Origin of the sequence: Pantoea sp. F_5, assembly GCF_008631595.1 — a bacterium.
Lineage (GTDB): Bacteria > Pseudomonadota > Gammaproteobacteria > Enterobacterales > Enterobacteriaceae > Pantoea > Pantoea gossypiicola.
In genome coordinates, this window is sequence record NZ_VWUO01000017.1 from 1 (window position 1) to 87,843 (window position 87,843).

85 protein-coding genes and 1 riboswitch are annotated in these 87,843 nt (G+C 53.3%); of the genes, 48 read left to right on the forward strand and 37 right to left on the reverse strand.

From position 1 onward, the window contains the following. Positions 1–420: 420 nt before the first annotated feature. Entirely contained in the window at positions 421–1,272 is an 852-nt protein-coding gene (gene murI, locus F3I44_RS18845) for a glutamate racemase (protein ID WP_150014050.1), read from the reverse strand. After that, positions 1,217–3,097 carry a TonB-dependent vitamin B12 receptor BtuB gene (gene btuB, locus F3I44_RS18850; protein WP_150014048.1) on the reverse strand — a complete coding sequence of 627 codons (1,881 nt, stop codon included), beginning with the start codon at positions 3,095–3,097 and terminating at the stop codon, positions 1,217–1,219. Before btuB ends, murI begins: the two co-directional genes overlap by 56 nt. A 69-nt stretch (positions 3,098–3,166) precedes the next feature. Continuing rightward, positions 3,167–3,350, reverse strand: a riboswitch (cobalamin riboswitch). A gap of 110 nt (positions 3,351–3,460) precedes the next feature. On the opposite strand from btuB, the gene trmA reads away from it, so the two are divergent. Further along, positions 3,461–4,564 (forward strand): tRNA (uridine(54)-C5)-methyltransferase TrmA, encoded by a 1,104-nt coding sequence (trmA, locus tag F3I44_RS18855; RefSeq protein WP_150014046.1) that lies wholly within the window; start codon positions 3,461–3,463, stop codon positions 4,562–4,564. Positions 4,565–4,616: 52 nt separating this feature from the next. Here trmA and F3I44_RS18860 read toward each other — a convergent pair whose 3' ends face one another. Next, positions 4,617–4,970, reverse strand: coding sequence for a YijD family membrane protein (locus F3I44_RS18860; RefSeq protein WP_150014044.1), 354 nt, complete (start codon positions 4,968–4,970; stop codon positions 4,617–4,619). 14 nt (positions 4,971–4,984) lie between these two features. After that, on the reverse strand, positions 4,985–5,632 hold the full coding sequence (gene fabR, locus F3I44_RS18865) for an HTH-type transcriptional repressor FabR (RefSeq protein ID WP_013359449.1): 648 nt from the start codon (positions 5,630–5,632) through the stop codon (positions 4,985–4,987). Positions 5,633–5,824: 192 nt separating this feature from the next. Here fabR and sthA point away from each other — a divergent pair, with 192 nt between their 5' ends. Next, positions 5,825–7,225, forward strand: coding sequence for a Si-specific NAD(P)(+) transhydrogenase (gene sthA / locus F3I44_RS18870; protein ID WP_150014042.1), 1,401 nt, complete (start codon positions 5,825–5,827; stop codon positions 7,223–7,225). On the opposite strand, the gene oxyR is transcribed toward sthA, so the two are convergent. Further along, entirely contained in the window at positions 7,208–8,125 is a 918-nt protein-coding gene (oxyR, locus tag F3I44_RS18875; protein WP_033734435.1) for a DNA-binding transcriptional regulator OxyR, read from the reverse strand. The genes sthA and oxyR overlap by 18 nt on opposite strands. Positions 8,126–8,249: 124 nt before the next feature. Between oxyR and F3I44_RS18880 the strand changes: the two genes are divergently transcribed. Continuing rightward, entirely contained in the window at positions 8,250–8,984 is a 735-nt protein-coding gene (locus tag F3I44_RS18880) for a glutathione peroxidase (protein WP_150014040.1), read from the forward strand. Positions 8,985–9,102: 118 nt separating this feature from the next. Here the strand turns inward: F3I44_RS18880 and argH are convergent, their stop codons facing one another. The 4 genes from argH to argC all read right to left on the reverse strand — a co-directional run bounded on the left by argH (position 9,103) and on the right by argC (position 13,604). Beyond that, positions 9,103–10,476 carry an argininosuccinate lyase gene (argH, locus tag F3I44_RS18885; RefSeq protein WP_150014038.1) on the reverse strand — a complete coding sequence of 458 codons (1,374 nt, stop codon included), beginning with the start codon at positions 10,474–10,476 and terminating at the stop codon, positions 9,103–9,105. A gap of 90 nt (positions 10,477–10,566) precedes the next feature. Continuing rightward, positions 10,567–11,784 carry an argininosuccinate synthase gene (locus tag F3I44_RS18890; RefSeq protein WP_150014036.1) on the reverse strand — a complete coding sequence of 406 codons (1,218 nt, stop codon included), beginning with the start codon at positions 11,782–11,784 and terminating at the stop codon, positions 10,567–10,569. Positions 11,785–11,808: 24 nt separating this feature from the next. Beyond that, positions 11,809–12,585 carry an acetylglutamate kinase gene (gene argB / locus F3I44_RS18895; RefSeq protein WP_061061094.1) on the reverse strand — a complete coding sequence of 259 codons (777 nt, stop codon included), beginning with the start codon at positions 12,583–12,585 and terminating at the stop codon, positions 11,809–11,811. Positions 12,586–12,599: 14 nt separating this feature from the next. Further along, on the reverse strand, positions 12,600–13,604 hold the full coding sequence (argC, locus tag F3I44_RS18900) for an N-acetyl-gamma-glutamyl-phosphate reductase (protein WP_150014034.1): 1,005 nt from the start codon (positions 13,602–13,604) through the stop codon (positions 12,600–12,602). A gap of 167 nt (positions 13,605–13,771) precedes the next feature. Here argC and argE point away from each other — a divergent pair, with 167 nt between their 5' ends. Continuing rightward, positions 13,772–14,920 (forward strand): acetylornithine deacetylase, encoded by a 1,149-nt coding sequence (argE, locus tag F3I44_RS18905; protein WP_150014032.1) that lies wholly within the window; start codon positions 13,772–13,774, stop codon positions 14,918–14,920. A 352-nt stretch (positions 14,921–15,272) separates the two neighbouring features. Continuing rightward, positions 15,273–17,924 (forward strand): phosphoenolpyruvate carboxylase, encoded by a 2,652-nt coding sequence (gene ppc, locus F3I44_RS18910; protein ID WP_150014030.1) that lies wholly within the window; start codon positions 15,273–15,275, stop codon positions 17,922–17,924. 95 nt (positions 17,925–18,019) lie between these two features. Here the strand turns inward: ppc and metF are convergent, their stop codons facing one another. The 3 genes from metF to metB all read right to left on the reverse strand — a co-directional run bounded on the left by metF (position 18,020) and on the right by metB (position 22,720). Further along, positions 18,020–18,919: a methylenetetrahydrofolate reductase gene (gene metF, locus F3I44_RS18915; protein ID WP_150014028.1), complete on the reverse strand. Its 900-nt coding sequence runs from the start codon at positions 18,917–18,919 to the stop codon at positions 18,020–18,022. A gap of 202 nt (positions 18,920–19,121) precedes the next feature. Next, entirely contained in the window at positions 19,122–21,557 is a 2,436-nt protein-coding gene (locus F3I44_RS18920; RefSeq protein WP_150014026.1) for a bifunctional aspartate kinase/homoserine dehydrogenase II, read from the reverse strand. 2 nt (positions 21,558–21,559) lie between these two features. Beyond that, positions 21,560–22,720 carry a cystathionine gamma-synthase gene (gene metB / locus F3I44_RS18925; protein WP_150014024.1) on the reverse strand — a complete coding sequence of 387 codons (1,161 nt, stop codon included), beginning with the start codon at positions 22,718–22,720 and terminating at the stop codon, positions 21,560–21,562. A gap of 273 nt (positions 22,721–22,993) precedes the next feature. Here metB and metJ point away from each other — a divergent pair, with 273 nt between their 5' ends. The 3 genes from metJ (at position 22,994) to F3I44_RS18940 (ending at position 26,985) form a co-directional block, all read left to right on the forward strand. Further along, the gene (gene metJ / locus F3I44_RS18930) at positions 22,994–23,311 is read left to right on the forward strand and encodes a met regulon transcriptional regulator MetJ (RefSeq protein WP_013359463.1); all 318 of its coding nucleotides are present in this window, start codon (positions 22,994–22,996) and stop codon (positions 23,309–23,311) included. A gap of 287 nt (positions 23,312–23,598) precedes the next feature. Further along, positions 23,599–25,314 (forward strand): ShlB/FhaC/HecB family hemolysin secretion/activation protein, encoded by a 1,716-nt coding sequence (locus tag F3I44_RS18935; RefSeq protein ID WP_150014022.1) that lies wholly within the window; start codon positions 23,599–23,601, stop codon positions 25,312–25,314. A 66-nt stretch (positions 25,315–25,380) separates the two neighbouring features. Continuing rightward, on the forward strand, positions 25,381–26,985 hold the full coding sequence (locus F3I44_RS18940) for a filamentous hemagglutinin N-terminal domain-containing protein (protein ID WP_150014020.1): 1,605 nt from the start codon (positions 25,381–25,383) through the stop codon (positions 26,983–26,985). 74 nt (positions 26,986–27,059) lie between these two features. Here the strand turns inward: F3I44_RS18940 and rpmE are convergent, their stop codons facing one another. Continuing rightward, positions 27,060–27,275 carry a 50S ribosomal protein L31 gene (rpmE, locus tag F3I44_RS18945; RefSeq protein ID WP_003851227.1) on the reverse strand — a complete coding sequence of 72 codons (216 nt, stop codon included), beginning with the start codon at positions 27,273–27,275 and terminating at the stop codon, positions 27,060–27,062. A gap of 225 nt (positions 27,276–27,500) precedes the next feature. Here rpmE and priA point away from each other — a divergent pair, with 225 nt between their 5' ends. The 6 genes from priA (at position 27,501) to rraA (ending at position 34,588) form a co-directional block, all read left to right on the forward strand. Beyond that, positions 27,501–29,696, forward strand: coding sequence for a primosomal protein N' (priA, locus tag F3I44_RS18950; protein WP_150014018.1), 2,196 nt, complete (start codon positions 27,501–27,503; stop codon positions 29,694–29,696). A 164-nt stretch (positions 29,697–29,860) separates the two neighbouring features. Beyond that, positions 29,861–30,898: a DNA-binding transcriptional regulator CytR gene (cytR, locus tag F3I44_RS18955; RefSeq protein ID WP_061061101.1), complete on the forward strand. Its 1,038-nt coding sequence runs from the start codon at positions 29,861–29,863 to the stop codon at positions 30,896–30,898. 152 nt (positions 30,899–31,050) lie between these two features. Then, entirely contained in the window at positions 31,051–31,977 is a 927-nt protein-coding gene (gene ftsN / locus F3I44_RS18960) for a cell division protein FtsN (RefSeq protein ID WP_150019515.1), read from the forward strand. Between the two features lie 88 nt (positions 31,978–32,065). Then, the gene (gene hslV / locus F3I44_RS18965) at positions 32,066–32,596 is read left to right on the forward strand and encodes an ATP-dependent protease subunit HslV (RefSeq protein ID WP_003851234.1); all 531 of its coding nucleotides are present in this window, start codon (positions 32,066–32,068) and stop codon (positions 32,594–32,596) included. A gap of 10 nt (positions 32,597–32,606) precedes the next feature. Next, positions 32,607–33,944 carry an HslU--HslV peptidase ATPase subunit gene (hslU, locus tag F3I44_RS18970; protein ID WP_150014014.1) on the forward strand — a complete coding sequence of 446 codons (1,338 nt, stop codon included), beginning with the start codon at positions 32,607–32,609 and terminating at the stop codon, positions 33,942–33,944. A gap of 158 nt (positions 33,945–34,102) precedes the next feature. Next, positions 34,103–34,588: a ribonuclease E activity regulator RraA gene (gene rraA, locus F3I44_RS18975; RefSeq protein WP_009088032.1), complete on the forward strand. Its 486-nt coding sequence runs from the start codon at positions 34,103–34,105 to the stop codon at positions 34,586–34,588. A gap of 53 nt (positions 34,589–34,641) precedes the next feature. On the opposite strand, the gene zapB is transcribed toward rraA, so the two are convergent. Further along, a complete protein-coding gene (gene zapB, locus F3I44_RS18980; protein ID WP_003851242.1) occupies positions 34,642–34,881 on the reverse strand; it encodes a cell division protein ZapB in 240 nt (79 codons plus the stop codon). A gap of 405 nt (positions 34,882–35,286) precedes the next feature. On the opposite strand from zapB, the gene F3I44_RS18985 reads away from it, so the two are divergent. From F3I44_RS18985 to glpX, 3 genes are all read left to right on the forward strand, one after another. Further along, positions 35,287–36,141 carry an MIP/aquaporin family protein gene (locus F3I44_RS18985; RefSeq protein WP_150014012.1) on the forward strand — a complete coding sequence of 285 codons (855 nt, stop codon included), beginning with the start codon at positions 35,287–35,289 and terminating at the stop codon, positions 36,139–36,141. A gap of 30 nt (positions 36,142–36,171) precedes the next feature. Further along, positions 36,172–37,683, forward strand: a complete 1,512-nt coding sequence (glpK, locus tag F3I44_RS18990; protein WP_033734465.1) for a glycerol kinase GlpK — start codon at positions 36,172–36,174, stop codon at positions 37,681–37,683. A 96-nt stretch (positions 37,684–37,779) separates the two neighbouring features. Continuing rightward, positions 37,780–38,790: a class II fructose-bisphosphatase gene (gene glpX / locus F3I44_RS18995; protein WP_150014010.1), complete on the forward strand. Its 1,011-nt coding sequence runs from the start codon at positions 37,780–37,782 to the stop codon at positions 38,788–38,790. On the opposite strand, the gene emrD is transcribed toward glpX, so the two are convergent. Next, complete coding sequence (gene emrD / locus F3I44_RS19000) at positions 38,780–39,973, reverse strand: multidrug efflux MFS transporter EmrD (protein ID WP_150014008.1); 1,194 nt, start codon at positions 39,971–39,973, stop codon at positions 38,780–38,782. The genes glpX and emrD overlap by 11 nt on opposite strands. A 273-nt stretch (positions 39,974–40,246) precedes the next feature. Here emrD and fpr point away from each other — a divergent pair, with 273 nt between their 5' ends. Beyond that, complete coding sequence (fpr, locus tag F3I44_RS19005; RefSeq protein WP_150014006.1) at positions 40,247–40,993, forward strand: ferredoxin--NADP(+) reductase; 747 nt, start codon at positions 40,247–40,249, stop codon at positions 40,991–40,993. On the opposite strand, the gene F3I44_RS19010 is transcribed toward fpr, so the two are convergent. Then, positions 40,984–41,418 (reverse strand): DUF805 domain-containing protein, encoded by a 435-nt coding sequence (locus tag F3I44_RS19010; RefSeq protein WP_150014004.1) that lies wholly within the window; start codon positions 41,416–41,418, stop codon positions 40,984–40,986. The two genes, fpr and F3I44_RS19010, sit on opposite strands and share 10 nt — an antisense overlap. A gap of 96 nt (positions 41,419–41,514) precedes the next feature. Between F3I44_RS19010 and F3I44_RS19015 the strand changes: the two genes are divergently transcribed. Next, positions 41,515–42,105: a DUF1454 family protein gene (locus F3I44_RS19015; RefSeq protein ID WP_150014002.1), complete on the forward strand. Its 591-nt coding sequence runs from the start codon at positions 41,515–41,517 to the stop codon at positions 42,103–42,105. Positions 42,106–42,225: 120 nt separating this feature from the next. Next, on the forward strand, positions 42,226–42,993 hold the full coding sequence (tpiA, locus tag F3I44_RS19020) for a triose-phosphate isomerase (RefSeq protein WP_150014000.1): 768 nt from the start codon (positions 42,226–42,228) through the stop codon (positions 42,991–42,993). A gap of 28 nt (positions 42,994–43,021) precedes the next feature. On the opposite strand, the gene F3I44_RS19025 is transcribed toward tpiA, so the two are convergent. From F3I44_RS19025 to cpxP, 6 genes are all read right to left on the reverse strand, one after another. Further along, complete coding sequence (locus F3I44_RS19025) at positions 43,022–43,795, reverse strand: CDP-diacylglycerol diphosphatase (RefSeq protein ID WP_150013998.1); 774 nt, start codon at positions 43,793–43,795, stop codon at positions 43,022–43,024. 159 nt (positions 43,796–43,954) lie between these two features. Beyond that, positions 43,955–44,944 carry a sulfate ABC transporter substrate-binding protein gene (locus F3I44_RS19030; protein ID WP_150013996.1) on the reverse strand — a complete coding sequence of 330 codons (990 nt, stop codon included), beginning with the start codon at positions 44,942–44,944 and terminating at the stop codon, positions 43,955–43,957. 143 nt (positions 44,945–45,087) lie between these two features. Continuing rightward, positions 45,088–46,050: a 6-phosphofructokinase gene (gene pfkA, locus F3I44_RS19035; RefSeq protein WP_150013993.1), complete on the reverse strand. Its 963-nt coding sequence runs from the start codon at positions 46,048–46,050 to the stop codon at positions 45,088–45,090. 207 nt (positions 46,051–46,257) lie between these two features. Further along, positions 46,258–47,160: a CDF family cation-efflux transporter FieF gene (gene fieF / locus F3I44_RS19040; protein WP_150013990.1), complete on the reverse strand. Its 903-nt coding sequence runs from the start codon at positions 47,158–47,160 to the stop codon at positions 46,258–46,260. A gap of 236 nt (positions 47,161–47,396) precedes the next feature. Further along, entirely contained in the window at positions 47,397–47,552 is a 156-nt protein-coding gene (locus tag F3I44_RS19045) for a general stress protein (protein ID WP_010258211.1), read from the reverse strand. 455 nt (positions 47,553–48,007) lie between these two features. Further along, positions 48,008–48,517, reverse strand: a complete 510-nt coding sequence (cpxP, locus tag F3I44_RS19050) for a cell-envelope stress modulator CpxP (protein WP_150013988.1) — start codon at positions 48,515–48,517, stop codon at positions 48,008–48,010. A 148-nt stretch (positions 48,518–48,665) separates the two neighbouring features. Here cpxP and cpxR point away from each other — a divergent pair, with 148 nt between their 5' ends. The 3 genes from cpxR to trmL are packed head-to-tail and all read left to right on the forward strand — an operon-like array spanning position 48,666 to position 51,249. Continuing rightward, a complete protein-coding gene (gene cpxR / locus F3I44_RS19055; protein ID WP_150013984.1) occupies positions 48,666–49,364 on the forward strand; it encodes an envelope stress response regulator transcription factor CpxR in 699 nt (232 codons plus the stop codon). Continuing rightward, positions 49,361–50,740: an envelope stress sensor histidine kinase CpxA gene (gene cpxA / locus F3I44_RS19060; RefSeq protein WP_003851276.1), complete on the forward strand. Its 1,380-nt coding sequence runs from the start codon at positions 49,361–49,363 to the stop codon at positions 50,738–50,740. The genes cpxR and cpxA overlap by 4 nt, the downstream gene beginning before the upstream one ends. 35 nt (positions 50,741–50,775) lie before the next feature. Beyond that, positions 50,776–51,249: a tRNA (uridine(34)/cytosine(34)/5-carboxymethylaminomethyluridine(34)-2'-O)-methyltransferase TrmL gene (trmL, locus tag F3I44_RS19065; RefSeq protein WP_150013981.1), complete on the forward strand. Its 474-nt coding sequence runs from the start codon at positions 50,776–50,778 to the stop codon at positions 51,247–51,249. On the opposite strand, the gene cysE is transcribed toward trmL, so the two are convergent. The 5 genes from cysE to F3I44_RS19090 all read right to left on the reverse strand — a co-directional run bounded on the left by cysE (position 51,246) and on the right by F3I44_RS19090 (position 54,366). Further along, a complete protein-coding gene (gene cysE, locus F3I44_RS19070) occupies positions 51,246–52,067 on the reverse strand; it encodes a serine O-acetyltransferase (RefSeq protein ID WP_090967199.1) in 822 nt (273 codons plus the stop codon). The two genes, trmL and cysE, sit on opposite strands and share 4 nt — an antisense overlap. Before the next feature lie 68 nt (positions 52,068–52,135). Next, positions 52,136–53,152 (reverse strand): NAD(P)H-dependent glycerol-3-phosphate dehydrogenase, encoded by a 1,017-nt coding sequence (gene gpsA / locus F3I44_RS19075; RefSeq protein WP_190285966.1) that lies wholly within the window; start codon positions 53,150–53,152, stop codon positions 52,136–52,138. Further along, positions 53,152–53,622, reverse strand: a complete 471-nt coding sequence (gene secB / locus F3I44_RS19080; protein ID WP_150013975.1) for a protein-export chaperone SecB — start codon at positions 53,620–53,622, stop codon at positions 53,152–53,154. The genes gpsA and secB overlap by 1 nt, the downstream gene beginning before the upstream one ends. 38 nt (positions 53,623–53,660) lie before the next feature. Next, entirely contained in the window at positions 53,661–53,915 is a 255-nt protein-coding gene (gene grxC / locus F3I44_RS19085; RefSeq protein WP_008926942.1) for a glutaredoxin 3, read from the reverse strand. A gap of 19 nt (positions 53,916–53,934) precedes the next feature. Continuing rightward, positions 53,935–54,366, reverse strand: coding sequence for a rhodanese-like domain-containing protein (locus F3I44_RS19090; RefSeq protein WP_013359488.1), 432 nt, complete (start codon positions 54,364–54,366; stop codon positions 53,935–53,937). A 252-nt stretch (positions 54,367–54,618) separates the two neighbouring features. On the opposite strand from F3I44_RS19090, the gene envC reads away from it, so the two are divergent. From envC to F3I44_RS19110, 4 genes are all read left to right on the forward strand, one after another. Continuing rightward, complete coding sequence (gene envC, locus F3I44_RS19095; RefSeq protein ID WP_150019516.1) at positions 54,619–55,920, forward strand: murein hydrolase activator EnvC; 1,302 nt, start codon at positions 54,619–54,621, stop codon at positions 55,918–55,920. A gap of 3 nt (positions 55,921–55,923) precedes the next feature. Next, positions 55,924–56,826: a divergent polysaccharide deacetylase family protein gene (locus F3I44_RS19100; protein ID WP_150013969.1), complete on the forward strand. Its 903-nt coding sequence runs from the start codon at positions 55,924–55,926 to the stop codon at positions 56,824–56,826. A 102-nt stretch (positions 56,827–56,928) separates the two neighbouring features. After that, complete coding sequence (locus F3I44_RS19105) at positions 56,929–58,158, forward strand: glycosyltransferase (RefSeq protein ID WP_150013966.1); 1,230 nt, start codon at positions 56,929–56,931, stop codon at positions 58,156–58,158. Then, entirely contained in the window at positions 58,151–59,062 is a 912-nt protein-coding gene (locus tag F3I44_RS19110) for a hypothetical protein (protein ID WP_150013963.1), read from the forward strand. The genes F3I44_RS19105 and F3I44_RS19110 overlap by 8 nt, the downstream gene beginning before the upstream one ends. A 31-nt stretch (positions 59,063–59,093) precedes the next feature. Here the strand turns inward: F3I44_RS19110 and tdh are convergent, their stop codons facing one another. Next, positions 59,094–60,122, reverse strand: coding sequence for an L-threonine 3-dehydrogenase (gene tdh / locus F3I44_RS19115; RefSeq protein WP_150013960.1), 1,029 nt, complete (start codon positions 60,120–60,122; stop codon positions 59,094–59,096). A gap of 10 nt (positions 60,123–60,132) precedes the next feature. Beyond that, positions 60,133–61,329 (reverse strand): glycine C-acetyltransferase, encoded by a 1,197-nt coding sequence (locus F3I44_RS19120; RefSeq protein WP_150014054.1) that lies wholly within the window; start codon positions 61,327–61,329, stop codon positions 60,133–60,135. 230 nt (positions 61,330–61,559) lie between these two features. Here F3I44_RS19120 and rfaD point away from each other — a divergent pair, with 230 nt between their 5' ends. From rfaD to coaD, 11 genes are all read left to right on the forward strand, one after another. Next, positions 61,560–62,492 carry an ADP-glyceromanno-heptose 6-epimerase gene (rfaD, locus tag F3I44_RS19125; protein ID WP_150013957.1) on the forward strand — a complete coding sequence of 311 codons (933 nt, stop codon included), beginning with the start codon at positions 61,560–61,562 and terminating at the stop codon, positions 62,490–62,492. 17 nt (positions 62,493–62,509) lie between these two features. Continuing rightward, positions 62,510–63,565, forward strand: coding sequence for an ADP-heptose--LPS heptosyltransferase RfaF (gene rfaF, locus F3I44_RS19130; RefSeq protein WP_150013954.1), 1,056 nt, complete (start codon positions 62,510–62,512; stop codon positions 63,563–63,565). Continuing rightward, the gene (gene rfaC, locus F3I44_RS19135; protein WP_150013951.1) at positions 63,553–64,530 is read left to right on the forward strand and encodes a lipopolysaccharide heptosyltransferase RfaC; all 978 of its coding nucleotides are present in this window, start codon (positions 63,553–63,555) and stop codon (positions 64,528–64,530) included. Before rfaF ends, rfaC begins: the two co-directional genes overlap by 13 nt. Then, positions 64,527–65,603, forward strand: a complete 1,077-nt coding sequence (locus F3I44_RS19140) for a glycosyltransferase family 9 protein (RefSeq protein ID WP_150013948.1) — start codon at positions 64,527–64,529, stop codon at positions 65,601–65,603. Before rfaC ends, F3I44_RS19140 begins: the two co-directional genes overlap by 4 nt. Positions 65,604–65,612: 9 nt before the next feature. Beyond that, a complete protein-coding gene (locus F3I44_RS19145; RefSeq protein WP_150013945.1) occupies positions 65,613–66,617 on the forward strand; it encodes a glycosyltransferase family 8 protein in 1,005 nt (334 codons plus the stop codon). Between the two features lie 268 nt (positions 66,618–66,885). Continuing rightward, entirely contained in the window at positions 66,886–67,932 is a 1,047-nt protein-coding gene (locus F3I44_RS19150; RefSeq protein ID WP_150013942.1) for a glycosyltransferase, read from the forward strand. Between the two features lie 73 nt (positions 67,933–68,005). After that, on the forward strand, positions 68,006–69,082 hold the full coding sequence (gene rfaQ / locus F3I44_RS19155; protein ID WP_150013939.1) for a putative lipopolysaccharide heptosyltransferase III: 1,077 nt from the start codon (positions 68,006–68,008) through the stop codon (positions 69,080–69,082). Then, positions 69,075–70,208, forward strand: a complete 1,134-nt coding sequence (locus F3I44_RS19160) for a glycosyltransferase family 4 protein (RefSeq protein WP_150013936.1) — start codon at positions 69,075–69,077, stop codon at positions 70,206–70,208. Before rfaQ ends, F3I44_RS19160 begins: the two co-directional genes overlap by 8 nt. Positions 70,209–70,300: 92 nt before the next feature. After that, a complete protein-coding gene (gene waaA / locus F3I44_RS19165) occupies positions 70,301–71,575 on the forward strand; it encodes a lipid IV(A) 3-deoxy-D-manno-octulosonic acid transferase (protein ID WP_150013933.1) in 1,275 nt (424 codons plus the stop codon). Continuing rightward, the gene (locus tag F3I44_RS19170) at positions 71,575–72,351 is read left to right on the forward strand and encodes a glycosyltransferase family 2 protein (protein ID WP_150013930.1); all 777 of its coding nucleotides are present in this window, start codon (positions 71,575–71,577) and stop codon (positions 72,349–72,351) included. Before waaA ends, F3I44_RS19170 begins: the two co-directional genes overlap by 1 nt. Continuing rightward, positions 72,348–72,827: a pantetheine-phosphate adenylyltransferase gene (gene coaD / locus F3I44_RS19175; RefSeq protein WP_033734511.1), complete on the forward strand. Its 480-nt coding sequence runs from the start codon at positions 72,348–72,350 to the stop codon at positions 72,825–72,827. The genes F3I44_RS19170 and coaD overlap by 4 nt, the downstream gene beginning before the upstream one ends. On the opposite strand, the gene mutM is transcribed toward coaD, so the two are convergent. The 4 genes from mutM to radC all read right to left on the reverse strand — a co-directional run bounded on the left by mutM (position 72,824) and on the right by radC (position 75,024). Next, on the reverse strand, positions 72,824–73,633 hold the full coding sequence (mutM, locus tag F3I44_RS19180; RefSeq protein WP_150013928.1) for a bifunctional DNA-formamidopyrimidine glycosylase/DNA-(apurinic or apyrimidinic site) lyase: 810 nt from the start codon (positions 73,631–73,633) through the stop codon (positions 72,824–72,826). The two genes, coaD and mutM, sit on opposite strands and share 4 nt — an antisense overlap. Positions 73,634–73,702: 69 nt before the next feature. After that, entirely contained in the window at positions 73,703–73,870 is a 168-nt protein-coding gene (gene rpmG / locus F3I44_RS19185) for a 50S ribosomal protein L33 (RefSeq protein ID WP_001051798.1), read from the reverse strand. A gap of 19 nt (positions 73,871–73,889) precedes the next feature. Then, positions 73,890–74,126 (reverse strand): 50S ribosomal protein L28, encoded by a 237-nt coding sequence (gene rpmB / locus F3I44_RS19190; RefSeq protein ID WP_013359508.1) that lies wholly within the window; start codon positions 74,124–74,126, stop codon positions 73,890–73,892. Between the two features lie 241 nt (positions 74,127–74,367). Beyond that, the gene (radC, locus tag F3I44_RS19195; RefSeq protein ID WP_150013925.1) at positions 74,368–75,024 is read right to left on the reverse strand and encodes a DNA repair protein RadC; all 657 of its coding nucleotides are present in this window, start codon (positions 75,022–75,024) and stop codon (positions 74,368–74,370) included. 180 nt (positions 75,025–75,204) lie between these two features. Between radC and coaBC the strand changes: the two genes are divergently transcribed. The 3 genes from coaBC to slmA all read left to right on the forward strand — a co-directional run bounded on the left by coaBC (position 75,205) and on the right by slmA (position 77,577). Next, positions 75,205–76,425: a bifunctional phosphopantothenoylcysteine decarboxylase/phosphopantothenate--cysteine ligase CoaBC gene (coaBC, locus tag F3I44_RS19200; protein ID WP_150013922.1), complete on the forward strand. Its 1,221-nt coding sequence runs from the start codon at positions 75,205–75,207 to the stop codon at positions 76,423–76,425. After that, complete coding sequence (dut, locus tag F3I44_RS19205) at positions 76,403–76,861, forward strand: dUTP diphosphatase (protein WP_013359511.1); 459 nt, start codon at positions 76,403–76,405, stop codon at positions 76,859–76,861. The genes coaBC and dut overlap by 23 nt, the downstream gene beginning before the upstream one ends. A 119-nt stretch (positions 76,862–76,980) precedes the next feature. Next, a complete protein-coding gene (gene slmA / locus F3I44_RS19210) occupies positions 76,981–77,577 on the forward strand; it encodes a nucleoid occlusion factor SlmA (RefSeq protein ID WP_150013919.1) in 597 nt (198 codons plus the stop codon). A gap of 35 nt (positions 77,578–77,612) precedes the next feature. On the opposite strand, the gene pyrE is transcribed toward slmA, so the two are convergent. Both pyrE and rph read right to left on the reverse strand, forming a co-directional pair. After that, positions 77,613–78,254 (reverse strand): orotate phosphoribosyltransferase, encoded by a 642-nt coding sequence (pyrE, locus tag F3I44_RS19215; RefSeq protein ID WP_003851333.1) that lies wholly within the window; start codon positions 78,252–78,254, stop codon positions 77,613–77,615. A gap of 49 nt (positions 78,255–78,303) precedes the next feature. After that, the gene (gene rph, locus F3I44_RS19220; protein ID WP_003851334.1) at positions 78,304–79,020 is read right to left on the reverse strand and encodes a ribonuclease PH; all 717 of its coding nucleotides are present in this window, start codon (positions 79,018–79,020) and stop codon (positions 78,304–78,306) included. 150 nt (positions 79,021–79,170) lie between these two features. Here rph and F3I44_RS19225 point away from each other — a divergent pair, with 150 nt between their 5' ends. Next, a complete protein-coding gene (locus F3I44_RS19225) occupies positions 79,171–80,355 on the forward strand; it encodes a NupC/NupG family nucleoside CNT transporter (RefSeq protein ID WP_150013916.1) in 1,185 nt (394 codons plus the stop codon). Positions 80,356–80,393: 38 nt separating this feature from the next. Here the strand turns inward: F3I44_RS19225 and F3I44_RS19230 are convergent, their stop codons facing one another. After that, the gene (locus F3I44_RS19230) at positions 80,394–80,819 is read right to left on the reverse strand and encodes a DUF3574 domain-containing protein (protein ID WP_150013913.1); all 426 of its coding nucleotides are present in this window, start codon (positions 80,817–80,819) and stop codon (positions 80,394–80,396) included. Between the two features lie 155 nt (positions 80,820–80,974). On the opposite strand from F3I44_RS19230, the gene F3I44_RS19235 reads away from it, so the two are divergent. The 5 genes from F3I44_RS19235 to F3I44_RS19255 all read left to right on the forward strand — a co-directional run bounded on the left by F3I44_RS19235 (position 80,975) and on the right by F3I44_RS19255 (position 86,915). Further along, on the forward strand, positions 80,975–81,838 hold the full coding sequence (locus F3I44_RS19235; RefSeq protein ID WP_150013910.1) for a YicC/YloC family endoribonuclease: 864 nt from the start codon (positions 80,975–80,977) through the stop codon (positions 81,836–81,838). A gap of 199 nt (positions 81,839–82,037) precedes the next feature. After that, on the forward strand, positions 82,038–83,249 hold the full coding sequence (locus tag F3I44_RS19240) for a site-specific integrase (protein ID WP_150019517.1): 1,212 nt from the start codon (positions 82,038–82,040) through the stop codon (positions 83,247–83,249). 358 nt (positions 83,250–83,607) lie between these two features. Continuing rightward, complete coding sequence (locus tag F3I44_RS19245) at positions 83,608–84,717, forward strand: nucleoid-associated protein (RefSeq protein WP_190286030.1); 1,110 nt, start codon at positions 83,608–83,610, stop codon at positions 84,715–84,717. A gap of 49 nt (positions 84,718–84,766) precedes the next feature. Then, positions 84,767–86,299 (forward strand): hypothetical protein, encoded by a 1,533-nt coding sequence (locus tag F3I44_RS19250; protein ID WP_150019519.1) that lies wholly within the window; start codon positions 84,767–84,769, stop codon positions 86,297–86,299. 175 nt (positions 86,300–86,474) lie between these two features. Beyond that, positions 86,475–86,915 carry a hypothetical protein gene (locus F3I44_RS19255; protein WP_150019520.1) on the forward strand — a complete coding sequence of 147 codons (441 nt, stop codon included), beginning with the start codon at positions 86,475–86,477 and terminating at the stop codon, positions 86,913–86,915. Here the strand turns inward: F3I44_RS19255 and F3I44_RS19260 are convergent. Next, positions 86,912–87,142 (reverse strand): hypothetical protein, encoded by a 231-nt coding sequence (locus tag F3I44_RS19260; RefSeq protein ID WP_150019521.1) that lies wholly within the window; start codon positions 87,140–87,142, stop codon positions 86,912–86,914. The two genes, F3I44_RS19255 and F3I44_RS19260, sit on opposite strands and share 4 nt — an antisense overlap. Before the next feature lie 261 nt (positions 87,143–87,403). Between F3I44_RS19260 and F3I44_RS19265 the strand changes: the two genes are divergently transcribed. After that, complete coding sequence (locus F3I44_RS19265) at positions 87,404–87,754, forward strand: hypothetical protein (RefSeq protein ID WP_150019522.1); 351 nt, start codon at positions 87,404–87,406, stop codon at positions 87,752–87,754. Positions 87,755–87,843: the final 89 nt, after the last annotated feature.

Below are 87,843 nucleotides of genomic sequence, written 5' to 3' on the forward strand. Positions count from 1 at the left end.
AGCCATGATCAAACTCTTCAATTTAAGTTTGATTTGCTGCAACAAGTGCAGCGATGCTCATCTGTAAAACGTCATAATGAATTTCATTATGTGTTCACTCGTGAGGCTTTGATATTTTTGTGCGTCCAAAGACGCTGATATCAATCCTGCGAGTGCCCACACAGATTGTCTGATAAATTGTTAAAGAGCATGCCGCGATTTACTGCGGCGCGGGCTGCGTATATTACGCTTTCCGCATTGTCAGTCAAGCATTTATTTTCGCTTAACTCACTGGCTCGTATGATTTCGAACCTACTCAACCCGGCGCTTCGTAAGCCGTTGTGCCGTGTCAGTGGAGGCGCATTATAGGGAGTTCTCGAAGGCTGACAAGTGCTAATTTCAAATAAAATTTCGAGTGCTGTTTTTTTCAGCTAAAAGCCGCTAAAGCGCCAGTTTTTCGAGCATCGGGAAGCCATAACGCTGCAAAACGGGTGATAATTGTACAGCTTCGCCATCCAGTGCCGTACAGAATGCGACATTCTGCTGCAAGGAGTGCACCTCAGGCGCTTCATGCTCAAGCAGCCAGACGGTACGTCGGGCGATTGCCGCACCGGAATCGATCAGACGCGTCCCTTCAGGTAATACCTGCTGCAGCTCTTCGCGCAGTAAAGGAAAATGCGTACAGCCTAAGACCACCGTATCCGGTGGCTCAGCCATCCTCAGCCACGGCTGAACAATGCGGCGCACCTCGTCCAGTGCAACCTCCTCACCGTGCAGCTTCGCTTCTGCCAGCTCCACCAGCTCCGCCGAGCCCAGCATCTCGATGCTGCAGGAACCGGCAAACTGCGCCACCAGCTCATGTGTATAAGGACGGCGTACGGTTGCACGCGTTGCCAGTAATCCCACCACGCCATTACGCGTCAGGCGCGCGGCTGGTTTAATCGCCGGCACCACCCCTACGACAGGAAACGTAAAGCGTTCACGTAAAGCGGGTAATGAAACCGTGCTGGCCGTATTACAGGCGATGATGACCAATGAGAGAGGATAGCGCTGCGTAATAGCCTCAACGATAGCGACCACCCGCTCCACGATGAAGGTTTCGCTTTTCTCACCGTAAGGAAAGCCTGCGTTATCGAAGGCATAGAGGTAATGCAGGTCCGGCAGCAGCTGACGGACCTCGTCATAGACAGAAAGCCCACCGACGCCGGAATCAAACACCAGCACGGTAGGGCGCAAATCAGAAGTTGTAGCTGCCGCTGAGGTAATACTCTCGTCCTGGGGTCTGATAGCCATACACTGTCTCGTAATCTTTATCGAACAGGTTGGCAATTCTACCACGAACCGTGAGTTGTGAAGTGACCGGATATGAGACGGCGAGATCCCACAGGCTCACTCCCCCTGGCTTCACGCGTCGGCTGGGCGTGCTGTTAAAGTCGGTATCATAGCGGTCACCCAGATAATGATAAGTCACGGACCAGTCAAACTCATACAGCGTCCAGTCAAGCTGATACTTCACCTGCTGCTTAGCCCGGCGAATAAGTGGCTGATCGGTGCTGCCATCCCGCGCATCAACATAATCATAAGAGAGCTGATGCGTCAGTGGCCCGGTATCAAATCCGGCGGTGGCTTCAACGCCTTTAATACGCGCCTGCTCAATGTTGTAGTAGCGGAAGGTCTGCGGATCGCCTTCAATCAGATTATCGATATCATTGCGATAGCCCGACACGCGCCAGTTCACCGGTCCGCTCAACCCTTCGAAACCGCCCTCCCACTGCTTACTTTTTTCCGGATCGAGGTCGCGATTACCATAAAACGGACTGTAAACCTGCGACAGATTCGGTGCTTTAAACGCAGTGCCATAAGAGGCGAACGCACGGTAGCCGGAGATAAACTCCCATGACGCCGCCGTCTGCCAGGTGTTATGCCAGCCGAACTGATTGTTGTCATCACCGCGTACCGCACCTTCAAGGGTAACGCTGCCAAACTGCTGCTGGCCAGTCAGGTAGAGGCCGGTGTTACGCTGCTCATAACCATCTGACAGATAGTTCGTGCCCGGCTCGGTCGTCTCTTTCTGCCAGTCGACACCGGCGCTGATCGCGCCCTGCCCCACCTGCACGGTGTTACCCCACTGCAGGTTGTACTGCGTGACATCATCAAAGGTGGACGCGGCACCGTAGCGGCCATTGCGTGGGTCATAGTTAATGTCTTTGGTATGACCGTAACTGGCGACGAGCTGGGTAGAGTAGAAGTCACGGTTGAAGCGTAGCCCGGTGTCCCAGGTCTGGCTGTAGAGCTGACGGGTATCAGCCAGTCCGACGATGCGGGTAAAACTGTCATCGTAGCTGTATGACCCGTCGTAGGCGGTACGGTTATCAAACCCGTATCCGCGCACAAAACCACTCAGTTCATCGCTGAAGTGATGCTCAAGGTTGCCATACAGGGTTTTGCTCATGAAGCCGTCGCGATCGTGCTGTGCCGGACCATAATCATTGGGATAGCCCGCCACCACGTCATACCCTTTGGTATAGGTGTAGTTGCCAGCCAGGGTAAGCGTTGTCGCATCACTTAGTTTCTGCTGGGTGGAGCCATCGTAAGTCTGATAACCATTGGACCCCATGCCCGCCGTCAGCGTGGTGCCCGATTGCGATCGACCCGTAATAATATTCACCACGCCGCCAATCGCATCAGAACCGTAGACCGCAGACCGCGCGCCGCGAACATATTCGATGCGTTGCACCAGCGATAGAGGGATCTGGCTGAGGTCAGACGAACCGCTGATGCCCGCCTGATTAAGCCGTATACCATCAATCAGGATCAGCACATGTCGGGACTCGGTTCCCCGGATAAACAGTGAACTCTGCTGCCCCAATCCACCATTCTGCGCGACATCGACACCCGGCAGACGCCGCATCACATCCGTCAGGCTTTTGGCCTGCCAGCGATCGATCTCATCTCGCGTCACAACCGTTGTGGGAGCCAGTACACCTGAAACGGGTTCAGCAAAACGGTTGGCGGTAACGATTTGCGTATCATCATTTCCCTGCGCAAAACCGTTTTGCGCCCAGAGAGAAATCGCCGTTGCGCTCAGCGCGAACAGCGATGCGGTTTTTTTTGTCATTTTTAATCGCATCCATAAGACGAAGCAGGATGCCGCGGGCCGACAATCAATAGAACGCGATGATTGAACGAGTAGCGACGTTACACCGGCAGGTCTTCGGGCTGGGAACCATAAGTGATGATGACTTCCCATCCCAGAGGACAGTGTCTGCACTTGCACACATCACGACATTCCTTACCGCTGCGCGTCAGCTCCAGATTCACACTGGATTCCCTATTAACTCGGGCTTGAGGCCGGCGTCTGCAGTCTACGGAGTGGAGATACGGAAGTCCAGACTGCTAAATATCTTCTCGCTGCGGGACTGGACATCAGCAAGTGAATGCCTACAATCGCCCGCTGGTAAGCTATTAATCAGGATTGCTCATGACACCCGAACATCTCCCCATTGAAGAGTATGACGCACAGCTGGCAGAAAAAGTCAGTCGTTTAGAGACGATGATGACGCCGTTTGCTGCGCCCGACGTGGAAGTGTTCCGTTCGCCGGTTAGCCACTATCGGATGCGTGCTGAATTTCGCCTGTGGCACGACGGCGATGATATCTATCACATCATCTTTGATCAGCAGACACGCGAGCGGATCCGTGTTGATCAGTTCCCGGCGGCCAGCCAGTTGATCAACCAGCTGATGCCAAAGATGATCGACGCGATCCGCGATAACCGCACCCTGCGCCATAAACTGTTTCAGATCGACTATCTGTCGACCATGAGCAATCAGATTGTGATTTCACTGCTCTATCACCGCAAGCTGGATGATGAGTGGCAGCAGGCAGCTGCGGCGCTGCGTGACCAGCTGCGCGCGGAAGGGCTGGATGTGCAGCTGATTGGCCGTGCGACCAAAACCAAAATCTGTCTGGATCGCGACTATGTAGATGAGCGTTTGCCGGTGGCGGGTCGTGAGATTATTTATCGTCAGGTCGAGAACAGTTTTACCCAGCCCAATGCGGCGATGAATATTCAGATGCTGGAGTGGGCGCTGGATGTGACGCAGGATTCACAGGGTGATCTGCTGGAACTCTACTGCGGTAACGGCAATTTCTCGCTGGCGCTGGCGCGTAATTTCCGCCGCGTGCTGGCGACTGAAATCGCCAAACCCTCTGTTGCCTCTGCGCAATACAATATCGCCGTGAACCAGATTGATAACGTGCAGATCATTCGCATGGCAGCGGAAGAGTTTACGCAGGCGATGAATGGCGTACGCAGCTTTAATCGTCTGGAAGGGATTGACCTGACCAGCTACGAATGCGAAACGATTTTTGTCGATCCGCCGCGTAGCGGACTGGATGAAGAGACGGTGAAAATGGTGCAGGCCTATCCGCGCATCCTTTACATCTCCTGTAACCCGCAGACCCTGAGCGACAATCTGCAGACGCTGTCAGAAACGCATGAGGTAACGCGGCTGGCACTGTTTGATCAGTTCCCCTATACCCACCATATGGAATGCGGCGTTTTGCTGACGCGTAAAGCGTAAACAAAAACGGGAACCCTGAGGCTCCCGTTTTTATATATTTCTGATGATATCCCTACTGATTACGCTTGCGCTTTAATCGCGTCGCAATCCAGAACACCAGCGCCACCATCAGAACGGTGGGCACAAAGTTGGAGCCAATATCCGGGTATTCCGCCCGCACCAGCGCGCTATACACCAGAATCCCCAGCAGGAAAAACGCTGCCGCCAGACCTGGCATACCGTCCGGCATGTTGGTGTTGAGATAACGCTGATGCAGACACCAGGCCGCCAGACCCAGCGCAATCAGCGGAAAAATCGAAAAGGGAACAAAAGCGCTGAACAGCACAGAAAACGAGCCGTTAATCGCTAAGCCGGTAATAAAAGCCAGTACCAGAGTGCTTTTATCGCGGATACCTGGGTGGGTCATGGACGGATCCTTACTCATTGCTCTTCGGGTTTTTCCAGGGTGACCGCCAGTCGTTCCTGCTCACGGCGATACCAGTAATAAGCGCCTTTGGCGATCATACGTAGCTGCAGCACCAGCCGATCCTCAAGCTTGCGTCGCTGCTCAGCATCAACATCCAGTGCTTCTGCACCGGCGCTGAAAACAATGGTCACCATCGCTTCCGCCTGCGCTTCGGTAAAACTACGCGGCATGCGATTTTCGACCTCAAGATAATCGGCCAGTTCAGCGATGAAGTGCTGAATTTCACGCGCCACGGCGGCACGAAAAGCGGCAGAGGTACCGGAACGTTCACGCAGTAACAGGCGGAAAGCGTTGGGGTTGTTGCCGATGAACTCCATAAAGGTCGCCACCGACGTTTTAATAATGCTGCCACCCTTGGCGATACGCTGGCGCGCCTGACGCATCAGTTGCCGCAGCATCAGTCCGCTTTCATCCACCATCGTCAGTCCAAGCTCATCAACATCCTTAAAATGACGATAAAAAGAGGTGGGGGCTATCCCCGCTTCACGGGCAACTTCCCGCAAGCTCAGACTGGTAAAACTGCGTTCGGCGCTGAGCTGACTGAAAGCTGCTTCAATCAGTGTACGTCGTGTACGTTCTTTTTGTTGCGCTCTGACGCCCATGCTCTCTGCCTTTAGCGGTATTGAGTGGGCACTATAACAAAATTTTCAGCGTACAGATTGGCAATCTTTGTCACCGCCTGTGAACCTCACTCTTTGTCAAAATGTGATGAAAATCGCTGTTAGAATTCAGAAGTGCGCGACGAGATGTTAGAATCTCGTTGTAAAAATGTATAAATAATAGGACGTATCGGTATGCAAAAGTCTTACGATTACGATGCCATTGTGATTGGCTCAGGACCCGGCGGTGAAGGGGCGGCGATGGGGCTGGTAAAACAGGGAGCGCGCATCGCCGTGATCGAACGCTACCACAACATCGGCGGCGGTTGTACGCACTGGGGCACTATCCCTTCTAAAGCCCTTCGCCACGCCGTTAGTCGCATTATTGAATTCAACCAGAACCCACTCTACAGCGATCATACCCGACTGCTTCGCTCCTCTTTCGCCGACATTCTCAATCACACTGAAAACGTGATCAGCCAGCAGACAGCCATGCGTCAGGGCTTCTACGAGCGTAACCGCTGTGAACTTTTTCAGGGTGATGCGCATTTTGTTGATGCCAATACCATTGAGATTGAGCAACCCGATGGCACGCGTGAGACACTGACGGCAGAGAAGTTTGTTATCGCCTGCGGTTCACGACCTTACCATCCTGACGATGTCGACTTTACCCATCCCCGCGTTTATGACTCTGACTCTATCCTCAACCTGCACCATGAACCGGGTCACGTCATTATTTATGGCGCGGGTGTAATTGGCTGTGAATATGCGTCCATTTTCCGTGGCCTGAACGTTAAAGTTGACCTGATTAACACCCGCGATCGTCTGCTGGCATTCCTTGATCAGGAGATGTCTGACTCCCTCTCTTACCACTTCTGGAACAGCGGCGTAGTCATTCGTCACAACGAAGAGTTTGAGAAGATCGAAGGCGTGGAAGATGGCGTAATCATGCATCTGAAGTCCGGCAAGAAAGTGAAAGCAGACTGTCTGCTTTACGCCAACGGCCGTACCGGTAACACTGATTCGCTGTCGCTGGAAAATGTCGGTCTGGAAGCGGATGGTCGTGGCCTGCTGAAAGTGAACAGTATGTATCAGACCGCTCAGCCGCACATCTATGCTGTGGGTGACGTGATTGGCTATCCCAGCCTGGCCTCTGCTGCCTACGATCAGGGCCGTATTGCCGCGCAGGCGATTATCAAAGGAGAAGCGTCAGCGCACCTGATTGAAGATATCCCGACCGGCATCTACACCATTCCGGAAATCAGCTCCGTGGGTAAAACCGAGCAGCAGCTGACGGCGATGAAGGTGCCTTACGAAGTGGGTCGCGCGCAGTTCAAACATCTGGCGCGCGCGCAGATCGTCGGCATGAACGTTGGCAGCCTGAAGATTCTGTTCCATCGCGAAACGAAAGAGATTCTGGGGATCCACTGCTTTGGTGAGCGTGCCGCCGAGATTATTCACATCGGTCAGGCAATCATGGAGCAGAAAAATGGTGGCAACACGATTGAGTACTTCGTGAATACCACCTTTAACTATCCGACCATGGCTGAAGCTTATCGCGTTGCCGCGTTGAACGGCTTAAACCGCCTGTTTTAAGGCAGCGTCGAAATAGTGCGCCATGTGGGTTTTAATCGCCTCTGCCAGCTGTTCATAACGGCTGCGCAGAGGTGACCCCGGACGATAGACCAGCGCAATCGTACGCTGTGGCACCGGTTTGTAGCAGGGTAGATAGCAGACGCCGTCGCGGACGCGTTCCGGCGGGACTGCCAGTGCCGGTAACAGCGTAATCCCGCTGCCAGCCGCCACCATATTGCGCAGCGTCTCAAGGCTGGTCGCGCGGAAGTGGGTATCTTCATCTGCACCCGCCTCAAAGCAGAAACCCATCGCCTGGTCACGCAGACAGTGCCCGTCTTCAAGCATCAGCAACTTCTCGCCAGCCAGATCGGACATCGGTACGCGATCGCGATCGCACCACGGATGATCGGCATAGACTGCCAGCTTCATCGGCTCATCAAATAGCGGCACTTCGATAAAGGCCTGACTCTCTTTGACCAGCGCGATAATCGCGCAGTCCAGCTTGCCGCTGTCGAGCTGAGACAACAACTGCTGCGTCTGCGCTTCGTGCAGGTACATCTCCAGTTTCGGGAATGTCTGGTGCAGCGTAGGGATAATCTGTGGCAATAAATAGGGCGCGGTGGTCGGAATGAGGCCGATATGTAGCGGACCTGACATCGCTTCCCCTTGCTGACTGGCCATCTCTTTCAGCACTTTCACTTCACGCAGTACCGTTCGCGCCTGATCCACCAGCAGCAGACCTGCCTGTGTGAACAGCACTTTACGGCTTGTGCGCTCCAGCAGCATTACACCCAGCTCATCTTCCAGCTTACGGATCTGCCCGCTTAACGTCGGCTGACTGACATGACACGCATCCGCCGCACGGCGGAAATGACGGTGTTCAGCAAGCGAAACCAGATATTCAAGATCACGAATATTCATTATTACCCTCCAGACCACGATAGCCCGTGGCGATAGATAGAATAGCAATGAACGATTGGCCCTATCAAGGGTGGTTGGGAATAATGCGCGCATCAAATGGAACGCAGCAGATCAGGAGCAAAAAATGTTTGCAAGTCAGGAAGGTAAAGCTATTCCGTCAGTCACTTTTCACACGCGTCAGGGCGATCGCTGGGTCGATGTCACCACAGAAACGCTGTTTAAAGACAAAACGGTGATCGTTTTTTCACTGCCGGGTGCATTTACACCCACCTGCTCCTCCAGCCATCTGCCGCGTTACAACGAATTAGCGGGTCTGTTTGCCCAACAGGGTGTGGACAGTATTCTGTGCGTCTCAGTGAATGACACCTTTGTGATGAACGCCTGGAAAGCCGAACAGCGTGCAGACAATATTACTTTTATTCCTGATGGCAACGGCGAGTTCACGCGTGGAATGGAGATGCTGGTTGAGAAGGCCGATCTCGGTTTTGGCCCGCGTTCATGGCGTTACTCAATGCTGGTGCGTAACGGCGTGGTCGAGAAAATGTTCGTTGAGCCGAACAAACCTGGCGACCCGTTTGAGGTCTCCGATGCCGACACCATGCTGCGCTATCTGGCACCGGAGTGTAAAGCCCAGGAGTCGGTCGCCATATTCACTAAACCTGGCTGCACCTTCTGCACTCAGGCAAAACAGATGCTGATAGATCAGGGTATTCAGTACGAAGAGATTGTGCTGGGGCAGGATGCGACAACCGTCAGTCTGCGTGCCGTATCAGGCCGGGCGACGGTACCGCAGATCTTCATGGGCGGTCGTCATATTGGCGGCAGTGAGGAGCTGCAACAATACCTGCTGTCAGCGTAAAGAATCTGAGCGTCGGCCGGGAGAGCAGGCGCTTTGATGATGTGCCTATAATAAAGTAGTAATTCTGAAGCTAGAGGTTGGCGGGCATAGACTATGCCCGCTTTTTTTTACCTGCTATCTACGCAAGACGTTGCTTTGCGTCACCGATGGCACGCGCAACCTGCTGCGGCGAGACACCGCCCTGCGCATTACGCTTATCCAGACAGGATTGCAGCGCCAGAATCGGATAAACATCCTCGCCAATCACCGAGCTGAACTGCTGCAGCTGCGCCAGCGACAGCGCTTCCAGCGCCACGCCCTGCCCGATGGCAGCCACCACCACTTCCCCGACGATATGGTGTGCTTCACGGAACGGCACGCCTTTAGCGACCAGATAGTCAGCCAGTTCGGTGGAGTTTGCGTAACCCTGTTCCGCCGCTTCCTGGCAGCGTGGACGCTTAACCTGCAGGCCATCCAGCACCAGTACGGACATATGCAGACAGTCGAGCCAGGTGTCGAGCGCGTCAAACAGCCCCTCTTTGTCTTCCTGCATATCTTTGTTGTAGGCCAGTGGCAAACCTTTCAGCGTCATCATCATGCCGGTCAGTGCGCCCTGCACCCGACCACACTTGCCGCGAATCAGCTCCAGCGCATCCGGGTTTTTCTTCTGCGGCATGAGTGAGGAACCAGAGGTGACTTTATCTGACAGCTCAATAAAGCCCGCTTCGCCGGTATTGAAGAAGATCATATCTTCAGCAAAGCGCGACAGATGCACCATGCCGATAGCCGCGTCAGAGAGTAGCTCCAGCACGTGATCGCGGTCTGATACGGTATCCAGACTGTTACGCGTCGCAGAGGCAAAGCCCAGCCAGCCAGCCAGCTGCTGACGATCAATCTCGTAGGCGGTACCAGCCAGAGCGCCACAGCCCAGCGGGCTGACATCAAGCCGTTTCAGGGTATCCTGCAGACGGCTCTCATCACGCGCCAGCATTTCAACGTAGGCCAGACACCAGTGCGCAAATGTCACCGGCTGCGCACGCTGCAGGTGGGTGTAGCCCGGCATCACCGCATCCTGATTCGCTTCGGCGGTGACCACCAGCGCCTGCTGCAGCTCACGTGTCGCGCCCAGCAGCGCCTCAATCTGCACCTTGCACCACAGTTTCAGATCGGTCGCGACCTGATCGTTACGGCTACGGCCGGTGTGCAGTTTTTTGCCCAGCGCACCGACTTTGTCGATCAGCTTGCCTTCAACCCAGCTGTGGATATCTTCGGCGTCGCTCTGCAGGATCTGCTCAGGATTCTCACGCACTTCATCCAGTAACGCATTCAGCGCTGCTTCCAGCTGCTGCTGCTCATCCTGAGTCAGCACGTTGACCGTCACCAGCGCTTTGGACCAGGCAACAGAGCCAATAATGTCCTGCTCTGCCAGGCGGTAATCGAAGCGAAGCGAGTCATTAAACTGTTTAAAACGCTGATCCGCTGCCTGAGTAAACCGTCCACCCCAAAGTGCCATGTGAAAACTCCTCTGAATCGTTAAACAAGAGGCGGCATAAATGCCGCCCCTGAATGAAAACTGTGAGGCGAGGCGCACCCCGCCTGAAAATTACTTCTTCTGCTCGTTCAGGGCGCGGATACGCGAAGAGAGCGAGAACAGACGGATAAAGCCGCCCGCATGACGGTGATCGTAGACCTCATCTTCACCAAAGGTGGCGAACTCTTCTGAGTAGAGGCTGTTCGCGGAACGTTTCTGGGTGGCTGTTGCCTGGCCTTTATAAAGCTGCAGCACCACTTCACCGTTAACGTCTTCCGCCAGCGACTCAGCAGCAGCCTGAATCGACTTACGCAATGGAGCGAACCACCGTCCGTCATAAACCACGTAAGACATCTCGTGGCCCAGCTGCTCACGCCATTTGAAGCTATCGCGATCCAGCACCAGCTGCTCAACCGCACGCAGCGCGTTCACCATGATGGTGCCGCCAGGGGTTTCATAGCAGCCGCGGGATTTAATGCCCACCAGACGGTTTTCAACGATATCGATACGGCCAACGCCATGCTTTGCGCCCAGCACGTTGAGTTTTTCCAGACACTGGAACGGACTCAGTTTTTCACCGTTAACCGCCACAACCCGACCTTTCTCAACGGTCACGGTCACCTCTTCAGGCTGGTCAGGGGCTTCCAGCGGATCGACAGTCCAGACCCAGCAATCTTTATTCGGTGCATTGGCCGGGCTTTCCAGCACGCCACCTTCGGTGGAGATGTGCCAGGCGTTTTCGTCACGGCTGTAGATTTTCTCCAGCGACGCGGTGGTCGGGATGTTGCGCTCTTTCAGGTAGTCCAGCAGCGCTTCACGTGAACGCAGGTTCCATTCACGCCACGGTGCCACCACTTTCAGCTGCGGTGCCAGCGCGGTGTAGGTGGTTTCGAAACGCACCTGGTCATTTCCTTTACCGGTTGCGCCGTGACACAGCGCATCTGCGCCCACTTTCAGCGCCAGCTCAACCTGGGCTTTAGCGATGATAGGACGCGCCATAGAGGTGCCCAGCAGATAGGTGCCTTCATACAGCGCACCGGTCTGCAGCACCGGATAGACGTAGTCGCTGATGAACTCTTCACGCAGGTCAACCACGTGACATTCAGATGCGCCAGACTGCAGCGCTTTCTTCTCCACACCTTCCAGATCGCCGCGCTCCTGACCGATGTCTGCTACGAAAGCGACCACTTCACAGCCACCGTAGTTCTCTTTCAGCCATGGAATGATGGCTGACGTATCAAGACCACCGGAGTAAGCCAGAACGATTTTTTTGATGTTTTGCGTTTGCATTTCGTAATCCTTGAATCAGAGTCGTTAAGCGAGAATCCGGGTGCCAATCGACACACCGTTAAACAGGTCAGGCAGCCGCTCAGCGTGACGCCAGCTGGCAATATCCACCGGTCGGCCCAGAGTACGTGCCGCATCCAGCGCAGCGTGTACTTTCACAATCATGCCGTCAGTAATAATGCCCTGAGTAATCAGCTGCTCGGCTTTGTCGGCGGTCATCTCTTCGATACGCTGACCTTTGCCATCGAGAATACCACTGACGTCTGACAACAGAACCAGATCGGCACCCAGCGTCGAGGCCAGTGCGGTCGCTGCCTGATCCGCGTTGACGTTCATCAGGTCGCCGCTGTCAGTAATACCAATCGAGCTGACTACCGGCATGTAACCGGCCGCCAGCAGGGTGTTCAGCAAGGCCGGATCACCCGGCGTTGCGTGGCCAACATGGCCGAGTTCTTCATCAAATGAGGCGACATTGACGATACCTGCATCGCCCAGGCAAAGACCCACTGCGTTGATACCCGATTTTTTTGCCCAGGCCAGCAGCGTTTTGTTGGCAGTTCCCGCCAGCGCACCGGTAATGATGTCGATCTGATCGGCCGGGGTGACGCGCAGGCCATTTTTCTTCATCACCGGCAGCGCCAGCTTTTTCATCAGCTCATCCACCAGGCAGCCGCCGCCGTGGACGATGATCAGCGGACGTTGATGAGCGCTACGATAGTTAAGCAGTGCTTCAAACAAGCGCGCCAGCGCTTCCTCGCTGTCTAACAGCACACCGCCCAGCTTAATAATCAATGGATTGGTCATGGTTTAGTTATCCGTTAAATCAGTGACTGCGTTTCAGGGAAGCCGAACCGGATGTTCAGGCACTGTACTGCCTGCGATGCCGCCCCTTTCAGCAGATTATCTTCGGCTGCTACAACAATCAGATGCTCGTCCTGCACTTCAAAACCGATATCGCAGTAAGGCAGACCGACAACGGCTTTCAGCGCCGGTACACCCTTATCGTAGAGGCGCACCAGCGGCTTGTCGTCATAGGCACGATGGAAGACAGCAGCGATATCTTCGCGGCTGACACCCGCTTTCAGACGGCAGGTGATGGTCGCCAGGATACCGCGCGGGAAGCTCCCCAGATGCGGTGTGAAGATCACTGGCGTACCGAGGTGCGCGACAATTTCCGGGTGGTGACGATGATTGAACAGTCCGTAAGGCTGCAGGCTCACTTCGCAGAAGCTGGTGCCGACATTGGCTTTACGTCCGGCACCGCTCACGCCGCTGGTGGCGTTGATAACCGGCCACTGCGCATCGTTTAACAGTCCCGCATCCACCAGAGGTTTCAGTGCCAGCTGAGCAGCGGTCGGGTAGCAACCCGGCACGGCCACCAGCTGCGCCTGCTGAATTTTCTCATGCTGATATTCCGCCAGGCCGTAAACGGCTTTATCGAGCCAGTCGCCATGCTGATGAGTGAAACCGTAGAAACGGGTGTAAAAATCAGCGTCGTTAACGCGGAACGCACCCGACAGGTCGAATACCACACAGCCAGCCTTGAGGAATTCCGGGGCCAGGTCGTGGCTGACTTCGTGGGCCGTCGCCAGGAACACGACATCCACTTTGTCTGCCCACTCCGCCGCGCTGCTCAGCGGCTGCAGCGGTAAATCCACCACGCCTTTCAGCTGCGGATGGAGATCGGACAGGCGCTTGCCGGCATCAGGGCTTTGCGCCGAAAGCGCCAAAGCGGTTATGTTGATATGTGGATGGCGATTCAGGAAGGTGGCAAGCTCAACACCAGCATAACCACTGGCACCAACGATCAGCGTATTCAACATCAGGCTGTAACCCTTTTTACAGTCGCACGTTCCGGGTCGCGGCCTTGCCCCGTTACCCACCCTGTCATCTGCAGTGATTTATGGTTCCCTTGCAGAGGACGTTAATGTATTTTTATTCACTATTACTGCATGAATATGGATACATCCTAACCCAAGGACCGCCAACAGTGAAGACAAAATTACCGCCTTTTATTGAACTGTACAGCCAGTTAATCGCTACACCATCGATCAGTGCAACCGATGCCGCACTGGATCAGAGTAATGAAACTTTAATCAATTTGCTGGCCGGCTGGTTTCGCGACCTTGGCTTCAGCGTTGAAGTGCAGCCGGTGCCCGGCACCCGCAATAAATTTAACATGCTGGCGCGAACCGGCAGCGGAGCGGGCGGCCTGCTGTTAGCGGGTCATACGGATACCGTTCCCTTTGACGATGGCCGCTGGACGCGCGATCCCTTTACCCTGACCGAGCACGACAACAAGCTCTATGGTCTGGGCACGGCAGACATGAAAGGGTTCTTTGCCTTTATTCTCGATACGCTGCGCGATGTGGATGTCAGCACGCTGAGCAAGCCGCTCTATATCCTCGCCACGGCCGATGAAGAGACCACCATGGCGGGTGCTAAATATTTCTCGGAATCGACGCAACTGCGTCCCGACTGCGCCATCATCGGTGAACCGACCTCGCTGAAACCGGTGCGCGCGCACAAAGGCCATCTGTCGAATGTAATTCGTATTGAAGGGAAATCGGGCCATTCCAGCGATCCGGCGCGTGGCGTTAATGCTATTGAGCTGATGCATGAGTCGATCACCCATCTGATGCAACTGCGCAACACGCTGCAGGAGCGTTATCATCATGACGGCTTTGCCATCCCCTGGCCCACCATGAATTTCGGTCATATTCATGGCGGCGACGCTGCAAACCGTATCTGCGCCTGTTGTGAACTGCATATGGATATCCGACCACTGCCGGGCCTGTCGCTGAGCGATCTGGATGGATTACTGAACGAGGCGCTAGCACCGGTAAGTGCCCGCTGGCCGGGCCGTGTCACGGTGGCTGAGCTGCATCCGCCGATTCCGGGCTATGAGTGCCCGGCTAATCATGAACTGGTGAGCGTGGTAGAGAAATTGCTGGGTACGCCAACTGAGGTGGTGAACTACTGCACCGAAGCGCCGTTTATTCAGCAGCTCTGCCCGACGCTGGTCCTGGGTCCGGGTTCGATTAATCAGGCACACCAGCCAGATGAATTTATCGATACGGCATTTATTAAGCCAACGCGGGCACTTATCAGTCAGGTTGTGCAGCATTTTTGTCACTGATTGACAGTAAATGGGGCATTTCACTGTATTAACAGCAAAATGCCCCCTCATTCTGCGGGATTTAACAATAAGAATAACTTATCCCGCTTCCTTCCCAATAAATTCTGTGAATTTCCGTTAGTTAGCGCCATCTTCTGCACACTTTAACGCATTTGACGAACGCAACATTACGTGGCTAGATAAAAGACGATGTTATGCCCACCGGGTGATTATCCAGAACGTTTCAGAATGCGGACAGGCGGCAACGGAGCCGGTTCCCTTTAGAGTAGCGGGAACACGATGTTGCTGATTTTTTGCTGCCTGAAAGGTCGGGTGTAGAAGTTTTTAAAGACGATAAGGGTGTCAGGGTCCAATGAACGAACAATATTCCGCAATGCGAAGTAATGTCAGTATGCTCGGCAAACTGCTCGGGGATACGATTAAGGATGCACTGGGTGAGAACATCCTCGACCAGGTGGAAACCATCCGTAAGCTCTCCAAGTCATCCCGTGCAGGCAATGATACTCATCGTAAAGAGCTGCTCAATACGCTGCAGAACCTCTCCAACGAGGAGCTTCTGCCGGTTGCACGCGCATTCAGCCAGTTTCTGAACCTCACCAACGTGGCGGAGCAGTATCAGACCATCTCGCAGAGCGGTGAAGGTGAGAACCATCCTGAACTGCTGAAAAAGACTTTTGATACCCTGAAGCAGCAGAAAGATATCAGCGAAACTGACATCCTGGCGGCCATTGAGTCGCTGTCGCTTGAGCTGGTGCTGACTGCGCACCCGACCGAAATCACCCGTCGTACGCTGATTCACAAGCTGGTTGAAGTGAACAGCTGTCTGAAACAGCTCGACCACAGCGACGTCTCCGACTACGAGCGTAACCAGATTATGCGCCGTCTGCGTCAGCTGGTGGCACAGGCGTGGCACACCGATGAAATCCGCAAATACCGTCCGACCCCTGTCGACGAAGCCAAATGGGGCTTTGCCGTTGTTGAAAACAGCCTGTGGGAAGGCGTTCCCGCCTTCCTGCGTGAGCTGAATGAGCAGGTCGAAGAGGCCTTTGGTATCAGGCTGCCGGTCGATTTCGTGCCGGTTCAGTTCACCTCATGGATGGGTGGCGACCGCGATGGTAACCCGAACGTCACGGCATCGATCACCCGCCATGTGATGCAGCTAAGCCGCTGGAAAGCTACAGACCTGTTCCTGCGTGATATCGGCGTGCTGATCTCCGAGCTGTCGATGTCCGAGTGCAGCGAAGAGATCCGCGAACTCAGCGGCGAGCCGGAAGCGCTGGAACCTTATCGCGTAATCCTGAAACGCCTGCGCAGCCAGTTAATGTCTACCCAGTCATTCCTGGAACGCCGCCTGAAAGGTGAGCGTCTGCCGCGTCCGGCCGATCTGCTGGTCTCCAACGAGCAGCTGTGGGACCCACTGTTTGCCATCTATCAGTCACTGCAACAGTGCGGCATGGGCATTATCGCCAACGGGCAGTTGCTCGATACGCTGCGCCGCGTGAAATGCTTCGGCGTGCCACTGGTGCGTATCGATCTGCGTCAGGAAAGTACCCGCCACACAGAGGCGATTGCTGAAGTGACCCGCTACCTGGGTCTCGGCGATTATGAAAGCTGGTCCGAAGCGGACAAGCAGGCCTTCCTGATCCGTGAGCTGAACTCCAAACGTCCGCTGCTGCCTCGTCACTGGGAACCCAGCGATGAGACGCGTGAAGTGCTGGAGACCTGCCGCGTTGCGGCTGAAGCGCCACAGGGTTCTATTGCCGCCTATGTTATTTCGATGGCGAAAACCCCTTCCGACGTGCTGGCCGTACATCTGCTGCTGAAAGAAGCCGGTATCGGTTATGCGATGCCGGTTGCCCCGCTGTTTGAAACGCTTGATGACCTGAACAACGCGAATGACGTGATGAGCCAGCTGCTGAGCATTGACTGGTATCGCGGCTTTATTCAGGGCAAACAGATGGTGATGATTGGCTATTCTGACTCGGCAAAAGATGCCGGGGTGATGGCTGCCAGCTGGGCGCAGTATCAGGCACAGGATGCGCTGATTAAGACCTGCGAAAAAGCCGGGATTTCCCTGACGCTGTTCCACGGACGCGGCGGCAGTATTGGCCGCGGCGGCGCGCCTGCACATGCCGCACTGTTGTCACAACCGCCAGGCAGCCTGCGCGGCGGTCTGCGTGTGACCGAACAGGGCGAGATGATCCGCTTTAAATATGGCTTACCGGCCGTGACGATCGCCAGCCTGTCGCTCTACACCGGCGCGATTCTGGAAGCGAACCTGATGCCACCACCGGAGCCAAAACGCGAGTGGCGCGACATCATGGATCAGCTCTCTGCAGACTCCTGCGCAATGTATCGCGGGTATGTGCGTGAAAATGCGGACTTCGTCCCCTACTTCCGTTCGGCGACGCCGGAGCAGGAACTGGGTAAATTACCGCTCGGCTCACGTCCGGCTAAACGCCGCCCTACCGGTGGCGTGGAGTCGCTACGTGCGATTCCGTGGATTTTCGCCTGGACGCAGAACCGTCTGATGCTGCCTGCCTGGCTCGGTGCCGGCGCTGCTCTGCAGCAGGCGATGGCGGCTGGTCATCAGGATCAGCTGGAGGCGATGTGCCGCGACTGGCCGTTCTTCTCTACCCGTCTGGGCATGCTGGAGATGGTGTTCTCGAAAGCGGACCTGTGGCTGGCGGAATATTACGATCAGCGTCTGGTCGATAAATCACTCTGGCCGCTGGGCAAACAGCTGCGCGATCAGCTTGATGCCGATATCAAAGCGGTACTGACCATTGCCAATGACTCTCACCTGATGGCTGACCAGCCGTGGATTGCCGAGTCGATTGCACTGCGTAACGTCTATACCGATCCGCTCAACGTACTCCAGGCAGAATTGCTGCATCGTTCCCGTGCACAGGAAGCGCGGGGTGAAGAACCGGATGCCCGCGTTGAGCAGGCTCTGATGGTGACGATTGCGGGTGTCGCGGCAGGCATGCGCAATACCGGTTAACCCTGGTCAGGCGCGAACCACACTTCGCGCCGCCAGAGAGCAGCAGTAAAAAAGTCGGGTGATTCCCGACTTTTTTACTGGCTCAGGCAGAGCGGTTAAGCCGCTGCCGCAACCGGGCGTACTCCTAACGTGTGGCAGATGGCGTAACTCATTTCGGCACGGTTCAGCGTGTAAAAATGGAAATCTTTCACCCCTTCGCGTGACAGGATTTTCACCATATCCATCGCGATATTTGCCCCCACCATTTTGCGCGTTTCCGGATCGTCATCCAGACCGGCAAACATCGCGCTCATCCAGCCCGGCACGCGCACATTGGTCAGCGTGGCAAAGCGTTGCAGCTGTTTAAAGTTAGAGACCGGCAGGATGCCCGGCACAATTTCCACATCAATGCCGGTCGAGACACAGCGATCGCGGAAACGCAGATAGCTTTCGACGTCGAAAAAAAACTGGGTAATAGCCCGATTTGCGCCTGCATCAATTTTTCGTCTGAGATTAATCAGGTCAGCCTGGGCGCTTTTCGCCTCGGGATGGACTTCCGGATAGGCAGCGACAGAAATATCAAAATCGCCGACCTCTTTCAGCAGCGACACCAGATCGCTGCCGTACATTTCTGGCTTACCGCTGCCAGGTGGCAAATCGCCACGCAGCGCCACAATATGGCGGATGCCGTTGTTCCAGTAATCCTGAGCGATGTTGCGCAGTTCACCACGCGTCGCATCGACACAGGTCAGATGGGGTGCCGCTTCCAGGCCAGTGCGATCTTTAATGCCTTTGATAATGCTGTGAGTGCGATCGCGTTCACCTGAGTTCGCACCGTAAGTGACAGAAACGAATTTCGGTTTCAGACTGCTCAGGCGATCAATTGAGGACCACAGAGTCTCTTCCATTTCGCTGGTGCGCGGCGGAAAGAACTCAAAAGACACATTAATCTGCCCGTTCAGTTCAGCCAGGCTCTGGTTTAGCGCTTCGCGCTGATTAGCATGAAAGAAACTCATCCTGCACCCTCACTGATTAATAATCGACCCGTAAACATCTACACGTTCAGACGTCCAGATGTTCAAAATGACGCAATCTCAGTGTGCCGTCAACGTAAAAGTGGTCAACAGGCGTGATCAATTTTCAATCAACATGAAGGGATTTCAACAGGGAGGAGACAACACGTTGAAAACAGGCGCCGAAGCGCCTGATGAGGAAGGATTACAACAGCTGTGCGAGGCGATTTATATCTGACTGAATAGCGCCTGCGGTGACATCCCGGCCTGCGCCTGGCCCACGGATCACCAGTGGATTATCGCGATACCAGCGACTCTCAATGGCAAAGACGTTGTCGCACGGCAGCAGCGCGGCCAGCGGATGCTCTGGTCGCACCGCTTCAACACCTACGCGCGCCTTGCCGTTAGCATCAAAACGGGCAACGTAGCGCAGCACCAGGTCCATCTCCCGCGCGGCTTCCAGCCGCTGCAGCATCTGCTCGTTCAGCTCTTCGCCATTCTCAAAGAAGTGATCAATCGATCCCTGAAGACAGTTATTCGGCACCAGCGATTCAACCCGCACCTGATCCGGCTCGATGTTATAGCCCGCCTCACGCGCCAGGATCACCAGCTTGCGCATCACATCCTGACCCGAGAGATCGGCGCGCGGATCAGGCTCGGTTAAGCCCTGCTGCCACGCCTGATCCACCAGCTCGGTAAACGGCACCGTGCCATCAAACTGCAGGAACAGCCACGACAGCGTACCGGAGAAGATCCCGCTAATTGCCAGAATGGTATCGCCGCTGTCGCGCAGATCGCGCACCGTATAGTTAATCGGCAGGCCGGCACCAACAGTGGCGTTATAGAGCCAGTGACGTCCGGTTTTGGTGAAGGCATCGCGAATCTGCCGCCAGGTCTGGCTGTCAGACGCACCCGCAACCTTGTTGGCGCTGATCACATGAAAACCGTGACTGGCAAAGTCAAGATACTGCTGCGCCAGCGGTGTACTGGCCGTAACATCCAGTACCACCAGGTCATCGAAAGGGTGAGCACGCATCCACAGGAACAGCGACTCTTCATCGCGCTCCACCGCTTCATCATCAAAGAAGGCGAGCGCACGACTGGCATCCAGCCCGTTATAGCTCAGCAGGCTGCGGCTGCTGTCCGCGACGCCCGCCAGCACAAATTCAAAGCCGGTGCGCGCTGACAGCGTTTCCTGATCGCGGGCAAACAGCTCAAGCCAGCGTGAACCGATATTGCCTTTGCCAAACAGCATCAGACCGATACGCTTTTCTGCGCGGAACAGTGACTGATGCAGTCCCTGAATCAGGTGCTGAGTCGGCCCGACGCGCAGCACCGCGACTACGCTGATGTGATCTTCTGACTGCCAGATGAACTCAACCGGCTGATCTTTTAACTGCTGCCAGAAGCGATGAGTATGCAGCGGATTGCGGGTAACGCCTGCCCCAACCAGTGCCACCAGCGCCAGGCCGTCGCGCAGCTGCAGATGACCCGGCAGTCCGGCATCCTGTAGCAACGTGAAGGCGCTGTTAACCACCTCAGAGGTATAGCAGAGCTGCAGCAGCTGACGATCAGGATGGACGCCAAACGCCAGCGGGCGCAGCTGCGCACGCTTCAGCAGCAGGTCGATCTCTTTGTGCAGGATGGCGAAGTCATGCTGCTCTGGCAGCTGAATCTCAATCAGGCAAACATCATCGTGGCTGGTTACGATGCGCGCCCCGGTCCCGGAAGCCAGCACACGCTCGATGCGGGTTGAGCCCTGCTCTGGCTGATAGCTGCAGCGCAGTTGCAGGTCGATATCGCTGCCAGAGACCGGCTGCAGCGTGCGGGTATGCAGCACCGGAGCCGCCAGGCGAGCCAGCTCACTGGCTTCATCCAGCCTTAACAACGGCAGCAGACAGGCATCAGAAACTTTGCGGGGATCGGCGCTGTAAACGCCCGCGACATCGCTCCAGATGGTCACGCGTCCGACACCCGCCAGCGCGCCAATCTGTGTGGCGGAATAGTCGGAGCCGTTGCGGCCAAGCAGGACGGTTTCACCGGCATCGTTGCGGCTGATAAAGCCGGTCACTACGATGCGCTTTTGCGGATGCTGCGCCAGCAAAGTCTGCAGCAGGGGCCAGGATTTACCCTCATCCACCTGCGGCTGAGCAGCGCGTTCAGCACGCAGAAATTCACGCGCATCCAGCCAGCAGGCCTGCAGGTCACGCTGGCTCAATACCGCTGACATCAGGCGTGCCGACCATATTTCACCGTGCCCGACCACTTCGGCATAGACCGCATCGGTGATAGGCGCATCCAGCAGTACGGCAAGCTTTTCCAGATCGCGGATAAATGCAGTGATTAAAGGTTCGGCGATCTCAGCAGGCAGCAGCGCACCGATTAGTTCGCTCTGGTAGCGCCGTAAAGCCTGTTGCACCTGATGCGCAGAGAGCCGATCGTTCTGGCTCAGCTTCAGCCAGCTAATCAGCTGGTTGGTGGTTGAGCCTGCCGCGGAGACCACCATCAGATCGCCTGGCTGGCTGTAGTCCGCCATAATGCTGGCAACGCGCTGATAGCAACGCGCATCGGCCAGACTGCTGCCACCAAACTTATGCAACTGCCTGATGTTCGGCGTTCCCGCGCCTGCTGAAATCGTCATGCTTAACCCTCGGCTGCGATCCGGAATGCATTATCCAGATCGGCAATTAAATCTTCGTGATCTTCAATACCAACAGAAACCCGTAGCAGCGTATCGGAAATGCCTGCTGCCGCGCGTGCTTCTGCCGACATCCCCGCGTGCGTCATGGTGGCGGTATGGGAGATCAGACTTTCTACGCCGCCCAGCGATTCCGCCAGCGTAAATAGCCGCAACGCTTTCAGGAAGCGGCGCAGCAGCGCCTCATCACCGTCGACCTCGAAACTCAGCATAGCGCCAAAGCCGCGCTGCTGACGTACGGCATGTTCGTGCCCGGCGTTTTCCGGCAGCGAAGGATGATACAACTTTTTCACCCGCTTCTGCTGCTTCAGATACTCAACAATCGCGAGAGCATTGCGTTGTGCGGCTGCAATACGTGGTGAAAGGGTACGAATGCCGCGCAGCAGCAGATAACTGTCAAATGCTGCGCCGGTCACGCCAATGTTATTTGCCCACCAGGCCAGGTCAGTCGCCAGTTGTGGATCTTTGGCAATGACAGCGCCCGCCACCACATCGGAGTGACCATTGAGGTATTTGGTACAGGAGTGGATCACCAGGTCCGCACCCAGCGCCAGAGGATTCTGCAGCGCCGGACTCATAAAGGTGTTGTCCACCACGCTGATGGTACCTGCGGCACGCGCAGCGGCACAAATGGCGCTGATATCCACGACGCGCAGCAGCGGATTGCTGGGGCTTTCAATCAGCACCAGTTTGGGGTTTTCATCCAGCGCCGCCTGCAGCGCCACCGGGTCGCCCTGATCGACAAATTTCACCCGATACGCGCCGCGCTTGCTCAGACTGTCAAATAACCGATAGCTGCCGCCATAACAGTCGTGTGGCGCAACCAGCAGATCGCCAGGCTTCAGGAATACCGTCGTGACCAGGTGAATAGCTGACATGCCGGTATTGGTCAATACCGCACCCGCTCCGCCTTCCAGTTCCGCCAGCGTACGTTGTACGACATCACGTGTGGGGTTACCACGACGGGAATAGTCATGTGCACGAGGCTCATTGAAATCCAGGAAGTTATAGGTTGTTGAGAGGTGGATGGGCGGGACAACGCAGCCATATTGCTCGTCATCATTCAAACCGCTGCGCACTGCGATGGTTGCCGGTTTACGCGTCATGAGCGAATTGTTCCTGAAGAGTTAAGAAAATGTAGTCCACAGAATATCACCCTCTAATTAGACGTCAATACATCTGGACATCTAAATGTCTTTGCGTATAGATTGAGCAAAAACGCAATAACCGCTAAAATTATGCGTCATCGCCTGGCGTTCCTCTCTGTGATGCAGAGGCGGCGAACGAAGAAAACCCGCCATATCAGGGGTCAGGCAGGAAAAAATCAGGCATAATCCGCTGATTTCCTCACATTTAACGTTTATTAATTAAGGTAACCCATGGCTGAATGGAACGGCGAATATATCAGCCCGTACGCTGAGCACGGTAAGAAGAGCGAGCAGGTTAAGAAGATTACAGTTTCTATCCCATTGAGCGTGCTGAAGATTTTAACGGATGAGCGTACCCGTCGTCAGGTGAATAACCTGCGTCACGCCACCAACAGCGAGTTGCTTTGCGAAGCCTTTTTACATGCCTTTACGGGCCAGCCGCTGCCGGATGACGTCGACCTGCGCAAAGAGCGTAATGATGAGATTCCGGAAGAAGCAAAAGCAATCATGCGCCAGATGGGTGTCGACCCGGATACCTGGGAGTATTGATCCCCGGGGTCCGGTTTCGCTTAACCCCGCTTCAGAGGAGCAGGCTCCGCTCAGGGAGCCGCTTTCTGATCCGATATGAACTGCTTTTGCTGCTTTCCGCAATTTGATTGACCCTTCTTAATATTACCCGTCAGACTTATCATAAAAATCCAGCCTGTTCTCATATTATTCCGTTATTTCTGTTGCAATAAAAATGCCTTTTTATTTCGATAATAGAATAATTACTATTGTTCACTAATATCTGCATCCGTAAAATTTTGTCTGAGCGACTATTTTACGGAAAGACAATGAGCATTAAATATAAAATAACGTCATCTGCATCTGCTTTTATTATTATCCTGGTCGCCTCAGTAGCCCTCTTCTCTTCTGATCGGGCGAAAGCTGCACCCGCTCTCACAGAGCCAAATGGGAATATCAATGCACTGCAACAGGATCGGGTACGCAAAGCGCAACTGATCCCTGAGCCGCAGCGGGCAGCGTCTGAACAACAGCGCTTCCGGCCAGAAGAGATTCTCTTTCCGCATGAAGAAGAATGCTATCTTATCGATAAGGTTTCTTTAAAGCAGGATAACAAAAAACTTCATCTCGAAAAGTTAAGGTATTTTACTTCTCAGGCAGAAGGAAAATGTCTGGGTATCGCGGGTATAAGACTGCTGGCAAAAACCCTGCAGAATGAAATCATCCGGGCGGGATATATCACCACACGTGTTAATTTACCGGAACAGAACCTGTCAGGTGGCGAATTAAAATTTGATATTAATGCCGGTAAAGTGGGAAAAATCATTCTTAATAAATCCGGGAACGACTATATCAATTTAACCAGCACATTACCGTTCAAAGCGGGTGATGTGCTTGAACTCAGCGACCTTGAACAGGGTAGCCTTAATCTTCAGCGAGTACCGGGATCGCAGGTTAATGTTAATCTGGTGCCTGGCAGTGGCAAAGGTGAAAGTGACATCTATATCCAGCGCAGGCAGGATAAATACTGGCAGGTGGGTGCATGGCTCAATGATGCTGGCTCAGTTGCAACAGGCCGTTATCAGGGTGGTGCAGCGCTCTATCTGAATAATATCACCTCACTCAGTGACACCCTTTATGTCTCTTATGGCCACGATATTGCCCCGAAGCACACGATAAAAGGTAACAGTAATAAATCGATGGGTTATTCAATCCCCTGGGGATACTGGTGGCTCGATCTCTACGCCAGTCACAGTGATTACCGGCAATTTATGACCGGAAACTGGGCAAAATGGACGCTCAATAATAAGAACCGTTATTACAGTGCGCAACTCAATCGTCTGATTTCACGAACCGTACATCAGACCAGTACGGTTGGCCTGCAAATATTTGACACGGAATCGCGCTACTCTCTGGATGATTTTGACCTTGTCAGCATGCATAAAAGAAGTGCGGGCTGGAAAGCGGTGCTGCAACATCAAATCAATGTTGATAATGCAGGTCTCGCAACCACACTAAGTTACCAAAGAAAGATGCCCTGGTTTAATAGCAGCAATACTGTTGAGCAGGAATATGGACTTATTGATAAGCAAGGCCGGATTGTCAATTTAGATCTTGAGGGTTCCGTCAACTTTCGTGTCTATGAAAACTGGCTGAATTACTCCCCTCATTTCAGCCTGCAATATTCGCCCGATAGCCTCTCGTCACTCAATCGCTTTTCGCTGGCAAACCGCTGGACGGTGCGCGGTTTCGATGGTGAATATTCTCTTCAGGACAATAAGGGATGGTACTGGCGCAACGATCTTAGCTGGATAATTCCCGGCAAACCGATTCAGCCCTATATCGGTGTTGATGCAGGCCAGGTCTATGGCAATTACAACCAGCAGTATTATACCGGGAAAACCGCCATAGGCAGCGCTGTCGGCCTGCGGGGAAAACTTCTGCAAACACGCTTTGATCTTTTTGCCGGTACCCCGCTAAAGAAACCACAAGCCTTTCACACTGATCCACTTACGCTGGGTTTTTCATTGCAATGGAAATATTAAAAAAGATGGAGATTTTTTAATAAAAAAGGCTTTAAAAAAACACTCACACAAAAAAGGATAGAAATAATGAAGAAGCATAAATTTAACCTGTTATTCGTGGCTACCGTAGCCACATTATGCAGCCAGCCTGCGCTGGCTGCACTCAATACTTACACGCATGCAAATGGATCGACGGTCGTTAATATTAACCAGGCTGATGCAAATGGTCTTTCACACAATATGTATCAGAACTTTAACGTCACCAGTGATGGAATGGTCCTGAATAATAGCACCGCAGATTTAGTGCGCGAAAGCGGTAATATTGCGCGAAACAGCAATCTGGATAAGTCAGCCAGCCTTATCCTGAATGAAGTTATCTCAAAAAGCTCATCTTCACTGAACGGCTATATTGAAGTCGCCGGTCAAAAAGCGGATGTCATTATCGCCAATCCGAATGGTATTACCTGCTCAGGCTGTAGCTTTATTAACACCGGACGCGCCACGCTGACCACCGGAACGCCTACTTTTACCGATGGTGCATTGACGGGTTTCAATGTGGCGAAAGGCACGATTACGGTTAATGGTGATGGTCTGAAAGGTGCTGATTACACCGACCTGCTGGCACAGAAAATTAATATCCAGGGACAGATCGCTACTAATCAATTGCAAGCGATTGCCGGTATCTATGATTACAATATCGCTTCCGGTTCGGCGACAGCGAGTGGAACGGCCAAAGCCTACGGCAACACCATTGATGTCAGCGCGCTGGGTGGGGCAACTGCGGGAATTATTCAGCTGCAGACTACTGATGCCGGTGCGGGTGTCAATAATAGCGGCATACTGAATGCGACTAATCTCTACATTACAGCTAATGGCACATTAACCAACAACGGCGCGATTGAAACCGGACTCCTGAGCGCCACCGCAGGTGGCAGCATAACGAACAGGGGAAAATTGTCTGCCAGCCAGGCTGTACTGCAGACAACGGACGCGTTCACCAATAACGGCACCATTAAAACGACGGATTACGCCACCATCGTCAGCCTGGGAAAAATTGCCAACAACAATAACGCACAAATTGAAGCTGCTGGCGCTGTAAATATTGCTTCTCTGGCCGGTAATATTGAGAACAGAGGAACAATCACGACACCAAAAAATTTGGCCATGCAGACCGGTTATAATACGGTTGACGGCGTCGTCACGGCTGTCGCCAACACCAGCCTGCTCAATTCAGGGACAATTGAGGCAGGAAATCTGAGTATGAATGCCGTTAAAGAGATCAGCCTCCTGTCTGGCGGAAACGTGACTTCACAGGGAATAGCCTATGTTTCTGCAACAAAGGTCTCTAACGCGGCGACTCTGACTGCTCAGAATGCCTCTGTTATGGCGAATGAGGTCAGCAATCAGGGCGTCATGCAGGCAACCGGACTGTTAAACGTGTCCGGTAAAAACGGCATCTCTAATAGCGGTACCATGAAGGCGGCCACACTGACGCTGGCCACAGACGAGAAAATCAGTAACTCATCCTGTTTATTCTGGGTGCTGTGCAGTAAAGGTACGATGTCAGCCGATAAAATCTCGATTACCGCACCGAAGATCGCCGCGATTGGTGATTTAGATGGTACTTATACGACGCAGGTACTTGAACTGAATAAGCCTGCGGCGACCCCGACAACGGACACCAGCCTGTAACAGCCATAAAAAAACCCAGCCGAAGCTGGGTTTTTTCTTGCCGCCGAACCCGCAGGTTCAGGTGCCTTTTAATCTTATTTTTTAGCGCCTGGCACGCTGAAACGCTTGTTAAAGCGGTCAACACGGCCACCAGTTGCCACTTCACGCTGCTTACCGGTATAGAACGGGTGGCATTTGCCACAAACGTCCAGGTTCAGTTCGTGAGTCAGTGTTGAACGGGTGTGAATCTCGTTGCCGCAGGTACATTTGATAGTAACTGCTTCATATTTCGGGTGAATACCTTGTTTCATGGGAAACCTCATAGAAGGCCGTGTCGCTCTCCGTGCCAGGCGTTAACCTGCACAGCACCACACGCGGTTGAACATTATAGGGTGTACTCCGGCCAGATATTTCTTACCGAAGGCCGCATATTATACAGATAAGTTTGGATTGCTGCAAATATATGCTGAGATACCCGCCATAGGGGCCAGCGTGTACACTAGCTTCCCCGATGATTGAGCCGGAAAGAGAGAGTTATGCCCGTTGTTCAGGTTGCCCTGCCCGTCCCCTTGCCCCGCCTGTTTGATTATCTGCCGCCTCAGGGTGCGCAGCCGGTCATTGGCGGGCGCGTGAGTGTGCCCTTTGGCAATCGCAGAATGATCGGGATTGTGGTTGCCTTTCGTGACAGCAGCGATCTGCCGGAAGCACAGCTCAAGCGCGTGGCTGAGGTGCTGGACAGTGAGTCTCTCTATCCCCCGTCGCTGTGGCGCATCCTGAACTGGGCTGCCAGCTACTACCATTCGCCGCAGGGTGAAGTGCTGAGCCACGCGATTCCGGTGCTACTGCGCCAGGGCAAAGCAGCGCAGGACAATCCCCTGTGGCGCTGGGAAATTACCGAGCAGGGCCGTGAAACCGCACCGGAAAGTTTAAAGCGGGCACCAAAACAGCAGCAGGCGCTGGCAGCACTGCGTCAGCAACCGCTTTATCGGCATCAGGTCAGTGAACACGATCTCACCGAGGCGACATTACAGGCATTGCGGGCTAAAGGATTATGCGAACTGCATGAGCACCAGCCGCAGATGCACGACTGGCGCACCACTTATGCTGTAAAAGGCGAGCGGCTGCGACTGAATACCGATCAGGCGATGGCCGTGGGTGCGATTCGGGCAGATGATGAACACTATTCCGCCTGGCTGCTGGCGGGCATCACCGGCTCCGGCAAAACTGAGGTTTACCTCAGCGTGCTGGAAAATGTGCTGGTACGGGGTAAACAGGCGCTGGTGCTGGTGCCGGAGATTGGCCTGACCCCGCAGACGATTGCCCGCTTTCGCGAACGTTTTGATGCACCCATCGATGTGCTGCACTCCGCATTAAATGACAGTGAACGGCTGGCCGTCTGGTTACGTGCGCGGCGCGGCGAAACGGCGATTGTGATTGGCACCCGCTCGGCGCTGTTTACGCCGCTGGCTCGTCCCGGCGTGATCATTATTGATGAAGAGCATGACAGCTCCTATAAACAGCAGGAAGGCTGGCGCTATCAGGCGCGCGATCTGGCTGTGTTCCGTGCCCATGAAGAGGATATCCCGATTGTCATGGGCTCGGCGACACCGGCTCTGGAGACGCTGCACAATGTCCGCAGCGGCAAGTATCGCCAGCTCGACCTGACAAAACGCGCCGGCAACGCCCGACCGGCGCTGCAACAGCTTATCGACTTAAAAGGCGTGCAGCTGATCGGCGGCCTGGCACCGGGTCTGATTGGTAAAATGCGCCAGCATCTGCAGGCCGACAATCAGGTGTTGCTGTTTCTTAACCGCCGCGGTTTTTCTCCAGCCCTGCTATGTCACGACTGCGGCTGGATTGCCGAGTGTACACGTTGTGATCGCTACTACACCCTGCATCAGCACCACCGTCAGCTACGCTGCCATCATTGCGACAGCCAGCGGCCGCTACCTAATCAGTGTCCACAGTGTGGCTCGACCCATCTGCTGCCGGTCGGCGTCGGCACTGAACAGCTGGAGCAGCAGCTCGGCACACTCTTCCCTGGCGTGCCGGTATCGCGCATTGATCGTGATACCACCAGCCGCAAAGGGGCGCTGGAGCAGCACCTGGCTGACGTCCATCGTGGCGGCGCACGTATCCTGGTCGGCACCCAGATGCTGGCCAAGGGCCATCACTTCCCCGATGTCACACTGGTCTCGCTGCTGGATGTGGATGGTGCCCTGTTCTCAGCCGATTTCCGTGCGGCGGAGCGCTTTGCTCAGCTTTACACTCAGGTCGCCGGCCGTGCTGGCCGTGCCGGAAAGCAGGGCGAGGTGGTGCTGCAGACTCACCATCCGGAACACCCTTTACTGCAGACACTGCTGCATCAGGGTTATTCGGCCTTCGCGCAGCAGGCACTGCTGGAGCGACAGGCGGTTCACCTGCCACCCTGGAGCCGCCATGCGCTGTTCCGCGCGGAAGATATGGATAACCAGCAGGCAGCCGAATTTTTGCAACAACTTCGTAACCTGCTGGAAGCGAGCCCGCTGAATGATAAGGCAATGTGGTTTATGGGCCCGTTGCCCGCTTTGCAGCCCAAACGCAGTGGACGCTGGCGCTGGCAACTGCTGTTACAGCATCCTTCCCGGCAACGTCTGCAACAGTTACTGAGCAGTTCGTTGCCGCTGGTTTCAACGCTCCCCGCTGCGCGCAAAGTGAAATGGACGCTGGATATCGACCCGACCGAGAGCTGATTTTTGCTGACACTGCGAGCCAGATCGAAAAACGTCGCATAAGTCACAATTTTTATGCAAATTAAGTAACAACCAGCCGGGCAATCGTTAACAATGTTGCCCGAATTGCTTTCAGGTCAGGCAAAAACAGAATCGAACGCGCCATAACGCGTCAGGAGCATGTGTTGGAGCAGAATCAACAACCGCCCGCCGCCACAATGAAGGATGTCGCGGAGCACGCAGGCGTCTCAACCGCCACCGTATCGCGTGCGCTAATGAATCCGGAGAAGGTTTCTGCGGCGACCCGCCAGAAAGTCGAGCAGGCAGTTGCCGCCGTCGGCTATGCAGCACATGGCCCCACACGCAACGCGCGGCGTAACGAAACGCGAACCATCCTCGTTATTGTCCCTGACATCTGCGATCCCTTCTTTAGTGAAATCATTCGTGGCGTCGAAGTCACGGCAGCCGAAGAGGGCTATCTGGTCCTGATTGGTGACTGCGCTCATCAGAATCAGCAGGAGCGAACCTTTCTCAATCTGATGGTCACACGACAGATCGATGGCATGGTGCTGCTCGGATCACAGTTGCCCTTTGATGCCAGCATTGATGAGCAACGTAACTTGCCGCCCATGGTGATGGCGAATGAGTTTGCGCCGGAAATGTCACTGCCCACGGTTCACATCGATAATCTGACCGCCGCATTTGAAGCGGTGAATCATTTACTGCAGTTAGGCCACACGCAGATCGCTTGTATCGCCGGGCCGGAAGAGATGCCGCTCTGTCAGTATCGGTTGCAGGGCTATGTACAGGCGATGCGTCGCAGCGGGCTGACGGTCGACCCCACCTATATTGTGCGCGGTGATTTTACGTTTGAAGCAGGCGTTGCCGCCATGAATCAGCTGATGACCCTGCCCCAACCCCCGCGCGCCCTGTTCTGCCATAGCGATATTATGGCGCTGGGGGCGATGAATCAGGCCAGACGTTGTGGGCTGCGGATACCGGAGGATCTCTCTGTAGTGGGATTTGATGACATTGAACTGTCACGTTACTGCGAGCCACCGCTGACCACGGTGACACAGCCACGTTACCAGATTGGTCGGGAAGCGATGTTGCTGCTGCTGGATGAGTTAAATGGCAAACGGGTGATCAGCGGATCGCGGTTGCTGGATGCCGGCTTAACGATTCGTGGCAGTACGGCGCGCGCAAAAAAACGTGAAAAATAAGCCTGTTCGTCTGGTTTTTTCAGTAGATTCTTAAAGCGAACACTGCTGGTCAAAGTTCCGACCCTTGAGTAACATGGCGGACTCCTTGCCGGGCGCGTAAAAATCATCATTTCGCCCATCTGGCACTATTTTTGAAGGGTATAAGAACGAGAGTGGCACAAAAAGATTACGTAGGCCGCGGGCGTTCAACAGGGACGCGTCGCAAAAAAAGCCCCAGCCGTGGCAAGAAGAGCAAAGGCGGTTCGGGAACATCTAAACTGATGATTGTACTGGCGGTCGCAGTGTTAGTGACCTTTGCCGGTGGTTTATGGTTCCTGGCGCATCACAAGAAAGAAGACGTGCCGGTCATTACGGATCATAAAGCCAACGGCAATGGCTTGCCGCCGAAGCCAGAAGAGCGCTGGAAATATATTAAAGAGCTGGAGAACCGTCAGGTCACCGTGCCGACGCCTATCGAACCCTCTTCTGGTGGCGAAGTGAAGTCGCAGACCCAACTGACCGACGAGCAGCGCCAGTTGCTGGAGCAGATGCAGGCGGATATGCGTCAGCAGCCCACGCAGCTCAACGAAGTGCCGTGGAACGAACAGACCCCGGCACAACGTCAGCAAACGCTGCAGCATCAGCAGCAGTTGCAACAGCTGCAACGTCAGCAGCAGCAGTTGCAGCAACAACAACAGCGTCAGCAACAGCAGCAATTACAACAACAGCAACGTCAGCAGCAGCAGCAGCAGCAGCAGCAGCAGCAGCAAAACGTACAGCGCCAGACGCAGCCTGCACCTATCACGCGGGAGCCGGACGTACAGTCAAAACCGCAGGAGACCGCGAAGGCGAAACCAGCGGAGAAAGCCTCTTCGCAGCGCTGGATGGTGCAGTGTGGTTCGTTCAAAGGCACCGACCAGGCTGAATCGGTGCGTGCAGGCTTAGCCTTTGAAGGTTTTGAAAGCCGTATTACTACCGGTGGCGGCTGGAATCGCGTGGTTATCGGTCCTTATAAAGACCGCGCATCCGCTGACAGCACCCTGAAACGCCTGCGCAGTTCCGGACACTCCAGCTGTATTCCACTCTCCGTCGGGGGTTGAAACCCGTCAAACCCGCCCCATATCTGTTGCATGATACTCCGCGCCCCGTGCGCGGAGTCCTTTTCCGACTGCAACAAGGGGTCTGCCCGTGACAACAATAGTAAGTGTACGACGCAACGGCCAGGTAGTGATTGGCGGTGATGGCCAGGCTACGCTCGGCAATACCGTGATGAAAGGCAACGTTAAAAAAGTGCGTCGTTTATACAACGATAAGGTGATTGCCGGATTTGCTGGCGGCACCGCAGACGCCTTCACCCTGTTTGAACTTTTCGAACGCAAACTGGAAATGCATCAGGGCCACCTGGTGAAAGCCGCGGTGGAGCTGGCGAAAGACTGGCGTACCGACCGTATGCTGCGTCGCCTGGAAGCCTTACTGGCCGTCGCAGATGAGTCAGCCTCTCTGATCATCAGCGGTAACGGTGACGTCATCCAGCCTGAAAACGACCTGATCGCCATCGGCTCCGGTGGGCCTTTCGCCCAGGCAGCGGCACGTGCGCTGCTGGAGAATACCGAAATGGGCGCACGCGACATCGTCGAGAAGTCGCTGAATATCGCGGGTGATATCTGCATCTACACTAACCACAACGTTAATTTTGAAGAATTAACGTCTAAGGCGTAAGGGTATAAATATGTCTGAGATGACTCCACGCGAAATCGTCAGCGAACTGAACCGCTTTATCATCGGCCAGGACAGCGCCAAGCGCGCCGTGGCTATTGCACTGCGCAACCGCTGGCGCCGCATGCAGCTCGACGAAGAGCTGCGCCATGAAGTGACCCCTAAAAACATCCTGATGATCGGTCCGACCGGTGTCGGTAAAACCGAGATAGCGCGTCGTCTGGCTAAGCTGGCCAACGCACCGTTCATCAAAGTTGAAGCGACTAAATTTACCGAAGTGGGTTATGTCGGTAAGGAAGTGGACTCTATCATTCGTGATCTGACCGATTCGGCCATTAAGATGGTTCGCAGTCAGGCGATTGAAAAGAACAAATACCGTGCCGAAGAGATGGCCGAAGAGCGTATTCTCGATGTGCTGATTCCGCCTGCGAAAAATAACTGGGGCCAGGCAGAGCAGAGCGCTGAGCCGTCTGCAGCACGCCAGTCGTTCCGCAAAAAGCTGCGCGAAGGCCAGCTGGACGATAAAGAGATTGAGATCGATCTGGCCGCCAGCGCGCCTGGTGTTGAGATCATGGCACCTCCTGGCATGGAAGAGATGACCAGCCAGCTGCAGTCAATGTTCCAGAACCTCGGCGGTCAGAAGCAGAAAGCGCGCAAGCTGAAGATCAAAGAAGCGATGAAGCTGCTGATCGAAGAAGAAGCGGCAAAGCTGGTTAATCCGGAAGAGCTTAAGCAGGACGCGATTGATGCGGTTGAGCAGCACGGTATCGTGTTTATCGATGAGATCGACAAAATCTGTAAGCGCGGCGGCCAGAATGCTGGCGGCCCGGATGTTTCTCGCGAAGGTGTTCAGCGCGACCTGCTGCCGCTGGTTGAAGGCTGTACCGTCTCGACCAAACATGGCATGGTGAAAACCGACCACATTCTGTTTATCGCTTCAGGCGCGTTCCAGGTGGCCAGCCCTTCCGACCTGATTCCGGAATTGCAGGGTCGTCTGCCAATTCGTGTAGAGCTGCAGGCGCTGACCGTGAATGATTTCCAGCGCATCCTGACCGAGCCGAATGCCTCCATCACCGTGCAGTACAAAGCGCTGATGAATACTGAGGGCGTGAACATTGAGTTCACCGAAGAGGGTATCCGCCGGATCGCTGAAGCCGCATGGCAGGTCAACGAAACGACCGAAAACATCGGTGCGCGCCGTCTGCATACCGTGCTTGAACGTCTGATGGAAGATATCTCGTATGAGGCCAGCGATCGTCACGGTGAATCCGTGACCATCGATGCTGATTATGTCGGCAAACATCTGGATGAACTGGTGGCTGACGAAGACCTTAGCCGCTTCATTCTCTGATTCACTGAATCAGCGCTTTTCAGACGCCCAGCCCATCCGGCTGGGCTTTTTTATGCATGTTCTTGATCGAACGATGCTTTTTTCATACTGATGATTTTGCCAACAATCTGCATATAGCGATATACTTACCCTTCCTGTGGCAAACAGACGAAACCCTTATGAAATACGATACATCTGAACTCTGCGATATCTACCATGAAGAAGTGAATGTTGTTGAACCGCTTTTTTCAAACTTTGGTGGGCGCACTTCATTCGGTGGTCAGATTACCACAGTGAAATGCTTTGAAGACAACGGCTTACTCTACGACCTGCTGGAAGAAAATGGCCGCGGCCGGGTGCTGGTGATTGATGGCGGCGGTTCTGTGCGTCGGGCGCTGGTGGATGCGCAGCTGGCACGTCTGGCAGCCACTAACGAGTGGGAAGGCCTGGTCATCTACGGGTCAGTACGTCAGGTTGACGAGCTGGAAGAGCTGGAGATTGGTATCCAGGCCATTGCCGCGATTCCGGCAGGCGCTGCGGGTGAAGGGATTGGCGAGAGCGATGTGCGCGTCAATTTCGGCGGCGTCACTTTCTTTTCCGGCGACCATCTCTATGCCGATAACACCGGTATCATTCTGTCAGAGGATGCGCTGGATCTCGAATAGGCCAGACATGAAAACGGGTGCCTGAGCACCCGTTTTTCACATCAGCTGAGGCTTCAAACCTCTTCCATTTTTCCCAGCAAGGCACGCAGACGTTCCTGCCATACGTGTTGCTCTTCTTTCAGGTGCTGATTTTCACGCATCAGCGCATCGTGGTTGCCCGCGACTTGTTGCGCATCGTTACGCAGTGAGTTGTTCTGCTCTTTCAGCTCTTCGATTTCCATCTGCAACAGGGTGATGGTATCAATCGCCTGCTGTACTTTCGCTTCCAGTTTCTCAAACACTTCAAATGACATCTTTCTGACCTCTCCTAAATTCCTGCAAGGCGTTGATGATGCCAGCTTAAGCCAGCAACGTTGTCCCGATTGTATGTAGCCTCACCCCGCAAGTCCAGCAACGCGGCCTTTGCGGGCGTAGTCTGTAACACTTTTCAGCCAATACCTGAAATTACGCTGCGCTTACTGCAGCTGCGTTCTGGCACTGGCCCGTTAATGCTGTAAAGAGGCGCGAATAATGGGTTAAGAAAGCCAGAATACGCGAAAACGCGCATTTTTATGACACAGTACACAAAAAACGATTTCGCTATTTCTCGTTTATGTTCGTTAACGATAAATTCACATCAGCCCTACATAAAAGCTGGGTGCCTCATGGACTGAGAACAAAAACTGATAAAATTTAACCTCGCTTCAGGAACCACTATTATGAGTCAGACAACTAACACGCTCAAAGGTCAGTGTATTGCCGAATTTCTGGGGACAGGCTTGATTATTTTCTTCGGCGCAGGCTGTGTGGCTGCTCTGAAACTTGCCGGTGCCGCCTTCGGTCAGTGGGAAATCTGCATTATCTGGGGCTTAGCCGTCTCAATGGCTGTCTATCTTACCGCTGGGGTTTCAGGTGCGCATCTCAACCCTGCCGTTACGGTTGCGCTCTGCCTGTTCGCCAACTTCGAAGGCCGTAAAGTGGTGCCGTTTATTCTGGCGCAAATCGCCGGGGCATTCTGCGCGGCCGCGCTGGTTTATGGCCTCTACTACAGCCTCTTTTTCGATTACGAACAAAGTCATCAGATGGTACGCGGTACGGTTCAGAGTCTGGATCTGGCGGGTATCTTCTCAACTTATCCCAACCCGCACATCAGCGTAGGTCAGGCGTTCCTGGTCGAGATGGTGATTACTGCCGTGCTGATGGCAGTGATTATGGCGCTGACCGACGATGGCAACGGTGTACCACGTGGGCCGATGGCACCGCTGTTAATCGGCCTGCTGGTCGCGGTCATTGGTGGATCAATGGGTCCGCTGACCGGCTTTGCTCTTAACCCGGCACGTGATTTCGGACCTAAGCTGTTCGCCTTCTTCGCTGGCTGGGGTAACGTTGCCTTCACAGGAGGTAAAGATATTCCTTACTTCCTGGTCCCTATTTTTGGCCCGCTGGTCGGTGCCTGCCTGGGTGCAGTCGGTTATCGCACACTGATTGGCCGCTACCTGCCAGGTGCCGCGAAAGAACCTGCAAATATTCCAGCAGACAAACCGGTTGCACGCGCTCAGCAGCGTAAAGCGTAAGTTTCACTTTTTATCATCAGGACTGAATTTATGACTACCACAGATAAAAAATATATTGTCGCGCTCGATCAGGGTACAACCAGCTCACGCGCCGTCGTTCTCGACCACGATTCCAATATCGTTGCGGTATCGCAGCGCGAATTTACTCAGATCTACCCGAAAGCGGGCTGGGTTGAGCATGATCCAATGGATATCTGGGCTTCACAAAGCTCTACGCTGGTTGAAGTGCTGGCCCATGCCGATATCCGTTCTGATGAGATTGCGGCAATTGGTATCACTAACCAGCGCGAAACCGCCATCGTGTGGGAAAAAGAGACCGGCAAACCTATCTATAATGCCATCGTCTGGCAGGACCCGCGCACCGCTGACTACTGTAACAAACTGAAGAAAGAGGGTCTGGAAGAGTACATCCAGCACACGACAGGTCTGGTAATTAACCCCTACTTCTCCGGGACGAAAGTGAAGTGGATCCTGGACCATGTTGAAGGCTCACGTGAGCGTGCAAAACGTGGTGAGCTGCTGTTCGGTACCGTTGATACCTGGCTGGTCTGGAAAATGACTCAGGGCCGCGTTCACATTACTGACTATACCAACGCCTCGCGTACCATGATGTTTAACATTCACAAGCTGGAGTGGGATCAGCGCATGCTCGATATCCTGGATATCCCGCGTGAAATGCTGCCAGAAGTGAAGTCCTCGTCTGAAGTCTACGGTCAGACCAACATCGGTGGTAAAGGCGGTACACGTATTCCTATCGCCGGTATTGCCGGTGACCAGCAGGCCGCGCTGTATGGCCAGCTGTGTGTACAGCCTGGCATGGCGAAAAACACCTACGGCACCGGTTGCTTTATGCTGATGAACACCGGTACTGAAGCGGTAACCTCGACCCACGGCCTGCTGACCACAATCGCCTGTGGCCCGCGCGGTGAAGTGAACTATGCGCTGGAAGGTGCCGTATTTATCGGGGGTGCCTCTATTCAGTGGCTGCGCGATGAGATGAAGCTGATCAGTGAAGCGGCTGACTCTGAATACTTCGCGATGAAAGTGAAAGACACCAATGGCGTTTACATGGTGCCTGCTTTCACCGGCCTGGGTGCACCCTACTGGGACCCGTATGCTCGTGGCGCAATCTTCGGTCTGACGCGCGGCGCGAACGCTAACCACATCATCCGCGCGACGCTGGAGTCGATCGCTTATCAGACGCGTGACGTGCTGGAAGCGATGCAGAATGATGCCAACACCCGCCTGCAGGCGCTGCGTGTGGATGGTGGTGCGGTGTCCAACAACTTCCTGATGCAGTTCCAGGCTGACATCCTCGGCACCCGTGTTGAGCGTCCGGAAGTGCGTGAAGTCACGGCGCTAGGTTCTGCCTATCTGGCGGGTCTGGCTGTCGGCTTCTGGCAGGATCTGGATGAAGTGCGTGCTAAAGCGGTTATTGAGCGTGAGTTCCGTCCAAGCCTGGAAACTACCGAGCGTAACTTCCGTTATGCCGGCTGGAAAAAAGCGGTTGCCCGCGCACAGGCGTGGGAAGATCAGGAGTAATCTCTGTGCCCGCGACGCTGGCCGTCGCGGGCCTTTTCCCCGCCCTGCTGCCCCGCTGTGTTACACTGCCTGCCGGTTTTTTGTCAGGTAGATGCCATGAAACGAGAACTTGCCATTGAATTTTCCCGCGTAACCGAAGCTGCCGCCCTGGCAGGCTATCACTGGTTAGGACGCGGCGACAAAAATGCAGCTGACGGCGCGGCTGTCCATGCCATGCGTCATGTCCTGAACTCCATTGAAATTGACGGTCAGATTGTGATCGGTGAAGGCGAAATCGACGAAGCGCCAATGCTCTATATTGGTGAAAAAGTCGGTACCGGTCGCGGCGATGCGGTCGATATTGCCGTCGATCCGATTGAAGGCACCCGCATGACGGCGCTTGGCCAGGCTAACGCGCTGGCCGTGATGGCCGTCGGCGATAAAGGCAGCTTTCTGCACGCCCCTGACATGTACATGGAGAAACTGATTGTCGGTCCGGCAGCGCATGGGGCGATCGACCTCGACCTGCCGCTGGAAACCAACCTGCGCAATATCGCGATAGCGATGAACAAGCCGCTGTCGCAGCTGACCGTATCGATTCTGGCAAAGCCGCGTCACGATGCGGTGATCGGCCAGTTGCAGCAGCTGGGCGTGCGGGTCTTTACCTTCCCGGATGGTGATGTCGCCGCCTCGATTCTGACCTGCATGCCGGACAGCGAAGTGGATGTGATGTATGGCGTTGGCGGCGCGCCGGAAGGCGTGGTCTCTGCGGCGGTGATCCGCGCACTGGATGGCGATATGCAGGGCCGCTTGCTGGCGCGTCATCACGTCAAAGGCGACAGCGCTGAAAACCGTCTGCTCGGCGAGCAGGAACTGCAGCGCTGTGCAGAGATGGGGATTGAAGCGGGTAAGAAGCTGACACTGAGTGAGATGGCGCGCAACGACAACGTGGTGTTTGCCGCCACCGGTATTACCAGTGGCGAGTTACTGAAAGGTATTACGCGTCAGGGCAATATCGCCACCAGCGAAACGCTGCTAATTCGCGGTAAATCACGCACCATTCGCCGCATCCAGTCGATTCACTATCTCGACCGTAAAGATCCGGCGCTCCATCCGTTTATCCTGTAACCGGCTGGTTGCCGCGCTCCGGCTGACGTGAGAGCGGCAACCAGCAGAGCAGCATCACCAGCGCCGTGAAGAACATCAGCATGCCAAGGCTGAACTGATCGCGCTGCGGCATCATGGCTGAGAGCCACGCCACCAAACCCGATCCCAGATTCTGCATCCCGCCAATCAGCGCGCCCGCGCTTCCCGCCAGCCAGGCATACGGCTCCATCGCGCCTGAAGTCGCCAGCGGAAACAGCATACCGGCACCAAAGAAGAATAGCGCGGCAGGGACCAGCAGCGTCCAGATATTCATCACGCCGAACCACGCCGGGATCCACATCAGAATGCCCGCCAGCAGGCAGCTATTCACACCCCACCACATCAGGCTGTGCCATGAACCCTGCTCGCGTCCGGCAAACCAGGCACCGAAGAACGCTGCCGGAATCGGCAGGATGAACAGGATGCTGACGGTCAGGCTGTGCAGGCCGAGCACGCCGCCCAGCAGAACGCCACAGCTCGACTCAAAGACCGCAATCCCGGCGAGCGCGCCGATCAGCAGCACAATGTAGCGGACGAAATTCGCGTCGCTGAGCAGGCGGGCGTAACGTTTGAAGAAAGGGGTCACTTCTGCACTCTGCGGCCGGGTCTCCGGCAGCCAGCGCGCCATGGAACCGGTCACCGCCAGACAGAGCAGCAGCAGAAAGGCGAAACAGGCGTGCCAGCCAAAGAGCTGGGTCAGCAGCGCACCAATCACCGGTGCCAGCAGCGGGCTGACCAGAATGCCCATGTTAAGCAGGCTGTTAGCGCGGCGCAGCGCGTGCCCCTCGTAGAGATCACGCGGCATGGTACGCGCCATCACGCCTGCCACGCCGGTTCCCAGTCCCTGAATCGCACTACCCAGCACCAGCATATCGAGTGAGGTCGCCATCAGAGCCGTGATTGCGCCGATCATAAAGATCGTCATGCCCGCCAGGATCACCGGACGACGACCCACGCTGTCTGACAGCGGACCGTAGATCAGCTGGGATCCGCCATAGGTCATCAGATAGGCCGCCATCACACGCTGCAGCGCGCCATCCCGCACATTCAGTGCATCCGCCATCACCGACATCGCCGGGACGTAGATAGTCTGTGCCATCTGCCCGACAGCCACCAGCACAATGAGCATCACCATCAGTGGGCGATTTTCCAGTTTACTAATCATGATTATGCAAAATTTCTTTCTGTGAAAGGAGGTTAAAATAGCGGTTCACCCGCCAGTCATCTTGTTATGGCGGGCAAAATATCAGGATTAGACGATAAAGCGAGAGGTAAGCGAAAAGGACCCGGCTTGCGCCTGTCAATTTTATGGGCCAGCCTGTAAAGACAAAGCAACAGTTTGTCGATTAGAGCCTTTGCCAGGGCGCAGGCTGGCAATCTCACCGGCTAGTCGCGAAAATAGTGACCTGCCTGAATAATTAACAACCAGGGAGTGATTATGGCTGAGTGGGTCAATGGTGAAGTTAAGGAAGTCAAAAACTGGACGGATGCATTGTTCAGCCTCCGGGTAAAAGCGCCCATCGATCCCTTTATTGCCGGGCAATTTGCCAAGCTGGCGCTGGAAATCGACGGTGAGCGGGTGCAGCGCGCTTATTCCTACGTTAATGCGCCAAAAGATGACCTGCTGGAGTTTTATCTGGTCACGGTGCCAGAGGGCAAGCTGAGTCCGCATCTGCAGGCACTTCAGCCGGGCGATCGGGTGATGGTCACCAAAGAAGCCGCGGGATTCTTTGTGCTGGATGAAGTCCCGGAGTGCAAAACTTTATGGATGCTGGCAACCGGCACCGCGATTGGTCCCTACCTGTCGATGCTCCAGCAGGGCGAAGGGTTGGATCGCTTTGAAAACATCGTGCTGGTGCATGCCGCACGCTATGCGGCCGACCTGAGCTTTTTGCCACTGATGCAGCAGTTGCAGCAGCGCTATCACGATAAATTGCACATCCAGACAGTGGTGAGTCGTGAAGCGATCCCCGGTTCGCTGACGGGCCGGGTCCCGGCGCTGATCGAAAACGGCGAGCTGGAGCGTGCCACCGGATTAACGCTGGATGCCGACAGCAGCCATGTGATGCTGTGCGGCAACCCGCAGATGGTGCGCGATACTCAGCAGTTACTGAAAGAGACGCGCGAGATGCGCAAACACCTGAAGCGTAAGCCGGGCCATATCACCAGTGAACATTACTGGTGAGCCATTTGCCGGTATCGCACCGGCTGCGTCGCGGTACCAAACCGGTTAGCGCCGGGGGTACCGCGAAAGACGCCAAGATCCAGCAGCAGACCAGCCATTAACACAAACGGAATGGCGCGGCCCAGCAGCCAGGGCAAAACACTACCCAGCATGCTCCAGTTTCCCGCCACCAGCAGCCAGGCAACAATCACCAGAAATCCCCAGTAACCGCGTCGATTGCGATCGTGCAGTCGTTTAACCATAACCGCGCTGGCGGGCCATAGCAGGCAGACCACGCCAAAAGCCGCCATCTGGCTATCAATCCAGTCGTTTGCTGCTAAGACGAATAATAGTGTCGTGGTCAGCAACCAGACCGCCTGCCAGATCCAGAAATCACGTCGTCCCAGTCGACCGCGCCAGGAAAAACACCATTGTTGTAACGTCATGCATTATCATCCAGAGAAGAGAACCGCCGCGCTTTTGACCTCGCGGATAAAAACCGTTTTAATTTGCGCCTGAGTTTACGGGACAGGATCGACAAAATGAAGAATTTGCCTGGCGCACTGCTGTTATCGTTTGCGCTGACGGTTCCGGTCTTTGCCGCCGATTCGCCACCGCCGGAACGGCCTGATGCGTTGCCCACCGCGCCTTATCTGCTGGCGGGCGCTCCCACCTTTGATATGACTATCGGCCAGTTTCGCGAAAAATATAATCTGGCCAATGCAGCGCTGATGCTGCCTGAGTATCGCGCTATTGATAATCGGGGTGATAAAAGCAACCTGACGCGCGCCGCCAGCAAAATTAATGAAACGCTCTATGCCTCTACCGCGCTGGAGCCCGGCACCGGCAAAATCAAGACGCTGCAGATTACCTGGCTGCCACTGCCTGGCCCTGACCAGAGCGCCTCGCAGCAAAAAGCACTGGCCTACATGACCGCCATGCTGCGCTTCTTTGTACCGGGATTAAGTGCCGACGAAGGGCGTAAAAAGCTGGAAGGTCTGCTGAAGGAAGGTAAGGATTTACCCTACTTTGCGCAGGTCGACGGCGCGCTCCGTTTTGTCGTCGCTGACAACGGCGACAAGGGGCTGACTTTCGCCATTGAGCCGGTAAAACTGTCGCTCGCAAACCCCTGAGGATGTGGCTGAAAATGACGAAAAGCAAAGCCATCACTGCATTTGATCTCTATACTGTCTGGCAGACAACGCTGCCAGCTGGCAGCGATTTTTCATGTATCGCGTTATGCGGAGGATAGAATGCGACATCCACTGGTTATGGGTAACTGGAAGTTGAATGGCAGCAAGCAGATCACGGCTGAACTGATCGCCGGTCTGCGCAAGGAACTCTCTGGCGTTGACGGTTGTGGCGTCGCCATTGCGCCGCCAGCGCTCTATCTTGAGCAGGCAAAACACGCCATCTCCGGTAGCCACATCGCCCTGGGTGCGCAGAACGTAGACGTTAACCTGTCTGGTGCGTTTACCGGTGAAGTTTCCGCTGAAATGCTGAAAGATATCGGCGCGAAATATATCATTATCGGTCACTCAGAACGCCGCACTTACCACAAAGAGAGCGACGAGTTTATCGCGAAGAAATACGCGGTACTGAAGTCAGTGGGTCTGGTCCCGGTGCTGTGCATTGGTGAAACCGAAGCAGAAAACGAAGCGGGTAAAACCGAAGAAGTCTGCGCGCGTCAGCTGGATGCCGTTCTGGAAACTCAGGGCGCTGAAGCATTTAAAGATGCGGTCATCGCGTATGAGCCCGTCTGGGCCATCGGGACCGGCAAATCTGCGACCCCTGCTCAGGCTCAGGCCGTGCACAAATTCATCCGTGCTCATATCGCGAAGAAAGATGCAGCTATCGCAGAACAGGTCATCATTCAGTATGGTGGCTCGGTTAACGACAAGAATGCAGCTGAACTGTTCACCCAGCCTGACATCGATGGTGCGCTGGTTGGCGGTGCATCACTGAAAGCAGATGCTTTCGCAGTAATCGTTAAAGCTGCGGCTGCTGCAAAAAGCGCCTGAGTATTAACGAAAAGAGCAAAGGCGGCGCTTAAGCCGCCTTTTTTATGGGCGCTATCAGCTGACAGGCGTGATCCTGCAACTCCTCGGCCGAACCACTGTTCAGCAGCAACCAGTTCCGCTCAATTGCCATCAAGACCAGTCGCCCATCGCTTAATTCAGCTAGTGCCAGCCCATATTTCCCCATCTCTGTGCGTGCCTCAGGCCGTTCTTCGGCCAGTCGGATAAATGCACTCTGCTGGGTCAGCTCATCGGTCGTCAGGGCTCGCAGCCAGTAACGGTGCTTACGCAGCGTGATGTCCTGCCACTGACCACTAAGCTGCGGCGTCAGCTGATCCAGTTTTTGACGCACATCGGCTCGCAGACAGGAGAGATGAATATGAAGCTGATTCTGTGTGCGGCCATATTGTGAATTGATAGCCAGTGACAGGACCCGATCATCAATGGGTGAGCCGCGTCGCTGTGCAAGCAGGGTTCGTTCATGCCACGCAAGGGCAAAGTAGTCAGGCGTCGCGGGTTGCAGTAACCGCGGGCTTTCGATACCGGGGATTTTGTCGAGCGGGATCAGCAGATACTGCAACGGCCCGTTCATATCTTTCAGCATGGCATAGTGATGCTGCTGATCAACACGCTGACAGGGCGCAGGGTCTCCGCTGCTTTTCTGATGAGGCAGGCATTTCTCGCTGACGATCTGCCAGAGTGCATCACTGTTCTTTTTGAAATGCAATGCAGTGGCCAGCATCCCTACAACAACCAGCGCAAGCAGAACGGCAACCAGGCGGGTTGCACGACGATTTGTCGGCATAACAACGCTTCCTGAGTGGATGAGCAGACTGCATCCTCGCCTGGCGAGAATGGAATGTCACGGGGAATTCGGGCAGATAACCCAGCCGCTGGGCAGAGAAGAGAGAGACGTGAGGGTGGCGGATAAACGGTCAGCGCAGAGCGCGCTGACCGTTATGCCTTACGGTTTCATAACCTGGTCATAGCTGCCGCCATCGGCAAAGTGGGCTTTCTGAGCCTGCGCCCAGCCACCAAACTTGTCCTGAATGGTAAACAGCTTCACCGGCGCAAAGGTGCTGGCAAACTTCTTCGCGATTTCAGCATCACGCGGACGATAGTAGTTTTGTGCAGCGATGGTCTGGCCTTCTGGTGAGTAGAGATATTTCAGATAAGCGTCAGCGACTTTACGCGTGTCCTTTTCATCCACCACTTTATCAACCACTGACACGGTCGGTTCAGCCAGAATCGATTCGCTTGGGGTGACAATCTCGAACTTGTCTTTGCCCAGCTTGTTCACCGCCAGATAGGCTTCGTTTTCCCAGGCGATCAGCACATCACCAATCCCGCGTTCAACGAAGGTGTTGGTTGCGCCACGCGCACCGGAATCCTGCACTTCAACGTTTTTAAACAGTGCTCTGACGTATGCCAGCGCTTTGGCCTGATCGCCATTGTTATGATCCAGCGCCCAGCCCCAGGCCGCCAGATAGTTCCAGCGAGCGCCTCCGGACGTTTTCGGGTTAGGGGTAATCACAGATACGCCTGGCTTCGTCAGGTCACTCCAGTCATGGATGCCCTTGGGATTATCTTTACGGACCAGGAAGACAATGGTGGAGGTGTAAGGCGCAGAGTTATCCGGCAGACGTTTGATCCAGTTCTTATCAATACGACCACGTTCGGCAATGGCATCAACATCGGATTGCAACGCCAGTGTGACCACATCCGCCCGGATGCCGTTAATCACGGAGGTCGCCTGCTTGCCGGAACCGCCATGCGACTGGCGGACCACGACATTGTCGCCGGTTTCCTGTTTGTAGTGCGCACTAAACGCTTTGTTGTACTGTTCGTACAGTTCACGCGTTGGATCGTAGGAAACGTTTAACAGCTGAATGTCTTTCGCCAGGACGCTGGTTGAGGCCAGCAACAGGGTAACGCCAATACTCCACTTGTTCATTACGCACTCTCCCAATGTCGTTATGGGCTAAGCGTGACATAAACCATTACAGAGCTAAAAGAATTAAAAATAAGCTGTTATAACCGAGGGGAATATAGAAGGGAAATGCCGGGGCATGCTGTGCAGCACACCCCGCAGGGGAATTAATAGAGTTTTTTCGCGGTGTCGAGCCAGTCACGTTTAAACGGACGCTTCATGTTTTCAATCGCATCGATAATGTCGTGATGCACCATCTTCTCGTTCTGAATGCCGACGCAACGGCCACCGTAACCCTGCATCAGCAGTTCGATGGAGTAAGCGCCCATGCGTGACGCCAGGATACGGTCATACGCACAAGGTGCACCGCCACGCTGAATATGGCCCAGAACGGTCGAACGGGTTTCACGTTTGGTTTCTGTTTCAATGAAACGCGCCAGATCGTCGATATCGCAGATGTGCTCGGTAATCGCCACGATAGCGTGCTTTTTACCTTTGGCGATGCCCGCTTTGATTTCCGCTACCAGCTCTTCGCGGGTATACGGGAACTCTGGCAGGACGATGAACTCGCAGCCACCGGCAATCGCCGCCGCCAGGGTCAGATCGCCACAGTAGCGGCCCATCACTTCAACAATCGAAATACGCTGATGCGAAGAAGAGGTGTCACGCAGGCGGTCAATCGCTTCAACGACAGTTTCCAGCGCAGTGAAATAACCGATGGTGTAATCCGTTCCGGCCACGTCGTTATCGATGGTGCCTGGCAGACCAATGCAGGGGAATCCCATTTCAGTCAGGCGCTTAGCACCCATGTAAGAGCCGTCCCCACCAATCACAACCAGCGCATCAATACCGCGCTTTTTCATGTTCTCAATGGCAACCTGACGCACATCTTCATTACGGAACTCAGGGAAGCGCGCTGAGCCCAGGAACGTGCCGCCACGGTTAATCATGTCGGAGACGCTGTAGCGATCCAGATTGATCATGCGATCTTCGTACAATCCCAGATAACCGTCATAGATCCCAAAAACTTCCAGTCCTTCACTCAGCGCGGAACGTACCACTCCACGAATAGCTGCGTTCATGCCTGGGGCGTCACCGCCGCTGGTCAATACACCAATTTTTTTGATCATGACAACCTCTGGATTGTTCAAAACTAAGGGTTAATCCTGCCTGTCGATCGCTGCTGAAGATCATTTTACGATTAGCGCGACATGTGATGGCAGATAGTATATCAAAGGCTTGCTGCTGAATTGATTCAGGTCAGACAACTTTTCACTATTTTTTGCAGCAATGTTAGCGTTACGTCATTCCTTTCGTATCGATTTGATTCATTTACGTTAAAAACCTAAAGAATCTTCTCTCTCGAACGGTACCACAGAACAGGGATCCTGATGGATAATTACGTCTGACCCAGGAAATTCTTTGCGTAACGCCTTCTCAACCTGATCGGCTACCCGGTGCGCCTGCACCAGTGGTAACTGGTCTTCCAGTTCCAGATGGAGCTGAATAAATTTAGTCGGGCCGGACTGGCGGGTTCGCAGATCGTGGACGCCCTGCACCTGTGGCCAGTTTGTCGCCAGCGTCAGAATCTGCTGCCGCTCCTCTTCCGGCAGCGCGCGATCCAGCAATGACTGCACCGCCTCATAGCCCATACGTAATGCACTGTAGAGAATGAAAATGCCAATCCCCAGCGCGAACAGGGCATCTGCCCGGACAAAGCCATAGCTGCTCAGGAGCAGCGCGATCAGAATGGCACCATTCATGATGACGTCCGACTGATAGTGCAGCATGTCAGCCCGAATCGCCTGGCTGCGGGTTTTACGCACCACCCAGCGCTGAAAGGCGACCAGCACCAGCGTTGCGCTCAGTGCCACAACGGTCACCACAATGCCGATGCCGGGTGCCCGCATCTCACCGGGCGAAGCAAGATGCTGGAGGCCGGTCAGAAACAGAAACAGCGCTGAGCCGGAGATAAACATACTTTGCGCCAGTGCTGCCAGCGACTCCGCTTTGCCGTGCCCGAAAGTATGATCTTCGTCAGCCGGTTGCAGCGCATATCGCACCACCAGCAGATTGGTCAGCGATGCGGCAATATCCACCAGCGAGTCCACCAGGGAAGCCAGCAAACTCACCGAACCGGTATGCCACCAGGCAAAAATTTTCACGATTAACAGCAAAGACGCAAGTATGGTGGCGGCCAGCGCAGCACGCTTTACCAGTCGGCCATAAGAGGGTTGCATGCCAGATTCCCTATGCAGCATCAGCGATGATGCGTACTCAAATGAAAGAATGGCTAAAGTTTAACACCAGGAGGCGGGCAGTGCTTAGCGGGTCATCCAACGGTTCAGTCTCTTTTGGCGAAGCGCGACAGGCATAAAAAACAAGCCCCGACCTCGGAGAGGACGGGGCAAAGTGTCATACACATCAGCGTCAGACCACAGTCAGATGCTGGTCTGTGCTGAGAAAAAAGCGGCGATTACTTTTTGCCGCCCTTTTTCCCTGCTTCTGATGCTTTTTCACGATCGTTTTTAAAATTTCCGCCGCCGCTGCTCTGGCCGCCTTTCTTACCGGCTTCAGACGCTTTTTGCGGATTATCTGCGAAATTACCTGAACCACCACGATGCTCTGCCATAACTTACTCCGTTAATAGATTCATTCAGGACTACATAATGTGGTTGTTGCTCCCTGAGACTTCGCAAAGACACTTAACTTCCCTGCAGTGACAGAATTAAGTGTAGAGGGTGCGCCTGAACCGGCAAGCGTAACGCGGGAAAAGCAACGCATTGAAAGTAAAGATAAAAGCCTCTATGAGAAGGCTGTAAGTCTATTATTTTCAGTGGCTTAAATTATTTAAATAGCCTTGCGATGCTTACCGGTACGTTTAAAATTACGCAATAGCCTGAATAGTCAATAATCATCGAGCCTGACAAACAAACGTTAAACAAGCGCTAATAAAATGGGGGTTTTGTTGCGTGGTGATGATTCCGGTCAAATTAAAAAAAGCGAAAAAAAGATAAAAAAAACCCCCACCATCATGGTGGGGGAAGACAGGGATGTGTCTATGGCAAGGAAAACAGGGATACTATGTTACTGGTTACTGCTGGTACTACTCACTGCCTGCAGCGATGACGCTGACTGCAGATTCGAAAACTGTCGCAGCTCATTAAGTCGCCGCTGGTAATTCTTCTGCAACGTGGCCTGCTGGTCCGGCGTTAGCAGTTGAAACATTTGATTCTGTACGCGCGCCATCTCAACCTGCTGTTCAACCTGAACTCTGGCGATGACTTCCGCCTTTGCGCGGATGGCCGCTTCGTTAAACTGGTCTGCAGTCACCAGGTCGTGTAGTGCTGCGATATCGTCAATATGAACGACCGGGCGCTCATGTCGGGCCTGTTGCATCAGGTCCCGCATCTGCTGACGCTGTTCTTCAGTCAGCTCGATACCATCGAACATGTGGCTTTGCGGATTTTGCGTCATACTGCCTGTCGGCAATCCGCCATGATGCATCTCGTCAATCGTCGTCGCATCTTTAGCACCTGCGCTGGCGACGCTCAGAGCCATCGCTGAGGCAAGGACGACGGCGGTTAATTTGCGCATCGTGTACTCCAGTTCGTTCCGTTTTGCGATTCAACGAGAGCCAGTGTACGGCGACAGCTGCAAACATCCGTCAGGGGGTGTAAAACTACGTAAAGCGATAGATAGGTGCGCCAGGAACACGGTATTTTGCCTGCGGAGGGCTACAAAAATGAATAAAATCCTGTTGGTAGATGACGACCGCGAATTAACTTCGCTTTTAAAAGAACTGTTAGAAATGGAAGGGTTTGAAGTGTTGGTAGCCAGCGATGGTGAACAAGCGCTGAACCTGCTCGATAACTCTATTGATTTGCTTTTACTGGATGTCATGATGCCGAAGAAAAACGGTATCGACACTCTGAAAGAACTGCGTCAGCAACATCAAACCCCCGTCATCATGCTAACGGCACGCGGCAGCGAGCTGGATCGCGTACTGGGACTCGAACTCGGCGCAGATGACTATCTGCCTAAACCGTTTAACGATCGTGAACTGGTGGCGCGTATCCGCGCGATTCTGCGTCGCTCAAACTGGAGTGAACAGCAGCAGCAACACGACAACAGCTCGCCCACACTGGAAGTGGACTGCCTGCGGCTCAATCCTGGTCGCCAGGAGGCGAGTTTTGATGATGTCACGCTGGATCTCACCGGCACAGAGTTCACCCTGCTTTATCTGCTGGCGCAGCATCTGGGCCAGGTCGTATCGCGTGAACATTTAAGTCAGGAAGTGCTGGGCAAGCGTCTGACGCCGTTTGACCGCGCCATCGATATGCATATCTCGAATCTGCGTCGCAAGCTGCCTGAGCGCCGTGACGGTCATCCGTGGTTTAAAACCTTACGTGGCCGCGGCTACCTGATGGTTTCGGCATCATGATTGGAAGTCTGACCACCCGTATCTTCGCCATCTTCTGGTTAACGCTGGCACTGGTGTTGATGCTGGTGCTGATGGTGCCCAAGCTCGATTCACGACAGATGACCTCGCTGCTGGAGAGTGAACAGCGGCAGGGCATCATGATTGAGCAACATGTCGAAGCAGAGCTGTCACAGGATCCCCCTAATGATCTGATGTGGTGGCGTCGTCTGTTTCGTGCCGTAGAAAAGTGGGCACCGCCGGGTCAGCGGCTGCTGTTAGTGACCAGTGAAGGTCGGGTGATTGGGGCGCAACATAACGAAATGCAGGTTATTCGCAACTTTATCGGCCAGTCTGATAACGCCGATCATCCGCAGAAAAAGAAATATGGTCGAGTTGAGCTGGTAGGGCCTTTCGCCGTACGGGATGGCGAAGATAACTACCAGCTTTACATGATCCGTCCCGCCAACAGTTCCCAGCTCGATTTCGTTAATCTGCTGTTTGACCGTCCGTTGCTGTTGCTTATTGTCACCATGCTCATCAGCTCACCGCTGCTGCTGTGGCTCGCCTGGAGTCTGGCACGGCCGGCGCGTAAGCTGAAATATGCCGCCGATGAAGTCGCAAGCGGAAACCTGCGCCAGCATCCGGAACTGGAGTCAGGCCCACAGGAGTTTCTGGCAGCGGGTTCCAGCTTTAACCAGATGGTGAGTGCGCTGGAGCGAATGATGACCGGTCAGCAACGTCTGCTATCGGATATCAGCCATGAACTCCGCACCCCGCTTACCCGCCTGCAACTGGCTACCGCGCTGCTGCGCCGGCGTCAGGGCGAAGGTAAAGAGCTGGGCCGCATTGAGATGGAAGCACAGCGTCTCGATGGCATGATCAACGATCTGCTGGTGCTGTCGCGCACCCAGCATAAAAATGCGCTGGTCAGCGAAGCGATGAAGGCGAATCAGTTGTGGAATGGGGTGCTGGAAGATGCCCGTTTTGAGGCTGAGCAGATGGGTAAGAAGATGGATATCCCCTACCCGCCCGGTCCATGGCCGCTCTACGGCAACCCTCATGCGCTGGAGAGTGCGCTGGAAAATATCGTCCGCAATGCGCTGCGCTATTCACACACGCACATCAGCGTCAGCTTCTCCGTCGATATTTCCGGTATCACGGTACATGTTGATGATGATGGTCCTGGCGTGAGTCCGGAAGACCGTGAGCAGATTTTCCGGCCCTTCTACCGTACCGATGAAGCGCGCGATCGCGAATCAGGCGGCACGGGACTTGGCCTGGCCATTGTTGAAACGGCAGTGCAGCAGCATCGCGGCTGGGTTAAAGCCGATGACAGTCCACTGGGCGGCCTGCGTCTGACCCTCTGGTTGCCGCTCTACTCCTCCGGTCGTCAATAATTTGCTATGCTTCGGCCCCTGTCATCGGGGGCCTTATGCTTAACATTGTCTTGTTTGAACCAGAAATTCCGCCAAATACCGGCAATATCATTCGCCTGTGCGCCAATACGGGCTTCCAGCTTCATCTGATTCAGCCGCTCGGCTTCGCCTGGGATGACAAGCGTTTACGTCGCGCCGGGCTGGATTACCACGAATTCACGTCCATAAAATTCCATGCTGACTATCAGGCATTTATCGCCACGGAGTCGCCTGAACGTCTGTTTGCGCTGACGACCAAAGGTACGCCCGCACACAGTGCCGTCGCGTATCAGGCGGGTGATTATCTGCTGTTTGGACCTGAGAGCCGTGGACTGCCCGCTGAGATCCTGGCGGCGTTACCCGCGCAGCAGAAAATCCGCATCCCAATGAGAGCGGAAAGCCGCAGCATGAATTTATCGAATGCCGTCTCAGTAGTGGTCTATGAAGCGTGGCGCCAGCTTGATTACGCGGGCGCACTGATTAAAGACTAGATGCCGTCGCCAAACTGAAAACCGGCCAGGCTGCCATTGAAGTGCTGATCCATATCCATTGACGGCTTTTCACTGCCTGGCTTGCCGACGATACGCGCGGGTACGCCTGCTGCCGTGGTGTGTGGTGGCACAGGCTGTAACACCACAGAGCCCGCGCCGATTTTTGCTCCCCTGCCGACTTCAATATTCCCCAGCACTTTCGCACCGGCACCAATCATCACCCCTTCACGGATTTTCGGATGACGGTCGCCGCTGGTTTTGCCGGTACCGCCCAGCGTCACCGACTGCAGGATAGAGACATCATTCTCAACCACGGCGGTTTCACCAATCACAATGCCTGTAGCATGGTCGAGCATGATGCCATGGCCTATATTCGCGGCGGGATGAATGTCGACGGCAAAGGAGACAGAGATTTCATTCTGCAGATAAACCGCCAGCGCACGCCGGCCTTCATTCCACAGCCAGTGACCAATGCGGTAGGCCTGAAGCGCATGAAATCCTTTGAGATAGAGCAGCGGCGTAGAGTATTTGTCCACTGCCGGGTCGCGCTGGCGCACCGCCTGAATATCGTAAGCCGCAGACATAATCATCGATGGATCTTCACGGTAGGCTTCTTCAACGATTTCACGAATGGCGATAGCGGGCATAATCGGGTTAGCCAGCTTGTTGGCCAGCATATAACTCAGTGCGCTACCGAGATTTTCATGCTTGAGCAATGTCGCGTGGAAGAAACTGGCCAGCATCGGCTCACAATCAGCCAGGGCGCGCGCTTCTGCTTTGATATTATTCCAGACCAGTTCTAACTCATCAGACGACATTGCTGTTTTCTCCCGATAAAAAAAGCGCCTGATTGGGCGCTGCAGGTGATGATGCTACGCGTCCTGCGTTAGCTGATGCTGTTTTCGTCCTTCCTTGTTCGTCCCAGCAGGCTCAATGCTGCATCTCTCGCCGGTTTTTCGCAATACAACACCTGATAAATCTGCTCAGTGATCGGCATTTCAACACCAAAACGTGCAGCCAATGCTTTGACTTCTTTGGTATTTCTGTAGCCTTCTACAACTTGTCCGATAATGCGTTGTGCGCTATCTACATCCTCGCCCTGGCCCAGCATCATGCCAAAACGACGATTTCGCGACTGATTATCGGTACAGGTCAGCACCAGATCGCCCAGACCGGCCATACCCATAAAGGTGGTGGGATCGGCACCCAGCGCTGCGCCCAGCCGGCTCATTTCAGCCAGACCGCGGGTGATCAATGCAGTACGCGCATTCGCGCCAAAACCAATTCCGTCGGACATCCCGGCACCAATAGCGATGACGTTTTTTACCGCGCCGCCCAGCTGTACGCCGATGAAATCAGGATTGTTATAAACGCGGAAGCTTTTACCGCAGTGCAGCTTCTGCTGCAGGTCGTCCGCAAACTGCGCATCTGTAGCGGCCAGTGCGATGGCTGTGGGTAATCCTGCCGCCAGCTCTTTCGCAAAGGTCGGCCCGGAGATCACGGCCAGCGGAATAGCATCGCCCACAATTTCACGTGCCACGTCCTGCAGCAGACGCCCCGTCTCTTTTTCCAGTCCTTTGGTCGCCCAGACAATACGCGAGTCTGGACGCAGATGAGGTTTAATCTGCTGCAGCACATCGCCAAACACATGACTCGGCACCACGATTAATAAATCGCGGCTGGCGGCAATGGTTTTGGTCAGATCAGGCTCAAGGGAGAGATTGTCGGGGAACGAAACATCGGGCAGGAAAGCAGTGTTGCAGCGGTCAGTCTGAAGTTGCGCCAGATGCGCCGGGTTATGTCCCCACAACAGCACCGGGTGGCCGTTACGGGCCAGCGTAATCGCCAAAGCGGTGCCGTAAGAACCGGCACCGATGACGCTAATCGAAGCGTGAGTTGTCATCAGGCATCCTGATGTGGTTCAGCACCTTCTTCACCTTGTTGCTGCTGCAGGTAGTTCATGAACAGCGCATCAAAGTTAACCGGTGCCAGGTTCAGCTGCGGGAAGGTACCACGTGATACCAGGCTGGTAATGCATTCGCGTGCGTATGGGAACAGAATGTTCGGGCAGTATGCCCCCAGGCAATGTGCCATCTGCGTTCCTTCGATACCGCTGATGGTGAAAATACCGGCCTGTTGAACTTCACACAGGAAAGCGGTTTCTTCGCCCACATTTGCGGTTACAGTCACACGAAGTACCACTTCGTAAACTTCGTCAGCCAGCTGAGAAGATGCAGTGTCCAGGTCCAGCTTAACGTCCGGTTCCCACTCTTTCTGGAAAACCTGCGGGGCATTTGGCGCTTCAAAAGAGATATCTTTAGTGAATACGCGCTGAATCTGGAACTGCATTTCGTTGGTGTTGTGTTCTGACATGTGACCAAATCCTATATATGAGGTTGTCCGGCGTAAAATTACGCCTGCAGTAAGGGATCTAAACCTTCGCGATTATCGAGTGCGAATAAGTCATCGCAGCCGCCAATGTGCTGCGCATCAATAAAAATCTGAGGCACGGTGGTACGACCGCTACGCTTGATCATCTCTTCGCGCTTCGCCATATCACCATCGATAGGGATTTCCTGAAACGAAACGCCTTTTTGCGTTAACAGCGCCTTCGCACGATGGCAGTAAGGACAGGTGGCCTTGGTATACATTTCAACATTTGCCATGATCAGCACCTTTGTAAGATTATTTACCGCGAACTAACGGCAGATTTTCGCCGCTCCAGCCACTGATGCCCTCTTTCAGCACTGAAACCTGCTCAAAGCCTGCCGCGCTGAGATGTGCAGCAGAATCGCCTGCGCTTTGTCCGGTTGCACACACCACAATTATGGGCTGCGCTTTATGCTTTGCCAGTTCGTCGAGGTTGCCTTTTTTAATCTCAGCGGCTGCCACATTCAGCGCACCTGAAATATGCCCCCTGCGGAAATCGTCGCGCGAACGCACGTCTACTACTACCGCGTCCTCTTTGTTAATCAGGCGGGTGGCTTCACCGCGGCTGATCGTTTTTACCTTAGAGAACATTCCTTTAACGGTAGTCACAATCACCATAACGAGTAAAACGACCCATGCCAGACTCAGGATGGGGTGATTGCTTGCAAACTGCATAATTTCTTGCATGAGTGGTAACGACTCCAGACCGGGCTAATAAGCTAAAACAAGGGTTCTGAGTATACCTGCGCCACTTCGCATGTACAGATGCTATGCGGCCAGAGTATCGATTTGTGCTCCATTTTCCAAAAAAAGTGGCTGAAAGGCAAAAATGGCGTAAGGGTTAATCCATGTCATGGCGAAAGTGGACATAACTGGAAAAGCAAATGCCCGCTGGCAGCACTGGTAAGCGGCGGTTCATCGTGGAATAATCATTGGCCTATGAAGGGAAAAACAACCGTTTCGCATACAAGGACCCGTCCCAACGGCGATAACCTGCCGTTGTTCACACACCTGTCCAGCCTCTCCCTTAGTCTGCTTTGTGCGGGAGCCCTGTTGTTGCCTGCCGCTGCTCACAGCGCAGAGGACAGTAAATCTCAGCTGCAATCCATTCAGCAAAACATTGCGGCAAAAGAGAAAAGCGTTAAAGCGCAGAAACTGCAGCGCAGCAAACTGCTGGATCAGTTGCAGAGCCAGGAGAAAGTCATCGCGCTGGCGAGCCGTCAGTTGCGTGACACCCGCAATAGCCTCACCGCTCTGAATGACGAAATCAGGCAGCTCGCTGCCTCCATCGCCCGCCTTGAAAAACAGCAAACTCAGCAGGAAAGCCTGCTTTCTGAGCAACTTGATGCGGCATTTCGTCAGGGTCAGCACAGCGGCGTACAGCTGTTGATGGGCGGTGAAGAGAGCCAGCGCAGTGAGCGTATTCTGGCCTATTTCGGCTACCTGAACGCTGCCCGCCAGAAAAGTATCGAATCGCTGCAAAAGACTCGTGAGGATTTGGATCAGCAACGTGCCTCGCTGGAGCAGAAGCAACAGCAGCAGAAAGAGTTATTAGCACAGCAGCAGGGCCAGCAGCAGAAGCTGCAACAGGCGAGCGAAGCGCGTAAAAAGACCCTGACGTCACTGGAAAGCGCGCTGGAAAAAGATCAGGCCGATCTGGTCGAGATGCGTCAGAACGAAAGCCGTCTGCAGGATAAGATCGCTCGCGCGGAACGCGAGGCGCGTGAGCGGGCAGCACGTGAAGCCCGTGAGGCGGAAAAAGTGCGTCAGCGTCAGGCGCAGGCGAAAGCCAAAGGCTCCAGTTATCAGCCAACCCAGAGCGAACGTGAACTGGTAGCCCGCACGGGTGGACTGGGGCGCGCGGGCGGACAGGCGTTGTGGCCGGTGCGCGGACGTATTGAACATCGCTTTGGTGAACAGCTGCAGGGTGAACTGCGCTGGAAAGGACTGGTGATTGATGCGCGGGAAGGTACCGAGGTGAAAGCTATCGCGGATGGTCGTGTGCTGATGGCCGACTGGTTGCAGGGCTACGGACTGGTGGTTGTGCTGGAGCACGGCAAAGGTGATATGAGCCTGTATGGCTACAACCAAAGCGCGCTGGTGAGCGTGGGTACGCAGGTGAAGGCAGGACAGCCTATCGCACTGGTGGGCACCAGTGGTGGCCGCGGTACCCCGTCGCTCTATTTTGAAATCCGACGTCAGGGACAGGCCGTCAATCCACTCCCGTGGTTAGGAAAATAAGTTTTGCTGCAACGTCGAAAAATTTCCATTCTGTTGAGCGCCTTACTGTTCAGCTACGCTGCACAGGCGGGCAAACTGGCTATTGTCATCGATGATGTCGGCTATCGCCCTGCCGAAGAGAACAAAGTCCTGCAGATGCCGCAGGCTATTTCAGTGGCGGTCTTGCCCAACGCGCCCCATGCCCGTGAAATGGCGACTAAAGCACATCTGGGTGGACACGAAGTATTGATCCATCTGCCGATGGCGCCACTCAGCAAACAGCCACTGGAAAAAGATACGCTGACCCCGGAGATGAGCAGCGAAGAGATCACCCGCATTATGCGCAATGCGGTCAGCAACGTGCCTTACGCAGTCGGCCTGAACAACCACATGGGCAGCAGGATGACCTCGAGCCTTTCTGGTATGCAGAAGGTAATGCAGGCGCTGAATCACTATAACCTCTACTTTCTGGATAGCATGACCATCGCCAACAGTCAGGCGATACCTGCCGCGCAGGGTACCCAGGTCAAAGTGTTAAAACGTCGGGTATTCCTTGATGACAGCCAGGATATTAACGCCATTCGTCAGCAGTTCAGCCGGGCAGTGAAACTGGCACAGCGCGACGGTTATGCGATTGCGATTGGTCACCCTCACCCGACTACCGTACGGGTGCTGCAGCAGATGTTACCCACACTGCCAGCCGACATTACGCTGGTTCGGCCCAGCCAGCTGCTGAATGAATCACTCCGCAGCGGCTCACGGACACCTGAGGCTCCGGCAAAACCGGTACCACCACGTTTCCAGCCTGCCGGCCAGTGTAAAGCGAAGCAACCGCTGGCACCGGTGCCGGCGACCCGAGCCTTAGGGGTCATCGCTGAAAGTGTGAATCACAGCCCACTGTTTACCACGCTAAAAAATCTGTTCTGATTTGCTATGAATGCTAAGTCTCCGTCTTAGCGTTCATTTATACGCAGAAATTACTATAATCCTGGGTCGGGCGATAACGGCTGTGCGGAAACAGTGATAGGGATGACGATAAATAAACAAAAAATCCTGCTGCTGGATAACGGCAGAGAGTGGGGCGGCGGCACCAACAGTATGCTGGAGCTGCTGAAGCGTATCGATCGTCAAAAATTTGATATCACCTGCTGCTTCTACCATAACTACAGCCGTGGCAACGACGAAACGATTGAGGCCACGTTGAATGCGCTGGCCATTCCGGTCTTTTTTATTCCGCAAATCAAACAGCCACGCTGGGCAAAATTTGTTAAAGAAGCCGTGCGCGCGCTGCTGTTTTTCAATAAACAGCTCAAGAAGCGCGCTATTGATGAGATTGATACGCGCTGGCGAATTATGCCCAATGCCAGCAAAATCAATTCACTGCTGCAGTTGGGTAACTTCGACACGCTCTATATGAATAACCAGCCCAGCACCAATGTGGAAGGTTATCTGGCCGCACGCAGCCTCGATGTTGCGGTGGTTCAACACTGCCGTATCGATCCGGTTCTTGAACCGCGGCTGGTCAGCATGGTGAATCAGGATTGTCAGGCTGTGATTGCCGTTTCTCAGGGCGTCAATAACACCCTGCGACGCCATGGTATCGATGCGGAACGCTGTTTTACCGTCAGCAATGCTATCGACGTTCACCAGACTCTGCCTGACCGCCTTGAAGTCCGCCAGCGTTTTAAACTCTCTCCTTCGACCTTTGTATTTGGCACTATCGGCTCCCTGATATTGCGCAAATCTAATCACCATATCCTGCAGGCGCTGGGCCGTTTTAAACGCGCCAATCCCGATGCAGACTGGCGGATGGTGATTGTCGGCGCGGGTCCGGAACTTCAGCATCTGCTGCAGCTTGCTACAGCAGAGCACATCCAGCAGCACGTGGTTTTTACGGGCTTTCAGAATAATGCTCTCGATTACCTCACGGCTTTTGATGCGTTTATTCTGGCCTCACGCAGTGAAGGTTTACCCCGGGTTGTGCTGGAGGCGATGCTGGTGAATACCGCCGTTGTGGGATCCCGTGTGGTCGGCACTGCCGAATTGATCAGTCATGACGAAACCGGGCTGCTGTTTGATTATGGCAACGTGGTACAACTGACACAGCACCTGACCGCACTGTGGCAGGATACGGAATTGCGTCAACGCCTGACCAATGCGGCAGCGAAACGCGTACGTGAACAGTACGCCATTGAAACCTATATCAGCGGCGTCGAGAATATTCTGCAAAGCGTCGCCAAAAAGAAACCTCATGCTTAATTTTTTAAATCCCCGTTACCGCCATATCAGAGCGCGCCATAACCTGCCTTATTCGCAAAAAGAGGTTCAGGGCACTGTGCCGGTCACGTCTGTCGTGATCCCCTGCACGGGCGCGGACTATATTGAAGAAGCCCTGCTCAGTGCCGATTTTGCGGCGCGTTTCGCGACGGAGACAAAAGAGGTCGTGATTGTCAGCGATCAGCCAGCGCACGCCTTTGGCAGCCTGCCGGCTAAAACCCGCGTGGTGACGCTGGATGTTCCGCATCGGGAAGAAAATTATCGCTATAAGCAAATCTATCGCAGTCGTTTGATCAAGTTGCAGGCACCTTTGCAGGCAGAAGGCGACGGTATTCTGATGATCGATTCCGACCTCAATCTGCTTAAGATGCCGCAGATTATGATGAAACCCGGCCATCTCTATTCCAGCTTCCGTCAGGGGAAAATGATTGCCAAGCTGGACGGTGCGCCGGAAGCGGCGATCCCCGCCTACTATCCGCATAGTATCCGGCCTTATCTGGCAGACCACGTAAATGGCGCTTACCTGGCTGCCACCCGTGAAGTCTGGCAGCGCATTTCGCCGCTTTGGCTGACGCTGTTTAATGATACCTGGAATTTAATGAACGACAGCCAGCCGCCTACTGACCAGCTGCCGCTCGCGGTGTTGCTCGACATGCTGGATATTAAAACTGTCAATCTGGGGGAATGGGCTAACTGGCCGGTCTCAAAAAAAATTGGCGGTCAGTCGGCAGTCATCCCGCCGGATGTGGTTGGGGCGCATGGCGGCTTTCCGCTGTCGGAATGGCAAAAATACCTGGCCGACCCGCAGCAGCCGCTGAACTTTAAAGGTCAGGATTACACGCGCAAAGTGCGCTACCTGACCGACGAAGAGAAGAAGCAAAGCTAATCAGGCGGCCGCCACATCGGCGGCCGTTGCTTTAATCCCAGCTCAGTATCACTTTCCCCGATCGTCCTGAACGCATCTCATCGAAGCCCTGCTGGAAATCGTCAATGCCAAAGCGATGGGTAATCACTGGCGTTAAATCGAGGCCGGACTGAATCAGCGCCGCCATTTTGTACCAGGTTTCAAACATCTCACGGCCATAGATGCCTTTGATGAAAAGCCCCTTAAAGATTACCTGGTTCCAGTCAATTGCCATTTCACCCGGCGGGATACCCAGCAGTGCGATACGCCCACCGTGATTCATCACCTCCAGCAATGAACGGAAGGCAGGAGGTGCGCCCGACATCTCCAGCCCGACATCAAATCCTTCCGTCATACCCAGCGAATGCATCACTTCCCGCAGGTCTTCATTCGCCACATTGACCGCGCGCGTGACGCCCATTTTCCGCGCCAGTGCCAGTCGATACTCATTGATGTCAGTAATCACCACGTTGCGTGCACCGACATGCCGACAGACCGCGGCGGCCATGATGCCGATAGGACCCGCGCCGGAGATCAGTACATCCTCGCCGACCAGATCGAACGAGAGTGCGGTGTGCACCGCATTGCCGAACGGATCAAAGATTGCCGCCAGTTCATCGGAAATGTTGTCGGGAATTTTAAATGCATTAAAGGCGGGGATGACCAGATACTCCGCAAAACAGCCCTGACGGTTAACGCCCACGCCCATCGTGTTGCGGCATAAATGGGTGCGTCCGGCGCGGCAGTTGCGGCAGTGTCCACAGGTAATATGCCCTTCGCCCGAAACCCGGTCTCCAATCGTAAAGCCTTTCACTTCCTGTCCAATCGCCACCACCTCACCCACATACTCATGCCCGACAATCATCGGCACCGGAATGGTTTTGCGCGACCAGTCATCCCAGTTGTAGATATGGACATCGGTGCCGCAGATGGCGGTTTTACGAATCTTAATCAGCAGATCGTTATGCCCCGGCTCTGGAACCGGGGCATCGGTCACCATCCAGATGCCCGCTTCCTTCTTCAGCTTGGCGAGTGCTTTCATGACGGACTCCTCAGGCGATGACGCCCAGTTGTTTGCCGATGCGGGTAAAGGCCGCCACCGCACGTTCCAGCTGTTGCTGGGTGTGCGCCGCAGAGATCTGGGTGCGAATGCGTGCCTGACCTTTTGGCACCACCGGATAGAAGAAGCCAGTCACATAGATGCCTTCCAGTTGCAGTCGGCGGGCAAACTCCTGGGCGACGCTGGCTTCTCCCAGCATCACCGGGATAATGGCGTGATCGGCCCCGGCCAGCGTAAAGCCCGCCGCCGTCATCTGCTCGCGGAAATAACGGGCGTTGTCCCACAGACGCTGACGCAGTCCGTCGCCTTCACTGAGCAGATCCAGCACCCGCAGCGAGGCGGCCACAATGGCCGGAGCCAGCGAGTTAGAGAACAGATAGGGACGGGAACGCTGGCGTAACCACTCCACGACCTCGGCTTTTGCTGCGGTATAGCCACCTGATGCGCCGCCAAGCGCTTTACCCAGCGTGCCTGTAATGATGTCTACCCGGCCCATGACGTCACAATATTCATGGGTGCCGCGTCCGGTGTTCCCGACAAAGCCCACCGCATGGGAATCATCCACCATCACCAGCGCGGAGAACTCATCAGCCAGATCGCAAATGGCTGACAGATTCGCAATCACCCCATCCATTGAGAAGACACCATCGGTGGCAATCAGAATATGACGGGCACCTTTATTGCGCGCTTCCTGTAAACAGGCACGCAGCTGCGCCATATCGTTATTGCCATAGCGATAACGCTGCGCTTTGCACAGCCGAACGCCGTCGATAATTGAGGCATGATTCAGCGCATCCGAGATAACGGCATCCTGCGCATCGAGCAGGGTTTCAAACAGGCCGCCGTTCGCATCGAAACAGGAGGAGTAGAGAATGGCATCCTCCATGCCGAGAAACTCAGCCAGCCGCTTTTCCAGCTGTTTATGGCTGTCCTGCGTGCCGCAGATAAAGCGCACCGACGCCATGCCGAAACCATGCGAATCCATCCCCTCTTTCGCCGCCTGAATCAGCGCCGGATGGTTCGCTAAACCCAGGTAGTTATTGGCGCAGAAGTTAATCACTGCCGGCTCGCTGCCAACCGCGATCTCCGTCTGCTGGGCAGAGGTAATGATCCGCTCCTGTTTAAACAGTCCTTCCTGACGTGCATCATCAAGTTGCTGACGAAGTTGTTGATAAAATTGCGCAGGCATCATTGCTCTCCTCAGATGGCAAAAATCTGGCATATCTTACTGAACAGGCCGCTTCTTCACGATAAATCGCCCAACAGAATGTCATTTTTGCAGCATAGTTCACGCCGCGACGATGTACGCACAACGCGTTACAGAGTCATCTGGCTGTCTGCACTCTGATGAAATGTTATGATGTGAGGTATTCGTGTGTGAAACCTCCTGTTTCACCCCACAACGTTGAAGGTAACAACATGATTATCGTAACTGGCGGCGCAGGAATGATTGGCAGCAACATCGTCAAAGCGCTGAACGATCGCGTTCACACCGACATTCTGGTGGTGGATAATCTGAAGGATGGCACTAAGTTTGCCAATTTAGTCGACCTGGATATCGTCGATTATATGGACAAAGAAGAGTTTCTGATGAGCGTGATCGCGGGCGACGATTTAGGCCCGATTGAAGCGGTATTCCATCAGGGTGCCTGCTCCTCCACGACCGAGTGGGATGGCAAGTACATGATGGAGAACAACTATCAGTACTCCAAAGAGCTGCTGCACTACTGCCTGGAGCGCGAGATCCCGTTCCTTTACGCCTCTTCAGCTGCGACCTACGGCGGACGCAACGAGAATTTCATCGAAGAGCGCCAGTATGAGCAGCCGCTGAATGTGTATGGCTACTCCAAAATGCTGTTCGACCACTACGTGCGTCAGATGCTGCCGGAAGCGAACTCGCCAGTGTGTGGCTTCCGCTACTTCAACGTCTATGGGCCACGTGAAGGCCACAAAGGCAGCATGGCAAGCGTGGCGTTTCATCTGAACACCCAGATTAGCAACGATGAAAATCCAAAACTGTTTGAAGGCAGTGACGGCTTTAAGCGCGATTTCATCCACGTTGATGATGTGGCAGCAGTGAACCTGTGGTGCTGGGAAAACGGCGTCTCCGGGATCTACAACTGCGGCACAGGCCGCGCCGAATCGTTCCAGGAAGTGGCTGATGCGGTTCTGAAATTCCATCAGAAAGGTCAGATCGAGTACATCCCGTTCCCGGAAAAACTCAAAGGACGCTATCAGGCCTATACCCAGGCCGATCTCACTAAACTGCGTGCTGCCGGTTACGACAAGCCATTTAAAACGGTGGCGCAGGGTGTCGCTGAATATATGGTCTGGCTGAACCGCAACGCATAAAGGAAGCTGCTCCGGCGATGAAAATTCTGGTAATCGGCCCGTCGTGGGTCGGCGATATGATGATGTCGCAAAGTCTCTATCGCACACTCAAGGCCGAACATCCGGATGCAGTGATTGATGTGATGGCACCCGCGTGGTGCCGCCCATTACTGTCACGCATGCCGGAGGTGAATCAGGCGCTGGCGATGCCGCTCGGGCATGGCGCACTGGAGATTGGTGAGCGTCGCCGGTTGGGAAAAGTACTGCGCGCCAGTCACTACGACCGTGCTTATGTGCTGCCTAACTCCTTTAAGTCGGCGCTGGTTCCCTTCTTTGCCGGAATAAAACGCCGCGTCGGCTGGCGAGGTGAAATGCGCTATGGCCTGCTGAACGATTTACGGGTGCTGGATAAAGCCGCGTTTCCACTCATGGTTGAGCGCTACGTTGCGCTGGGCTATGACACCCCTGTTACCTCGGCGGCGCAGCTGCCACAGCCGCTGTTGTGGCCAAAATTGCAGGTTGAAGAGCAGGAAAAGATTGAAACCGCCGCACAGTTTCAGCTCGCAGCGACTCGTCCGATCATCGGTTTTTGTCCGGGCGCTGAATTTGGGCCCGCCAAGCGCTGGCCGCACTATCACTATGCCACGCTGGCCCGTCAGCTGATTGCTGACGGCTTCCAGATTGTGCTGTTTGGCTCCGCCAAAGATCGTCCGACCGGCGACGAGATTATCGCTGCTCTGCCAGAGGATGCACGCGGCCACTGCCGTAATCTGGCCGGTGAAACCCAACTGGAACAGGCAGTGATTCTGCTGGCGCAATGCCGCGCCGTGGTCAGCAACGACTCCGGCCTGATGCATATCGCTGCGGCGCTGGACCGTCCGCTGGTGGCGCTCTATGGGCCGAGTAGCCCTGACTTTACGCCGCCGCTTGCAAAACAGGCGCGTATTATTCGCCTGATTACCGGCTATCACAAAGTGCGTAAAGGCGATGCCGACCAGGGCTATCACCAGAGCCTGATCGACATTCAGCCTGAGCGCGTACATCAGACGCTGAGCGAACTGCTCGCACCACAGGAGGTGCCATGCACGTCCTGATTGTTAAAACCTCTTCAATGGGCGATGTGCTGCATTCACTGCCGGCACTGACCGATGCGATGCATGCTATCCCCGGCATCCGTTTCGACTGGGTGGTGGAAGAGAACTTCGCGCAGATCCCTGGCTGGCATCCTGCGGTCGATAAGGTGTTACCGGTTGCAATCCGCCGCTGGCGCAAACACTGGTTTGGCAGTCAGCAGCGTGAAGAGCGTGTGCTGTTTAAGCGCGCGTTACAGTCGCGTGAGTACGATGTCGTCATTGATGCGCAGGGACTGATCAAAAGTGCCGCGCTGGTTACCCGCTTATCGAAAGGGTTAAAGCACGGTCAGGACAGCCGCAGCGCGCGTGAGCCGTTTGCCAGCTGGTGGTATGACGTCCGCCATGAAGTCAGTAAGCAACAACATGCGGTTGAGCGGACGCGCGAACTGTTCGCTAAAAGCCTGGGCTATGAAAAGCCGCAAAACCAGGGTGACTACGCGATTGCCGGACACTTTCTGCATCATCTGCCCGCTGACGCACATCATTACCTGGTCTTTCTGCATGCCACGACGCGTGACAACAAGCACTGGCCGGAATCCCACTGGCGACAGCTGATCGAGCAGATGAAGCCCGGCGGGCTGCGGGTGAAGCTGCCCTGGGGTGCTGAACACGAGCATCAACGCGCACTGCGGCTTGCAGAGGGCTTTGAGCATGTTGAGGTGCTGCCTAAGCTCACGCTGGAGGCGATAGCCCAACAGCTGGCGGGCGCACGGGCGGTGGTCTCGGTAGATACCGGATTAAGTCACCTGACGGCGGCGCTGGATCGTCCCAACCTCACGCTGTATGGCCCGACCGATCCTGGTTTGATTGGCGGTTACGGGCAGAACCAACAGGCACTGAGCGCCCCGAATCATAATCTGGCGGAGCTGACTGCTGACACGGTGGCAGAAAAACTGCGGGCCGTTATTACGGAAAATACGCCATGAACTATGTGCTGATCTATCTGCTGCTTCTGCCTTTCCGGGCCATAATGCGGCTATTTTACCGGCCAACCGGACGCAGCTTAATCATCCAGACGGCGAAGATTGGTGATTTTATCAATATTACACCCATGCTGCGCGCCCTGGGTCAGTCTGAGCTGCTGATCAGCAAAGCAGTGGAGCCGCTGGTACGTCATGATGACACGGTCAGCCGCTATTTTCTGATTGAAGACGCAAAGCGCAGCTTTTTTGCCAAACTGAAGCTCGCGTTCACCCTGATGAACCGCTATGACAACGTCTATCTGGTGCAGCCTAACAGCGTAAACCTGTTCTTTGCCGCGTTATGCAACGCACCGAATAAGCAGTTTCTGCGCACCTATGTGCGTAAGTCTTACCATAAGACGTTCTATCGCAGCGCCAGCGGCATTGTTGATCACACTAAGACAGATTTGACGCTCGACAGTTACCTGAAGCTGATTAACCGCGACTATCGCTACACCGATTTCCCTAAACACGCGACCTCGCCGCTCTGGGAGCCGCCCGTGCCGCCCGCTGCACTGCGTAATCCGCACAGCGGCATTAAAATAGGTATCAGCATTTCTGCCGGTAATCGGGCCAAAACTATTCCTGCCAGCATCTGGCAGCAGCTGATGGCATCACTGGCTGACCTGCCCTGCACCTTTTATGTGTTTGGTCCGCCATCTGAGCAGCCGTGGCTGGATGAGTTATTGAGTCTGACCGGCCCAAAAGAGAATATTGTCAGTCTGATTGGTGAACTAAAGCTGGAAGAGGTTCCGTGGGCCATTTCGCAGATGGATTTCTATATCGCCTCTGACTCTGGCAATGCGTATATTGCGGATGCCCAACAGATACCCGTGATCATGCTTTACGGGCCGTGTGAAGTCAGGGAGCAGCGTCCGGTCAATAACGTCTTATTTATCGGACCGGATAATATTGACGCTTCGACGTTCGTTTTTGCCACCCGTTTTAAGTTTGATCAGCCTGCTGAAAAATTATTCGGGCTGGATCACGATAAACTGACTAGAATACAAACGTTTATTACTCATAATCTGGAATAGTAAAGCGTAATGGCAATTACCCCTCTTGCTGATGCCGTTCAGCAAAGTCAGCTGCTGGTCAACACGCTTGCTGACACGGATGATAATCAGGTTCACGTTGCGTTTGGCATCAACCACGCCTATGCGCGTGGCCTGGGCATTACGCTGTTTTCACTTCTCCATCATCATCCTGATACCGCTTTCCACGCCCATATTTTCTCAGATTCACTACGCGACGAAGATGTAGAAAAATTGCGCTCGCTGGCCACAGGCCACCGTCTGGCGATTACGTTGCATATTTTTAACAGTGCCTGGGTTGATCAGTTGCCTGCAGTGGGCCGCTATCCTAAAAGCATCCACTACCGCTTCCTGATCCCTGAAACGGTAGCGAACTATAGCGATCGGGTGATCTATATTGATGCAGATACCCTGGTGGTGGGCGATTACTCTCCTCTGTTCGCCCTGAATATCACGGATTACACGCTGGCGGCCTGTAACGACACACCACGTGCGCGGCAGAACCAGTGCGCAAGGCTGGGGCTGAAGCATCATCACTACTTCAATTCCGGCTTTATGCTGATCAATATTCCACGCTGGCTCGAAAGGCAGACTACCGCGCGCATTACCGACGTGCTGGTGACGCAGGGCGCAGAGTTTGGTTTTCCCGATCAGGATGCGCTGAATATTGTGCTGGAGAATGAGATTCTGATTCTGCCGGACCGCTATAACCATATTTACGACATCATCGCCAATAAAGTCTGGGATCACTCTGGTGTACCAGATGAAACCGTCATGATTCACTACACCGGTAAATGCAAACCCTGGCATGCATGGGCCGGCAGCGATCTTTCACAGCTCTACTATCGCTATTACCATCAGTCACCCTGGGCTTCACAACCGCTTGATACGCCCAGACATTATAAAGAGATGAAGCGATTCGCCCGTATAAAGTGGCATCAGAAACAGTATGCCGAAAGCATGAGCTGGATGATGAAGTATGTCAGTCTCAAGTTTTTTAAACAGAGCGAGCAGTAGCGCACTCAGATTTATCAGGTTGATGCAGGCGCTGTTATTTCAGCGCCTGACTTTCCCGTCACTTCTCCCGCCTGCGGTTTGCTACGATCTCTTATAAAAAAGACGCTGAATGAGCATCGGCATAATAATCGGTTTACCTGCCCGCCTACTTTGCGTAAAAAAAGCGCATATAACGCATTATTACTGGCGGGCGTGGTTTTTAGTAAAGCAGGAAGGCCACACCGCCTTATAATCGTGAACTTCCTGATTCCACTCTGCTGATTTGGAAATGATTTATGACGAGGCAACGCCCTTTCACAGTGAATTCAATGCGGGTGCAGATAGCGTGATGAGTACTTCTCCTTTGCTGAGTATCATTACGCCGATGTTCAATGCGGGCAGCATGTTTGATGAGTTCATGCAGGCACTGCTGGCGCAGACGCTGACCTCGCTGGAGATCATCATTGTCGATGACGGTTCAACCGACGGCTCAGGTGAGCGCGCTGACCAGTATGCACAGCAGCACTCTCATATTCGTGTGATTCATCAGGAAAACGGCGGCGTGTCGCGCGCCCGTAACGCGGGTCTGGCGATTGCCCACGGGAAATATGTCACCTTTCCGGATGCAGATGACACCATGCAGCCCGATATGTATCAGACGCTGGTGACGATGGCAGAAGCGGACAATCTGGATGCCGCACAGTGCAACGCCGAGTGGTTCTTTAAACACAGTCAGCGGGTAAAACCGTTGATTCCGCTGGACCGCCTGCGCAGCACTCCGGTGCTGAGCGGTGCCGACTGGCTCAATACCGCGCTGAAAACGCATCGTTATATGCATGTGGTCTGGCTTGGCATCTATCGCCGGGAACTGATCGAGCAGCATCAGTTGCAGTTTGAGCCGGGCCTGCATCATCAGGATATTCCCTGGACCACCGAGTTTATGCTGCTGGCAAAACGCGTGCGTTATACCGAAGCAGTGCTCTATCGCTACTATATGCACGACGCTTCAATCAGCAACCGCAAACGTACCGGCGAGCGTAACGTTGAATATCAGCGTCACTACCTGAAGATTGCGCGGCTGCTGGAGGAGCTCAACACCCGCTATCGTGACCGTGTGAAAATCTACCCATCATTTCACTATCAGGTAACCCATGAAGCGCTGAGCGTTTGTCACAGTGTCAGGCGTGAACCTGAGGCCCGCGCACGTCAGGCGATCATTGCCGATCTTTTCACGACCGGGACGCACCTGCGCATGCTACGGAATGCCCGGGGAATTAAGCAGTGGTATCAGCTGCTGTTATGGCTGGCGCGGCTCTATCGCTGGCGTGATAAATAACCTTTGAGGCTGGCTTTATCCTAAAAAGGGTTTGCCCTACAATCGGTTCACTGAATTCTGAGAACTCCTGTTTATGGCCAGCCTGACTCCAGCAAACATCTCTCCAAAAAATATATTACTGATTAAGCTGCGCCACCATGGTGACATGCTGCTCACAACGCCCGCCATTAATGCGCTTCGTCAGCGTTACCCGCAGGCCAGCATTGACGTATTGCTCTATCAGGAAACGCGTCCGATGCTGGAAGCGCATCCGGCCATCCGCCATTTGCACGTCATCGATCGCAAATGGAAACAGGAGGGAACCTGGCGCAAGCTGGGCCATGAGCGTGCATTAATTCGCGCCATACGTGACGCGCATTATGATCTGGTGATTAACCTGGCCGATCAGTGGCGCGCTGCCCTGATTACGCGGTTGTCCGGGGCACAAGTTCGTATCGGTTTCGCATTCAAAAAACGCGATAACGCCCTGTGGCGCTGGTGTCACAACCGGCTGGTCCCCACACACAATCACAGCAAACTGCATACCGTTGAACAGAATATGTCGGCGCTGGCCCCCCTCGGCATCAGCAGCGATGGCGCACGTGTCTCCATGCATTACAGCAACGCTGATCGGCAAATCGTGCTGGCCCGACTGGCGGAACATCATATTACCGCGCCCTATATTGTGGTGCAGCCGACCTCACGCTGGAGCTTTAAATGCTGGGAAGAAGAGAGCGTTGCGGCCACACTTGATCAGCTGGCGCAACCGGGCCGCAAAGTGGTGCTGACCGCCGGGCCGGACAAGCAGGAGCTGGCGATGATTAACCGCATTCGCGCGCGCTGTGCGTCGCCTGACGTGGTTTCGCTGGCGGGTCAGTTCACGCTACCGCAGCTGGCGGCATTGATCGATCATGCCCGGCTATTTATTGGTGTCGACTCTGCGCCAATGCATATGGCTGCCGCGCTTGATACGCCCTGTATCGCACTTTTTGGCCCGACCAAGCTGCAGCACTGGCGGCCCTGGGGGAACAACAACCATGTCATCTGGGCGGGCGATTATGGCCCGCTGCCCTCACCCGATTCCATCGACACCAAAACTGACCAGCGTTATCTCTCGGCCATTCCGGTAAAGGATGTGGTCGCGGCAGCGAGGAACTACCTGAATGAGTAAGTTACGGCTGGCCATTGTCCGGCAGAAATATCGTCCGGATGGCGGTGCTGAACGTTTTATCTCACGCGCCCTAGAAGCGCTGGGCAGCGAAAAGCTCGATCTCAACATCATTACCCGCAGCTGGCAGGGCACGCCCAATCCAGACTGGCATCTGCATATCTGTAATCCGGCAAAGCTGGGCAGGGTTTCCCGCGAGCGCGGCTTTGCCCGTGCCGCACGTGCCTGCTGGGAGCGAGAAAAGTTCGATATTGTACAAAGCCATGAGCGCATCGCCGGCTGTGACATTTTCCGTGCGGGTGATGGCGTGCATCGTGTTTGGCTGGAACAGCGCGCCCGTATTGTCTCATCGTGGCAGCGGATGAGTGCTACATTCAGTCCTTATCACCGCTATGTTCTGCAGGCGGAAGCGGAAATGTTTAACTCTCCGACGCTGAAAGCGGTGATCTGTAATTCAGAGATGGTAAAGCGCGATATCCTGCGCTGTTTCGCGCTCGACGCCGGAAAAATCCATGTTATTCATAATGCTATCGATGCCAGTCGTTTCCAGCCCGCTACAGAAACAGCACGTCGCGCCACCCGCCAGCAGCTGTCACTGCCCGATGCCGCTACAGTACTGATCTATGTTGGCTCCGGCTTTGAGCGTAAAGGGCTGAAAGCGGCGATACAGGCGCTGGCTGCCAGCGATCGTTATCTGATTGTGGTGGGCCAGGATAAACAATTACAACGTTACCAGCAGCTGGCAAACCAGCTTCACTGCCTGGACCGCCTGCGCTTTGTCGGCGTACAGCAGGATGTGCAGCCGTTCTATCACGCGGCGGATGGCTTGTTACTGCCCACACTCTATGACCCCTTTCCGAATGTGGTGCTGGAGGCAATGGCCTGCGGCTTACCGGTGATAACAAGCACCGGTTGCGGTGGCGCAGAATTTATTACCGCTGGTCAGGAAGGCTTCGTCTGTGATGCCCTGGATATCAATGGGTTAAACCAGGCGATTAATGCAATACCGGCGCTTTCTGTCGATTCACGAATGGGTGACGCGGCGCGACGTAAAATTGAGCCTTATGGTCCACAACAGCTGGCGCAGGCGCTGACTTCGCTTTATCAACAGGTATTGAGTACCAACTGACAATCCGGGATGAGTGCATGCGGGGTTTCTGATAACATGCCGCCATCTCATTTTAATCTGTTTTTAGACGCGAACCTGTTGTAACGGTAACTATGACGACCATTTACACCGCATTGCTCTACTTCATTCAGCCACTGATCTGGCTGCGCCTGTGGCTGCGCGGTCGTAAAGCGCCTGCCTATCGCAAACGCTGGGCAGAACGCTATGGTTATTGCGTCGGCAAAGTAAAGCCCGACGGCATTGTGCTGCATTCGGTCTCTGTAGGTGAAACTCTGGCCGCGATTCCGCTGGTGCGCGCGCTGCGTCATCGTTATCCGACCCTGCCGATTACCGTCACCACCATGACGCCGACCGGCTCTGAGCGGGCGCAATCTGCGTTTGGCAAAGATGTGCATCACGTCTATCTGCCTTATGATCTGCCAGGTTCGATTAATCGTTTTCTGGATACGGTTAATCCACGGCTGGTGATCATCATGGAAACGGAGCTGTGGCCGAACATTATCCGCATTCTGCACCAGCGTAACATTCCGCTGGTTATCGCCAATGCCCGCCTCTCGGCCCGCTCCGCCAAAGGCTATCGCAAGCTGGGTAAATTTATGCGCCAGCTGTTGCAGAGCATCACGCTGATTGCGGCGCAGAACACGGAAGATGGCGACCGCTTCCTGAGTCTGGGCCTGAAACGTTCACAACTGGCGATTACCGGCAGCCTGAAGTTTGATATTTCCGTCACGCCAGAGCTGGCCGCCAGAGCGGTAACGCTGCGTCGCCAGTGGGCACCGCGTCGCCCGGTGTGGATCGCCACCAGCACGCACGAAGGCGAAGAGGTCATCGTGCTGGATACCCATCGTCGCCTGCTGCAGACGTTTCCGGATCTGCTGCTGATTCTGGTTCCCCGCCATCCTGAACGTTTTAACGATGCGCGCGAGCTAACGCAGGAACGCGGCTTCAGCTTTATCCTGCGCAGCAGCGGTGAGATCCCATCCGGTTCCACGCAGGTGGTCATCGGCGACTCAATGGGTGAACTGATGCTGCTTTACGGTATCGCCGATCTGGCGTTTGTCGGCGGCAGCCTGGTTGAGCGGGGCGGACACAACCCGCTGGAACCTGCTGCCCATGCGCTTCCGGTCCTGATGGGACCACACATCTGGAACTTCAAAGATATCTGCAGTAAGTTGCAGGAAGGCCAGGGTCTGATCACCGTCACCGACGTGATTTCGCTGGAAAAAGAGGTCACCAACCTGTTGCAGGATGATGATTACCGCCGTTATTACGGACGCCATGCGGTAGACGTACTGCACCAGAACCAGGGTGCGCTTCAGCGTCTGCTACAGTTACTCGAACCGCATCTGCCACCACGGGCCCACTAATGTCAGCACGCCAGCGTCTTTCTGTGGTGATGATCGCCAAAAATGAAGCGGAGCTGCTGCCGGATTGTCTGGCTTCAGTCAGCTGGGCCGACGAAATTATTGTGCTGGATTCTGGCAGCAGTGACGACAGTGTTGAGATCGCCACGCAAGCCGGAGCGCAGGTCTATCAAAGTGATGACTGGCAGGGCTATGGCATCCAGCGCCAGCGTGCGCAACACTATGCCACCGGCGATATGATTCTGATGATCGATGCGGATGAGCGCGTTTCACCCGAACTGCGCGCCGCGATTGAGCAGGTGCTGGTCGCCCCACCCAGCCGCACTGTTTACAGCCTGGGCCGCAGTAATCTGTTCCTCGGCCGCTTTATGCGCCACAGTGGCTGGTATCCCGATCGCGTGATGCGCCTCTATCCACGCACCTTCCGTTACAATGATAATCTGGTGCATGAATCACTGCAGAGTGACGGCGCACCGGTGGTGGCGTTGCCTGGCGATCTGGAACATCTGACCTGCCGCGATTTAATCGCCTTTCAGCGCAAGCAACTGGCCTATGCCGAAGCCTGGGCCACGGAACGTCACCAGCGCGGTAAGCGTTGCGGTCTCTTTTCGGTGTTCAGCCATACGCTTGGCGCGTTTGTTAAAACGTTGCTGCTGCGTGCCGGTTTTCTCGACGGCAAACAGGGCTGGATTCTGGCGGTAGTCAACGCGCAATATACCTTCAATAAATATTCAGCCCTCTGGGCGCTGAATCACGCTGCGAAAAAAGGGCGAGTATGACCACTAAAGCCATCTATCCCGGTACGTTTGATCCTGTAACGCTTGGTCATCTCGACATCGTGACGCGGGCAGCGCAGATGTTTGATCAGGTGATTCTGGCCATTGCTGCCAGCCCCAGTAAAAAACCAATGTTCAGCCTGGATGAGCGCGTGGCGCTGGCCGGTCAGGTGGTGGCGCATCTGCCGAACGTTGAGGTGGTCGGCTTCAGCGACCTGATGGCAAATTTCGCCCGTGACCAGCAGGCGAATGTGCTGGTCCGTGGATTGCGTGCGGTATCAGACTTTGAATATGAAATGCAGCTGGCGCAGATGAATCGTCACCTGCTGCCAACGCTGGAGAGTGTGTTCCTGATGCCGTCTGAAGGCTTCTCGTTTATCTCCTCTTCGCTGGTCAAAGAGGTGGCGCGTCATAGCGGCGATGTTTCCGCCTTTCTGCCCGCGCCCGTGCATCAGGCACTGCTGGCTAAACTGGCTTAATGTTGGCAGTTGGGGCACCAATAGGTGCTGCGCTGCCCATGTCTGCCGCTGATAATCGGCGTACCGCATGCGCGGCAGGGTTCACCGGCGCGGCCATAAACCTGCAGCTGCTGGGCAAAATAGCCTGGCTTGCCGTCGGTCTGTAAGAAGTCTCGCAGCGTAGTACCGCCCTGCTCAATTGAACGTAACAGCACCGCTTTAATGGTGTTGACCAGCAGCTCCGCTTCAGCCTGCGACAGACTTCCTGCGGCACGATCGGGAAGGATCCCGGCGGTAAACAGTGACTCACTGGCGTAAATGTTGCCTACGCCCACCACCACTTTGTTATCCATCAGCCACTGCTTGATGAGCGTGCGTTTGCCACGCGATTTATCAAACAGGTAAGCGCCGTCAAACTGGTCGCTAAGCGGCTCAGGTCCGAGATGCGCCAGCACGCTGCTGCCCGCCAGATCGCTGCTCCAGAGCCAGGCACCAAAGCGGCGCGGGTCGGTGTAGCGCAGCACTTTGCCGTTACTCATGACCAAATCAACATGGTCATGTTTAGCCGCTGGCAGCTCTTCGGATAGCACACGCAGGCTGCCCGACATACCCAGGTGGATAATGACCCAGCCATGCGGCAGTTCCAGCAGCAGATATTTCGCCCGGCGCTGTACGCTGAGCACCGGCTGATCGCTTAGCGCCAGGATTTCCTGCGAAACAGGCCAGCGCAAACGTGAATTACGTACCACAGCGTGAAGAATGGTTTCACCAACCAAATGCGGCTCGATACCGCGGCGGCTGGTCTCAACCTCTGGCAACTCTGGCATACCCTCTCCTCAGCGTTTTACACAAACAAAAAACCCGGCCGGAGCCGGGTTTTTAGCAGAACACTAAAATTACTTAATTTTAGCTTCTTTGTAGATCACATGCTGACGTACAACCGGATCGAACTTTTTCAGTTCCAGCTTCTCTGGTTTAGTACGTTTGTTCTTCGTGGTGGTATAGAAGTGACCTGTACCAGCAGAGGAAACCAGCTTGATCTTCTCACGAATACCTTTAGCCATGATTCAGTTCCTTAGTACCTTAGTACTTCTCACCACGGGCACGCATGTCGGATAAAACCGTATCAATGCCCTTTTTATCAATAATGCGCATACCTTTAACAGATACACGCAGAGTAACGAAGCGCTTCTCGCTCTCAACCCAAAAACGGTGTGAGTGCAGGTTCGGAAGGAAACGGCGTTTCGTCGCGTTCATTGCGTGGGAACGGTTGTTACCCGTTACCGGACGCTTTCCAGTTACCTGGCAGACTCGTGACATGTCTATATCTCCAAAAATCAAATCAGCTCGAGCTTTAAAAATTAGGTTTTGGCCGCCTCGTCAGGCTTGCAGCCCGCCAGGCGAGTTCCATGGAACCCGCTAAGCTGGCCTAACCGCCAAACCCGAGATTCTCAAAGGTGGCGTAGTATACGCCGCTCAGCCCAAGTGCTCAAGTCCCGAACAGATAAAGATCCCGAATGATCGGGCAAAAAGCCGCCACCTGGCGCGAAATTTCCCTGAATCAGAGCCATCCCCGCTCAGCAAAGGAGACATATTCGCCATGGCCAATCACCAGATGATCGAGCAGACGGATGTCGAGTAGCTGACAGGCTTCGCTGACTTTATGGGTCACTTCACGGTCTGCACGGCTCGGTTCCGCCATCCCCGAGGGATGATTATGCGCCAGTATCAGGGCGGCTGCGTTGAGCTTCAGCGCTTCCCGGACGATCTCGCGAGGGTGCACTTCCACGCTATTAATGGAGCCAGAGAACATATTCTGTGCCCGTAGCACCCGATGCTGATTATCCAGAAACAGGGCCATAAAGATCTCCCGCTCCTGGTGGGCTAACAGGCTTTGCAGATACTGGCGCGTAATCTGTGGATTTTCCATCACGCTTTCTCGCGCCAGCTTACTGGCGAAAAAGCGCTTCGCCAGTTCGGCAATCGCGTGCAGTTGCGCCAGCTTGGCATCGCCGACACCTTTAATTTTGCATAATGCCGCTTTGTCTGACGTCATGAGCTGATAAAGCGAGCCAAATCCCTCCAGCATCTGCCCGGCCAGTTCAAGGACGTTCTGCCCTGGCGAGCCGGTGCGGAGAAAGATGGCCAGCAGTTCGGTATCGCTGAGCGAATGCGCACCCAGTTTCTGCAGTTTTTCCCGTGGTCCCTTGATTTTCATCGTTGCTCTCCCTGAGATGAGTTTAAGAGTGGCCCATCCTGAAGCATGCCGCTATCAGTGGCGTATCAATCTTCGAGACGGCTCGCAAACGCAGTTGGTGAAAAGGCGCGTCCACGCTTTTATGATAAAGTCCGTGCATTCGCCGCCGCGGGCGGCAGAGAGCTTAGTGAGGCCAACATCATGATGGGATTAGCCGGCAAAAAAATTCTTCTTGGCGTGAGCGGCGGTATCGCCGCTTATAAAGCACCTGAGCTGGTGCGTCGCCTGCGCGACCGCGGCGCTGATGTCCGCGTAATGATGACGGAGGGGGCAAAGGCCTTTATTACTCCGCTCAGCCTGCAGGCCGTTTCAGGCTATCCGGTGTTTGACGATCTGCTTGATCCGGCAGCGGAAGCCGCGATGGGTCATATTGAACTGGCAAAGTGGGCCGATCTGATTGTTTTGGCACCGGCCACTGCCGACCTGATTGCCCGTATAGCTGCCGGTATGGCAAACGATCTGGTGACCACGGCTGTATTAGCGACGGCCTCACCCGTGGCGGTGGTGCCCGCTATGAATCAGCAGATGTATCGTGCGGCGGTGACCCAGCACAACCTGCAAACGCTGCATGAGCGTGGCGTGTTGATCTGGGGGCCGGACAGCGGCAGCCAGGCCTGCGGAGACGTCGGGCCGGGACGGATGCTTGATCCGCTGGCGATTGTTGACCATGCGGTGCAGTGGGCTGCACCCGTCAACGATTTGCAACATCTCAACATTATGATAACCGCCGGTCCAACCCGTGAGGCGCTGGACCCGGTACGCTACATCTCGAATCACAGCTCCGGAAAAATGGGCTTTGCGATTGCCGCCGCCGCTGCCAGGCGCGGCGCACAGGTAACGCTGGTCAGTGGTCCGGTCAGCCTGGCGGCGCCAGCGGGTGTGAGACGCGTTGATGTTACCAGTGCGCTGGAGATGCAGGCCGCCGTCATGAGCGAGATAGCTAAACAACATATTTTCATTGCAAGCGCAGCCGTGGCAGACTACCGGGCAGCCGATATTGCGGCCGATAAAATCAAGAAACAGGGCGGCGATGATAACGTCACGCTGAACCTGGTAAAGAATCCCGATATTGTTGCCGGGGTCGCCGCACTTCAGGAAAACCGGCCATTTGTGGTTGGATTTGCTGCTGAAACACAGAATGTGGAAGAATACGCCCGGCAAAAACGGGTGCGCAAGAATCTGGACCTGATCTGCGCTAACGATGTCGCTAAAGCCGGACAGGGATTTAATAGCGACACCAATGCTCTTCACCTTTTTTGGCAGGATGGAGAAAAACGCTTACCGCTCAGCGATAAGTCTCTCCTTGGCCAACAATTAATAGACGAGATTGTCAGCCGTTATGATGAAAAAAATAGACGTTAAAATTCTGGATGCGCGTGTTGGCAAAGAGTTTCCATTGCCGACCTACGCCACTTCAGGTTCCGCTGGGTTAGATTTACGCGCCTGTATTGATGAGGTGCTCGACATCGCACCAGGCACAACAACGCTGGTCCCGACCGGACTGGCGATTCATATCGCCGACCCCGATCTGGCCGCTGTAATCCTGCCGCGCTCAGGCCTTGGCCATAAACACGGCATTGTACTGGGCAACCTGGTCGGGCTGATTGACTCCGACTATCAGGGACAACTGATGGTGTCGGTCTGGAATCGCGGCCAGGAAAGTTTCTCTCTGCAACCCGGCGATCGCATGGCACAACTGGTCTTTGTACCGGTGGTACAGGCGGAATTTAACCTGGTCGACGATTTCGACGCCAGCCTGCGCGGCGAAGGCGGCTTCGGCCACTCAGGTCGCCAGTAACCCGCATTACCGACTTTCACTTACGCCCGTTATTTTTCCTCATCGCCATGGGACGCGTTCCTGTGGCAGATGCGTAGGTGTTGCCTGTTTTTAGGTGAATTTCAGGGGTCTTTAAGGTCATGGCAGAAAAAAAAGTCGCGAAGCGGAACCGTCGCGAAGAGATTTTGCAGGCGCTGGCACAGATGCTGGAGTCGGGTGATGGCAGTCAGCGCATTACCACCGCCAAACTGGCAGCCACGGTAGGCGTTTCCGAAGCGGCGTTGTATCGTCACTTCCCCAGTAAGACACGCATGTTCGATAGCCTGATTGAGTTTATCGAAGACAGTCTGATTACCCGCATCAATCTGATCCTCAAAGATGAAAAAGAGACCATGACGCGCCTGCGTCTGATCGTGCAACTGATTCTGGGATTTGGTGAGCGTAATCCGGGACTGACGCGCATCCTGACCGGTCATGCGCTGATGTTCGAGCAGGACCGGCTGCAGGGACGTATTAATCAACTGTTTGAGCGGATTGAAGTGCAGCTGCGACAGGTGATGCGTGAACGAAAAATGCGTGAGGGCGAAGCTTTTCAGGCTGATGAGGCGTTACTGGCAAGCCAGCTGCTGGCTTTCTGTGAAGGTTTACTGTCGCGCTATGTCCGTTCTGAGTTTCGTTTCAGTCCTACTGCAGACTTTGAAGCTCGCTGGCCGCTGATTGCCGTACAGCTGGTGTAAAGAGTCAAAGAAGGCGGGCATCGCGCCCGCCTCTGTTAAATCCCGTATGCTTTCTGATAGGCACGAACCTGAGCCAGATGATCGGCCATCTCCGGCTTCTCTTCCAGCCAGCTAATCAGGTCGGCCAGTGTGATAATTGCGGTCACTTTGCAGCCATAATCACGTTCGACTTCCTGAATCGCCGACATCTCTCCACGTCCACGCTCCTGACGATCAAGCGACACCAGCACGCCTGCCAGGGTTGCGTTATGCGCACCGATAATATCCATCGACTCACGAATCGCTGTGCCTGCCGTGATCACATCGTCCACCAGCATCACTTTGCCCTGCAGCGGGCTGCCCACCAGCAAGCCACCTTCACCGTGATCTTTGGCTTCTTTGCGGTTGAAGCAGTAAGGCACATCGCGGTCATGATGATCCGCCAGCGCCACCGCCGTGGTGGTCGCAATCGGAATGCCTTTATAGGCCGGACCGAACAGCAGATCGAAGTCGACAGCGCCATCCACCAGCGCCTGCGCGTAGAAGCGTCCCAGCAGCGCTAAATCCCGTCCGCTGTTGAACAGACCGGCATTAAAGAAATAGGGGCTTTTACGCCCTGACTTCAAAGTGAACTCACCGAACTTCAGCACCTGCTTGTTCAGGGCGAATTCAATAAACTGACGCTGCCAGGCTTTCATTTCTCACTCCTCAAATAAAGAAAAGGCGACCCTGAGGTCGCCTGTTACATCAATTTTCCAGCGCTGCTTTCTGCGCCTGAATCAATTCCTCAATGCCGCCGCGTGCCAGCGCCAATAGCGTCAGCAGCTCTTCATGGCTGAACGGTTCGCCCTCGGCAGTGCCCTGCACCTCGATCATGCGACCATCTTCCATCATCACGACGTTCATGTCGGTTTCTGCCGCGGAGTCCTCAACGTACTCCAGATCGCACAGTGCTTCGCCTTTAACGATACCGACTGAAATCGCCGCGACCATGCCCTTCATCGGATTGGCTTTCAGCTTGCCGCTGGCTACCAGCTTGTTCAGCGCATCAGCCAGCGCCACACAGGCACCGGTGATTGAGGCGGTACGGGTGCCGCCATCGGCCTGGATCACGTCGCAGTCGAGCGTGATGGTAAATTCACCCAGCGCTTTAAGATCAACTGCGGCACGCAGTGAACGGGCGATCAGACGCTGAATTTCCAGCGTACGACCACCCTGCTTGCCTTTTGCGGCTTCACGCGCCATACGACTGTGAGTAGAACGCGGCAGCATGCCATATTCAGCCGTGACCCAGCCCTGGCCCTGGCCTTTAAGGAAACGCGGAACCCCTTCGTCTACGGAGGCAGTGCAAAGCACTTTCGTTTCGCCGAATTCCACCAGAACGGAACCCTCTGCGTGTTTGGTGTAATTGCGGGTCAATGTGACTGGACGCACCTGTTGTGCGCTACGGCCTGCTGGACGCATGGGTATTCTCCGGCTTGCTAATGATTGGCTGCGCATTATACGGACTTCCTTGCCCGCTGTCTCTTGCGCCGGTCTGGCGCAGGCATCAGATGAAATTCCCTGCCAGCTGTGGCTAAATGCGCTTTCCTTTCTCTCTGATAAAAAAGACATATGGCCGCCATTCTTCATTTCCTGCTGGCGCTGGTGGTGATTTTCGCCCTTGCGCTGCTGGTCAGTCATGACCGTAAACAGATTCGCCTGCGCTTTATTGTTCAACTGATTGTGGCAGAAGCCGCGCTGGGCTGGTTCTTCCTTCACTCTGCCGGGGGGCTGGCGCTGGTCGGCTCGTTTGCGGGATTCTTTGAAACGCTGCTGGGCTTTGCCGCACAGGGTACAGAATTCGTGTTTGGCGGAATGAGCAAACAGGGGCTGGCATTTATTTTCCTTGGCGTACTCTGCCCGATTGTCTTTATTTCCGCGTTGATCGGCATATTGCAGCACTGGCGCATCCTGCCGCTGCTGATCCGTATTTTCGGGACGCTGCTGTCGAAAATTAATGGCATGGGCAAACTGGAGTCATTTAATGCCGTCAGCACGCTGATTCTGGGTCAGTCGGAAAACTTTATCGCCTATAAAGGGATTCTGGGTGATATCCCGCCGCGCCGGCTCTACACCATGGCAGCGACTGCGATGTCCACCGTTTCGCTGTCGATTGTCGGTGCTTATATGTCGATGATTGAACCGAAGTATGTGGTTGCCGCACTGCTGCTTAACATGTTCAGCACCTTTATTATCCTGTCGATCATCAACCCGATGAAAAGCCAGGATGAGCAGCCTATCGCGCTGGAAAAGCTACATGAAGAGCAAAGCTTCTTTGAAATGCTGGGCGAGTACATCCTGGCTGGTTTCAAAGTGGCGATGATCATTCTGGCGATGCTGATTGGCTTTATCGCCCTGATTGCTGCCGTGAATGCCGTGTTTGCAGCGGTCTTTGGCTATAGCTTCCAGCAGTTGCTCGGCTACCTGTTCTATCCTCTGGCATGGCTGATCGGCATTCCCAAAGCGGATGCCCTGCAGGCGGCCAGCATCATGGCGACCAAGCTGGTGGCAAATGAGTTTGTGGCGATGATTGAGCTGCAGAAAGTTGCGGCGGGCATGAGCGCGCGCGGGCTGGGTATTCTGTCGGTGTTCCTGGTCTCCTTTGCTAACTTTGCCTCGATCGGCATTGTGGCGGGTGCCATAAAAGGCCTGAACGAAAAACAGGGGAATGTGGTTTCCCGGTTTGGCTGGAAGCTGGTCTATGGCTCCACGCTGGTGAGCCTGCTCTCTGCGGCTTTTGCCGGTCTGTTTATCTGACTATTCCGTGGGCGGCCTCGCTGCCGCCCGCTTTCGTCCTAGAATCCGACGCAGACGGGTGCATCCACCCGCATCACCGACTCCTGAGCAAAGCGTTTCTTATAGAGGGTACGTAGCGCCTCAATATCCTGATTGGTGGCAGGGTCGATACCGTGGATCAGCATCAGCGCTTTACTGTTCTCCCGTGCCAGTTTGCCGTTCTCGCCCAGCCATTGCCCTTTAGCGTCATAAACCGACAGTCCCGCTTTGAAGCGTGGCGTAACCTCATTGTCCACAAAGTTCATCCAGTCAAGCGAACTCACCCTGCCGCCGTCTGGCTTGCTTAGTCCAAACCACAGCGTGGTCTGCATCATCATGTCGCCACCCGCACAGATGGGTTGCGGTTTCGTGGGCGGCGCATGGCGCGTCTGGCAACCCGCCAGCAGCAGAGCCATCACAACAGGAAGGGCAATAACGCGTGACATAGATCGGTCATCCTCACAAGGGGTCAGTGGTCATCATAAGTGGCTCTCGCGGAAAGCGGAAATGGTTCGTTATTTTCCGGTGAGACGCTTATGCCTGTTATGCCGTGGCTCGCCTCGCTATACTTCACACATCTTTCCGCAAATGAGTACCGCTTATGATCCGCAGTATGACCGCTTATGCCCGCAGCGAAGCCAAAGGCGAATGGGGCAGCGCCGCCTGGGAGCTGCGTTCTGTTAACCAGCGTTATCTGGAAACCTACATCCGCCTGCCGGAACAGTTTCGTGGGCTGGAGCCGGTTATCCGCGAACGCATTCGCCAGCGTCTGACGCGCGGTAAAATTGAGTGCAACCTGCGTTTTGATGCCGACCCCAGCGCGCAGGGCGAGCTGATGCTCAACGAAACGCTGGCGAAACAGCTGGTGCAGGCGGCCAACTGGGTGAAAATGCAGAGCGATGAAGGCGCGATTAATCCGCTGGATATTCTGCGCTGGCCCGGTGTGATGTCTGCACAGGAGCAGGATCTGGATGCCATTAACACGCAGTTGTTGAAGGCGCTGGATAGTGCGCTGGATAATTTCATTGCAGCACGCGAAAGTGAAGGCACCGCACTGAAAGCGATGATTGAGCAGCGTCTGGAAGGGGTTTCGCAGGAAGTCAGCAAAGTGCGGGCGCAGATGCCTGAAGTCATCAAATGGCAGCGTGAGCGTCTGGTCGCCAAACTGGAAGATGCTGAAGTCCAGCTGGAAAACAATCGCCTGGAGCAGGAACTGGTGATGATGGCGCAGCGCGTTGACGTCTCCGAAGAGCTGGATCGTCTGGATGCGCACGTCAAAGAGACCTACAACATCCTGAAAAAGAAAGAAGCGGTTGGCCGTCGGCTCGATTTCATGATGCAGGAGTTCAATCGTGAATCGAATACGCTGGCATCGAAGTCGATCAACGCCGACATCACCACTTCTGCGATCGAACTGAAAGTGCTGATTGAACAGATGCGCGAGCAGATTCAGAATATCGAATAATTTCCACTCCCATCCATGAATATCCATAAGCCCATGTTAAATGGGCTTTTTATTGCCGTTAAATTCCAACAATATACATACATCTCCATCAATATCCACGATTTATCGGGGGGTAGAGTGGGGAGTGTTTTTGCTTTACTAGCCAAAAATAACAGTTTATAACCAAATACCCCCCACTTAGGATTAGCAGGTCAGGTATATGGGTTCACTAACAGCAAAAGCCGTTCAGTCTCTGATAAAAGCAGGCGGAGTTGGTAAGTTTGGAGATGAGCGAGGCTTATACCTGAAGATCCCATCCAAAGGTGAACCTTACTGGATGCTGAGATACACAGCACACACAAAGAGACGAGAAATCACTTTAGGCAAAGTTTCTATAGTGTCACTCGCAGAAGCCCGTAGCCTTGCAGAAGATGTTCGCAAAAAGGTTCTGGCTGGAGATGATCCTATCGCAGAAAGGAAGCTAAACAGACCTGTAGAACTGACTACAGTGAATGAGCTGTTTGAAGACTGGCATAAAGATCTTGTTAAAAGATTAAAATATCCGGGCATACCTGAAAGGGTTTACCGTAAAGACATTGCTCCTACAATTGGTAGGCTTGCCTTAATCAAAGTCACACCCTTAGATGTTCGTTCCATCATTCAAAAAATCACCGCCAGTGACAGACCTACTATCGCAAATGATGCCCTTCTCTACATGAAACAGCTCTTCAATCATGGTATCAAACTTGGTCTTGTTCAGAGCAACCCAGCTACTGCTTTCAAAGTGAATGATGCTGGAGGAGTTGAAAAGAGCAGAGAAAGAGCATTGAACTTAGAAGAGATTGCTCATGTTTTTAAAGTGTTCAGAGAACACTCTGATAGCTTCTCTCGTGATAATTATCTGGCATGTGCACTTCTATTGCTTCTTGCGGTTCGAAAGAGTGAACTGACAGAAGCTCCTTGGTCAGAATTCAATTTAGAAGATAAAAAATGGTTTTTACCCAAGGAAAGGAGCAAGTCTGGTATTGGCATAGTCATTCCACTTCCTCCCCTCGCCATTAAGATTTTGGAAGAACTAAAGGTCAGAGCATTGGATTCACCTTATGTCTTCCCAAATCGCCGTGTGAGCAAGTCCGAGCACATGGGAAAAGACACTCTTAACAGGGCCATAGCGAAGCTTTTCGGTATCGAGCCAGGCAAGAAGAAGCAACAGCCAAATGTTATGGGTGATATTGAATATTTTACCGTTCATGATCTGCGAAGAACGAGCCGGAGCTTGCTCGCTTCTCTGTCCGTTCCTCCTCATGTGGCAGAAAGGTGTCTAAACCATAAGCTGAAAGGTGTAGAAGGCATCTATGATAGGTATGATTATTTTGATGAGAGGAAAGAAGCTCTAGAAAAAATTGCAGATAAAATCCAACTCATTGTTTGAAAAGGCTTACTCAGAAATCATAGAAGGTCAGCATCAGTTCAACAAAGTACTGGAATGGAAAAAAATTGCATTAAGGACTTTTATTTCAATAAGTTAACTATAATTTAAACTCAAGGTGTTGAACTTAAAGATTGAAATTAAAAGCTTTAGCTTTTTTAATGCTGACTTAAACCAAGAAAACAGAAAATAATTCTATTAAAATTAAAGTGCAAAAATATCAGGTAGTTATGAAAACAAAGTAATTATTTTGAAAGAGGGAAAACTATTAACGCCACAAATAGTTGTAAAAAATTAATGAATTAATCATTATGTCATTTTCATGCCAATCTTGACCACCACAGCTCATCAGGTATACTGTGTGTATATACAGCAATGCGGATGGGGTTTAGAAGGAACGATGATGACTGCTCCCATTGTATTGAATCACTGCCTTTACAAAATCAGTATTGAAGACTCAAAGATTGAATTAATTAAACCTCAGGATGACAGAGATCTTAAAGAGTTTAGTCGAATCATAATCGATGAATTAATAGAAAGTCCTCGGACCAAACAATATTCTTTTACAGATGACAATGAACTGGTAGTTTCTCATATCCGTTCTATTGCAAAGAATGAATTTCTTGATGGTATTACTGACAAGAAAAAAAACTGGGTTATGAGAACAGAAAGCATAGCAAAAAAATTGTTGGATGAGGAAATTCTTGCACAACAAAAAATATCGGCAATGAATAAAAAAATCCAAAAAGGTTCTCTGTTAATCTTACACCTTGAGCATGAAGGTTTAATAAAATTTGTTTTGCTGAAAATTGAGGTTGACTCTTTTTTTGATGAGGTTGATGCACGAATCCGTAATGGCCTTCCACTTAATAAAAAAAGATTGCAAAAATCTTGTTTAGTAACCCTGGGTCAAGATTTAGAGATTTCTCAATTACTACTTTCTGATAGTAATCGAAGCATAAGAGAATATTGGTGGAGCGGGTTTCTCAATTCTAAAGAAGTTATCAATTCAACAGTGAATACAAGAATAGCTTATGGTGCTATTGATCGTTTTCTAAAGCAAACAGTCAGAAATGAATCGCCCGCAGATTATTTATTTATGCGAAACGATGTTAATTCATACTTTAGAAATAATGATACCTTTGTGCATGAGGAGTTAGTTGAGAAACTACAAGCTCACAAAATTGAGAATGAAGAGTTAAATAAAAAATTCCCTGAAGTAATTAACAGATTGAAGAGCTTACCAAGTTCTGAAAAAGCTACATTCGACACTCAATTTGATTTAGACTCGGAGGTTATCAAGACAAAAATAAAGAGCACAATTGTTCTTGATGAGAATCTTGAATTGAGAATAAAAGGTGAAATAGTTAATATAGAAGAGGTAATAAAGGCTGAAAGCGATGCTCATGGTAAATATATAAAAATCTATTCAGATAAAGGATATGATACTTTTTCAAAGAAAGGTAATTAACTGAATACAAATAATAGAAGATATTGCGAATGTTTTTTTCGTCTCAGACTTGACGAATATTAAAGACGATTTTTATCGTTGTGAAGCGACCTATTCCTCAAAAGTTAGGGAACTTGTCTTTGACCATTCTCAACTTGAAAATATTAATTCTATTATTAAATCAGAATGTTTAACTTATGATGCATCTATAAAATTTAACAACGATATTTTAACTTCATGGACACAAGAAAGCAAAACAAGCGATGTTTTAAATACCATCAGGGAAGAGCTTCAGTTCATTGAAGACAATCCATCACTTGATTTTTGTATAAAAATACATAAAACAAGTGCCATCAAAAAAAACAATAACTCTCATATATTCGTTTTTAAAAATTTTGTTGAAGGTCCACTTTCCCAGCCAGACCTGGACTTCATTGAATTTCTTAAGGAATTTGATTTATCTAAAATAATAACTTTTAAAGTCTGGGACGAACACATTGATTTTGGCACGGAATACATCCGCTTTGAACATATTTCGTCTAAGCCTAATCATTTTATAGATAGTTCTATAAGAGAGTCTACTATAGCGAAAAGAAATAAAAGCTGTCATTTTACCAATGACTCAGATTATAAATTTATGCCAGACGATTTTAAACTTTTAACCCCATCCCCAAATGCCGTTATTTCTGAGAAATTTAACAGGCTTATGCTGGTCTTTGTTTTAATTTATATGTGTGATTACTCTGAAATAATTGTAAAAGATGAATCATATCTTGATTATAAAATGAAAGGTTATCGTTTAATAAGCAACAGAATAAAATTAGATTCTATAAGCTTTTTAGGTGCAGATGAACTTTATGGAATATACGAGTGGGTTTACAATCAAGGTAACTTTGTTGATAAAATCGGGTTAGCTAAAAACATCATCTCAATTCATATGACTGGCGATGATTTTACAACACTCAGCAAAGGGGCTTTGCGATCTATTGAGTCTGGATACGATATATATTTAAAAGAAAATGTTAAGCAATACATTGAAATCAAAAATAAGATTTCTGAGATGCTAATAGCGCAAGCCGATAAAGCTTCAGAGATCACAAAAAACATGTTTGCCACATTAAAAACGAGCTTTTGGAGCTTAGTGTCATTTTTCGTAACTATTGTTTTGGTGAAAATACTTTCTGCAAAAAACGAAGATGCGGTTATTATATCCGGTGAAATAGTAATACTAATGTTCGTTTTTACAGTTTTTTCTTTTATATATTTATTCTTGTCTGAATGCGAAGTAAGCGAAGAAAAGACTCGTCTTTTTGAAAGATACACGACTATAAAAGACCGCTACAAGGATTTACTAAACGAAAATGACCTTAATAAAATAATAGATGTTGATGCTCTTACATCTAAAGATGAAACATATATTCAGAGAAGAAGGAAGGTTTACCGTAGGGTTTGGATATCTTTTAATATCTTCATGCTTTTAGCTGTAATAGGTATGTATTGTTATAAAATCCTACCTCACAACCACCAATCTGAAAATGAAAAACCCAAAAATCATGTTTCTGAGGAAATACATCAAGGAAAAGGTGATACTAAAGAACATTAAAAATTAAAGCATCTTAAAATGTGGTTGCAATTTTTTGTTAATTCTACTTACTTAAAAACAGGCAAAGAATAACCTTCATGGCATTCGATTGAAATTTATAGATTTATTTATATTGTCTATTTAAAATGCTTGATGTAGGATGGTTTAAACCGAGTGACTTATCAGGCTAATTTATATGGATCTTCTAACTATATTTGCTGTCTATGGTCTCAAGCATATTTACGATGTTGAACCTGTCTTCTTTGTTTATAGAACTGGAATGCCTTCCATAATGGGTTCTTTTAACAGCAAAGAGAAAGCCCAGAATTTTTGCTCATACTTTTATTCATTAGACAAAAGTGTTTATAATTATCGCCCAATTATAAGCTCTGACCAGAAAATTTTCAAAATCATTAAGTTAAACCATATCCCAGGCTCGCTTAATATAGATGTCAAAAAAACCTATGCACAGTATTCTGAAGATACACACATAGTAAAATTGAAAGATAACGCACTTGAAGAAATAAAAATTAACTTCTTAGAAAAATATCTCTCCACAGTCATTCAAAAAAAACTGGTATCAAAAAGCATTGAAAAAGATATGATGAAAATATCAGATAAAAAGATTAACCATTAAATATTCAATTCGACTACTTTTATTTCCATCTTACCGTTTCTGCTATCTTCGAACCAAAAGCCAATAGAATCACCTTTTTTCAATTTATTTAACTGTTTTGAAATGTCTTCTGAGCACTCAAACAGGAAAACCTCATCATTAAGTAGTCTTATTTTTACAAATAGCATTTCTTTTTCGATAATTTCTCCAAATGAAAACCAGTAAGGAGATGATTTTAAAAAACCCATAATTAACCTTAGATGTTGATTGTCGTATTTAATATTTAAATCTTATTTTTAATAAGTCAATAGAAAAGCTTAAGTAAGTAAATATAAGCAAGGGCTAACTCAGCGAAGCTGAGTTCCCCTTGTTTTTCTTCCTTGTAGTCAGAAAAAGAAAAACCAAAATCGAAACCAACACCTAAAGCATTGACACAAGTGCATATTATGATATTCATTTATACATAGCATACGGACTTGCTATAAACCACATAATCAAAAGGAGTTGATATGGAAAAAATTAATAGTTTATTCGATGACGAGTTTCCTTCATCTTTTACCAATAATACTGAATCAAAGAAACTTCCCCCAAATCGCATTCGCAGGCATACAGTTACTGTTCGTTTAAATGACATAGAACTCGCCAAAGTAAATAATTTGAGAAATCAGCTCAGCAAAAGCTGTTGGCTCAGATCTTCAGCTTTACAACAACTCCCTCAATCAGTTCCTGAACTTAACCAAGAAGCTTGGCACCAACTAACGGCTTCATTGCAGAAGCTCAACGACCTTACTCTATTCCTCAATCGCAGAGGAACAGATGCTCTGACCTGCCCCCCGTTGATTAATACACCACGATGTTAGTAATGTCTTCATAAGCCACATGAGGACATCCCCATGAAGAAGCGTTTTTCCGACGAACAGATCATCAGTATTCTTCGCGAGGCTGAAGC

What these genes read in the sequence shown, in the direction of transcription:
- murI (WP_150014050.1), bottom strand. Translation starts at nt 1,272, where the DNA reads ATGGCTATCAGACCCCAGGACGAGAGTATTACCTCAGCGGCAGCTACA.
- btuB (WP_150014048.1), bottom strand. Translation starts at nt 3,097, where the DNA reads ATGACAAAAAAAACCGCATCGCTGTTCGCGCTGAGCGCAACGGCGATT.
- trmA (WP_150014046.1), top strand. Translation starts at nt 3,461, where the DNA reads ATGACACCCGAACATCTCCCCATTGAAGAGTATGACGCACAGCTGGCA.
- F3I44_RS18860 (WP_150014044.1), bottom strand. Translation starts at nt 4,970, where the DNA reads ATGACCCACCCAGGTATCCGCGATAAAAGCACTCTGGTACTGGCTTTT.
- fabR (WP_013359449.1), bottom strand. Translation starts at nt 5,632, where the DNA reads ATGGGCGTCAGAGCGCAACAAAAAGAACGTACACGACGTACACTGATT.
- sthA (WP_150014042.1), top strand. Translation starts at nt 5,825, where the DNA reads ATGCAAAAGTCTTACGATTACGATGCCATTGTGATTGGCTCAGGACCC.
- oxyR (WP_033734435.1), bottom strand. Translation starts at nt 8,125, where the DNA reads ATGAATATTCGTGATCTTGAATATCTGGTTTCGCTTGCTGAACACCGT.
- F3I44_RS18880 (WP_150014040.1), top strand. Translation starts at nt 8,250, where the DNA reads ATGTTTGCAAGTCAGGAAGGTAAAGCTATTCCGTCAGTCACTTTTCAC.
- argH (WP_150014038.1), bottom strand. Translation starts at nt 10,476, where the DNA reads ATGGCACTTTGGGGTGGACGGTTTACTCAGGCAGCGGATCAGCGTTTT.
- F3I44_RS18890 (WP_150014036.1), bottom strand. Translation starts at nt 11,784, where the DNA reads ATGCAAACGCAAAACATCAAAAAAATCGTTCTGGCTTACTCCGGTGGT.
- argB (WP_061061094.1), bottom strand. Translation starts at nt 12,585, where the DNA reads ATGACCAATCCATTGATTATTAAGCTGGGCGGTGTGCTGTTAGACAGC.
- argC (WP_150014034.1), bottom strand. Translation starts at nt 13,604, where the DNA reads ATGTTGAATACGCTGATCGTTGGTGCCAGTGGTTATGCTGGTGTTGAG.
- ppc (WP_150014030.1), top strand. Translation starts at nt 15,273, where the DNA reads ATGAACGAACAATATTCCGCAATGCGAAGTAATGTCAGTATGCTCGGC.
- metF (WP_150014028.1), bottom strand. Translation starts at nt 18,919, where the DNA reads ATGAGTTTCTTTCATGCTAATCAGCGCGAAGCGCTAAACCAGAGCCTG.
- F3I44_RS18920 (WP_150014026.1), bottom strand. Translation starts at nt 21,557, where the DNA reads ATGACGATTTCAGCAGGCGCGGGAACGCCGAACATCAGGCAGTTGCAT.
- metB (WP_150014024.1), bottom strand. Translation starts at nt 22,720, where the DNA reads ATGACGCGTAAACCGGCAACCATCGCAGTGCGCAGCGGTTTGAATGAT.
- metJ (WP_013359463.1), top strand. Translation starts at nt 22,994, where the DNA reads ATGGCTGAATGGAACGGCGAATATATCAGCCCGTACGCTGAGCACGGT.
- F3I44_RS18935 (WP_150014022.1), top strand. Translation starts at nt 23,599, where the DNA reads ATGAGCATTAAATATAAAATAACGTCATCTGCATCTGCTTTTATTATT.
- F3I44_RS18940 (WP_150014020.1), top strand. Translation starts at nt 25,381, where the DNA reads ATGAAGAAGCATAAATTTAACCTGTTATTCGTGGCTACCGTAGCCACA.
- rpmE (WP_003851227.1), bottom strand. Translation starts at nt 27,275, where the DNA reads ATGAAACAAGGTATTCACCCGAAATATGAAGCAGTTACTATCAAATGT.
- priA (WP_150014018.1), top strand. Translation starts at nt 27,501, where the DNA reads ATGCCCGTTGTTCAGGTTGCCCTGCCCGTCCCCTTGCCCCGCCTGTTT.
- hslU (WP_150014014.1), top strand. Translation starts at nt 32,607, where the DNA reads ATGTCTGAGATGACTCCACGCGAAATCGTCAGCGAACTGAACCGCTTT.
- rraA (WP_009088032.1), top strand. Translation starts at nt 34,103, where the DNA reads ATGAAATACGATACATCTGAACTCTGCGATATCTACCATGAAGAAGTG.
- zapB (WP_003851242.1), bottom strand. Translation starts at nt 34,881, where the DNA reads ATGTCATTTGAAGTGTTTGAGAAACTGGAAGCGAAAGTACAGCAGGCG.
- F3I44_RS18985 (WP_150014012.1), top strand. Translation starts at nt 35,287, where the DNA reads ATGAGTCAGACAACTAACACGCTCAAAGGTCAGTGTATTGCCGAATTT.
- glpK (WP_033734465.1), top strand. Translation starts at nt 36,172, where the DNA reads ATGACTACCACAGATAAAAAATATATTGTCGCGCTCGATCAGGGTACA.
- glpX (WP_150014010.1), top strand. Translation starts at nt 37,780, where the DNA reads ATGAAACGAGAACTTGCCATTGAATTTTCCCGCGTAACCGAAGCTGCC.
- emrD (WP_150014008.1), bottom strand. Translation starts at nt 39,973, where the DNA reads ATGATTAGTAAACTGGAAAATCGCCCACTGATGGTGATGCTCATTGTG.
- fpr (WP_150014006.1), top strand. Translation starts at nt 40,247, where the DNA reads ATGGCTGAGTGGGTCAATGGTGAAGTTAAGGAAGTCAAAAACTGGACG.
- F3I44_RS19010 (WP_150014004.1), bottom strand. Translation starts at nt 41,418, where the DNA reads ATGACGTTACAACAATGGTGTTTTTCCTGGCGCGGTCGACTGGGACGA.
- F3I44_RS19015 (WP_150014002.1), top strand. Translation starts at nt 41,515, where the DNA reads ATGAAGAATTTGCCTGGCGCACTGCTGTTATCGTTTGCGCTGACGGTT.
- tpiA (WP_150014000.1), top strand. Translation starts at nt 42,226, where the DNA reads ATGCGACATCCACTGGTTATGGGTAACTGGAAGTTGAATGGCAGCAAG.
- F3I44_RS19025 (WP_150013998.1), bottom strand. Translation starts at nt 43,795, where the DNA reads ATGCCGACAAATCGTCGTGCAACCCGCCTGGTTGCCGTTCTGCTTGCG.
- F3I44_RS19030 (WP_150013996.1), bottom strand. Translation starts at nt 44,944, where the DNA reads ATGAACAAGTGGAGTATTGGCGTTACCCTGTTGCTGGCCTCAACCAGC.
- pfkA (WP_150013993.1), bottom strand. Translation starts at nt 46,050, where the DNA reads ATGATCAAAAAAATTGGTGTATTGACCAGCGGCGGTGACGCCCCAGGC.
- fieF (WP_150013990.1), bottom strand. Translation starts at nt 47,160, where the DNA reads ATGCAACCCTCTTATGGCCGACTGGTAAAGCGTGCTGCGCTGGCCGCC.
- F3I44_RS19045 (WP_010258211.1), bottom strand. Translation starts at nt 47,552, where the DNA reads ATGGCAGAGCATCGTGGTGGTTCAGGTAATTTCGCAGATAATCCGCAA.
- cpxP (WP_150013988.1), bottom strand. Translation starts at nt 48,517, where the DNA reads ATGCGCAAATTAACCGCCGTCGTCCTTGCCTCAGCGATGGCTCTGAGC.
- cpxR (WP_150013984.1), top strand. Translation starts at nt 48,666, where the DNA reads ATGAATAAAATCCTGTTGGTAGATGACGACCGCGAATTAACTTCGCTT.
- cpxA (WP_003851276.1), top strand. Translation starts at nt 49,361, where the DNA reads ATGATTGGAAGTCTGACCACCCGTATCTTCGCCATCTTCTGGTTAACG.
- trmL (WP_150013981.1), top strand. Translation starts at nt 50,776, where the DNA reads ATGCTTAACATTGTCTTGTTTGAACCAGAAATTCCGCCAAATACCGGC.
- cysE (WP_090967199.1), bottom strand. Translation starts at nt 52,067, where the DNA reads ATGTCGTCTGATGAGTTAGAACTGGTCTGGAATAATATCAAAGCAGAA.
- gpsA (WP_190285966.1), bottom strand. Translation starts at nt 53,152, where the DNA reads ATGACAACTCACGCTTCGATTAGCGTCATCGGTGCCGGTTCTTACGGC.
- secB (WP_150013975.1), bottom strand. Translation starts at nt 53,622, where the DNA reads ATGTCAGAACACAACACCAACGAAATGCAGTTCCAGATTCAGCGCGTA.
- grxC (WP_008926942.1), bottom strand. Translation starts at nt 53,915, where the DNA reads ATGGCAAATGTTGAAATGTATACCAAGGCCACCTGTCCTTACTGCCAT.
- F3I44_RS19090 (WP_013359488.1), bottom strand. Translation starts at nt 54,366, where the DNA reads ATGCAAGAAATTATGCAGTTTGCAAGCAATCACCCCATCCTGAGTCTG.
- envC (WP_150019516.1), top strand. Translation starts at nt 54,619, where the DNA reads ATGAAGGGAAAAACAACCGTTTCGCATACAAGGACCCGTCCCAACGGC.
- F3I44_RS19105 (WP_150013966.1), top strand. Translation starts at nt 56,929, where the DNA reads ATGACGATAAATAAACAAAAAATCCTGCTGCTGGATAACGGCAGAGAG.
- F3I44_RS19110 (WP_150013963.1), top strand. Translation starts at nt 58,151, where the DNA reads ATGCTTAATTTTTTAAATCCCCGTTACCGCCATATCAGAGCGCGCCAT.
- tdh (WP_150013960.1), bottom strand. Translation starts at nt 60,122, where the DNA reads ATGAAAGCACTCGCCAAGCTGAAGAAGGAAGCGGGCATCTGGATGGTG.
- F3I44_RS19120 (WP_150014054.1), bottom strand. Translation starts at nt 61,329, where the DNA reads ATGCCTGCGCAATTTTATCAACAACTTCGTCAGCAACTTGATGATGCA.
- rfaD (WP_150013957.1), top strand. Translation starts at nt 61,560, where the DNA reads ATGATTATCGTAACTGGCGGCGCAGGAATGATTGGCAGCAACATCGTC.
- rfaF (WP_150013954.1), top strand. Translation starts at nt 62,510, where the DNA reads ATGAAAATTCTGGTAATCGGCCCGTCGTGGGTCGGCGATATGATGATG.
- rfaC (WP_150013951.1), top strand. Translation starts at nt 63,553, where the DNA reads ATGCACGTCCTGATTGTTAAAACCTCTTCAATGGGCGATGTGCTGCAT.
- F3I44_RS19140 (WP_150013948.1), top strand. Translation starts at nt 64,527, where the DNA reads ATGAACTATGTGCTGATCTATCTGCTGCTTCTGCCTTTCCGGGCCATA.
- F3I44_RS19145 (WP_150013945.1), top strand. Translation starts at nt 65,613, where the DNA reads ATGGCAATTACCCCTCTTGCTGATGCCGTTCAGCAAAGTCAGCTGCTG.
- F3I44_RS19150 (WP_150013942.1), top strand. Translation starts at nt 66,886, where the DNA reads ATGATTTATGACGAGGCAACGCCCTTTCACAGTGAATTCAATGCGGGT.
- rfaQ (WP_150013939.1), top strand. Translation starts at nt 68,006, where the DNA reads ATGGCCAGCCTGACTCCAGCAAACATCTCTCCAAAAAATATATTACTG.
- F3I44_RS19160 (WP_150013936.1), top strand. Translation starts at nt 69,075, where the DNA reads ATGAGTAAGTTACGGCTGGCCATTGTCCGGCAGAAATATCGTCCGGAT.
- waaA (WP_150013933.1), top strand. Translation starts at nt 70,301, where the DNA reads ATGACGACCATTTACACCGCATTGCTCTACTTCATTCAGCCACTGATC.
- F3I44_RS19170 (WP_150013930.1), top strand. Translation starts at nt 71,575, where the DNA reads ATGTCAGCACGCCAGCGTCTTTCTGTGGTGATGATCGCCAAAAATGAA.
- coaD (WP_033734511.1), top strand. Translation starts at nt 72,348, where the DNA reads ATGACCACTAAAGCCATCTATCCCGGTACGTTTGATCCTGTAACGCTT.
- mutM (WP_150013928.1), bottom strand. Translation starts at nt 73,633, where the DNA reads ATGCCAGAGTTGCCAGAGGTTGAGACCAGCCGCCGCGGTATCGAGCCG.
- rpmG (WP_001051798.1), bottom strand. Translation starts at nt 73,870, where the DNA reads ATGGCTAAAGGTATTCGTGAGAAGATCAAGCTGGTTTCCTCTGCTGGT.
- rpmB (WP_013359508.1), bottom strand. Translation starts at nt 74,126, where the DNA reads ATGTCACGAGTCTGCCAGGTAACTGGAAAGCGTCCGGTAACGGGTAAC.
- radC (WP_150013925.1), bottom strand. Translation starts at nt 75,024, where the DNA reads ATGAAAATCAAGGGACCACGGGAAAAACTGCAGAAACTGGGTGCGCAT.
- coaBC (WP_150013922.1), top strand. Translation starts at nt 75,205, where the DNA reads ATGATGGGATTAGCCGGCAAAAAAATTCTTCTTGGCGTGAGCGGCGGT.
- dut (WP_013359511.1), top strand. Translation starts at nt 76,403, where the DNA reads ATGATGAAAAAAATAGACGTTAAAATTCTGGATGCGCGTGTTGGCAAA.
- slmA (WP_150013919.1), top strand. Translation starts at nt 76,981, where the DNA reads ATGGCAGAAAAAAAAGTCGCGAAGCGGAACCGTCGCGAAGAGATTTTG.
- pyrE (WP_003851333.1), bottom strand. Translation starts at nt 78,254, where the DNA reads ATGAAAGCCTGGCAGCGTCAGTTTATTGAATTCGCCCTGAACAAGCAG.
- rph (WP_003851334.1), bottom strand. Translation starts at nt 79,020, where the DNA reads ATGCGTCCAGCAGGCCGTAGCGCACAACAGGTGCGTCCAGTCACATTG.
- F3I44_RS19225 (WP_150013916.1), top strand. Translation starts at nt 79,171, where the DNA reads ATGGCCGCCATTCTTCATTTCCTGCTGGCGCTGGTGGTGATTTTCGCC.
- F3I44_RS19230 (WP_150013913.1), bottom strand. Translation starts at nt 80,819, where the DNA reads ATGTCACGCGTTATTGCCCTTCCTGTTGTGATGGCTCTGCTGCTGGCG.
- F3I44_RS19235 (WP_150013910.1), top strand. Translation starts at nt 80,975, where the DNA reads ATGATCCGCAGTATGACCGCTTATGCCCGCAGCGAAGCCAAAGGCGAA.
- F3I44_RS19240 (WP_150019517.1), top strand. Translation starts at nt 82,038, where the DNA reads ATGGGTTCACTAACAGCAAAAGCCGTTCAGTCTCTGATAAAAGCAGGC.
- F3I44_RS19255 (WP_150019520.1), top strand. Translation starts at nt 86,475, where the DNA reads ATGGATCTTCTAACTATATTTGCTGTCTATGGTCTCAAGCATATTTAC.
- F3I44_RS19260 (WP_150019521.1), bottom strand. Translation starts at nt 87,142, where the DNA reads ATGGGTTTTTTAAAATCATCTCCTTACTGGTTTTCATTTGGAGAAATT.
- F3I44_RS19265 (WP_150019522.1), top strand. Translation starts at nt 87,404, where the DNA reads ATGGAAAAAATTAATAGTTTATTCGATGACGAGTTTCCTTCATCTTTT.